At 61.4% G+C, this 115,343-nt stretch carries 88 protein-coding genes; 34 read left to right on the top strand and 54 right to left on the bottom strand.

Features of this window, described 5'->3' with window-relative positions; all coding sequences use genetic code 11:
• Positions 1–63: 63 nt before the first annotated feature.
• The 4 genes from dinB (at position 64) to J2X24_RS11760 (ending at position 6,016) form a co-directional block, all read left to right on the top strand.
• A complete protein-coding gene (gene dinB / locus J2X24_RS11775; protein ID WP_209721502.1) occupies positions 64–1,158 on the top strand; it encodes a DNA polymerase IV in 1,095 nt (364 codons plus the stop codon).
• 409 nt (positions 1,159–1,567) lie between these two features.
• Positions 1,568–2,851: an outer membrane beta-barrel protein gene (locus J2X24_RS11770; RefSeq protein WP_209721499.1), complete on the top strand. Its 1,284-nt coding sequence runs from the start codon at positions 1,568–1,570 to the stop codon at positions 2,849–2,851.
• A 253-nt stretch (positions 2,852–3,104) separates the two neighbouring features.
• Positions 3,105–3,692 (top strand): polysaccharide biosynthesis/export family protein, encoded by a 588-nt coding sequence (locus J2X24_RS11765; protein ID WP_209721497.1) that lies wholly within the window; start codon positions 3,105–3,107, stop codon positions 3,690–3,692.
• 128 nt (positions 3,693–3,820) lie between these two features.
• Positions 3,821–6,016 carry a GumC family protein gene (locus J2X24_RS11760; protein WP_209721495.1) on the top strand — a complete coding sequence of 732 codons (2,196 nt, stop codon included), beginning with the start codon at positions 3,821–3,823 and terminating at the stop codon, positions 6,014–6,016.
• 220 nt (positions 6,017–6,236) lie between these two features.
• On the opposite strand, the gene J2X24_RS11755 is transcribed toward J2X24_RS11760, so the two are convergent.
• Positions 6,237–6,497 (bottom strand): hypothetical protein, encoded by a 261-nt coding sequence (locus J2X24_RS11755; protein ID WP_209721492.1) that lies wholly within the window; start codon positions 6,495–6,497, stop codon positions 6,237–6,239.
• A 239-nt stretch (positions 6,498–6,736) separates the two neighbouring features.
• Here J2X24_RS11755 and J2X24_RS11750 point away from each other — a divergent pair, with 239 nt between their 5' ends.
• From J2X24_RS11750 to J2X24_RS11735, 4 genes are all read left to right on the top strand, one after another.
• The gene (locus tag J2X24_RS11750; RefSeq protein WP_209721488.1) at positions 6,737–8,053 is read left to right on the top strand and encodes a pectate lyase family protein; all 1,317 of its coding nucleotides are present in this window, start codon (positions 6,737–6,739) and stop codon (positions 8,051–8,053) included.
• 224 nt (positions 8,054–8,277) lie between these two features.
• On the top strand, positions 8,278–10,047 hold the full coding sequence (locus J2X24_RS11745) for a type I secretion system permease/ATPase (RefSeq protein ID WP_281064952.1): 1,770 nt from the start codon (positions 8,278–8,280) through the stop codon (positions 10,045–10,047).
• A gap of 59 nt (positions 10,048–10,106) precedes the next feature.
• Positions 10,107–11,483, top strand: coding sequence for an HlyD family type I secretion periplasmic adaptor subunit (locus tag J2X24_RS11740; protein ID WP_209721482.1), 1,377 nt, complete (start codon positions 10,107–10,109; stop codon positions 11,481–11,483).
• Positions 11,484–11,632: 149 nt separating this feature from the next.
• The gene (locus tag J2X24_RS11735; protein WP_209721479.1) at positions 11,633–12,619 is read left to right on the top strand and encodes a M23 family metallopeptidase; all 987 of its coding nucleotides are present in this window, start codon (positions 11,633–11,635) and stop codon (positions 12,617–12,619) included.
• Between the two features lie 79 nt (positions 12,620–12,698).
• Here the strand turns inward: J2X24_RS11735 and J2X24_RS11730 are convergent, their stop codons facing one another.
• Positions 12,699–13,271, bottom strand: a complete 573-nt coding sequence (locus J2X24_RS11730; RefSeq protein WP_209721476.1) for a calcium-binding protein — start codon at positions 13,269–13,271, stop codon at positions 12,699–12,701.
• A 793-nt stretch (positions 13,272–14,064) separates the two neighbouring features.
• Here J2X24_RS11730 and J2X24_RS11725 point away from each other — a divergent pair.
• Entirely contained in the window at positions 14,065–14,229 is a 165-nt protein-coding gene (locus tag J2X24_RS11725; protein ID WP_209721473.1) for a hypothetical protein, read from the top strand.
• A gap of 204 nt (positions 14,230–14,433) precedes the next feature.
• Here the strand turns inward: J2X24_RS11725 and J2X24_RS11720 are convergent, their stop codons facing one another.
• From J2X24_RS11720 to J2X24_RS11690, 7 genes are all read right to left on the bottom strand, one after another.
• Entirely contained in the window at positions 14,434–15,543 is a 1,110-nt protein-coding gene (locus J2X24_RS11720) for a glycosyltransferase family 4 protein (protein ID WP_209721470.1), read from the bottom strand.
• Positions 15,533–16,858 carry an O-antigen ligase family protein gene (locus tag J2X24_RS11715; RefSeq protein WP_209721467.1) on the bottom strand — a complete coding sequence of 442 codons (1,326 nt, stop codon included), beginning with the start codon at positions 16,856–16,858 and terminating at the stop codon, positions 15,533–15,535. Before J2X24_RS11715 ends, J2X24_RS11720 begins: the two co-directional genes overlap by 11 nt.
• Before the next feature lie 20 nt (positions 16,859–16,878).
• Positions 16,879–19,002 carry a GumC family protein gene (locus tag J2X24_RS11710; protein WP_342591094.1) on the bottom strand — a complete coding sequence of 708 codons (2,124 nt, stop codon included), beginning with the start codon at positions 19,000–19,002 and terminating at the stop codon, positions 16,879–16,881.
• A 349-nt stretch (positions 19,003–19,351) separates the two neighbouring features.
• The gene (locus J2X24_RS11705; protein WP_209721461.1) at positions 19,352–20,524 is read right to left on the bottom strand and encodes a glycosyltransferase; all 1,173 of its coding nucleotides are present in this window, start codon (positions 20,522–20,524) and stop codon (positions 19,352–19,354) included.
• Positions 20,517–22,028, bottom strand: a complete 1,512-nt coding sequence (locus tag J2X24_RS11700) for a lipopolysaccharide biosynthesis protein (RefSeq protein ID WP_209721459.1) — start codon at positions 22,026–22,028, stop codon at positions 20,517–20,519. The genes J2X24_RS11705 and J2X24_RS11700 overlap by 8 nt, the downstream gene beginning before the upstream one ends.
• Positions 22,029–22,031: 3 nt before the next feature.
• Positions 22,032–23,204, bottom strand: a complete 1,173-nt coding sequence (locus tag J2X24_RS11695) for an acyltransferase family protein (RefSeq protein ID WP_209721456.1) — start codon at positions 23,202–23,204, stop codon at positions 22,032–22,034.
• 478 nt (positions 23,205–23,682) lie between these two features.
• Entirely contained in the window at positions 23,683–24,234 is a 552-nt protein-coding gene (locus tag J2X24_RS11690; RefSeq protein ID WP_209721454.1) for a calcium-binding protein, read from the bottom strand.
• A 764-nt stretch (positions 24,235–24,998) separates the two neighbouring features.
• On the opposite strand from J2X24_RS11690, the gene J2X24_RS11685 reads away from it, so the two are divergent.
• Positions 24,999–27,623 (top strand): calcium-binding protein, encoded by a 2,625-nt coding sequence (locus J2X24_RS11685; protein ID WP_209721453.1) that lies wholly within the window; start codon positions 24,999–25,001, stop codon positions 27,621–27,623.
• A gap of 66 nt (positions 27,624–27,689) precedes the next feature.
• On the opposite strand, the gene J2X24_RS11680 is transcribed toward J2X24_RS11685, so the two are convergent.
• The gene (locus J2X24_RS11680) at positions 27,690–28,856 is read right to left on the bottom strand and encodes a nucleotide sugar dehydrogenase (RefSeq protein ID WP_209721451.1); all 1,167 of its coding nucleotides are present in this window, start codon (positions 28,854–28,856) and stop codon (positions 27,690–27,692) included.
• 343 nt (positions 28,857–29,199) lie between these two features.
• On the opposite strand from J2X24_RS11680, the gene J2X24_RS11675 reads away from it, so the two are divergent.
• Positions 29,200–30,603 carry a hypothetical protein gene (locus J2X24_RS11675; protein WP_209721449.1) on the top strand — a complete coding sequence of 468 codons (1,404 nt, stop codon included), beginning with the start codon at positions 29,200–29,202 and terminating at the stop codon, positions 30,601–30,603.
• Between the two features lie 53 nt (positions 30,604–30,656).
• Here J2X24_RS11675 and J2X24_RS11670 read toward each other — a convergent pair whose 3' ends face one another.
• Positions 30,657–31,700, bottom strand: coding sequence for a hypothetical protein (locus J2X24_RS11670; RefSeq protein WP_209721446.1), 1,044 nt, complete (start codon positions 31,698–31,700; stop codon positions 30,657–30,659).
• Between the two features lie 477 nt (positions 31,701–32,177).
• Here J2X24_RS11670 and J2X24_RS11665 point away from each other — a divergent pair, with 477 nt between their 5' ends.
• Positions 32,178–32,873 (top strand): hypothetical protein, encoded by a 696-nt coding sequence (locus J2X24_RS11665; protein ID WP_209721443.1) that lies wholly within the window; start codon positions 32,178–32,180, stop codon positions 32,871–32,873.
• A 24-nt stretch (positions 32,874–32,897) separates the two neighbouring features.
• On the opposite strand, the gene J2X24_RS11660 is transcribed toward J2X24_RS11665, so the two are convergent.
• The 14 genes from J2X24_RS11660 to J2X24_RS11595 all read right to left on the bottom strand — a co-directional run bounded on the left by J2X24_RS11660 (position 32,898) and on the right by J2X24_RS11595 (position 47,598).
• The gene (locus J2X24_RS11660; protein WP_209721440.1) at positions 32,898–34,124 is read right to left on the bottom strand and encodes a glycoside hydrolase family 99 protein; all 1,227 of its coding nucleotides are present in this window, start codon (positions 34,122–34,124) and stop codon (positions 32,898–32,900) included.
• 27 nt (positions 34,125–34,151) lie between these two features.
• A complete protein-coding gene (locus J2X24_RS11655) occupies positions 34,152–35,150 on the bottom strand; it encodes a glycosyltransferase (RefSeq protein ID WP_209721437.1) in 999 nt (332 codons plus the stop codon).
• Between the two features lie 4 nt (positions 35,151–35,154).
• Complete coding sequence (locus J2X24_RS11650) at positions 35,155–35,733, bottom strand: serine O-acetyltransferase (RefSeq protein WP_209721435.1); 579 nt, start codon at positions 35,731–35,733, stop codon at positions 35,155–35,157.
• Positions 35,730–37,016, bottom strand: a complete 1,287-nt coding sequence (locus J2X24_RS11645; RefSeq protein WP_209721433.1) for a lipopolysaccharide biosynthesis protein — start codon at positions 37,014–37,016, stop codon at positions 35,730–35,732. Before J2X24_RS11645 ends, J2X24_RS11650 begins: the two co-directional genes overlap by 4 nt.
• Before the next feature lie 6 nt (positions 37,017–37,022).
• Positions 37,023–37,889, bottom strand: coding sequence for a glucose-1-phosphate thymidylyltransferase RfbA (rfbA, locus tag J2X24_RS11640; RefSeq protein ID WP_209721430.1), 867 nt, complete (start codon positions 37,887–37,889; stop codon positions 37,023–37,025).
• Positions 37,886–38,791, bottom strand: coding sequence for a dTDP-4-dehydrorhamnose reductase (gene rfbD / locus J2X24_RS11635; protein ID WP_209721427.1), 906 nt, complete (start codon positions 38,789–38,791; stop codon positions 37,886–37,888). The genes rfbA and rfbD overlap by 4 nt, the downstream gene beginning before the upstream one ends.
• Positions 38,792–38,793: 2 nt before the next feature.
• Positions 38,794–39,855, bottom strand: a complete 1,062-nt coding sequence (rfbB, locus tag J2X24_RS11630; protein WP_209721424.1) for a dTDP-glucose 4,6-dehydratase — start codon at positions 39,853–39,855, stop codon at positions 38,794–38,796.
• Positions 39,856–39,897: 42 nt separating this feature from the next.
• The gene (rfbC, locus tag J2X24_RS11625) at positions 39,898–40,440 is read right to left on the bottom strand and encodes a dTDP-4-dehydrorhamnose 3,5-epimerase (protein ID WP_209721421.1); all 543 of its coding nucleotides are present in this window, start codon (positions 40,438–40,440) and stop codon (positions 39,898–39,900) included.
• A gap of 166 nt (positions 40,441–40,606) precedes the next feature.
• Entirely contained in the window at positions 40,607–42,025 is a 1,419-nt protein-coding gene (locus J2X24_RS11620) for a hypothetical protein (protein WP_209722083.1), read from the bottom strand.
• 154 nt (positions 42,026–42,179) lie between these two features.
• Positions 42,180–42,752 (bottom strand): serine O-acetyltransferase, encoded by a 573-nt coding sequence (locus tag J2X24_RS11615; RefSeq protein WP_209721418.1) that lies wholly within the window; start codon positions 42,750–42,752, stop codon positions 42,180–42,182.
• Entirely contained in the window at positions 42,749–43,897 is a 1,149-nt protein-coding gene (locus J2X24_RS11610) for a glycosyltransferase family 4 protein (protein WP_209721414.1), read from the bottom strand. The genes J2X24_RS11615 and J2X24_RS11610 overlap by 4 nt, the downstream gene beginning before the upstream one ends.
• Positions 43,869–45,020, bottom strand: coding sequence for a glycosyltransferase (locus J2X24_RS11605; protein WP_209721412.1), 1,152 nt, complete (start codon positions 45,018–45,020; stop codon positions 43,869–43,871). The genes J2X24_RS11610 and J2X24_RS11605 overlap by 29 nt, the downstream gene beginning before the upstream one ends.
• A 17-nt stretch (positions 45,021–45,037) precedes the next feature.
• The gene (locus J2X24_RS11600; RefSeq protein ID WP_209721409.1) at positions 45,038–46,054 is read right to left on the bottom strand and encodes an NAD-dependent epimerase/dehydratase family protein; all 1,017 of its coding nucleotides are present in this window, start codon (positions 46,052–46,054) and stop codon (positions 45,038–45,040) included.
• A gap of 227 nt (positions 46,055–46,281) precedes the next feature.
• Complete coding sequence (locus J2X24_RS11595; protein WP_209721407.1) at positions 46,282–47,598, bottom strand: hypothetical protein; 1,317 nt, start codon at positions 47,596–47,598, stop codon at positions 46,282–46,284.
• A 451-nt stretch (positions 47,599–48,049) separates the two neighbouring features.
• On the opposite strand from J2X24_RS11595, the gene J2X24_RS11590 reads away from it, so the two are divergent.
• Positions 48,050–49,105 carry an acyltransferase family protein gene (locus J2X24_RS11590; protein ID WP_209721404.1) on the top strand — a complete coding sequence of 352 codons (1,056 nt, stop codon included), beginning with the start codon at positions 48,050–48,052 and terminating at the stop codon, positions 49,103–49,105.
• A gap of 112 nt (positions 49,106–49,217) precedes the next feature.
• On the opposite strand, the gene J2X24_RS11585 is transcribed toward J2X24_RS11590, so the two are convergent.
• Together J2X24_RS11585 and J2X24_RS11580 are read right to left on the bottom strand one after the other, a co-directional pair.
• A complete protein-coding gene (locus tag J2X24_RS11585; RefSeq protein WP_281064951.1) occupies positions 49,218–49,907 on the bottom strand; it encodes an exopolysaccharide biosynthesis polyprenyl glycosylphosphotransferase in 690 nt (229 codons plus the stop codon).
• 379 nt (positions 49,908–50,286) lie between these two features.
• A complete protein-coding gene (locus J2X24_RS11580) occupies positions 50,287–51,414 on the bottom strand; it encodes an acyltransferase family protein (protein WP_209721401.1) in 1,128 nt (375 codons plus the stop codon).
• 187 nt (positions 51,415–51,601) lie between these two features.
• Between J2X24_RS11580 and J2X24_RS11575 the strand changes: the two genes are divergently transcribed.
• Entirely contained in the window at positions 51,602–52,366 is a 765-nt protein-coding gene (locus J2X24_RS11575; RefSeq protein WP_245344643.1) for a metallophosphoesterase, read from the top strand.
• An 11-nt stretch (positions 52,367–52,377) separates the two neighbouring features.
• Here J2X24_RS11575 and J2X24_RS11570 read toward each other — a convergent pair whose 3' ends face one another.
• From J2X24_RS11570 to J2X24_RS11545, 6 genes are all read right to left on the bottom strand, one after another.
• Positions 52,378–53,658, bottom strand: coding sequence for a glycosyltransferase family 4 protein (locus tag J2X24_RS11570; protein ID WP_209721398.1), 1,281 nt, complete (start codon positions 53,656–53,658; stop codon positions 52,378–52,380).
• Positions 53,659–53,994: 336 nt separating this feature from the next.
• Positions 53,995–55,425 carry a DUF1501 domain-containing protein gene (locus J2X24_RS11565; RefSeq protein ID WP_209721395.1) on the bottom strand — a complete coding sequence of 477 codons (1,431 nt, stop codon included), beginning with the start codon at positions 55,423–55,425 and terminating at the stop codon, positions 53,995–53,997.
• Positions 55,426–55,433: 8 nt separating this feature from the next.
• Positions 55,434–57,101: a DUF1800 domain-containing protein gene (locus J2X24_RS11560; protein WP_209721392.1), complete on the bottom strand. Its 1,668-nt coding sequence runs from the start codon at positions 57,099–57,101 to the stop codon at positions 55,434–55,436.
• 434 nt (positions 57,102–57,535) lie between these two features.
• A complete protein-coding gene (locus J2X24_RS11555) occupies positions 57,536–58,756 on the bottom strand; it encodes a glycosyltransferase family 4 protein (protein WP_209721389.1) in 1,221 nt (406 codons plus the stop codon).
• Positions 58,757–59,026: 270 nt separating this feature from the next.
• The gene (locus tag J2X24_RS11550; RefSeq protein ID WP_209721386.1) at positions 59,027–59,314 is read right to left on the bottom strand and encodes a hypothetical protein; all 288 of its coding nucleotides are present in this window, start codon (positions 59,312–59,314) and stop codon (positions 59,027–59,029) included.
• Positions 59,315–59,419: 105 nt separating this feature from the next.
• Positions 59,420–60,448: an acyltransferase family protein gene (locus J2X24_RS11545; protein WP_209721383.1), complete on the bottom strand. Its 1,029-nt coding sequence runs from the start codon at positions 60,446–60,448 to the stop codon at positions 59,420–59,422.
• Between the two features lie 141 nt (positions 60,449–60,589).
• On the opposite strand from J2X24_RS11545, the gene J2X24_RS11540 reads away from it, so the two are divergent.
• Positions 60,590–61,822, top strand: a complete 1,233-nt coding sequence (locus tag J2X24_RS11540) for a glycosyltransferase family 4 protein (RefSeq protein WP_209721380.1) — start codon at positions 60,590–60,592, stop codon at positions 61,820–61,822.
• Between the two features lie 53 nt (positions 61,823–61,875).
• Here J2X24_RS11540 and J2X24_RS11535 read toward each other — a convergent pair whose 3' ends face one another.
• On the bottom strand, positions 61,876–63,267 hold the full coding sequence (locus J2X24_RS11535) for an HlyD family type I secretion periplasmic adaptor subunit (protein ID WP_209721377.1): 1,392 nt from the start codon (positions 63,265–63,267) through the stop codon (positions 61,876–61,878).
• Positions 63,268–63,413: 146 nt separating this feature from the next.
• Here J2X24_RS11535 and J2X24_RS11530 point away from each other — a divergent pair, with 146 nt between their 5' ends.
• The 7 genes from J2X24_RS11530 (at position 63,414) to phnE (ending at position 83,478) form a co-directional block, all read left to right on the top strand.
• A complete protein-coding gene (locus J2X24_RS11530; RefSeq protein WP_209721374.1) occupies positions 63,414–65,162 on the top strand; it encodes a type I secretion system permease/ATPase in 1,749 nt (582 codons plus the stop codon).
• A 300-nt stretch (positions 65,163–65,462) separates the two neighbouring features.
• Entirely contained in the window at positions 65,463–78,932 is a 13,470-nt protein-coding gene (locus tag J2X24_RS11525; RefSeq protein ID WP_209721371.1) for a calcium-binding protein, read from the top strand.
• Between the two features lie 183 nt (positions 78,933–79,115).
• On the top strand, positions 79,116–79,997 hold the full coding sequence (locus J2X24_RS11520) for a WecB/TagA/CpsF family glycosyltransferase (protein WP_245344642.1): 882 nt from the start codon (positions 79,116–79,118) through the stop codon (positions 79,995–79,997).
• A gap of 84 nt (positions 79,998–80,081) precedes the next feature.
• On the top strand, positions 80,082–80,570 hold the full coding sequence (locus J2X24_RS11515) for a VanZ family protein (protein WP_209721369.1): 489 nt from the start codon (positions 80,082–80,084) through the stop codon (positions 80,568–80,570).
• A 231-nt stretch (positions 80,571–80,801) separates the two neighbouring features.
• On the top strand, positions 80,802–81,623 hold the full coding sequence (locus J2X24_RS11510) for a phosphonate ABC transporter ATP-binding protein (protein ID WP_209721366.1): 822 nt from the start codon (positions 80,802–80,804) through the stop codon (positions 81,621–81,623).
• Complete coding sequence (phnD, locus tag J2X24_RS11505) at positions 81,616–82,659, top strand: phosphate/phosphite/phosphonate ABC transporter substrate-binding protein (RefSeq protein ID WP_209721363.1); 1,044 nt, start codon at positions 81,616–81,618, stop codon at positions 82,657–82,659. The genes J2X24_RS11510 and phnD overlap by 8 nt, the downstream gene beginning before the upstream one ends.
• Positions 82,660–82,668: 9 nt before the next feature.
• Complete coding sequence (phnE, locus tag J2X24_RS11500) at positions 82,669–83,478, top strand: phosphonate ABC transporter, permease protein PhnE (protein WP_245344641.1); 810 nt, start codon at positions 82,669–82,671, stop codon at positions 83,476–83,478.
• Positions 83,479–83,627: 149 nt separating this feature from the next.
• Here phnE and J2X24_RS11495 read toward each other — a convergent pair whose 3' ends face one another.
• Complete coding sequence (locus J2X24_RS11495) at positions 83,628–84,695, bottom strand: glycosyltransferase family 4 protein (RefSeq protein WP_209721360.1); 1,068 nt, start codon at positions 84,693–84,695, stop codon at positions 83,628–83,630.
• 301 nt (positions 84,696–84,996) lie between these two features.
• On the opposite strand from J2X24_RS11495, the gene J2X24_RS11490 reads away from it, so the two are divergent.
• The 5 genes from J2X24_RS11490 (at position 84,997) to J2X24_RS11470 (ending at position 90,275) form a co-directional block, all read left to right on the top strand.
• Positions 84,997–85,653, top strand: coding sequence for a TetR/AcrR family transcriptional regulator (locus tag J2X24_RS11490; RefSeq protein ID WP_209721357.1), 657 nt, complete (start codon positions 84,997–84,999; stop codon positions 85,651–85,653).
• Between the two features lie 100 nt (positions 85,654–85,753).
• Positions 85,754–87,286 (top strand): PQQ-dependent sugar dehydrogenase, encoded by a 1,533-nt coding sequence (locus J2X24_RS11485; protein WP_209721355.1) that lies wholly within the window; start codon positions 85,754–85,756, stop codon positions 87,284–87,286.
• A gap of 35 nt (positions 87,287–87,321) precedes the next feature.
• Positions 87,322–87,690 carry an aspartate 1-decarboxylase gene (gene panD, locus J2X24_RS11480; RefSeq protein WP_209721352.1) on the top strand — a complete coding sequence of 123 codons (369 nt, stop codon included), beginning with the start codon at positions 87,322–87,324 and terminating at the stop codon, positions 87,688–87,690.
• 257 nt (positions 87,691–87,947) lie between these two features.
• Positions 87,948–89,816, top strand: a complete 1,869-nt coding sequence (locus J2X24_RS11475; RefSeq protein ID WP_209721349.1) for a ribonucleoside-diphosphate reductase subunit alpha — start codon at positions 87,948–87,950, stop codon at positions 89,814–89,816.
• 150 nt (positions 89,817–89,966) lie between these two features.
• Positions 89,967–90,275, top strand: coding sequence for a hypothetical protein (locus tag J2X24_RS11470; RefSeq protein WP_209721346.1), 309 nt, complete (start codon positions 89,967–89,969; stop codon positions 90,273–90,275).
• 2 nt (positions 90,276–90,277) lie between these two features.
• Here the strand turns inward: J2X24_RS11470 and J2X24_RS11465 are convergent, their stop codons facing one another.
• The 11 genes from J2X24_RS11465 to J2X24_RS11415 form a co-directional block, all read right to left on the bottom strand.
• A complete protein-coding gene (locus J2X24_RS11465) occupies positions 90,278–91,309 on the bottom strand; it encodes a type II secretion system F family protein (RefSeq protein WP_209721343.1) in 1,032 nt (343 codons plus the stop codon).
• A gap of 9 nt (positions 91,310–91,318) precedes the next feature.
• Positions 91,319–92,311 (bottom strand): type II secretion system F family protein, encoded by a 993-nt coding sequence (locus J2X24_RS11460; protein WP_209721341.1) that lies wholly within the window; start codon positions 92,309–92,311, stop codon positions 91,319–91,321.
• Positions 92,312–92,338: 27 nt separating this feature from the next.
• Positions 92,339–93,835 carry a TadA family conjugal transfer-associated ATPase gene (locus J2X24_RS11455; protein WP_209721992.1) on the bottom strand — a complete coding sequence of 499 codons (1,497 nt, stop codon included), beginning with the start codon at positions 93,833–93,835 and terminating at the stop codon, positions 92,339–92,341.
• Positions 93,836–93,980: 145 nt separating this feature from the next.
• Positions 93,981–95,453 carry a CpaE/TadZ family protein gene (locus J2X24_RS11450; protein WP_209721990.1) on the bottom strand — a complete coding sequence of 491 codons (1,473 nt, stop codon included), beginning with the start codon at positions 95,451–95,453 and terminating at the stop codon, positions 93,981–93,983.
• A gap of 87 nt (positions 95,454–95,540) precedes the next feature.
• Entirely contained in the window at positions 95,541–96,218 is a 678-nt protein-coding gene (locus tag J2X24_RS11445; RefSeq protein WP_245344640.1) for a CpaD family pilus assembly protein, read from the bottom strand.
• A 13-nt stretch (positions 96,219–96,231) separates the two neighbouring features.
• Positions 96,232–97,665, bottom strand: a complete 1,434-nt coding sequence (locus J2X24_RS11440) for a type II and III secretion system protein family protein (RefSeq protein ID WP_209721335.1) — start codon at positions 97,663–97,665, stop codon at positions 96,232–96,234.
• The gene (gene cpaB / locus J2X24_RS11435) at positions 97,662–98,588 is read right to left on the bottom strand and encodes a Flp pilus assembly protein CpaB (RefSeq protein ID WP_209721330.1); all 927 of its coding nucleotides are present in this window, start codon (positions 98,586–98,588) and stop codon (positions 97,662–97,664) included. Before cpaB ends, J2X24_RS11440 begins: the two co-directional genes overlap by 4 nt.
• Positions 98,589–98,764: 176 nt before the next feature.
• A complete protein-coding gene (locus J2X24_RS11430) occupies positions 98,765–99,277 on the bottom strand; it encodes an A24 family peptidase (protein WP_209721327.1) in 513 nt (170 codons plus the stop codon).
• 148 nt (positions 99,278–99,425) lie between these two features.
• Positions 99,426–99,608, bottom strand: coding sequence for a Flp family type IVb pilin (locus J2X24_RS11425; RefSeq protein ID WP_209721324.1), 183 nt, complete (start codon positions 99,606–99,608; stop codon positions 99,426–99,428).
• A 58-nt stretch (positions 99,609–99,666) separates the two neighbouring features.
• Positions 99,667–99,840, bottom strand: a complete 174-nt coding sequence (locus J2X24_RS11420; protein WP_209721322.1) for a Flp family type IVb pilin — start codon at positions 99,838–99,840, stop codon at positions 99,667–99,669.
• A 78-nt stretch (positions 99,841–99,918) separates the two neighbouring features.
• Entirely contained in the window at positions 99,919–100,101 is a 183-nt protein-coding gene (locus J2X24_RS11415; RefSeq protein ID WP_209721319.1) for a Flp family type IVb pilin, read from the bottom strand.
• A gap of 384 nt (positions 100,102–100,485) precedes the next feature.
• Between J2X24_RS11415 and J2X24_RS11410 the strand changes: the two genes are divergently transcribed.
• The 3 genes from J2X24_RS11410 to J2X24_RS11400 all read left to right on the top strand — a co-directional run bounded on the left by J2X24_RS11410 (position 100,486) and on the right by J2X24_RS11400 (position 102,116).
• On the top strand, positions 100,486–100,923 hold the full coding sequence (locus J2X24_RS11410; protein ID WP_245344639.1) for a pilus assembly protein N-terminal domain-containing protein: 438 nt from the start codon (positions 100,486–100,488) through the stop codon (positions 100,921–100,923).
• An 84-nt stretch (positions 100,924–101,007) separates the two neighbouring features.
• Entirely contained in the window at positions 101,008–101,553 is a 546-nt protein-coding gene (locus J2X24_RS11405) for a TadE/TadG family type IV pilus assembly protein (protein ID WP_209721317.1), read from the top strand.
• Positions 101,553–102,116 carry a TadE/TadG family type IV pilus assembly protein gene (locus J2X24_RS11400; RefSeq protein ID WP_209721313.1) on the top strand — a complete coding sequence of 188 codons (564 nt, stop codon included), beginning with the start codon at positions 101,553–101,555 and terminating at the stop codon, positions 102,114–102,116. The genes J2X24_RS11405 and J2X24_RS11400 overlap by 1 nt, the downstream gene beginning before the upstream one ends.
• Here the strand turns inward: J2X24_RS11400 and J2X24_RS11395 are convergent, their stop codons facing one another.
• The 3 genes from J2X24_RS11395 to bioB form a co-directional block, all read right to left on the bottom strand.
• A complete protein-coding gene (locus J2X24_RS11395) occupies positions 102,117–103,505 on the bottom strand; it encodes an anthranilate synthase component I family protein (RefSeq protein ID WP_209721310.1) in 1,389 nt (462 codons plus the stop codon).
• 176 nt (positions 103,506–103,681) lie between these two features.
• Positions 103,682–105,199 carry an AMP nucleosidase gene (locus J2X24_RS11390; RefSeq protein WP_209721307.1) on the bottom strand — a complete coding sequence of 506 codons (1,518 nt, stop codon included), beginning with the start codon at positions 105,197–105,199 and terminating at the stop codon, positions 103,682–103,684.
• 222 nt (positions 105,200–105,421) lie between these two features.
• Positions 105,422–106,402 (bottom strand): biotin synthase BioB, encoded by a 981-nt coding sequence (gene bioB, locus J2X24_RS11385; RefSeq protein WP_209721304.1) that lies wholly within the window; start codon positions 106,400–106,402, stop codon positions 105,422–105,424.
• 110 nt (positions 106,403–106,512) lie between these two features.
• Between bioB and J2X24_RS11380 the strand changes: the two genes are divergently transcribed.
• Both J2X24_RS11380 and ahcY read left to right on the top strand, forming a co-directional pair.
• Entirely contained in the window at positions 106,513–107,784 is a 1,272-nt protein-coding gene (locus tag J2X24_RS11380; RefSeq protein WP_209721301.1) for an MFS transporter, read from the top strand.
• Positions 107,785–107,871: 87 nt separating this feature from the next.
• Positions 107,872–109,275, top strand: a complete 1,404-nt coding sequence (ahcY, locus tag J2X24_RS11375) for an adenosylhomocysteinase (RefSeq protein ID WP_209721298.1) — start codon at positions 107,872–107,874, stop codon at positions 109,273–109,275.
• Between the two features lie 137 nt (positions 109,276–109,412).
• Here ahcY and J2X24_RS11370 read toward each other — a convergent pair whose 3' ends face one another.
• The 5 genes from J2X24_RS11370 to J2X24_RS11350 form a co-directional block, all read right to left on the bottom strand.
• The gene (locus tag J2X24_RS11370; RefSeq protein WP_209721297.1) at positions 109,413–109,832 is read right to left on the bottom strand and encodes a DUF3597 family protein; all 420 of its coding nucleotides are present in this window, start codon (positions 109,830–109,832) and stop codon (positions 109,413–109,415) included.
• 17 nt (positions 109,833–109,849) lie between these two features.
• Complete coding sequence (locus J2X24_RS11365; RefSeq protein WP_209721294.1) at positions 109,850–110,296, bottom strand: DUF3597 domain-containing protein; 447 nt, start codon at positions 110,294–110,296, stop codon at positions 109,850–109,852.
• 61 nt (positions 110,297–110,357) lie between these two features.
• Positions 110,358–111,200 carry a TIGR03915 family putative DNA repair protein gene (locus J2X24_RS11360; RefSeq protein ID WP_209721291.1) on the bottom strand — a complete coding sequence of 281 codons (843 nt, stop codon included), beginning with the start codon at positions 111,198–111,200 and terminating at the stop codon, positions 110,358–110,360.
• Positions 111,197–112,423 (bottom strand): putative DNA modification/repair radical SAM protein, encoded by a 1,227-nt coding sequence (locus tag J2X24_RS11355; protein ID WP_209721288.1) that lies wholly within the window; start codon positions 112,421–112,423, stop codon positions 111,197–111,199. The genes J2X24_RS11360 and J2X24_RS11355 overlap by 4 nt, the downstream gene beginning before the upstream one ends.
• Before the next feature lie 187 nt (positions 112,424–112,610).
• Positions 112,611–113,420, bottom strand: a complete 810-nt coding sequence (locus tag J2X24_RS11350; RefSeq protein ID WP_209721285.1) for a class I SAM-dependent methyltransferase — start codon at positions 113,418–113,420, stop codon at positions 112,611–112,613.
• A 143-nt stretch (positions 113,421–113,563) separates the two neighbouring features.
• Between J2X24_RS11350 and cutA the strand changes: the two genes are divergently transcribed.
• The gene (cutA, locus tag J2X24_RS11345; protein WP_245344638.1) at positions 113,564–113,875 is read left to right on the top strand and encodes a divalent-cation tolerance protein CutA; all 312 of its coding nucleotides are present in this window, start codon (positions 113,564–113,566) and stop codon (positions 113,873–113,875) included.
• A gap of 200 nt (positions 113,876–114,075) precedes the next feature.
• A complete protein-coding gene (locus J2X24_RS11340; RefSeq protein WP_209721280.1) occupies positions 114,076–115,212 on the top strand; it encodes a serine hydrolase domain-containing protein in 1,137 nt (378 codons plus the stop codon).
• Positions 115,213–115,343: the final 131 nt, after the last annotated feature.

The raw sequence follows: 115,343 nt of genomic DNA, 5'->3' as shown, positions 1-115,343 counted from the left end.
GCGGCGCAATCTTGTTTACTTTTTGTTCCTGAGCTAAACTGATGGCGAATGACTGGATTCGCCATGACCGAGGACGTTCCCGACGACGGCGCCGGCCCGCGCAAGATCATCCACATCGATATGGATGCCTTCTATGCGTCGGTCGAACAGCGCGACAATCCGGACCTGCGCGGCAAGCCGGTGGCGGTCGGCGGCGCGCGCGAACGCGGCGTGGTCGCGGCGGCATCCTATGAAGCGCGGAAATTTGGCGTCAGGTCGGCCATGGCTTCGGTGACGGCCCGGCGCAAGTGCCCTGAGCTGATCTTCGTCAAGCCCCGCTTCGAAGTCTACAAGGCCGTGTCCCAGCAGATCCGTGAGATCTTCGCTGAATATACGCCCCTGATCGAACCCCTTTCGCTCGATGAAGCCTATCTCGACGTGACGGAAAACCTGGCCGGCATTGCATCCGCCACCGAGGTGGCGAAGGCGATCCGCGCGCGCATCCGCGAAGTGACGGGCCTGACCGCGTCGGCCGGCGTATCCTACAACAAGTTCCTGGCCAAGCTGGCGTCGGATTACGACAAGCCCGACGGCCTGTTTGTCATTCGCCCGGAACAGGGCGCTGGCTTTGTCCAGGACCTGGCCGTCGGCCGGTTTCACGGCATTGGTCAGGCGACGAATGAAAAGATGCGGCGTCTGGGGATCGAGACCGGCGCCGATCTCAGGAGCAAGAGCCGCGCCTTCCTGCAGGAACATTTCGGCGTGTCGGGCGACTGGTACTACGCCATTTCGCGCGGGATCGACCATCGTCGCGTGCGCCCGGACCGGGAACGCAAGTCGGTCGGCGCCGAGACGACCTTTTTTCGCGACATCGACAACCCGGAAGAGGCTCGCGAGGGCCTGGCGCCACTTATCGACAAGGTCTGGCGCTACTGCGAGCGCGAGGCCCTGAACGGGCGGACCGTAACGCTGAAGGTCAAGTTCAACGATTTTCGCCAGATCACCCGCAGTCGTACCGGAGCACCGGTCGATAACGCCGAAGCCCTGCGTCACGCGGTCCTTATCTTACTGGATGGTGTTTTTCCGATCGCCCGGAGCATTCGCCTGCTCGGCGTATCGCTATCCTCCTTCGACGACGTCAAGGAAGGGGAGCAGCAGCAATTGCAGCTCGCCTTGTAGGACGAAAATCCAGGCCCGGGCTGCAATCGATTTTTGTCCGGTGGGAGCGATAATTTCGCAAACGCACCGCCGCGGGACGAAGGGTAGGTTTCCAGCAATGGCGGGACGAGGGCACCGGATTGCCTCGGATAATAGCGACGATGCAAGTTTAGAGGTATGCAATACCGGTATTTCTCGTGATCATAAAAGTGGTAGTACCGCAGGAAAAAATTAAATAACCTGGCCATACCGCCATCATCTAAGTCTTTAGACTGTCCGGCGAGTGGCATTTTTGTCGGCATTAACCAATTTCGTCAGGTTCTATTGCAAGGGGTGATGTTTTGGTTAATATCGGCGTCCGATTCTGCTCTACAGCCCCGCCCTTGAAAAATGTGATCGACCGTTTAATGGTCCCATTATCGGATTAACTATGCGCATCACTTATACGGTCATGGCCCTCCTTTCCTTCTTCCTTCCCATCTCTGTCCTCGCAGCCGCCGGCCAGGAAGGTCCCGTATTTATCACGGACCCGAACCCCAGCTTTTCGGACATCGCGTTCAAGGCGGACGTCACGCGTCGCGTCGGTTCATTCGGCCTGACGCCGACGGCCTATGCCGGACTGGTCTCGACGGACAATGTGCGTTTCACCAGCGCCAACAAGGATGGCGACCAGATTGCCCAGCTTGGCGGCGCCGTTTCGCTGGCGTCCGCCTGGAGCCGCCACGAACTCAAGGCGACAGCCAGTGTCGATGCCGAGCGCTATTTCGGCAATGATGACGAAAACACGGTCGATGCCGCCCTGAACGCCAGCGGTCGCTATGACTTCTCGCAATATACCAGCCTGTCGGGTGATTTTCAGATTTCGCGCAACCACGAACCGCGCAGCATCCGCGCCCTGGACCTGGCGCGGCAAGGCCGCGCGGAAGCCAAGGAGCCTGTCGAGTACGGCCAGACCCTGTCGCGTCTGTCGTTCGCGACCAGCGGGAATCGTCTGCGGTTTGTCGGCGCCGTGGCCTACCGGACGGTAGATTATTCGAACCTTCTGCTGGTCGATGGCTCTTACCTCGATCAGAATTATCGCCAGTCGAACCTGACCACCGGGGACGCGCGGCTGGACTACAAGTTCGGCGCCGGCACGGCGGTCTTTTTGAACTACCAGGCGAACAGTGTGCGTTTCGACTTCGCACAGAGCGGCAAGAAGCGCGATTCCGACGGGTATTCGATCCGGCTGGGCGCGGCTTTCGATCTGACGGATCTTCTGACCGGCGACGTCCAGGTCGGTCATATGCGCCAGGAATACAAGGACGCCAGCTATAAGCCGGTTTCAGGCGCGTCCTACCAGGCCAACCTCCGCTATCTGCCGACGCGGCTGACCACGCTGACTTTCACGGCGCGCCGGTCGATCGAGGATTCTCCGTCGACGGAAGCGTCCGGCTACTTCTATACCCTGGGGCGCATTACGGTGCGTCACGAGTTGACGCGCCGGTTGAATCTGGGCGCCAGCTACGAACAGACGCAATACGATTACAACGGCATCGAGCGTGACGATAAGTACAATGGCATCTATGTGGGCGCGCAATACGAGCTGAATCGCCGCATGATGGTCGAAGTGAATTACCGCAACCGCAAATTCGAATCCCACGGTAACGACGCCTTCTCGGATCCGAAATATACCGAGAACCGCGTCGGTGCCTGGCTTAAGACCACCTTCTAAGAGCGCAGGTCATTGTGCGGCGCAATATGGCCCTGTGTCATTTTTGGGTCGCATATCGCCGTTATTTGGCTCGTAGTCTCTTCCGGGTGCCAAAGAGGCATCCAAGGCTAAGGCTAACGTACTGTAATACAGCTAATTGTCCGAAATAAGTCGTTTCCGGACCCGGAATTGCACGCCCGAGAGGGGGTTAATGATTTATGTTGCTTCGCGGCATAAGTCTATGTATCTTGGCGCAGGTGCGGAGGGGCATCAAATGAAGGAATTGGACTTGCGAGGTCTCTTTACGGTTGCTTTGCTGACCTTGGTGCCGGTGGCTGCGGTCGCCCAGGCGCCGTCTTCCAATCAGGGTGCCGTTGCGTCCGCACCCGCTGGTTCGCCGGTCGCCGGCTATCGCATGGGCGGCGGTGACAAACTGCGCATGACCATCTACGGCGAGCCGGACCTGAGCGGCGAATTCGCCGTCAACGGCGCCGGAGTCGTGTCTCTGCCCTTGATCGGCGACGTCAGCGCGCGCGGTCTTACCGTGTCCGAATTCGCCACCGCGGTGGAAGATAAGTTCAAGGCAGGTTACCTGCTTGATCCCAAGGTCAGCGTCGAAATCACCAACTTCCGGCCATACTATATCATGGGCGAAGTCGGTAAGGCCGGTGAATACGGGTATAGCGACGGTCTGACCGTCATCAACGCTATTGCCCGGGCTGAAGGCTTTACCTATCGCGCCCAGCAAAAGCGCGTTTTCATCAAGCCGTACGGCAAGACGGTGGAAACCGAGGTTCCTCTGACGGCTGATCTTATAGTGCAGCCCGGCGATACCATCCGTATCGCGGAGCGGCACTTCTAAACCCGTCAAGGATTGTCCGCGGACAACAGGCGGCACGGGCCTAAATTTTGAAGTCCAAACTCAGCGTATTATCCGTTGAGGCGCTTTGCCTTGACTTTTAACCACTACTCAAGCGGGTCAGATATTATATGCAAAACGTTGCGCCGCCAGACTCGGATTCCAATTCGGAAGTCTTTGACATCCGCACCGTCATTTCCATGTTGCGGATACACAAGTGGTTGTTCGCCGGTGTTTTCGCCGTCGTGTTTCTGGCCGGCCTGGGCCTGACCCTGACCCAACCCGCCAAATATACCAGCTCGGCCAGCGTCATGATCGGTGGCCAGAAGCTGAAGGTCGTGCCGAACGCGCAGGAGGTGGCCACCGATCTGCCGCAGGATTCCACCGCGATCGACACCGAAGTCGAAGTCCTGCGCTCCCTGGCGCTGGCCGATAGCGTCGTTACGCAGCTGGGCCTGGAAAAGGACCCGGAATTCAATCCGACGCTCAAGAAGCCGGAAGGCATCATGGCCTTCCTGCCCCGCAAGTCGGGCGGCGGCATCGACGGCCAGACCCTGCGTCAGCAGATCATCGCCAACCTGCTGCAGTCCGTCGCGGTCAAGCGCCAGGGCCTGACCCGCGTCATCACCGTCAGCGTCGAAACCGGATCGCCGGTGAAGTCCGCGCAGATCGCCGGCGCGTGGCTCGAGCAATATACCAAGCGCCAGGTGAGCCAGAGCAACAATCTCCTGTCCAACGCCAATGAGCAGCTCGGTGAACGCCTTGAGCAACTGCGCAAGGAGGCCATCGCCGCCGACGCAGCCGTCCAGCAGTTCAAGATCGCCAACGGCCTGGGTGTCGATAACCCCATGGGCGGCGCATCCCTCCCGGAACAGCAGATGGCTTATCTGCAGCAGTCAGAGGGTGAGGTAAGGGCATCCCTGGCCGCTAACCAGGCGCGCCTGGATGCTGCCAAGCGGGCGGCGGGCAGCGGGGACCTGAGTTCGGGCGACACGCTGAATTCCGACGTCCTGCGCGACCTGCGCACCCGTGAAACCGAAATCCGCACGCGCCTGGCCAACCTGCGCGGCCGTTACGGTCCCATGCACCCCGAGGTCGTCAAGGCGACCAACGAAGAGGCGGCCCTGGAACGTCAGGTCCAGGCGGAAATGGGACGCGCCGTCGCCAACCTGCAAACCCAGGTCGATGTCGACAAGCAGCGGCTGGCGGCTCTTCAGGGCGGCGTGTCGTCGGCGCGTGGCTCGCTGAACCGGAACCTGGCGGCCAATACGCGTCTGCACGACCTGCAGATGCAGGCGGAAGCGGCGCACTCGGTCTATGAAAGCTATCTGCAGCGTCACAAGGACACGACCACCCAGGAAGGCCTTGAAAACGCCAGCGCCCGCATCCTGTCGGAAGCGAAGGTTCCGACCCTGCGCAGTTCGCCCAAGCTCGGCTTCTCGGTCATGCTGTCCTTCCTGGCCGGCCTGGTCGCCGGTTCGGCGGCGGTGGCGGTCAAGTACGCGATGCGCCGTGGCATCTCCTCGGGCACTGATGTCGTCAAGCACCTGAACGTGCCTTATCTCGGCGGCATCGCCAACCTGCAATCGACGGTGAAAACGCGCATCAGCACCACGGGCAAGCTTTGGGAATATCTCGAAGCCAACCCGCTGTCGGTCTTCGCTGAACAGTACAAGATCCTGCTGACGGCCATCAATTTCAGCAAGGTCAGCGAAGACAAGCGCGTCATCGCCATCACTTCGGCCATCCCTGGCGAAGGCAAGACGACGACCAGCATCTGCCTGGGCAAGACCATCCAGATGCTGGGCAAGTCGGTGGTGGTGGTCGACTGCGACCTGCGCCGGCACTCGGTATCGACCTCGATCGGCGGCAACTACCAGGCCGGCCTGATCGAAGTCCTGGCCAACAAGGTCAGCCTGGACTCTGCCCTTTACGACGGCGGCCGCGGTGTCATGTACCTGCCGGTCACCGATGGGCCCGTGCCTTCGGAAAACCAGTTCGGTACGCCGCGCATGGCCGCGCTGCTGGAAGAACTGAAGACGCGCTTCGACGTCATCATCCTCGATACCGCGCCGGTCCTGCCGATCGTCGATACGCGGCTGCTGGCGCATCAAGCGGACGTGGTCGTCCTGCTGGCCAAGTGGAACGACACTCCCGTCGGCGCGACGCAGACCGCGCTTGACATCCTGTACAACGAAGGCCTGGATAATCTCGCCGGTGTCGCCCTGACCCTGGTCGACCTCAAGAAGCAGTCGATCGCCTCGGGTATCGGCAGCGAGTACTATTATAATTCCTACAAGAGCTATTATACCACCAACAGCAAGTAAGCCGCGGTGGATGGCAGATAAACGCGTTCCGGGCATCCGGGACGCGTTTTTGTTTGGGCGGATAGAAAAACAGGCACGCCGATGACATGCCTGTTAGAGCGATATGGCGAAAAGTGTAAGCGGTTTTCGCCTTAAATATCGCGACAAAACAAAAACTTAGAGCATGATGACATTTCTATCTAATGTCATCATGCTCTAGCGGGTAGGAGGGGAATCCGTCTCAGGTCAGGACGTAGACGACGGCCGTCCAGAAGGCGGTGCAGAAGGCGATCATGCCCAATGCGGTCCAGCCAAACGGAATGGGACGCGATGCCGACGCGGCGCCTTCAAGCTGTTGTTGCAGGCTTGCCTGCAGCCCACGCGCGGGCGAGGGGACCGACGTCGCCGTACTGGCATCGGCTATGGCAACCGGTACGTCCGCCGGCTCCGGCATGGGGATGTGCGGGGCTTCGGAGGAAGGTTTCAGTTTGCGGTTTTGCATGGCGTCCGTCCTGTCAGTTCCCCGGTAATCTGACACATCAGAGTTAAAACGCCGTGAGTGTACAGAGTTAACTGGGCATGAACGATGCACCAGGTTGGTTTACGCGTTGTAAAAATGCCGGATGTCCCGAAAACCGCGCTTGGTCGGATTTATTGACGGGGACGGCGGCGGGTTTTCACGCTACCGCTGTGTAATATTGGTCCGGACTATTCACTCCACCATCGCCCCAAGGCCGCTTGATGATCAATCGCAGACTTATGGTAACCTCGGGCCTCTCTCTCCTGACCTGGGCGGCGGGCGCGGGTCTCGCGGCCTCCGACACGTCGTCGCCGGAGGGATACACGCCGCCCCGCAACAGCTGGGTCAGGACCGCGGGGGGCGCCGGTGGCAGGGTCGTCAAGGTGACCAATCTCGCCGCCTCGGGCCCGGGCTCCTTGAGGGAAGCGCTGGAGCAGGATTTTCCGCGCATCATTGTCTTCGAAGTCGGCGGCGTCATCGACATGGCTGGCGACAGCATCAAGATCCGTTTTCCCTATGTGACCATAGCCGGCCAGACCGCGCCGTCGCCTGGCGTGACGCTCATCCGCGGCAAGGTCAGCATCGCGACCCACGATGTCATCCTGCAGCATCTGGCGTTCCGGCCGGGGCGGGCAGGGAACGCGCCAGGATCGGGCTGGGAGGCCGACGGCCTGACGCTTTATGGCGCGCACGACGTGGTCATCGATCATTGCAGCTTCAGCTGGTCGACGGATGAAAATCTTTCGGTGTCGGGCACGCGTTTCGACGGGCGGGCCGGAGCGGGTAAGGCGCCGGGGGCGCCCTATAACGTGGTCGTCAGCAACAGCATCATCGCCGAAGCGCTCATGGACGCCACGCACCGCAAGGGGGCGCACTCAAAGGGGCTGCTGATCCACGATAATGCCGAGAACGTCCTGGTCATGGGCAATGTCTTCGTCAGCAATGACGACCGCAGCGCGCTTTTCAAGGGCGGGTCGCAGGGCGCCTTCATCAACAATATTGTCGTCAATCCGGGCGTGACGGCCCTGTCCTACAACCTGTCGTCGCGTGAATGGCAGGGTCAGCCGGTACGGACCGGCCGCCTCAGCGTCATCGGCAATGTCTATTCCCCCGGCGCGGACACGCGCAAGAACCTGCCGTTCCTGCGCATATTGGGAGAGGGGCCTGTCGAGGTCTATGCGGACGACAATGCCCGCATGACTTCGGACGGTAGGCTTGAGGTCCTGAACGACAGGACTGCCGAGCCATCGCCCCTGAAGCGCGACCTTACGCAGGCCTATATTCCCACCGGCCTCAGGATTCTATCGTCCACCCAGGCATGGGCGCAAGTCTTCGAAACGGCGGGTGTCCGGCCCTGGGACCGGGATGCGATCGATCGGCAGATCCTGGCCCGCGCCCGCAGCGGCACCAGCCGGATCATCGACAGCGAAGCTGAGGCCGGCGGCTACCCGGCTTACAAGCTGGTCAAGCGGTCTTTCAAGGCGTCAGAATGGAATTTGCCGGACTTAGCGCCGCTATCGCGTAAAGCCGATTTATGATGATAAAGGCGTGATTTTTAAGCGCCGTCCGCTTATTGAAAATAAGTTGATTTCCGCGAACCCGTTTGTTTTGTGAGGTGGTGCGGGTTTTGCAACGCGCGGCGTTTAGTGAAAATGCACAAACCGTTTGTAAAACATCATCCGCACGCGATAAATAACAACTGACTTGATGGCCGTGCGTATAAACCTTCGGAAGCCGGTCATCTAAGGGGAGCCTTTGGCACATGAGCAGTAAATCGGAAAAAAGGGTTATCAATCCCGCCCTGCGTGCTGCGCTTTCCGCGTGTAAGCAGCACCTCATGGGCGTTGCTGTTTTCAGCTTCTTTCTGAATCTGCTTTATCTGGCACCGACGATTTACATGCTGCAGGTCTACGACCGCGTCGTGCCTACGGGCGGAGTGCTCACCCTGCTGTATCTGACCCTCATCCTGGTCTTTGCCCTGGTCGTCTTAAGCCGGCTCGATCAGTTGCGCACCCGGCTTCTCACGCGGTCGTCAGCCCGCCTGGACAAGCTCCTGTCCGGCCAGATCCTGCACAGGCTCTATTCCATCCCGACCACAGGCGGCAAGAGCGCCGCCTTTGCCGGCATGATGCGCGAATTCGATACCATGAAGGGCGTCCTGAGCGGTCCGGGGGTGATCGCCCTGTTCGACGCGCCGTGGATCATCTTCTATCTCGGCCTGTGCTTCCTTCTGCACCCCTATCTTGGCGGGCTGGCCCTGGCTGCCGGCGTAGCCCTGGCGCTCATCACCTATCTGAACGAGCGCGCGACCTACGAAAAGATCACGTCGGCCAACCAGGCTATCGCCAGTGCCTATCTCGAACAGGAGGCCCTGACCTCGCGGGCGGATGTCATCCGCGCCCTGGGGATGCAGAGTGAAATGGTCCAGGTCCAGCTCAAGAGCCGCAGCACGGGCGTGAGCGAGGGCATGCGCGCCAACGCCGCCGGCGATAATTTCGCGGCCCTGACCAAGTTTCTCAAGATGCTGCTGCAATCGATGGCGCTGGGCGTCGGGGCCTATCTGGCCATTTCGCAGCAGATATCGGCCGGGGCCATCTTCGCGGCCTCCCTGCTCATGACGCGTTCGATCGCGCCCATGGAGCAGATCATCGGACAGTGGCGCGGCTTGACCAAGGGCTATAACGCTTACAAAAAGCTCAACAACCTCTTCTACCAGGTCGATCCGGAGCCGTCGCTGGTCCAGCTGCCGGTGCCTAAGGCGTCCCTGATCGTCGACAACCTGACGGTCGCCAACCGCGAGCAGCGCCGCTACTACCTGCAGGGCGTTTCTTTCGCCTTGAACGCCGGAGAGACGGTCGCCGTCATCGGGCCCAGCGGCGCGGGCAAGACAACCTTGGCAAAGGCCATTGTCGGCATCGACGCCTATGACTACGGCACGGTCCGTTTCGACGGTTCCGAACGTTCGGAATGGGACCAGCAGCGCCTGGGCAAGTATATCGGCTTCCTGCCGCAGGACACCTGCCTGTTCCCCGGCACGATCGCCGCCAATATCAGCCGTTTCGAAGGCACGCTGAATTCCGACTCCTTGCTGATCGACCAGAAGATCGTCGAAGCGGCCAAGGCGGCCGGCGCGCACGACATGATTTCGAAGTTCCCGCAAGGCTACAACACGGTCCTCGGCGCCGGTGGTTCAGGCCTGTCTGCCGGACAGGCACAGCGCATCGGCCTGGCGCGTGCGCTCTACGGCGACCCCTTCCTGCTGGTCCTCGACGAGCCGAACGCCCACCTCGACCAGGAGGGCGAAGAGGCGCTCATGAAGGTGATTCAGGCGTTTTGTGACCGCGGCGGCGCCGTCATGGTGATTGTGCACCGCGCGGCCATCCTGTCCGTCGTCAACAAGATCCTGTTCCTGAAGAACGGCCGGGCCGGATTCTTCGGTACGCGGGATGAGTGGGTCAAGGCCCAGCAGCCGCAGGCCCAGATCGACGGCGATGACCCGAAAGCCAGGCCCGCCCTGGTAAAAAACAGCTGACGTAGCGTGAGTTAAACGATGCGCATATCTTTGACCCTTTATAGCTCCCAGGCAACGTCATGAGCGACAACGCACTTGTTAATGCTGACAAAACAGAGATCGCCGTCGATCCCGACGGCCGTCTCTCCGTGCAGGACGATCCGCGCCGGGACATAAAGAACGGCATCATTTTCGTGGCCGCCTTCTTCTTTATCTTCGTCGGACTGGCGGCGATCATCCGCGTCGATGCGGCCATCTATTCGCATGGCTCGATCGTGGTCAGCGGATCGCGGCAGCAGGTCCAGCACCGCGAAGGCGGTGTCATCACGGCGGTAAAGGTGCGCGAGGGCGATTACGTCAAGCAGGGCCAGACCCTTATCGAACTGGCCGGCGACAATACCGAAGCCAATGCGCTGGCGCTGAAGTCCGAATATATCAAGCTGATGATCACCCAGGCCCGCCTGCTGGCGGAAATGAAGCGCGCGTCTAGCTTTTCCGAGCCGGTGGAACTGAAGATGTTCACGGGCGCCGACCGGGTGCTGGTCGAAAACGAAATGATGACCCAGCGCCAGGCCATGGCCCTCCGTTATCGCGAAGTCGCCGATCAGGTGACGGTGCTCAGCAAGCGCCGGAACCAGACCCAGGAACTGATCGCCGGCGCCCAGAAGCAACTGCAGGCGAACGAACGGCGCAAATCCCTGGCCGGAGACGAACTGGCAAGCGTCGAGTCGCTGGAAGCCAGGGGCTATGCGCCCAAGACGCGGGTGCGTCAGCTGCAGCAGTCGATCGCGGGCATGGAAGCCGACAATGCCGGTCTTACGGCGGACATGCGCCGCAACGCCGCCAGCATCACCGAATTGGCGGCCCAGGAAAACTCGATCCGCAGCCAGGCCGCGGCCCAGATCGTCCAGCAGCTGGAGCAGATCAGCAGCCGCCTGAGCGAGGTCGCCCCGGGCATGACCTCCGCGACGGAGCAGCTTGGCCGCACGACCGTCAAGGCGACGTCCACCGGCCGCGTCGTCGGCTTGACCGTGCACAATGCCGGCGCCGTCGTGACGCCGGGCCAGGTCATGCTGGAAATCGTTCCTGACGATGCGCCGCTGATCATCGAAGCCATGGTCGACGCCAAGGACGGCGACGATATCCGGCCGCAGCAGGAAGCGCAGATTCGCTTCAGCGCCATTCAGGAACGCGACCTGCCGATCATGAAGGGCAAGGTGCTCAAGATTTCCGCCGATACCTTCCAGGACCAGAAGACAGGCGTGCATTTCTACAAGGCGCAGGTCGAGGTCAGCCCCCAGGCGGTCAGCGAGATTTCCAAGGTGCGCGGCATGAAGGACGTGCTCAAGCCCGGCCTGCCGGTGGAAATCATCGTACCCCTGCGCAAGCGCACCATACTGGGCTATCTGTTCGAACCCTTGAACCAGACCTTCTGGCGCAGCTTCCGGGAGCATTAGGTTTTGTTTTATCGCGATATTTAGCCAAAAAACCGCTGCACACTTTGGCATATTGCTCAATACCATAGCGCCATAATGCGATGGCATCACTGACAGCGGTTTGAGGGAGGTTCGCCATGACAAGGACGCGGCTAAGGGGTCCAAGTGTTTTGGTTCTGAACCTCTTGGGCCTTCTGGGCCTGTCCCTGTTTCCGCTGCCGGTAAAGGCTGCGCCCGGGGGCATGACGTTCGAGCAGCCCATTGCCTGCAAGCTGGGTGAAACCTGTGTGATCCAACAGTATTTCGATCACGATCCGGGGACAGGCGTCGCTGATTACCGCTGTGGCGCCCAGACCTATGACGGACACGACGGCACGGACTTTCGCATTCCCGACCACGCCGCCCTGACGCGGGGCGTGCCGGTCATAGCCGCCGCGGATGGCTTTACCGTCGGCGTCCGCGACGGTGAGCCGGACGCCACGGGTTCAGGCTATGACCAGGCCGCGGTAAAGGACAAGGAGTGCGGCAATGGGGTCGTCATCCGCCACACCAATGGCTGGGAAACCCAATATTGCCACATGCGAAAAGGGTCCATCCGCGTCAAGGCTAACGCTATTGTCAAGGCGGGGACCGTACTGGGGTTTGTCGGGCAATCGGGCATGGCCGCGTTTCCGCACCTGCATTTTTCACTTCGTCACAAAGGCGAAAAGATAGACCCGTTCTTCAGCCAGGCCGCGTGCAGCAATGGGGCGTCCCTGGCGGGGTCGAAATGGCGCCCGCACGATCAGAAAGCTCTGGCTTATCGTGAGGCGTTTGTCCTTAATACCGGTTTCACGACCGCCGCCCTGGAAATGGGCGATATCGAAAAAGCTGGCCTGCCGGCACCCTCCTCCGATGCCGCGGCGATTATCGCCTATGTCCGCGCCATAGGCCTGCGCGCAGGCGATACACAGAGCCTCACGGTTACCGATCCGGCAGGGGCCGTGATGAGCGACAGCGCCTTGCCCGCGCTGGACCGCAACAAGGCGCAGTACCTGCTCTATACTGGCCGCAAGCGTCCTCCGGGAGGGTGGTTGAAGGGGCAGTATTCCGCGCGCTATGCGCTCAAGCGGCAGGGGCGCGTGATTGCGGAAAAGGTTTTCACCTTCACGCTTTGACGGTCTTGTTTCGGCATCCGGCATGGAAAAACCGGCGGATTGCTCCGCCGGTTTCGTTTTATCCGATCCTGTATGGATCTTAGAAGATGAAGTCGCTGGCCGAGACCGAGGCAACGCCTTTCAGGAAGACGCTGGTGTTGTTGAATTCGATCAGCGTGCCGCCGTTGACGCTAGAGATGTCGAGCTTGCTGAACTTGGTGAAGGCCAGGGTCAGGTCGATCTTGTCGCCGGTGGTGAAATCGACGACCTGGTCATAACCGTCATTACGGTCGAACGCGAAGATGTCGTTGCCGGCGCCGCCGGCCAGCAGGTCGTCGCCGTCGCCGCCGAAGATGCGGTCATTGCCGGCATCGGCCATGATGCGGTCGTTGCCCTTGCCGCCGAACAGCAGGTCGTTGCCTTCACGGCCCCAGATGATGTCTTCGCCCTTGCCGGCGAAGATCCAGTCATCGCCCTTGCCGGCGGTCAGGTTGTCATTGCCCTTGCCGCCGAAAACCAGGTCGTCGCCGGTGCCGGCGTTGACCACGTCGTCGCCCTTGCCGGCGATGACGATGTCGTTGCCGGTGGTGGCCGTCAAGTTGTCGTTCAGCTTGGTGCCGACCAGAAGATTAAGTGTGCTCAGCTTACCGAGCAGAGAAAGTAATAAAGACATGGAATTCCCTCATTAATGTTAGCCCGCCCCCAAGGCCTGATGAAACCACGCGTTTCTATCTGGTAAGGGCCTGTGCGGATTTATGCAAAAGGCATGCAACAGTCGGTGGACCGGAACGTCTCGGAACAGGACACTCCGTCCATCCGGAACGGTCCGATCCTGCCCAGAGAAAGCCATATTTTTAACCATTTATAAATTTATCACCCCAAACGGTTGAATCTCCCCGGGGCAAATGAGCTGAATCACCCCGCGATAAGGCATGTTGAGTCGTTTAGTGACATTAAAGCCGTGCCGCGGCCTGTGGTGAAATGATGCCGTCGCGGCGGGCTGAAAGACGTCGACAGTCGCGCAGCCGGTTACCCGATCGTGTCGCTTGGTCCATAAATGAAACAATCATGACGCCCGCAACTCTGTCGACGCCTTGATCAGGTGGCCGGAATGGTGCGGGAAACCGATCGACCAGGCCGCCGCCTTGTCGTATTTTCATCACATGTTCTGCTGATCTTGCACGGCGCGCCGTCAGCGGTCCAGGGCGCCGCAACCATTTGCATGGTGTCGGTACGCCTTGCAAAAACAAGTGTACAATGCCCGAAGAGGGTGGCGGATTACCTATAACGCCTTGGTGTACAACGATTTCAGGGTGATCAACCCGCTGGGGTGAAGACTTTGTCTCTTACTATGGGAGTGACAGAGTTACCGTGCCCGCGACTGTCGTGGGCCAACCATTCGCGTAATGGCATAACAATTGCTCGTCTGTCTGTGGGCGCGTTTATAATAAAGGCCAGGGACTATCATGGACAACGAAGTATTCACGATCGAATCCGCTCCGATAAGCGGGATCGTTTTCGACACCCTCATCTTTTCCGTCTTTGTTACGATCGTGGCCGGCATCATCGGCTGTGTCGCCGTCCTGAACGCCATGGATTCCAAGGCGCGGCTGAAATCCGCCGCGCAATAACGTCCGGCCACATGGCCGTTAGAGCATGCTCCGAAAAAGTGGAAACCGGTTTTTCGGACCCAAGCATGCGACCACTAAGAAATCTAGACCGTGCTCCGTTTCATTCGAAACGGAGCACGGTCTAGACAGGCGTGAAATAAGAAGGGCCGTTGCGGCGCGAGACATGTCTCTTGCCGCAACGGCCCTCATCTTTTGGAACAGGCGTTAGGCGGATACCGGCTGGTCCACGGGCTCCAGTCTCGTGGTGCCAAGCGACTGGTAGACGCCGATCGTCTTTTCGGCGACATTCGACCAGGTCAGGAAGCTGCCCTTGTCCACCACGTACTCCTGCCGGTTTTCGACACCGTGCGTAAGCTTGGCTGCAATGGCATTGATGTCATTCGGATCGACGAAGTGATGACCCGGCAGCGGCATGTCCTTGTTTTCAGGAATGTCGCTGATCAGCACCGAGCATCCCTGGCTGATGGCTTCGAGCGTCGCGTTCGACGAGCCCTCGTGCAGGGAAACGTTCACATAAAGGGCGCTGCGCTTCAGCAGGCCCGGCACGCTGGAGCGAGGCACGCGCCCCAGCAGCTTGACCTTGTCGTTGAGCAGGGGGCGGAGCTGTTCGGCATAGGGCGCGTCGTCCAGGCCGCCGGCGATGACCAGATCGTAGTCCGGATGACTTTCGCTCAAGCGGTTGAACGCGTTCACCAGGTTGATCACGTTCTTCTGGTAGGTCACGCGACCGACCGAAAGAATGAAGGGGCGATCCGAAGTCAGGGGCAGGTTCGCGTCGGATACGATGGCCGGGTCCAGTGCATTCGGTATCATGTGGACGTTCTTGCGGATGCCGCGCTTGGCGAGCCGCTCGCTGAGGGCGGGCGTCACCGAAATGACGGCATCGGCGAAACGGAGCTGCCATTCCGCGAACAGGAAGCCCAGCCGGCCAAGGACACCCCACTTGTTGAGGATATAGTCGGCCGATCCATAGCGAACGACGGTCTTGCAGCCGAGGATCTTGTAGATCAGCAGGAACACCGCCGATCCCAGGCCCTGAAGGTGAACAACGTCGGGACGTATCTTCAAGACCTGATAGATGGCATAGAGGTAGTAGCCGATCTTGTCGGTATTCAGGAACTTGAAGGCCGGGGACGCCAGGAGCTGGACACCTCTGTACTGCTCGCCCTTGATATATTGCCGCAGTCCCATGACTGTTACGTCATAGCCGGCGGCAGCCATCAGAGGAAAAAGCGCCTCTGCGTTCTTTTCGGCGCCGCCTTCGACGTCGGGAATGCCGCGCGCTCCGATAACCAGTACTTTTTTAGACTGCATAACTCATGCCCCTACTTCTTAGTTCTTTGGCTTGCGCATAATACCGCACTGTCAGGCCGCACATTAGACCATAAAGGATAACACCTTCTATGTTAACATTAGGCATAGTTGACAAGGTTAACAGAAAATAACTGATGTGTAAGGATATTAATACAATTCTATATTTCGGCAGCGCGTTAATCGAATAATAAAGCATGGTTAACATGCTAATTACTGTTAACGCAACTCCGATGATCCCATATTCGTAAATAAATGATACGAACATGTTGTGGGCGTATTTTTCAAACACGCCGCGCCATGAGTCCGGACCGAAACCGATAAACTGATGAATCCCTTTCGCTTCGGCCGCCGCATGCAGATAGCCGGCCCACAGCTGCAGGCGCCCCGAAAGGAACTGGCGTTCCGGCGTCGTAAATTCGCTGGGCATCTTGTCCAGAAGAGAAATCTTGTCGGCGATCATCAGCAGTTCGCCGAAGCGGTCCTGGTTCATCATAAGCAGGGCGGCGACGCCGGCTATACCTGATGCGGTCAGTCCGCCGCGTATCAGCCACGTCGTCGATTGACGCTTGACCTGGATGGACGAGATGAGGAAGGCGGCGAACATCGGCAGGGCGCCCAGGAGCGCTGTCCGATAATTGCAGAGGATGATCGAAACCAGACTGATCGAGCACCACAAAAGCTTGGTCCGGAAGCTGATGTCGCGATTGGCGACGGTCAGCACCATCAGGGCCAGGGGTATCATCGAAAAAGCGGCTTCGTGGACGTAGCCGCCGATATAGCTGACCGAACCGTCGCCTTCCGTCGCCTTGTACTGATGGGTGGCCAGTGAGATCAACTGGTATAGCAGCGGAACGACGAAACACTTGCTCAGGACAGTGAAGTTGAAGCGATCGTCATCAGGCAGCAGGAAGACCGCAACAGCGATCGAGAAGAAGAGCACCTGGCGGATCAGCGTATTGGCCAGGCCCATGACCTGCATGTTCAGCACGCCGCTTATGATCACCAGGACGCAGAAGATATAGAAGACCGCCAGGTACTTCAGCTGGAGGATCTTACGGCCCAGGACCGCTACGCCGGCCACCATGAACAGAATGGTCGACAGGGCGTTGATGCTCTGGCCGGCGGCGATCGGCACGATCGTGAAGATGTGGAAAAAGTTCAGGACATAACGCAGAAGCAACAGAAGAAACAGGAAGCGCAGCGGCGCGCTGAGCGGCCGCGTTACCCCAAGCCATACCAGAAACAGCAGGACAAATATGCCTACTGCTAATTCTGGAAACCCCAGCATGGGGGCTCTGGCGACGACGTCTTCCATAGCAATCTAGATCCCTGAACCTACTGATCCAGATAGTAGTTTTTAACGGCCTTATAGTAGAGCCCCTGGCCTTCACCGTAGGCGGACTGGGCCTTGATGTCGACCTTGTTCAGGATGACGCCCGTCACCTTGACATTGCTGTCCCGAAGTACGCTCAGGGCGGCCCGAATGACCGGAACGGCAGTGTGCCGCCACAGGGTCGAGAAGATGATGGCATCGGCATGCTTCGCCAGGATGCGCGCATCGGTGACGGCCAGGACAGGGGCGGTATCGAGCACGATGACGTCGAACATGCCGCGCAGCGTCTCGATGAGCGTCTTCATGTGCTGGCTGTCGAAAATATCCGGCAGCGGAGTCTTCTGGTCGATCAGCGGAATGAAGGCGATGCCGCTGTGATCATCGCGTACCAGGATGTCCGACAGTTCCGCCTTCTTGTTCAGATATTCAACCAGGCCTGACTTCGCATCAGAAATCATGAGCTTGCTCAGCGAGCGGCGGCGCAGGTCGCAATCGATCACGACGACGGATTGCCCGGCCAGCGCCACGGTCTGGGCGAAGCACATGGACACGGTCGTCTTGCCCTCGTTCGGGATGGCGGAGGTGGTCAGGATGACCTGGATATTGCCTTGCGCGGTCCGCAACAGCGAGGTGCGCAGGTCGTGGAAGCCTTCGGCGAACAGCGACAGCGGCTTTTCGGCGATGTAATCGACGGCCAGCTTGCGCTGCGTGCTCGTGCCGACGATCGTGTTCAGGTCGGCGATGCTGGCCAGGTACGGGACGCCCAGCCGTTCGATGTCCTGACGCGTGCTGACGCCGTTTTCGAGCGACATCTTGCCAAGCACAGTGGCGCCGGCGACGCCACCGGCGCAGATAAACGCCACGGCAAAGGCCATCATAAACCCGGGCGACGACGGCATCGCTGCCTTGGCCAGCGAGACGATGCGGGCGTCGGGCGCTTCGAGGCCTTCCAGCGAGGCCAGCTGGTTGTAGCGGCCGAGATAGGCTTCATATACGCTGCGCACGGCCTGGGCGTCGCGTTCCAGTTCGTTAAGCTGGACCATGGCGCGGTTGCCGGCGGCCAGGCTGCCACGCGCCGCCGCGACCTTGGCGGCGATGGCGGCGGTTTTCTGGCGTTCGATTTCCGCGGCCGATTCCAGGTTCATGAGAACGCGGTCGGTTTCTTCCTGGATTTCGGTGTCGATCGACTGCTTCTGGCGCTTGGCTTCGATCAGTTCGGGATGGCGCTCGCCGTAACGGCTGGAAAGCTGGGCGATACGCTGTCCCAGTTCCGCCGACTTTTGCCGCAGGCCCTGGATGACGAGAGAGCCCTGGACTTCGGCCACGCCACCGCCGGTATAACCGCGATTGAGCTGACTCCTGGCGCTGCGCAGGCGCGCTTCGGAAGCTGCGCGGTCGACAGACGCCAGTCCCAGCTGAGAGTTCAGCGTGGTGATGTCCTGTTCCGCCAGCATGCCGCCGTCGGCGGTCAGCAGGTTATTGGCGATCTTGAACTGCTGCACCTTGCTTTCGGCGGCTTCCACCTGACCGCGCAGTTCATTGACGCGCGCCAGCAATGAACCGGTGGCGCTTTCCTGGCCCTGTTCCTTCACTTCGAGCTGGGTCTTCAGATATTGTCGCGCCCATTCGTTGACGATGGTGCGCGCGCGTTCAGGAGACGTGCTCTCAAAAGAGATGTAGATGACGCGGGCCAGGCCCTGACGCTTGATCTTGATGTTCTCGATAAGCCGCGCCTCGGCGCGCTTGTCCAATTCGCTGTCCGGCTCGGCCGACTTGAGGCCGATCATTGACGCCAGGGCGCCGACACCCCGTTCTTCGGTGAACTCCTCGACCTCATTCAGCTTGAGCGCCTTGACCACGCGCTTGGCCAGTTCGCTGGACTTGACCAGTTCGACTTCGGTATCGACCGCCAGGACATCGGTCATGAGCTGGGGCGTGACGGCCTCGGTCGGAACGGCCTTGATCTGGCGCGAATCCACCATGACGACCGAGGTCGCCGAAAACGTCTTCGGTTGCACGATCATGACCGCCAGCACCGCGACAAAGACCACGACAAAGACGGCGAGGAAAAGCTTCATGTGCCGGCGTGCATGAAGAAGCAGTGTGTGAATATTGACCGAAGGCATGAAGTGCTCGGTGGAACTTTGCTTGTCTTTGTTTTCCATGTTGGTCACAGGTGTCACAATGTCGCTTTCAAGGTCACTTATTCATTCAAAGCCTATGCGAAGGCGCGTGTCGGACGCGCGGCATTCACATATGCGGGCTGGAAGAGGGTAGGACAGCAGGCCAGCCCCAGCGCATTGGCCTGAACGCATTCATTCGGTAGTCGCCGCATACTGCCAGCTTCCCATTAAGAAACGGCTGACAGTGCCCCAAAATCGCCTTGATCTCTTCTGCTGTACCGAAACAGGAACAGTTTGAAAATATCAAATTTACCAATATTGGCAGGTGTTTCCCTATCGCCACTACATTCGTCTATGCAGCAAAAGCCGCGTCATTCCGATCCTGTTGCTTGAGGGTCAAAACGGTCCAGTACTGTTCAATTGTCGCCTGCAGGTCGTAGCGTTCGGCGCCGGTGAGCGCCTTTTTCGCCCACGCTGATCTGACGTCGGCCGAGGCGTAGAGATCCAGGGCCTCAGCCATGGCCGCAGCGTCGTTCACTGGCACCAGGATGCCGTATTTCGCTTCGAGCATCCGGTCGAGCGGCATGCTGGCCGCCTCGTTCAGGATTTCCGATGGGCCCGAACGGCAGTTGGTCGCGATCACGGGTACGCCCAGCGTCATGGCTTCGGCCAGGGCATTGGGAAAGCCTTCGCCGTTGGACGGCAGGACAAAGGCCATGGCCCTGCGGATATAGGCAAATGGATTGGCCGAGAAGCCGGGGAAATGCACGCGGTCGCCAAGGCCCGCGCGCGCGGCCTCGTCCTTCAGCCGTGCTTCCAGCGGGCCCTTGCCCAGGATCACCAGGTGCGCGGAGGTGGCGCTGCGTGACAGGGCCTCGATCAGCATGGAGAAGTTCTTGCTTTCGACAAAGCGGCCCATGGCGAGGACATAGGGCGCGGCCGGCAGCGCCGTCGCCGGCTCTTCGGCGGCCAGCGCGGTAATCTGCTCGCGGTTGATGGGGTTTGGGATCGACACCAGCTTCGACGGCGAAATGGCGAAATTGTCGCGCAGATCCTCGGCGATCCCGCCTGAGACGCAGATGATCTGATCGGCCAGCGGATAAAGCGTGCGGACCAGCATCTTGGACACGGCCCCGGCCAGTCCCTTGAAATGCCCCGACGTGTTGGCGCGCTCCGATATCACCGCCCGATGCTTGAGCACGCGGCTGCTCAGGGCGTTGATGACATTGGCGCGGGTTAGGAAGCTGAGCACATACTGGGCCTTCAGCTGGCGCCCCAGCTTCAGGAAGGCCGACAGCCCCTTGGGCAGGCTGCCCTGGGTGCGCAGGCGGTGCACCGTCACCCATTCCGGTGGGCTGTAGGCTTCGTGCGCTTCGTCGTCCAGCAGCACGAGATGGATGTCGTACTGGGCGCGGCGATCCTCGCTATGACGCAGCAGGGTCATCATGACCCGCTCCGCACCGCCGCCGGCTAGCGAGTTCAGAAGGAAGACGACACGCGGCTTCAAGGGAATGACGTCAGACATAGGTTTTGATCCGCGGGACAATCAGGGTCATCAATCGGGTATAGAGCGGCGCCACCTTCCTGGGCACCACGGGGCCGATCTCCTTATGCAGGCGCAACAGGAAGGCCTGGCCGAAGAGGATAAGCGATGCGGCATAGACCGCCGCCCCGGTCAGGGCCATGGCCGCGACGCGAACATAGATGTTCCAGCCGCCGAGCAGCCAGAAGTGCAGCGCCGACAGCGTGACCAGCATGGTTCCGGCGGCAAGCAGCGGCGGAAGCAGGTGGCCGAACCAGTCGCGTAAGGTGATATCCAGCACTGACGTCGTCTTCCAGACGACGTAGGGCAGGGTGAGATAGGCGGCGATGACGGCTGCCGCGGCGGCCCAGACAATGCCGAACCGGGTGCCGTACCACAGGGCGGCGAGACCGAAGATGAGGTTCAGGATTTGGATGACGACCAGCGGCCTGGACAGTCCGGCGGCGATCAGCGCCGACGACGACATGCGGGTAACGACCAGCGGCACGACGCTCAGCGACAGGATGGCCATGATGGTCGCGCTGATCGCCCATTTGTCGCCGAAGAAGAGCGTGATCAGGTCCGGCGCCAGTGCGGCGGCGCCGAGGAAGACCGGGAAGACGAAGGTGGTCGTGACCGCCATGACGGCCAGATAACCCTTGCCGGGCGCGGCGCTGGTGTCCTTGCGCCGCGCGAAGGCGGAGAGCGAAACGTCCTGGATCGGCTGTACCAGGACCTGTGTCGCCAGGTCGAGGCAGCGTGATCCGATGCGGAAGAAGGCCAATTGCGCCGACCCCAGAATGGCCGATATGACCATGTCCGGCAGCTTGGTGATCGACAGCTCGATCAGCCGGCTGCCGGTGACATTGACGCTGAAGCCGCTGACGTCGCGGACGACCTTCCAGTCGAAATGGAATTTGGGCATCCAGCGCGCTTCGATCCAGGTGACGACGGTGGTGATGACCGCCTGGACGATGCGCTGGAAGACCAGGGCCCAGATGCCGAACCCATGAAACGCCATGTAGACGGCCAAGGCGCCGGCGGCCGTGTTGGCCCACAGGCCACGCAATGCCAACTGGTTGTATTTGAAGTTGCGGCGCAAATAGGACACGTGCACGGCGCGCGCGGCGTCGATGATGAACATGGAAGACAGGGCCATCAGCGCGGTGGAAACCGACGCGTCGAAATGCGCCGTGATGACGAACTTCGAGATGATCAGTACAAGGACGGTTATGATGGCCGCCAGCGCGATGTTCAGCCAGAAACAGGTAGACGCTGTGCGATCTTCCCATTCCGCGCGCTGGATCAGCGATTCCGGGATGCCGCCAAAGGCCAGGACGCGGCCGATATCGATGAAGATGACCGCGATCAGCACGGCGCCGATTTCCGCGGGCGCCAGGACGCGCGCCAGGGCCGCGAAAACAACAAAACCAATGATGTTGTTCGCGACGGTCCCCAGCATCATCCATAAGGAGCCGGACAGCAGTTTGGATCGGGTTTGCGACATGCCTTACTTTCCAGCCGCGCCGGCCAGCGGAACCGGAGACGCCTTGGCCTTTTCTTCAAGGACAGGCGCGTCGGTCGGCGCGATATGGATGAGCAGCTTGTGCAGGCCGAAAAGCGAGAAAAGCTTGATGAGGTTGGAGATGAACAGCTTGCGGAAGCGCCATTCGCACAGCCAGGACGCGCCCCAGGCAATGGCGGATACCGACAGCAGGGCGATGACGATGGCCGCGTCCATGGTGACGTAAGGTGCGACCATCTTCATGATGGTCAGGCCGATCATCTGGTGGAACAGATAGATGGAATAGCTGTACTTGCCGATCCACATGAAGACGGCGTTCTTGAAGATCACATGATCCGCCACGACCAGGAATGCGAACAGCATGATGAAGAGGACATTGTCCTCGGCCTTGAACAGGTGGATTTCGTAGACACCGATCAGGGCGGTGATACAGGCCATGAATATGACGGCCGTGAACAGTCCGTCGAACTTCTTGCGGTAAAGCGCCACGCCGATGGCGAACATGGGCAGGTACTGCGACACGAACAGGCCGTGCAGGATCTGGCTGACCACGCGGAATTGCTCGGAGTCGCTGAAGCCGATCGGGCCGGAGCGGTCGAAGTACAGGATCAGGAAATCCAGGCCGGATGCGGCCAGCGCGAACACACAAAAAGCCGTTGCGAAGCGCTTAGGGAAGATGACGGCGCACATGCCGATGAAGAAATAGAATTTCAGCTCGACGAGCAGCGACCAGAAGGCGCCGTCTATCCAGTCGAACCCGAGGTCCGCCGCAAAAAACATGGTGCCTATCAGGTCAAGGACATCGCGGCCCTTTTCATAGAACTGATAGTCACCGGTCGTGACGGTAGGAGGGGAGAAGAACAGAAGGAAGATGAAGACGGTCAGGTTGGCCAGGATGAAAAGCGGCCAGATGCGCGAGATGCGCTTGGCATAGAAGTCAGCAAGGGTCTTTGACGCTTCCAGGGACTTCGCGATGAGGTAGCCGCTGATAATAAAGAAAAGCAGCACCCCCAGCTTGCCGATATGCTGGTGGACGCTTGGGCCTTCGCTGAAGCCGAAAGCCGCCGGCGGCAGCCGGTCCGAGTAGTGGAAGTAAACAACGATGAATACGGCGATGCCACGCCATTGCTCAATAAACGTGTCTTTTATCTTTTCCATTACAGACCCAAAAATCGGTGCAAGTCAGGCGCACGAGCATCGTTCTGACGCACATTGAAGAACGGAATGCGCGTGTTCAATTTACGTAAGAGCCGCACACCCCATGAGTGTGCGTAGCCGGGTGCATTTTTCGTGCCAATTACGCGTTTACCGGGAATACGCCATACTGTGTGTTAAATCCGTTAAGCCGTTGATCCGCGATAAACTTTTTTGGTGCGGCGGCCGTGCGCTGAGCGGGTAGCAACCTGGATGCCGCCACGGGACGTGGCATGCAAATCGTTGGAGAAGGCAGCAGGGTTAATGAGTATGCGTTTGCACGACGAAAATCAATACGAAATGCTGCGACGCAACATATCGTCGCGCGTAATGCCGGGCCTGTGTGGAACGGCCATAAAAAAACGAGGAACCTTTTGGGTTCCTCGTTTCCAGACTTTCGGCTTATGCGCTGATCTTGTGACCGGCGCGCAGCCAGACTTTATTAGAACGCGAAGTCCGAAGCGCTGACCGAAGCCACGCCCTTCAGGAGGATCGAGTCCGAACCGTAGGTGACGGTCGTGCCGGCAGCGGTGGTCGAGATGACCAGGTCGCCGAAGGCCAGGCCGGTGGCCGACAGGTCGATCACGTCGCTGCCCGAGACGAAGTCGACGACGGTGTCGGCGCCGTCGCCGAAGCCGAAGACGAACAGGTCGGCGTCAGCGCCGCCCGACAGCAGGTCGTTGCCGGTGCCGCCAACCAGAACGTCGCTGCCAGCGTCGCCCATCAGACGGTCGCTGCCAGCGCCGCCCAGGATGATGTCGTTGCCGTCACGGCCGTAGACGATGTCGTCGCCGTCGCCGCCGTCAACGCGGTCATCGCCCTTGCCGGCGGTGATCTTGTCGTTGCCAGCATCGCCGGTGATGAAGTCATCGCCCGTGCCGCCGTTGATGATGTCATCACCGGCCTTGCCGCGGATCGAGCTGGCGTCGGTCGTGCCAGTGATGTTGTCGTCGGTCTTGGTGCCCTCGACTTGAGGGAAGAAATAAGAGCTCATAGTTTATCTCCAGTAGGATGAAGCGTTGTGAAAACTCTGCAGGCAATCCCAACGCGGGAATGCGGTAGGATAGGAACGCAAAAAATATACCAGCCCTCCCCCTCGAGCCGATAGGCTTACTGGCAAACCTTATTAAAATGCACGCTCCCAACCAGGGTGGCGGATATCAAAGGATTGGTAAACCAAACACTAACAAAACGGGCTTGAGCAATCAAGGCGAAATTTTGGCGAACGGGTGTTCGCTAAAGGCCCATCCTGACAACTCTCACTCACGTTTTCGTTAGTACTTTATTAGGCATATACACGCGGTCGTGTACCCGCAAAAACTCTTTATCCTGTGAGTTGAATAAGGCCGGCTTTGCCGCCGTATGGCGCTTATTACACCCCTGGTAGTCGGGATATGTCCGGTTATGGGACATGGATGGCATGGGGTGCGCCCATGCGCCATAAGCCAGTCCTGCGTCAGATTGCCTCATGCCGAACGCACGGCGCGTCCATCGGCGGACGCCCGCATATACCGAAACAGCCATGAGGCGCGCGCCAGATACCGCACCAAGATGTTATGGTAAACAATAAAGAAATCGGCAAAGTAAATTGTAGTTAACCTACAAATCTTTCAGGTCATTTCCAGCCAGTCAAAACATACACATTGCTAAATTATAAATTTACCAATGCCCGTAAAGCCGAATTAATGAGTCAATGTAAATAATCAATGTGTCTTCGCACCATAAAAGGTGCGTTTTTTAATGCGTGGAGTGGCTTGAATGGCTGATTACTATATTTCGCCAACCGGAAGCGGTTCGAAGAATGGCGTAGGTATTGAAAATGCATCCACCCTTAGTCAGCTTGACAAAATTCTAGCAAATGCCCAGCCGGGCGATCGAATTCTTCTCATCGCCGACCAGGGCGATTACAACATAACCAAGTCCATCAGCCTGACCCATGGCGGGACAGAAAATGGCGCCATTACCATCAAGGGGATTTCGTCGGCAGGTGCCGATATGGCGGCGACATTCGTCAGCAACCGGGCCGAGACCTATTCGCCCCAGGCCGTCCAGGGCCAGGAAGTGTTCCGCCTGCTGGATGGCGCGGACCACCTGACGTTCGAGAATATGAACTTCCAGGACGTAAATACGGCTTTCCGCCTGGCGGGGACGCTCGAAGGAATCTCGCTTGAGCACATGACGGCGGATAACATCAACCGCTTTGTCTACAACCTGGCGACCGGGGACGCGACCAGCGCCACCGTGTCAGGCCTGACGATCAAGGATGTCGATGTCACCGGCTTCGCCAAGGCCGTGGTTTCGCTGCGCTATGATACCAATAACGTCGTGATTGAAGACGTTTCGGGCGACAGCCAGCACATCGATGGCTCGAACTTCGCCACCGGCATCCAGCTCGACGGCACGGTCCACTCAGTGGTCGTCAAGGACACCAAGATGGGCAACATCACCGATACGGTGAACAAGTACTGGAACGGCGACGGCTTCGCGACCGAAAAGGACGTCTATGACGTCGCCTTCATCAATACCTATGCCTATAACAACACTGACGCCGGATATGACCTGAAGTCTTCCTCAACGACTCTGGTCAACGCGGTGGCCGAAGGCAATACCCGCAATTTCCGCTTCTGGGCGACGGATACGGTGCTGGAAAATGTCACTGGCCTCAATCCGGTCTATCACGGCGGCAGTTCGACCCTGCCCTCGAATATCTGGCTGGCCGCCAACGCCAAGGTGACGGTCAAGGATTCGGAATTCACCGACGACACCGGCAAGGCCCTGCTGTTCGACCTCAAGAACTCGGGCACGATACTGACCGTCGAAAACATCGTGACGAACCAGACCGACGCTTCCGATATCCTGTCGTCCCTGTCGTCAAAGCTCCTCGGCGTCCTGAACGCGATAACCAAGCCCACCCTGCCGGCGGTCGAGACGCCGGTGGTTGACGAACCCGCAAAGGTCGAGGACGACAAGCCGGCGGAGAGTCCTGTCAAGACATCGATCGATGGAACGGCTCTGAACGACGCCCTGAGCGGCACTGTCGGGGACGATACGGTCTTCGGTCACAACGGCCAGGACGTTCTGGATGGCGGCGCGGGCAGCGACACGCTCGACGGTGGCCGCAACGAGGACGTGCTGAATGGTGGCGACGGCAATGACAGCCTTTTCGGCGGCGTCAATGCCGACACCATACAGGGTCAGGCAGGCGATGACGTCGTTTATGGCGATGTGGCCGCGCTGACGGCGGCGGTCGCGGCCGGCAATGATAATGTCGAGGGTGGTGACGGCAATGATGTCATCTTCGGCGACGGCGAGCAGATGGTGACGGCCCAGGGCGGCAAGGACTATCTTTGGGGCGGAAACGGCAATGACGTTATTTACGGCGACGCGAAATCGCTCACGGCCGGTTCGGCTGGTGGCAAGGACGTGCTGTATGGCGACGATGGCAATGACACGCTCTACGGCGACGGCGCGACCTCGGACGCCAGCGCCGGCGGCGACGACAAGCTCTATGGCGGCAAGGGCAATGACGTCCTTCACGGCGGTGGCGGCAACGACCTGTTCGTCTTCGAGGGCAAGGGCTTCGGCAACGATGTGATCGCCGACTTCAGCCGGTCCGAAGGCAACCGGGACAAGATCGACCTGAGCCAGATGAAGGTGGCTTTCGAGGATCTCGAGCTGACGGTCGTGGGCAAGGATACGGTCATCACCTTCGCCAGCGGGGACACTTTGGTGGTGAAGAACTTTACCGGCCTGACCAAGGACGACATCATCGCCGCGGTCAAGTCGGACGCTTCCGCGCTGAAGGCCTATGAACGGACGACCACGACCGGCGTCGAGACCAACAAGACCGACTATACGCTGGGCAGTGATGCGAAAACCCTGGCCTATCAGGGCAGCGAAAGCTTCAGGGGCGTCGCCAACGATCTGGACAATCTCGTCACCGCGGGCAGCGGCGCGGACACGGTCTACGGCCGCGGGGGCAACGACAAGCTGTATGGTCTCGACGGCAATGACCAACTTTACGGTGGCGACGGCAACGATACGCTCTACGGCCGCCAGGACAATGACAACCTGTCGGGCGATGCCGGTAATGACAACCTGATGGGCGACGGCGGCAACGACGTTCTGAACGGCGGGCGCGGCAACGACAATCTGTCAGGCGGTGCGGACTCCGACCGCTTTGTTTTCAGCAAGGGCGACGGTAATGACGTGATCGCGGATTTCGGCACCGACGACTTCATCGATTTCTCGGGCACGTCCCTGAAATTTTCGGACGTTCAGGTCGTGGATACCGGCGCCGATATCCTGTTGCGCTATGGCGCTGACAGCATTCTTCTGAAGGGTGTCGAGACCGTCGACAGTCATCAGTTTATTTTCGCCTGATCCAATCCACACTAACGGACATACTGCCCCTGACGCTCGGCGCCAGGGGCTTTGTCTTTGTGGGGATCAGTCCGAACCGTACAGGTCACGGGTATAGACCTTGGTTTCGACGTCGGCGATATCGGCCGAGATACGGTTGGCGACGATAACGTCGGACGTTGTCTTGAACTCTTCGAGGTCACGGATGATCGGTGAGTTGAAGAACTGGTCACCATCGAAGGCGGGTTCATAGATAACGACGTTGATGCCCTTGGCGCGGATGCGCTTCATGATGCCCTGGACCGACGAGTCGCGGAAGTTGTCGGAATTGGTCTTCATGGTCAGGCGATAAATGCCGACCGTCTTGGGACCGCGGCGGATGATGCTGTCGGCGACGAAGTCCTTGCGAGTCGTGTTGGCATCGACGATCGCCTTGATCAGGTTCTGCGGCACGGCCGAATAGTTGGCCAGCAGCTGCTTCGTGTCCTTGGGCAGGCAGTAGCCGCCATAGCCGAACGACGGATTGTTGTAGCCCTTGCCGATGCGTGGATCCAGCGACACGCCCTCGATGATCTGGCGCGTGTCCAGGCCCAGAGCCTCGGCGTAGCTGTCCAGTTCGTTGAAGTAGGCGACGCGCATGGCCAGGTAGGTGTTGGCGAACAGCTTGATCGCTTCGGCCTCGTCGGAATTGGTGAACAGGACCTCGACGCCCTGCTTGTCGGCGCCCTGGACCAGCAGGTCGGCAAAGCCGCGCGCGCGTTCGGACTGTTCGCCGATGACGATGCGCGACGGATGCAGGTTGTCGTACAGCGCCTTGCCTTCGCGCAGGAATTCCGGCGAGAAGATGATCTGGTCGCAGCCCAGTTCTTCGCGTACATGCTTGGTGTAGCCGACGGGAATGGTCGACTTGATGACGATAGTGGCCGTGCTGTTGATCGGCATGATCTGGCGGACGACAGCTTCGATCGACGAGGTGTCGAACTGGTTGGTCACCGTGTCGTAGTTGGTCGGCGTCGCGACGATGATGTAATCGGCGCCTTCGAAGGCTTCGCGGGCGTCGAGCGTTGCCTTGAAGTCGAGCTTTTCGTGCTTCAGGAAGTGCTCGATTTCGCGATCAACGATCGGCGACTCGCCGCGATTGAGCATCTCGACCTTGGCCGGTACGACGTCGAAGGCCACAACCGTGTTGTGACGCGCCAGCAGCATGGCGTTCGAAAGGCCCACATAACCCAGACCCGCAACTGCTATCTTCATTTTCGCTCCAAATTACCTGAAACACCGCGGGCTGCCGCGGTCAGTATGGTCCTGCACCCATCATGGCGACGGTGCTTTGTTCGTGACTATTCAAGTCCCGTGCCACAAACGCGTGTCTGCGACGGCTCAAATAACGCTACATATCAAGGGGGTACTGCTGCCGGAACACTACTATGCTGCACCGCAAACGGCAAGGTGGAATGTTTTCGCACATGCACCCTGTGTCAGACGTCGAAAAAATGCGGAATTCGTGTAACAGGTGTGCCGAATCTGTACAGCCGCCTATCCCTAATAAATTATTAAAGCTATATCTTGCTGTACCGTAACAGAAATTGAACAACAGATGTCCAAACTGGCCCTGCGCAATCTCGGCATCGCCCTTGCCGGCCTCGTTGTCTTGTTGGTGGCGCTGGTTGTGTTCCTGTGCCTGCCGCGTTTTGCGGGCGCGAGCAACAGCCGCCAGGCCGTGCCGGTCGCGACCTTCATGGACAGCCTGGGCGTCAATACGCATATCAACTTTACGGGTCCTGACTATTCAGGTTACGCCGACCCTGCGATTACGGCCAACAGCCTGCGTTACATCGGCTTCCGTCACGTTCGCGACGGCGGCAGGAGCTTTAGCCCTGAGCAGATCGCTCGCCTGGTCTCGGTCGCGCAGGCGGCGGACGCGAAGCTGACGCTGACGCCCGGCAGCGGCGGACCGGTCGACCTGGCCGCGTTTCACAAGGGTCTGCGTGACCTGGAAGCCGCCCGGCCGGGAATTCTGGCGGCCGTCGAAGGGCCGAACGAAATCAACAACGTCTTCATGCAGGCGTTCTGGAATGTCGAGTACAACGGGCGCAAGAGCAACATGTGCGCGCGTGACTTCCAGCCAACCCAGGACCTGCAAGGCGATCTGCACCGGCTGATCAAGTCCGACCCGGTGCTGAAGGACCTTCCCGTCTACAACTATACTGTCGTCTATGTGAAAAAGGGCCTGGGCGCGCCAGGATGTCAGGCCGACTTCGAAGCCGATATCCAGGCGATTGGCACCGAGGAGGCTGCCGACTTCGGCAATATCCACGAATACTCCTTCCAGGCGGCGGCGCCGCGCTCGACGCTCTTCAAGGCCATGAGCCGTAAGAGCGTCACGCCGGGCAAGCCGGTGGTGATCACGGAAACGGGCTTTGCCACCGACGAAAGCGCTGGCGCCCGGCCGAAGCTGGCCGTCAGCGAAACGGTCCAGGCCAAATACATCCTCAGCACCGTGTTCGACGGCTACACCCTGGGTGCCCGGCGGACCTATATCTATCAGTTGCTCGACAATGCGCCGGATACACCGGCGACCAATATCGAGAAGCACTTCGGGCTGTTCTACGCCGACGGAAGGCCCAAGCCGGCTGCAGTGGCGCTGCATAATCTCAGCCAGATACTGGCGGAGCCCGCCGCAGCGACATCGGTCAGACGGGAGGCGCTCGTCTATACCATCAAGGGGCCGCATGACCTGCATGACATGCAGCTTCTGCTGCAGAAGCCGGATGGCAGCTATGTCCTGGTTCTGTGGGCCGAGCCGAAGATATGGGATGCGGCGGCACAAAGGGACATAGTGGTCAAGCCGTCGCAGGTGTCGATTACGCTGAAAAAGCCCGCCGAGCGGGTAAGAATCTATGATCCGATGGTAGGGGCGGCGCCGATAAGGACGCTTCGGAACGCGCGTGCTTTGAAAGTCGACATCAGCGACCATCCGGTGCTGATCGCCTTCGATTAACATCCAGAACGTGATGCGGCCGCCGTGGCCGCATCACGTTGCAGGGTGTTCATCTACTTCTGGATGTTGGGGAAACCGCGGCGCGTGATGTAGCCGCGCTCGTCAGCCGACAGCTGGCCGCCCGCATAGAGGGTGGCGGTCAGCAGATGCATCTTCCATGCCCTCGTATTATAATTGATGCCGAACTTGGCTTCCGGACCGGCCTTCTTGGGGTCGTCGACCAGTTCGTAGATATCGATGTCTTCGATATTCAGGTACTTCTGGTTGGTCATGTAGTTGAGCGCGTTGTTCAGGCTCTTGTTGCAGTTCTCAACCAGGCGTCCACCCCAGACGTTTTCGTACGTCGGATCGTAGATTTCACCGCAATTGACTTCGTTGAAGTGTACCGGCTTGTTGTATTGCGACAGCTTGTAAAAGAGGTTGAACGTGCCCCAGTAGAAATTAGGGTCGGTGCCAAGGCGTTCATAGTAGTGGTAGGAGATGACTTCGTACTTCACGCCCTTGGAGGCCATGAAGTCGAGGAAACCAAAGTGGGTCGACGTCGTGTTCAGGATGCGGCGCAGTTTCAGGCCATTGTCGGCATTGATCTTGTCGATCGCGTCCGAAGCACCCTTGAGAACCATCGCCCAGTCGTTCATCACCTGGGTGTCGAATTCGCGCGCGGTGAAGCCCTTGCCCCACAGGGGTTGTTTCGTCGTAGGGTCCGTCACCAGCAGGTTTAGTTCGTTGCCCATTTCGTAGTCATTGATTTCATGCTTGAATTCGTTGACGAAGGCGTAGGTCCGGTCGTAGCCCTGGCGATAGAGCGCCGCGGCGTCGCCCTTCGGATATTTGCCGAAGTCGGTACGGTCGCCGAACGCAAACGGGAAGGCCAGGATAGGACGCAGAACAATACCGCGCGCCTTGGCATTTTTTTGCATCATCCGGACCATCGTGACCCGGGTGGCGTCCTGATCCGCCGTCAGATAGGCGTCAAAGCGGTACCGCGTCAGGTTGCGATATTGCATCATGTCGAAATAGGACTTGATAACGGTTTCGTCCCGGCTGGCCGGACCCGCTGTGCCGATGGCCGGTTTGGCTTCGGCAATACTGCTCATTCCGCCAAGTCCCAAGGTTAAAACCATAGAAACGATTGCGGAGCCTAGTTTAAACTTGTTAAGCATGGTGATGGAACTCTACTGATACGCGGTACAATGCCGCCCCTGAACGTCAAATCAACACAGGGTTTTTAATGGCTTTTTTATTTTTATGATTAATTGCGCGTTCAGCATTTATTTCTTTGAATAGTATAGAGATAATTTTCTACTTTTTTGACGAAGACGAGTGCTTGCTACTTTGAGTAATTTTTAACGAAATGCTGGTGCTATCGTTTGAATGCCTTGCCGGGCAGGCGATATGGCACTGCACTTGCAAAGAGATGCGGGTTGAGTATCGCAATACGAAAAAATAAGGGCACGATAAGTGTTTTATCGGGCTCTCAACAGGGTCGCATATCTGCGATCTGAGTTTGCTTATCGCGATATCTTGTCGAAAACCGCTACAGACTTTCGACATATCGATCCAGGGGCTGAAGCATGACAAACAGGCTTAAGACGAGGCGTTACAGTATTCCGGATACGGACGACGCCACTATTCTGTCGATCTTCGATAAGGCCGCACACTATGCCGCGGATAAGCGCAAGGTCAGTGTCACCGTCGGCGGTCGCGCTATTCCGTCTGTGCAAACCCTGCATGCCTTGCAACGCCGTCACCCGGAAGTCGACTGGACGGCCAGCCGGCTGATCAGTTGTGTTTCGGGCACCTACGGAGCAATGCATCTCTTTTTCCGGCGCGCATCCGGTGACGCGCCCAAAGGCACTCTGAGCGAATTGTCGCTGGTGGCTCCGGAAGGCAGCCACGTCACCGACATGGTGCGCTTCATCGCCTCGCGGCCGGCTATGCTGGCGGCCAGGCATGATGCCGCCGGGTCCGGGTTTCCCAGCTTCGAGGAGCGCAGGACACGCGCGGCGCGCGTGGTCCGTGCACGTTGCCTGCGGCTACGCATCGAGGCGCCGGAGGCCAGGACGTTGCGGAGCCGGATAGGGAGATGGCTACCGGCGAAAACCTATATCCCCATGCGCGCGGTCGCCGGACGGTTACGGCATGTGGCTTCGCCGGCAGGGGCGGCACGGCCGCGCCGTCGCTTCCTTGAACGGCGCTTTATCTCGATCGTCACAGCCCTGCTGACTCTGCTGGCCGGCGTTCAGGCGGTATCGTTTTTACACCCGTAGGTCTTGCCCTGCCGGATAGGCGTTCTAGGGAAAAAGATCGCCGATCCTGCCCGCCACCTTCAGGTAATGGTCGCTCGGCAGGGCCTTTCCGTCGGCATCCAGGGTGACCCAGTCGCCGTCAGCAGGCACAAGGTCCTGCGTCTTGACAACCTTGAAAATCGCCGTGCCCTCGTTGACCTCGTCGAACATGGCGATCTTGATCATCTTCGCCCCGGCCTTTTTCGCGGCCGCCGCCTGCTGCCACAGGAAGTCGCCGCCATTGCGCGGAACTTCATTGCTCCTGGCCTCGGGGTGCGAGCCTTTCCAGGACAGGCCGGGGAAGATGACCGGCATATATTTCTGGCCGTTGCGCTTCGTTGTTTCGACGTCCTTGGGGTACTGCATCTGCGCCCATTGGGCGGCGCCGTCCGGGCTGTGGTACCGACCCACCGCCCAGGGCTGGACGATGTCGAACTGCGCGTAGACCTTCGTCCAGCGCGGGTCCTTTGCACTGTCACGGCTGAGGCTGGTCCAGTAACCGGGCACGCCGCCCATGACGCGCACACCCTGGCCCTTGAACCAGGTGATGATTTCCAGCGCGGTGTCGGGATCAGAAATATGCCGGCCGTCGCCAAAGCCCAGCCCCCACAGCGACACGACCGGCTTGCCTTCGTCCATCTGATAGCCGGGCTGTTTTGTGACGCCCATCTGCTTCAGGCGCTGCCAGTCGGCTTTCAACGCGCCAAAGACGTCGCCTTTGGCGTCGGTCACGTCGTACTCGATGGCGAAGACCCGGCCATTGTCGCGCGCCGCCGCCATGATGTTCTTCAGAACCTGGTCGTTCTCTTGGTATTCCTGCGGCAGCCGCTTGACGAAGCGCTGCACCAGCGCGCCGTCGATGCCGTATTCCCGCATCCAGCGGAAATGGGTCTGCTGGGTCGCTGGTGCGAAGGACGTGAAGACTTGGATGGGCTTGCCGCCGCGCGTCTTGCCCGGCACGGTGCACAGCGAGGATTTATCCATCTCAGACACGTCCGGCAGCATGTCGACGATCCAGCGCCGCTTGCCTGGATAAAGGCTGTCCGGTCCCTTGGGCCCGGCCAGGAACCAATGCCCCTTGGTGAAGCCCGACCCGCTGCCGTCGCCGGGACAGCGGAACCAGCCCTGATAGCCAACCAAAACCGCGCCCTCCAGCCGCGAGGCATCGGCGGCGAAGGCGGAAGGGGCAAGGATGGCGATACTCAACGCAAACAAGACAGGCACGGGACGCATCACGGGTCTCCTTCTGTCGCGGTCCGTCTATTTGAGGCGGAACACAGCGTTTTCACCCAATCTGCCGGCAAAACCGTGCGACAGCGCGGAATAGGCGATGGGCAGCCGCCGCGTCTTGCGCTTCATGACGGCGTAAGTCGTCAGGATAAACATGTATGCGGCGGCATTAAGGTAATAGAACGGACTTACCGGGGTGCGGCGATGCGACTCCCAATAGGAACGGTTGCGCATGGCATAATAAATCCGCAAGTCCGATCCTGCGGTGAGCCAGGCGTCGAAAGACGTTGCGGTCGGCTTGGTGTCCTCGGCGTACCACGACGCTTCGGCGTCCCTGATAACGGCGTCGCGGACCAGTTCCAGCTTCCCGCCGCCCTTGGTGATACGATAAGTGAAGTCGGTGTCGTCGTCATAGAGCACGAAGTCGCCGTCGGGATAACCGATCAGGTCGATCAGTGAGCGATGGAACATCAGCCCGCCATAGGGGCCGTGCAGGATGGGGATGCGATCGGGGAGTTCGGGGGCCACGAAGTCCTTGCCACGTTTGCGCCAGGCGATCTTGCTCGGGATATCGAGCAGGTGGAAGTTCAGGAAGGAATCGATGAAGCGCGGCTTGAAGCCCGCCGCCGCCCGTTCCGCCGCCGCCCCGCCGTGATCGTCGCGCAGACCGCAGACGGCGGCCAGGTCGGTATCCTTGCGGAGATCCTTCAGGTCGGTGACAAGCTTGTCGACCGTCCCGGGGGCCGGGATATTGTCGTCGTCGAGGACGAAGATATATTCGCTGCCGGCCTGCATGGCGGTTTCCATGCCGGTCTTGAAGCCTGCGGCTGAGCCGCTGTTGCGGCCCATGGCGACGCGGTTGGCCCAGTCGCCGAAGGTTTTCGGCAAAAGGGTCGCCAGATCGTCCTGCGAACCATTGTCGATGACAAAGGCGCGCCGCACGCCCTGGTCGCGCGCCGCCTCGAGCACGGTTTTCAGAAGATGCCAGCGTTTGCCGTAGGTGACGCTGATGAGCGTGATGTCTTCCATGGCGCTACAGGGTCTCAAGCGTGGGCACGGGGGAGGTGGATTGCGTCTTCGCCACGATGCGCGCCGGGATGCCGACGGCGATGGCGTTTTCAGGCACCGACTTGAGCACGACGGCATTGGCGCCGATGCGCGCGCCCTTGCCGATGGTGATGACGCCCAGAACCTTGGCGCCGCTGCCGATCTGCACGTCGTCGCCGATGACCAGGTGGCCGTCGGGTTCGCCGCGCCGACCCAGCGTCGTGCCCTGCAGGATGACGACGTCGCGGCCGGCACGCACCTCGGCGCCGATCACGACACAGATAGGGTGCGGCAGGTACAGGCCGGGGCCGAACTGCGCCTGGGGGTCGATGTCAGAATTGAAGTACTGGGTCGTCATGTACCAGAGGATGCGGCGCAGCAGGGCGCCCACCTTAGGGATGCGGCCGAGCTTTTCCTGCAAGCGAAGCGATATGACCAGCTGATAGCCCGGTGTGAGCAGGATCAGCCGCAGCCAGGCGCCCAGGCCGGGCTTCGGCTTTTTCCACGATCGGAAATACCACTGGGCGTCGGCGCGCAGCTTGGTTCTGAAACCTTCAGCTTTCATGTCCGCTCCTCCGCGATAATCGCCGGACGGCCGGACGTGACATCGCGATAAAGGAACCATCCCCGGCTCATCAGCAGATATGCGGCGGTACCCAGCATGGACACGCCGACGCCGATCAGGCCGAACAGGGTTACCAGCGCGAAGGTCAGGATCAGGTTGACGACGATGCCGGAAATATTGACCAGGGCCAGGGTGCGGTCCTTCTTGCGGCTGTAGAGGCCGTAATGCGTCATGTCGGCGACGATCTTGACGACGATGGCCAGCAGCATCAGCGGAAAGATCAGCGGGTGCCGCGACAGCTCCGGATTGCCGATATAGGGCATCAGGAAGGTGACGGCGCCGTACATGGCGACGGCCATGGCCAAGCTTCCCGCCAGCGCCTTGACCAGCATCCGGCCGAACCTCTGCCGCCAGGCGTCTTCACCGGCCTTGAAGCCGTCGACCAGCCCAGGCAGGGACACCTGCACCACGGCGGCGGTGATCAGCACCAGCAGGGCATTGGCCATGGTCCAGTAGAAGGTGTAGACGCCCGTCGCCGCAAGTCCCAGGTGCCCGGCGATGAAGAAACGGTCGAAATAGGAATAGACGACGAGGCCCAGGTCGCTGAGATAGACCAGGCCGGCGGCCTTGATCGTATGGCCGATCCATTGGGAATCGATCCTGCGGCTTAAGGTCTTGAGCCACGGCCAGGTGCGGGTGAACAGCCACAGCACCAGGAAGGACAGGACCAGCGAGGCCAGCCAGAAGACCAGCAGGGTGTCGAGATTGCGGTACTGCGGCCACAGGAAGCTTACGCCGATGAAGGGAAAGACCCATGCCGCCGACCGCACGATCAGCAGGAAGTTGGCCAGCAAAGGCTTGCGCAGGCTGATCAGGACGATGTGGAGGTCGAACGCGATGACCTCGAGAACGATGATCAGCCCTGCCAGCCAAAGATTGCCGAGCATGTTCACTGGGTGGACGGTGTTGACGGCCAGGGCGCCGAGCAGGGTAACGCCGAGCAGCGACGCCATGACCACCATCTTGTCGCGGATGCGCGCGAATGCATCTTCGATGTCGACGCCGATGATTTCGCGGCTGAGGAAATAGTTCATGCCGAAGCCGAACAGGGCCGGCAGCACACCGGCCACGCCGACGATCAGGCCGAACTGGCCCGTCTCACTCAGGCTCAGGAACTTGACCAGATAGAAGGACAGGGCAAAACGCCCCACCAGACCCACGCCACGCAGGCCCATATTGGTGAGCGGCACAAGCATCTTCTGAAGGTTCAGTTTTCCGGACATCGGGCCTTATTGCGCGAGGACGCGGTAGAGATACTTGCCATATTCGCTCTTGCCGAGGGCTTTGGCGAGGGTTTCCAGCTGGGTGTTGTCGATGAATCCGTGACGCCAGGCGACTTCTTCGGGACAGCAGATCTTCATGCCCTGGCGCTTTTCGAGGACGCGGACGAACTCGGCTGCATCGAGCAGGCTGTCGGGCGTGCCGGTGTCGAGCCAGGCATAGCCGCGGCCGATCGGCTGGACGGAGAGCTCGCCGCGCTCCAGATAGACGCGGTTGACGTCGGTGATTTCGTATTCGCCGCGCGCCGATGGCTTGAGGTTGGCGGCGATGTCGACGACCTGGCTGTCATAGAAGTAGAGGCCGGTGATGGCCCAGTTCGACTTGGGCTGCGCCGGCTTTTCCTCGACCGACAGGGCCTTGAAGCTGTCATCGAACTCGACGACGCCATAGCGTTCGGGGTCGGAGACCTGGTAGGCGAAGACAGAAGCCCCCGAGGTCAGCTTCGACGCCTCTTCGAGCGTCTCGGTCAGGTTGGAGCCGTAATAGATGTTGTCGCCCAGGATCAGGCACGACGGTTCGGACCCGACGAAGTCGGCACCGATCATATAGGCCTGGGCCAGGCCGTCGGGGCTGGGCTGTTCGGCGTAGGAGAGCGATATGCCCCACTTACTCCCGTCGCCGAGAAGCTTCTGGAACAGGGGCAGGTCGTGCGGCGTCGAGATGATCAGGATGTCGCGGATGCCGGCCATCATCAGGGTCGACAGCGGATAATAGATCATCGGCTTGTCGTAGACCGGCATCATCTGCTTGGAGACGCCGATGGTCATGGGGTGCAGGCGCGTGCCGCTGCCGCCGGCAAGAATGATACCCTTCATACTGTAGTCTCCTGGCTTGCCGCCACACCGGTCAGGCGCGTCAGGCAGTCATTCAGCGATACGCGCCACGGATCGAGGCGCAGGTCGTAGGTGGCGGCCAGCTTCTCGCCCGACAGGCGCGAGTTGGCCGGGCGCTGGGCCGGGGTCGGATAGGCCGAGGTCGGGATCGGGTTGACCGTGACGAACTTGCCGCCGCGGTCCTTTGACCCGGCGAAGATGGCTTCGGCAAAGCCCGCCCAGGTCGTTTCGCCCTGGCCGGTCAGATGGAAGGTGCCGCGAAGTGCCGGATCACTGTCCTTTGCGACGCGCTGGGCGACCGTCAGAAGCGCGCGGGCGATCTCCGGCGCATAGGTCGGGCAGCCGTTCTGGTCGGCGACGACGTTCAGTTCATCGCGCGTTTCACCAAGCCTCAGCATGGTCTTGACGAAGTTGTTGCCATAGGGCGAGTAAACCCAGGCGGTACGCAGGATGACATGGTCTTCGGTCGCCGCCCGGATCTGCTCCTCGCCCGATAGCTTGGTCTTGCCATAGACGCTGACCGGGGCCGGCGTGTCGTTCTCATCGTAGACGCCGTCCTTGTCGCCGGCGAAGACATAGTCGGTCGACAGGTGCAGGATGGGGATGTTCAGTTCGGCGGCGATGCGCGCCAGTTCGCCAGGCCCGTCACCATTGATGGCCTGGGCCAAGTCGGTCTCGCTCTCGGCCTTGTCGACCGCCGTGTAGGCCGCCGACGAGATGATGACATCGGGCTTGGCCGCCTTGATAGGCGCAGCAAGCGTTTCCGGCTTCGACAGATCGACCTCGGGAAGGCCCACGCGGACGATTTCGATGCCGAGCTTTTCGCCCAGCTCCGCCAGAGACGTATCGACCTGGCCTTCCTTGCCTGTGACGACGATGCGCATGATCACACCTTCGCTTCGGCCAGGACGCCCAGGCGCTCGCCAGTATAGACCTCACCGCGCAAGGGACGCCACCAGGCTTCGTTATCGAGATACCAGCGCACCGTCTTGTCGATGCCGGTGTCGAAGTTTTCACGCGCCTTCCAGCCCAGCTCGGTCTCAAGCTTGGTGGCGTCGATGGCGTAGCGGTGATCGTGGCCCGGACGGTCGGTGACGAAGGTGATCAGGCGGTCGTGTGGCGCGCCGTTGGGGCGCAGTTCGTCCATGATGGCGCAGATGCGGCGCACGACGTCGATATTCTTGCGCTCATTGCGGCCGCCGACATTGTAGGTCTCGCCGAGCCGCCCCTTCGAGGCGATCAGGTGCAGGGCGCGGGCGTGGTCCTCGACATAGAGCCAGTCGCGGATGTTGGAACCGTCGCCATAGACCGGCAAAGGCTTGCCTTCGAGCGCATTCAGGATATTGAGCGGGATCAGCTTTTCCGGGAAGTGGAAGGGGCCGTAATTGTTCGAGCAGTTCGATACCACGACCGGCATGCCGTAGGTGCGGTGCCAGGCCTTGGCCAGGTGGTCCGAGGCCGCCTTCGACGCCGAATAGGGCGAGGACGGATCATAGGGCGTGGTCTCTTCGAACAGGCCGGTTTCGCCCAAAGACCCATAGACCTCGTCGGTCGAGACGTGCAGGAAGCGGAAATTGGCCTTGGCGTCGCCACCCAGGCCGTTCCAGTAGTGGCGCGCGGCCTCCAGCAGGGTGAAGGTGCCCACCACATTGGTCTGGACGAACTCGCCGGCGCCGGTGATCGAGCGGTCGACGTGGCTTTCGGCCGCCAGGTGCATGATGTGGTCGGGGCGGAAGCCTTCGATGGCGGCGACAACCGCGTTGCGGTCGCAGATATCGGCCTGCACGAAGCTGTAATTGTTGGCGCCTTCGATGGGCTTCAGCGAAGCGAGATTGCCGGCATAGGTCAGCTTGTCGAGGTTCAGCACCTCGGCCTTTTCCTCCGACACAAGATAGCGCACCAATGCGGACCCGATAAAGCCCGCGCCGCCGGTTACCAATATACGCATATCAAATCCCTTTATTTAATATTGGGCTCAGGCCCGCGGCATTCAGCGCAGGCTGGAAAGTTTCGGTTGCGCCTTGTCCTTGTCGGACAGGACCGCCGTGGAAAGATCGACTGGCCAGTCGATGCCGATTTCGGGATCGTCGAAGGCGATGCCGCGGTCATGTTCGGGGCTGTAGGGATTGGTCACCTTATACAGCACCTCAGTGTCGGGCTCTAGCGTGCAGAAGCCGTGCAGGAAACCTTCCGGCACCCACAGCTGGCCGGCATTTTCGGGCGTCAGGGTCTCACCGACCCACTTGCCGAAGGTCGCGGAACCGGGGCGCACGTCAACGGCAACGTCGAAGATCGCGCCCTTCAGGCAGCGCACCAGCTTGCCCTGGCCCACGGGCGGCGCCTGATAGTGCAGGCCGCGAATGGTGCCCACCTGGGCCGACAGGGACTGGTTGTCCTGAACGAAGCCGATGTCGGCCACGTTTTCACGGAACCAAACGTCCTTGAACGCCTCCATGAAATAGCCACGGCTGTCGCCGAACTTTTTGGGCGTGATCAGAACCGGCCCGGAAATGTCGTAAGTTTTAATCTGCATAAGTCACGTCGTCCGAAATCGAGCGGCAAGCTTCCTACGAGCAGGCCAAATTATATTGCACTGCAAAACAAACATGTCCAACGAAATTGAGAGCGATATGCCGAAAAGTGTAGGGATTTTTTGGCGAAATATCGCGACAAAACAAAATGCTAGAGCAAGTTCTGCTTTAGCGGCGTGTTTCAGGCCCGGGAGGTTGCTGCCGGGTTTGCGGGCGGCCTTGGGGCCTGAGCGCGGGGCGTCGCAGGTCCATCTGCGGACGCGGGCTGGGGTTCACCGCGCCGCGCGCCGCCATGCTTTCCTGTAGCGGGTTACGCGCGCGCCGTGAGAAAAGCTGGTCATAGATGGCCAGCGCGACGACCATCATCAGGTAGGTCATCAGCTGGGCGCGGGTAAAGGCGTTGGAGGTCATCCACAGCAGGATCGTGCCCGCCGTGAAGGGATACATGACCAGGCCGAGGGTCTGGCCCTTCAGCGCGTGCTTCCAGAAGAGGCAGGACAAGGCGCCCATGAGAACAAAGAAGGGATAATACCAGGGGCCCAGGTCCATGTAGTAATAGCCCAGCGCCGTCACCCAGTTGTAGGCGGCGTTCAGCCCGGCCTGGCGCGTGGCATCGAATTCCGATTCGAACACCATGACCGGGTCCGGCAGGCCCAGCAATGCCTGGAAGTTGATGAACTTGTACAGGAAGGGTGCGCGCGACAGGAATTCGAAGGTGTAGGTGCCCGTGCCGGCGTAAGGGAATTGCAGGCGCCCGTCGATCACGGCGGCCAGGTGGTTCACGGCCGTCGGGCCGTAACCATAGAGGTTCTGTTCGACGCCTTCGCTGGTATTGCCGCGCAGCAGCGAGAAGGCAATGAAGATGGCGACGACGGCCGCGCCACAACCCAGACCAATGGCGGTCAGTTTTTTTGCGTTCAAGGTTCCGCGCCGGGCCGAAATCACCAGATAGACGATCAGCGATCCGACCAGCAGCGGAATGACTTCGTAGCGCGCCACCTTCAGGACGGAGATGAGAATCGCCAGGCACAGGCCGCCGCCGATCAGCGCGGCCGACAGCTTGGCGGCGCTCGTCTTCAGGTTTGGAAAGACGACCATGTGCTTGCCCATGGCCCACCAGATCATGGCGATCAGAAGCGGCTGGGCGCCAGCCATGCCGCCGGTCGTGTCGATGACCTGCTTTGCCGTATTGCCGTTGGCCGACAGGACGAAGCCAATCAGACCCGGCGTGTTCTTCAGCATGATCATGACGGAATAGAGGTTCAGCGCCGCGGCCGCCAGCAGCGGATAGACATGGTACAGCTTGTTGACGTTTTCGCCCGCTGCGCCGGACCTGAGAAGGCGGTTATTGCCCGAATTGCCGCCCATCAGGAAGAAGCCGGCGAGGAATGCCAGGCAGGTCAGCGAGATGAAGCCGATCAGCTTGCCATTCATGTGCATCAGGTTCGGCTCTTTGAGCACGACCTGATAGGTGTCCGGAGATACGAAGGTCGAGCCGACCAGGAAGAGGAAGGCGACCATGACCATTCCGACGGGCGAAATGGCGGTGAGGATATTGAAGCCTGTGCCTCTGAAGATGCCGAACATATCACCGATCCATTATCTGTATCGCAAACACGTACAGAGTCTGCTTACGCCAACATCGCCCCACAACTCCTTCACTACGGAAGAGTTAACATGCATGCCCGAGGGAGTAAACGAATTTATCTCGCACATGCAAAAAGTGTTTATCTTCCAGCACTTAAATTACGCTTAGCCGCTCCTTGCGCTTCACGACGCGCGCGGGCGAGCCGACGGCCACGGCATGGGGCGGTATGTCGTTCAGCACGACCGAATTGGCGCCGATCATGGCGTTCTCGCCGATGGCGATGTCGCCCATGATCTTGACGCCGGGACTGAGATAGGCGCCGTCGCCGATGCGTGGCGCCGTATGGGTGTCCGGACGGACGCGGCCGATCGTCACCTGGTGCAGCAGACTGACATTGCGGCCGATGACGACGTCCGCGCCGACGACGATGCCAGTGGGGTGCGGAACGAACAACCCCCCGCCGAGCGTAACACGCCGTGCCATGTCGCAGGCGAAGAACCGGTTGGTCCAGTATTGCAGGACCAGCGACAGGAAGGAGCCAATCAGCGGTACGCGGTCCGACGCTTCGACGACACGCAGCAAGGTGACGAACTGAAAGCCGCCTTCGAACAGCAGAAGCCGTATGACCATGCCGGCGGACGCCTTTTTCTGCCAGGCGATTTCCCACATGGCGACGTCGCGTTTCAGCTTGGCGAAAAAGCGATCTTCCGCGGCCCGTGGTGTCATGCGGCCGCCTTCAGCCCGGGCGCGCGGCCGCGCAGCAGGTCACCCAGATAGAGGCGGTCGAGCAACTTTTGCGCGCTGCTTCGCCAGCTGTAATGATCGATCCGCACCCGGCCCCTGGCACGTAAGGAATCGGCCGTGTCGGGCTCGGCCACGATACGCGCCATCAGCCCGGCGAGGACATCGGGGGCATCAGGGGGGAAGAACAGGGCGGCATCGGCGCAAACTTCGCGGCACGAGCCGATGTCCGATGCCAGGACCGGGCAGTCGTGGACCATGGCTTCCAGCGGCGGAATGCCAAAGCCTTCATAAAGGCTCGGGAAGACGAAGGCGGCGGCCTGACGGTACAGGCCGGCGATTTCCGCGTCGGTCAGGCGGCCGGTAAAGACCACATTGTCGGGAACCTCAAGGCCGCCGTCGCCGAAGACCTTGGACTTGGCGGCGCCGACCACGACGAAGGTCATGCCACTGTTTTCAAGCTGGCTGAACGCCTTGAGCGCCATGGCCAGGTTCTTGTGCGGCGCCGGCGATCCGACGAACAGGAAATAGCGGCCGGGCGTGAGGCCCTGGCGCGCTGTCACGCCGTCATCCGGGACGACCCGGGCGATATGATCCGTGCCATTGGGAATAACGGCTATGCGCGCGGCGTCCAGGTTCAGGACCTGGCTCAGCTCGCCTTGCGAGAAGTGCGACACCGTGGCGAGACGAGAGCCCTTGCTGAGCACCCGGCCCAGTGCCTGGTGAAGACGGCGGTAATTGGCCGAAAAATGCCCGGGCATGCGATAGACGACGGCGTCGTGGATGACGGTCAGTGCGCGCGGATGCAGGATGGGTCCGCTGTTGCACAGATTGACCAGCACGCCGCCCGAGGCGGCCGCGGCCAGCCAGGTCTGTTCCCAGGGGTGACCGCCCATGGGACCGCCGGTGGCGAAGTCGATGGCCTTGAGCCCGAGATGATTGGCATCCGAGCCCTTGGGCGCCAGAAGGCGGCAGGCGGGCGCGTTGGGACCGGCGGCCAGCAGCAGTCCGTCTAGCGCCTTGACGACTTCCGAAGCGTAGCGCTGGACGCCGGTCAGGTCCTGCGTCAGGAAGCGGCCGTTGATGAACAGGTCCGGTTTGTCACGCGACATCGGCCAGGGACTTTTCATTCGCCTTTTCGTCGCTCTTTTCCGCGCGCAGGGCTTCGTCGAACAGTTCCGTCGTCTGGCGGATAATGACCTCGTGGGTGAAGCGCGTCAGGACGTGTTCACGCGCATTGGCCGTCAGGCGGTCACGCAGTTCTTCGTCCTCGCGCAGACGAGCGATGGCGGCGGTCAGCTGCTCGGAATTGCCGGGCTCGATCAGGAGCGCCGTCTGTTCATGAATGGCGACATCAGTCACACCGGTGCGCAGGTTCGAAGCGACCACAGGCACGCCCATGAGCATGGCTTCCAGCTGCGAAATCCCGAAGGTCTCGGTCACCTCGGTCGAGGGAAACACGAAGACACCGATCGAACGGTAGAAGGCGATCTTGTCCTTCATGTTGCGGATATCGCCCAGGAAGTCGGCGCGATCCTTGACCTTCAGCGTGTCGGCCAGCTCCTCGGCTTCGGCGCGGTAAGGGCCGTCGCCGGCGATCTTGGCGCGGACGCCGGGCAGTTTCGACAGGGCATTGAGCATGACGCCCAGGCCCTTGTAGCGCGCGTGCCGGCCCAGGAAGCCGATCGGCTTGGGGCCGGGCGCGGGGGCTTCCAGGGTTTCGACGGCGAACTGCGCCGGATTGATACCGAGCGGAATGACCCGGTAGTTGGGGCCTTCGTGCAGTTCGTCGGAAATCTCGATCAGCTTGCCCGATGTTACGATCACAAAGGTGCTGCGGTTCAGCACGAAGCGATACAGCGGCATCAGCAGGTTCTTCAGCATCTTGCGGCCGAAGATGTCGGTATGGTGGGTAATGACGATCTTGGGCCGCTTGCCCATCAGGAGCATCAGGCACAGGCCGGCATTGGCGACGAAATTCGGCGCATGGAAATGCACGATGTCGGGGTTGGCCCGGGCGATCTCGAAGATCATCGACAGGCTGACAGGCTGGCTTTTGACATTGGCCAGCATGCCGAACCGTTTAACGCGAACGCCGTTGATGGTTTCCACCTTCGTGCCGCGTTCGTGATTGAAGCAGAAGACGGTGACATCATGCCCCTTGGCCAGGGCCTCGCTGACATCGCGGGTATTTACCTCGATCCCGCCGGAAAACGGCGGGTAGTATTTTCCGAGAACCAGGACTTGGGGCATGGGAGTCAGCCTCTTGTTCAGGACGCCTTGCTGTTGTACGCGCGGAACCAGTCAACAAAGGCCGTCACGCCTTGCTTGACATCGATACTTGGCAGGAAGCCGGTGAGCGCCTGCAGCAGCCTGGGGCTGGCATAGGTGCGCGGCACGTCGCCCTTTTGCATGGGCAGCATGTTCTTGGTCAGCGGCTTGCCCAGCGCTTCCTCGATGGTGTCGATGAAGGGCATCAGGCCGACCGGTTGGCCGCCGCCGAGATTGACGATCCGAAAGGGGCCAAGCTTGGACAGGGTTTCGCGCGCCTTATCATCCGACACGCGGTTGTCTTCCGACGGAATGACCGGGATCAGCTTGACGATCGCTTCGACCAGGTCGTCGATGTAGGTAAAGTCGCGTTCCTGCTGGCCCATGCCATAGACGTCGATGGCTTCGTCCTTGCCGGCGGCGGCGACGAACTTGAACAGCGCCATGTCCGGGCGGCCATAGGGACCATAGACCGTGAAGAAGCGGAAAGCCGTCGTCGGGATCTTCCACAGATGCGCGTAGGAGTGTGCCATGACTTCCATCGACTTCTTGGTCGCGGCGTAAAGCGTCATGGGCTCGTCCGTCTTGTCGGCCTCTTCGAACGGCACCTTTTCGTTGGCGCCGTAGACCGAGGAGGTCGAGGCCAGCATCAGGTGCTTCGGCTTCAGGATGCGGGCGATTTCAAGGATGTTGAACGAGCCGACCAGGTTCGAGCTGACATAGGTGCGCGGCTGTTCGAGGCTGTAGCGCACGCCGGCCTGGGCGGCCAGGTGGACGATGACGTCGGGCTGGCAAGCCGTGGCGGCCTCGGTGAGCGCCTCCATGTCCTCCAGCATCGCTTCGGTATGGGTGTAGTTCGCCTCGGCCTTCAGGATATCAAGGCGGGCGTGCTTCAGGCGCAGGTCATAATATTCCGTCATGGCGTCATAGCCATGGACATTATGGCCTTCGCTTAAAAGGCGGCGCGCCAGATGAAAGCCGATAAAGCCAGCCGTTCCGGTTATGAAGACGTTCATATTAGTACCGCTCCGTCATGGCTGTATCGTTTTGAGTCAACGCGGTCGCGAAAGATACGCGCGCCCACGGGGCGAAAATAAGGCAGGAAGCGAGCATGAAACCCTTTTGGAATGCGGTTTTGGTCTTTAGAGCATCATAACAGTGTAATGTTGCATCGCAACATAAAACATCATCGGATGGCTCCGGTGGGTATGTCCGCGCCTTGCAAGGCACGGGCCGGAAATGCTTAGTACAGAACCTTCATTTTTAGCTTAAACGGCGAATATTGAATACGGTGGGCGTAAATGACGTTGGAGATCGCCAGGCCGGCCAGCAGCAGGATTTCCGGGCCTTCGTTGCTGGTGGCGAAGCTAAAGGGAACGAGTGCGGCGAACATGGCATAGGCCGTGCCTTCCGCCTTGGTGGCGACCCGGGCAAGCAGGTAATAGAGCGCCAGTGCCAGCAGTCCGCAGATGGCGAAATGGTACAGCATGAAGTTGTCGACCGCTGAGGTCGTCAGGACGTACTTGCCGCTATAGACCGACGGGCTGCCGAAGGAGCCATACCCGGTGCCCCACAGATAGGCGCCGTCGCCGCCGATTTCCCGCATGCGCAGCATGGACGACGGCCAGGTGAAGTTCACGCGGTCCTGGAAGCTGTTATAGGCGAAATAGGGGACGGGTTCGCGGGAAAAGCCGATAATCATCGGAACGATGCCGACAGCCAGGAAGAGGTAGGACATGCCCTGCTGCATGATGGGCTTCAGGTCGAAGGACAGCATCCTCCGCAGTGCCTCCGGCGGGCTGATCAGGTTGCCGGCAATGAAGATCATCGGCAGACAGATATAAGTGGTCTTGCTGTCGGTCAGGTAGACGCCGTAGGCGCAGGCGGCAACGACCAGCAGTTCGACCCAGATATTCCTCAGCCGCGTGCGAATCAGGCAATAGAACATGACGATCAGGGCCGCCGCCGACACGCTGGCCACCGAGGCGCCGGCCAGGCGGGTGACGGTCACGCGTTCGGTCGTGCCATCCTTGAGATAGCCTGCGTACCATTCGCGCGACATGTCGCGCTCGACGCCGAACTGCGAGAACTTGCTGCCGACCCACGGGAAGTCCATGAACTGGTTGACCGCCAGGAAGATGATGGTCGCCGCCAGCAGCACGCACCACAGGATGAAGTAGCGGCGCGTCATCTCCCTGAGCAGAAAAGGCGTATTCATGCAGAAGATCAGGGGGGCTATGATCTTGTAACCCGATATGATCGACAGCGGGTTATTGCCGTTCAGGTAGCCAATGACCGCCGGCGCCAGCATGAAAACGATCGACAGGATCATGACATTGCGGCGCAACGGCTCGCGCGACCGGTAGGCCGCCACGAAGCACATGGCGATCCCGGCCGAAATCAGGGCGTCGGGGATGAACCAGACGAAGTTGAGGTTGAGGTTCTGGAGCAGCATCCGCAGCGCACCGCCGAAGGTATGCCGCACCAGCAACAGGGCGATGACCGCGGCGCCGAATTTCGCGATGAAAGGAGTGCGGCGGACCGCCTTGCCTTCTGACATGTGTTACCACCTCAAGATCATTGCACGAAAATCAGGCATCGGATCGGCAGCCGTGTCGAAGCTTGGGTCTCCCGACAGGGGCAGGCCAGGCAAAATAGAAGGCGTCGAACGAAACACCCTTGCGGGCAGACCGGCACGTCCTGAACGGCCCTTGAAAACGCAGTCTTGTTACAAAATCTCGTATATCGGCAATATCATTGTAATGATTGGATATGTTGCCGCCGTCAAGAGTGTAGGCGGCTATGGCCGGTCTGTGAAGGGCAAAAATTTCGCAGATGCGAAAGCGCTGTTGACAGCCGTATGGAAGCGGCTAACGTCCACCGGTCAGATCGCACTGGAGCGATATACCGAAAAGTGTAAAGCGGTTTTCGGCATAATATCGCGACAAAGCAAAAAACTAGGGCGTAATGCGTTTTAAGCGCATTACGCCCTAGTCTGGCTTGGAGAGACAATGGGCGATTCCAAGAGATTAGCATCCATCGATGTCCTGAGAGGTCTGGCGGCCATTCTGGTGGTTCTCCAGCATTCCGTCGAGCACTACGACAACACGCTTATCCACTATGTCCATCAGAACGTCATCAATTTCGGCCAGATCGGCGTCCTGGTCTTCTTCATGATCAGCGGCTACGTCATCCCATACTCCCAGGCAGGATCGGGACGTGACCTCAAATCCTTCTGGCTGGCGCGGGTCTTCCGCATCTACCCCCTCTATATCTTTGTCATCCTGATCAACCTGTTCATCACTTTTGCGCTGTTTCGAACAAGCGTGCCCAATCTTGGTCAGGCCCTGCTGGCGCATATCATCTTCGTGCAGGAATGGATCGGATTGCCGAACTTTGGCGGGCCGAGCTGGACCTTGTTTCTCGAGCTCATCTGGTACGGACTGTTCGCGATCCTGGTCTTTGTGCGGCGGGAAAAGGACGCCGGCCTGCTCTATTGGGGGCTTATGGCCTGCCTTGCCGCGTTTCTGGTCCTGAATGTGACGCTGCAGCGTCAGTTGCCGTTCGGCAAGATCGCCTTCCTTGTCAGCTTCTTCCTGGGATACATCACCTACCTGTTCCGGACAGGGAGATTGGGGCTTGATCGCTACCGGCTCTATTTCGGTACATCCCTGGTGCTGACCCTGGTCATCATGTTCGTCTCCTATGCCGTCTTCCGTGACGACGCCAAACCCGGGATTTCGTTCCTGTGCATACTCCTGAACTGGCTAACGGCGACGGCGGTCTTTCTCGGCCTGCTGTTTCTGAAAAGCGACGGTTATAGCCGGGTCCTGGTCTATCTCGGCACGATCAGCTATTCGATCTACCTGCTGCACGATACCGTGGTCTATTTGTTCCGCTATTCGCGCATCGACAGCATGATCTACGTCCCGCTGACCCTGCCCATTACGGTTGCTCTGGCGCACCTGACCTACACCTACGTCGAGCGGCCGGGCATCCGGATCGGCAAAACGCTGACGGGCCGTCCCAAGGCGCCGGTGCCGACGGCTAGCCTCCCGCCGGAATAGGCCGAAGGTTACGCAAGGGAACCAGATACAAGGCGCTGAATCCTTGTCATCAGGCACAAAAAAACCCGGTGAACGCACCGGGTCTCTTCGTATTGTCTATGCGCTGTAAAGCTTAGTAGGCGTTCTTGTCCTTGAAGATCATCGGAACCGTCTTGGCGATGATCATCACGTCACTCCAGATCGACCAGCTCTGGATGTATTCGTTATCGGCATTGACGCGGCCTTCGATGCAGGCGTGGGTCTTGATTTCGCCGCGGTAGCCGCGGATGGCGGCCAGACCGGTCAGGCCCGGACGCGCCTGGAAGCGGCCCTGATAGCTCGGGACCTGAATGGCGAATTCGCCATCATGGGCCAGGGCATGCGGGCGCGGACCGACCAGCGACATATCGCCTTTCAGGACGTTGATGAGCTGAGGCAACTCGTCAATCGACGTCTTGCGGATGAAGCGGCCGACCATGGTGACGCGGTCGTCGTTCTTCTTGGCCTGCACGACCTTGTCGCCATCTTCGGCGACACGCATGCTACGGAACTTGTAAATCTGGAAAATCTTGCCGTTAAGGCCGGTGCGGCGTTGCAGGAAGAAGACGCCGCCTTTTGATTCGAGTGTGATCAGCGCGGCAACAATAACGAAGACCGGCAACAGGAAGGCCAGTGCCATCGAAGCGATGGCGACATCTAGGACACGCTTGCAGATGCTGCGTGCGACAAGGGGTTCGCTCATTTGGGCCGCCTTTTTCTCACCGCTGTTGGCGATCGGTTGTGCGGCATACAGGGTATGCGTGGACTCAACGGTATCCGGCATGACTACACCTCTCGCGTTATCATCGCCCCTTCAAGAATTATGCCGCCACGCAGAAATTATTGCAATAGCGAAGGGCGAAAACGCCTTAATTTATTTTTTACGTCGTTTCATGGTGGCAGGGTTAACCCATTCACCCCTGGCAAAGCCTGGCAGGCCTTGGCCCTCCAGCCGTTCCCAATCTAATAACGCATTGAAATCAAACTGCATAAGGGACTGTTGCGGGCGGGGCTTTTCCTGTTCTTCAAACAGCCAGCCAACTGTAACGCCAGGACTATTAACTATGTGCCGGACGTATGAGAACCGTTTTCTCCTGATCGGAGAGTGATTGCCTTCGCGATTGCAGCAAAATATGAACGCCGGTGTACCACTATGGGCCGGTTCAGGTCGACTGTGGGACGGCGCGTTTCCTTATCAGCCCGTTGAGAACGCGCGTCACCGGCTTTTCAATCGCGAGATAGAAGAATGCTGCGGCGCAAAGGGCGCATAGCATAGCCAGGCTCATGAACAGCCAGGGCTGATGGATATCGGCCTTTTTGGCCAGCAGCGCCGTGACGTTGATGGCAAATGGGTGAGACAGGTAAAGCGCGAAGGATATATTGCCGCCGAACACCAGGGCGCGGACGATCCCGGGCGCGGTCCCCGGCTTTTCGATCATAACCAGGCCCGCGCACATCATCAGCGCCGGAAGGCCCAGCCACAGCGCGCGACAATTCAGGGCGGTGAGGTCGAGGTGGTGGTGTTTGCCCAGCATGACGAGCAGCAGGCCGGCTATGAACAGTCCGAGTCCGGCAAAGAGACTGAGACGCCATCCTTTCTGATAAAGCCATGCCAGGCCGATGCCGAACACAAATTCCAGGACGATGGAATTGAACCAGAAGGCCAGCACCGGAACCGTCACCAGGCCCGTCATGCCGACTACACCCAGCACCGTCAGGCTGGAAATGACGAACAGCATGCCGCGGCGAGCATCGAACAGCAGCGCGATCGCGAACAGGACGTAGAAAAACATCTCGTAATTCAGCGTCCAGCCCAGGGACAGCACGGGATAGTAGCCGCCATAGGCATTCACATACGGGATAAACAGATAGGACCGGACGATGTCGAGGACCGACATGCTGCCCTTGTCGACGCTGCCGCTGAATACGGCGGCGGCCACGATCATCAGCGTCGTGAAGACCCAGTAGCTCGGCACGACCCGGATGATCCGGCGCAGCATGAAATCGGTGGAAGCCGCGGGCCGGGCGAACTGATGGCGGCCGATCGTGTACATGATGAAGCCGCTGATAACGAAGAAAATGTCGACGCCGCCCGGCCAGAAGAAGAAATCAACGAGCTGATATTGGCTGTTGTCGATGAAGGGCCGGGTCGTCGATTCATACTGCGTGTGCTCAAACAGAACACAGGCGGCGGCTAAAAAACGAAGAATTTGCAGGTTTTTTATGACCGGTTCCGACGTGGACTCGCGGGCGCGATAGCAGAGCGCGCGCAGCATGTTCGTTGGGCTCACGTCAAATTCCCTCTTGCGCTGTCTCTATAAAAGACGATATTCCCGTTTGTGCTGCGATGCAATATGGTGGGGCGGGCGCAGATTGCCATGCAATTCGGCTGCACTTGCATGCGACGGAATTGCCCGCATATGATAGGCTGCATCGCAAAGACGCCACGTCAACCGCATTTACAGAGTCTCGTGTCCCTTGTTTGGTCTTTTCAAAAAGAAACAGCAGACTTTTAACAATGCCGAGATCGATCGCCTGACCTATGCGGTCGGTGACGTCCATGGCATGTTCGATCAGTTCTGCGGCTTGCTGGAAAAAATACGCCTGGACGCACAGTCTTTCCGGGTGACGCCGCGCGTCGTCCTGCTGGGCGACTATATCGATCGTGGCCCGGCCTCGTCGCGCGTGATCGACGAAATCCTGCGCATGCAGTCCCACATCGACGCCGGCCGCGGCTGGTGCGAACTCGAGGTGCTGATCGGCAACCACGAGTGGGCGATGATGAACTTCCTGGCCACCGGGGACGCCATGTGGCTCAAGTACGGCGGTGACACCTGCGCGACCTCCTATGGTGTCGAGGTGCCGTTTAACCTCGATTTCCGCAGCACGGCCGCCGCGGTCCGGGAAGAGTTGCGCAGACGCCTGCCGCCGCAGCACCGTGAACTGATCCAGCGTATGAAATACCTGTTCCAGGCCGGCGACTATCTTTTCGTCCACGCCGGCGTGTCACCGAAGAAGCCGTTGGCCGACCAGGGGCCGGAGACCTTCCTGTGGATCCGCGATGAGTTCCTGAGCACGCCCAGGGCGTGCGACTATGTCGTCGTGCACGGACATACGCCGACGCTTGAGCCGGTCAATCAGGAGTGGCGCATCGGTGTCGACACCGGCGCCTATGAGACGGGCGTCCTGACGGCCGTCCGGCTGAACGGGCGTCAGCGGGACTTTATCAATATCGCTAACTGAGGGTAGCCGGCTTACGGAGCAATACGGGCCTCACGGACGTCCGGCTCGGTTTTGCCGGCGCGCCCCGGCTCCGTCATAGTGATGGCGTGGTGATACGCGTCCATGTATTGATCGAGAATACGGGCCGGTTTGACGGCTTCGATGACGGTGTCGAATGCCGGCGGTTTCGGCAGGGCGTCGCGACCTTGCGTCAGCACACCTTGCATACGGCCGGCGAGGGCATTGACGTCGGAGGCGGGCACGACACAATCCGGTGTCACGCGCCCGACAATGTCCGGCATGACCCCCACATCCGAGCATATGACCGGAACGCCCATGGCAAAGGATTCGATGACGGTCAGGCCAAAGGGTTCCGCCCAGATCGACGGCACGACCAGCACGTCGATCGACGACAGGAAGTCCGGTGCGTTCTGAAAGCCCAGGAATTCGATCGGCAGGCCTTTCGCCTTCTCTAGCCATGGCGCCATTCCACCCGGCGCATTGCCGGCGATCTTCAACTGCCAGCCCGTTTCCGGCCGGGAAGCCTCCAACGCGCGGCAGGCTTCGATCAGGACGTCCATGCCCTTTTCGGTCTTGATGCTGCCCAGATAACCAAAGGTAAAGGTTTTCTCTCTTGGGCCCCTGTCCTTTGGCGGCGTCATGGCGACGGGGTTCAGGATAACGCGCTTGCGCTCGGCCGGCAGGCCCTTGAACAGACCGTACTGCTCATGAATATCGAGCACGTGTTTCGACACCGCAACAACGACGTCGATATTGGCCTGGAAACGCTGTTTCCATGCCGAAATGACCGAGCAGCCGGCGTGCTGGCGCTCGCACGTTTTGCCGTTGCGAAACAGGGCGGCGCGCACGCATAGAAGATCGTAATCGTGCAGCGTATGGACGACGCCGATGCCGCGCTTGCGCGCCTCCGCCCACACCATGGGGGGCAGTTCGACCATCGAATGGGTGTGCAGCACGTGGGGTTTGAACCGGTCCAGGATCGCGCCCACATCGCTGGCGATCAACACGTTGAAAATGCTGCAAACCTTGTTGATGACCCGCAGGGGCGCCGGGAACTTTCCGGTCTCTTCGATCCACAGCAGGTTGCGATGGGCCACGGGCTTGATCTGGACGCCGTTGCGGACGGAATCGTGTTGCGGCGCCGGAACCAGGTGCGCGACGGCGACCTCATGGCCTGCGGCCGCCTGGTGCTCGGCCAGGATTTCGGTTACGCGTTCGGCCCCGCCGAAAGAATAGGGTGCGTATAAAGAGCCCAGATGAAGAATGCGCAAAGGCTTACCGCTGCTAGCCAACAGGCCCTCCCCCAATGGGTGTGCAGCTTAGAGCAGTATAATTGAATTTGTCTCTACTCATTTTATAAATTATCGAACCTGTATGCACTTCTTGCGCATAAGTACTTCGTAAAACTTCAATAGCCGTCCATTCCGAGGAAGTGAACGGCGCATCAGGAGAACAAATTAACGGGCCCTGCGGATATACGCCAGATAAAGCGGAATGGATCTTCACGCACCGCAGGGAGGTTAGACGACGATCGGTAAAGGACAAACACAGAAAGTCGAGCGGATGCAGATATATAGCGGCAATCACCGGTGGATTGCAATTGCCTTCCACCGGCGTGAGCGTGAGTCTTAAGCCAGGAAGCCCATGTCGGACGTATTGAACCGGCCGATATTCGGGAAGATCGTGCTGATTTCCGAAGACGAGACGCCGAACCAGCGCGCCAGCGTCGCGGCGTACTGGTCGACCGAGGTCGTGGGCAGAAGTCGCCCCTGGCCGACCTGGTCGTCGCTGGTCACGGACACGTGCGGCGCCGTACCGTAATAACGGCCGCCATTGACGGCGCCGCCCATGATGAAGTGATGCGATCCCCAGCCGTGGTCGGTGCCGGTGCCATTGGACGACAGGGTGCGGCCGAAATCCGACGCCGTGAATGTCGTGACCTGGTCCGCGACGCCCATTTCGACGGTGGCGGTATAGAAGGCGGTCAGGGCCTCATTGAGCCGCGCCATGGCCACCGGATGATCCTGGTTCTGGTGGTCGTGGGTGTCGAAGCCGCCCAACTGGACGAAGAAGACCTGACGCTTGACGCCCAGCGCATTGCGCGCCCCGATCAGGCGGGCAACGGTCTTGAGCTGATTGGCCAGGACGTTCGACTGTCCATCGAGGTCAAAGCTGGTCGACAGCGAAACAGGAGACAGCGCGGCGTTTACCGTGCTTTCCCAGTTGACGGAACGGCGCAGGACCTTGGCGTACTCTTCCTCGAAGATGTTGGCGCGCGGCTGGCTGATCAGCGTATTGAGCGCTTCGGTGCAGGCCGATGAGCCGAATACGTCGGACTTCAGCGCCGTTACCGGAAGCGCGCCACTGGTTCCGATCTGGTACTGGACGGCTGATCCGCCGGACAGAAAGACGGCGTTGCCGGACGCCGAGATGCAGGTCATCAGGCTGTTGCCGTTGCCGGAAAGCGCCAGATCGCCCATGCGCCCGGCCCAGCCCGTGGTGGAGCCTTCCGGCGCCAGCGACTGCCACACCGACGCCTGGTCATTGTGGGAAAACAGGCGCGGCGGCAACGGGTTGGCTGTACGGTTGGTGCTCTGATACTGCGAAAGTGTCGTCGGCTGCATCAGGGGGCCGACATTGAGCTGCACGGCCATCCGCCCCAGGTTCCACATGCCCTTGAGCCCGGTCAGATAGGGCGACAGCGCGTACTGGAGATTGTCGGTCAGGGTCTGCGGGGTGCGCGTCGCCAGCGACGTGTTGGCCAGGTCGGCGCGGGCATAGGCAATGCCGCCCGCGGTCTCGCCCGGTCCGCCGCCGCGAATGGCGTTGTACAGGGCGTAATTGGCCGGGTCGTAGGGAATGAGCGTGTTGCCCTGGTCGTTACCGCCGTGCAGGAAGACGCAGACCAGCGCGCGATAGTCGCTGTTCGTAAAGGCAGCGGCTTCGCCCATGGCGGCGAGGTTGAGCGCGAACGGGGCGCCGCCGCCGACAATGGCCAGCTTGCCCAGGCGCGAGAAAAGAGCACGGCGGGTCACGTCCCGCGTTTTACCGATCATCATGGGAGGGTCTACTTCTGAATGAGGTATTCGGGAGCGGCCATGGTCAGATAGACGGCGGCCTGGACACGATTGAGCTTCTGGGCATCCGTCGTCGCGGGCAGGCCGGCGACGGCGGTCTGGATCAGGTTGACGGTGGCTGGCGACAGCTGGTTGGCCGTCAGGCGCAGATTGAGCGCGGACACCAGGGCCGCGGCATCGTCGGCCTTGGACAGAAGCGCGCCATACTGGGGTTTCACGTCGTTGACGCCGGACTTGACGGCGCCCAGCATGAAGTTGAGATAGCCGGCCGTCGTCGTCTCGTTGACGATCTGGAACTCCGGCGCCACCAGACCCTTGTCGGCCATGGCCGTATTGGGCGGCATATAGCCGGGACGGAAGAAGTTGAAAACTGACGGCGAGCGCAGCGGGCTTTGTCCCAGGCTCTGCATGCCGGACAGATCGCCTATGGTCCAGCTTCCGGCCGTCGTGGTGACTTCGGCGGTGCGGGCCCACTGCACGAACCGCGTAATGGGTTCGCGCAGCTTGCCGCCCGTGACGGCGTCCGGCAGGGTGCGGGCCTCCGCGTCGGTAAATATGGCCGTCCAGAACGCCTTGAGGTCGCCGCGAACGCCCGCGCCATTATCATTGAAGGCGGCGGCGACGCGGCCGACATAGGCCGGGCTGGGGTTGGACATGACCAGGTGCTTGATCATCGCCCTGGCGAAGAACGGTCCGACATTGGGGTGGTTGAACAGGGTGTCGAGCGCCGTCTTCAGCGCCGTCGACGCCGGCGTATTGGCCGGAATGGTCGTGCCCAGGAAGCTGACCTGCTGGTTGGAGTGCTCGCCATTGATGACCATCATCGGCTTGCGCGCGTAGGCAGGTTCGCGGACCGCAAAGCTTTCCCACGCAACGGTCGTGACGTTCATGCCGGTGACATCCGCCGTATAGCCGGTGAAAACGTGCGCCAGGTTGGCGACGTCGTCTTGGGTGTAGGTGTCGCTGCGATTGCCGAACAGGTCCGTCTTGGGCGTGCCGTCGGTGTTCAGCATGGTCAGGCCGATGGTGAACAGCTGCATGCTTTCGCGCGCATAGTTCTCGTCGGGCATGCGGCCGTTGATGTCGATCTTGCGGCTGGTCGAGAGATTGAGGAAGTTGCCCATCTGCAGGTTCAGCGTCACCGCTTCCAGCAGGGTGCGGAAGTTGCCGAAAGCGTTGGCGTTCAACATGTCCCAGTAACCGGCGGCGATATAGGACGGCCACAGGTTGGCGGTGCTGAACGGTGCGACGAAGTGCTCGGACAGGGCCAGGGCGACGCGTTTGCGTACCTGGTCGGACGAAGCGATCAGTTGCTGCCACAGGCCGTTCTCGGCGATATCGACCTTGAAATAGTACTTGTCCTGGGTGATGGCGTTGTAGCCGCGGCTGTCCAGCCAGTCCCACAGGGTCGTGCTCATGGCGGTGCTATACTGGCTGGTCAGCCAGGCCGCATAGCCTTGCGTCTTCACCGCCGCGATATCGGCGTCGGATGCGGAAAACTGTGCCTGCAACAGGAAGCGCGCCGCCTCGGCGTCACTGATCTGCGGCGCGGGAGGGGTCACCACCACGGGCTGGGTCGGGGCTGGCGCGGGGGGCGCCACGCTGCTGCCGCCACCACCGCCACCTCCTCCGCCACAGGCGCTGAGGGCCGCGGCCATAACGGCCGAAACACCGGCCGCGGCCGCCTTGCGGGCGCGGCGTGGTAACGGTCTGGCGTCGGGTTGAGGATGGTCTACGGGTGGGGCCTCGCATTTTTGAGGGGCCTCAGGGGGTACATTGTCCATCACTATACTCAACTGCAACGCATTCACCTGGGAAGCGGCGAACGCCTTATTGATAAGGCCCAATTGTTGCAGAAAAGTGTTAAGATGGGGACAATTGTAAGGATTCCATATGTATTTTATTTTAATGGTAAATTATGAGTAAATGTGTTGAATTGTATACATAGCAAAGAGTCTGCGTAATATATTGTTTATTATGAAAATATACTTTTACATTGGTTTATCGGCGTTTAAGCATTAATACACATTTGTGACACAATGGTACCATGATGTTGGAAGCCGGGTGCCGGACCACAACCGATGGTGCCTTTTTAAGCGGGAAATTGTGCCGAAGAGGCAGAAGGACCGAAATACAGGTCGGTATAGCGCCCGACGATTTCCGGCTCCGAAAAGGCCGAAAAGAAATCCGGATCGGGCGTGTGAGCGTCCTTCCACCGATCGGCGTCGCGCACGGCCGCGTCCATCAGCCGGGCCAAGGCCGCGACGTCGAAGGCGTCGTATTCCGCCACGCACTTGCCCTGGGCGGCGATTTCCGGGATCCCGCCCGACCGCGCACAGATGGCGCTGCGGCCATAGGCGAAGCTTTCGATCAGGGTCCGGGGCAGGGGTTCCGGCCAGATAGAGGCGATCAGCGACGTATCTATACTGGCGTAGAAGGTGTCGGGCGAGGCAAAACCCAGCCATTCGATGCGCGGGTCATTATACCTGGCCTTCAGGCCTTCGACATATTCGGGAATGCCACGGCCGGCTATGGCCAGGCGCCAGTTCGACGTCTCCATCGCCCGGGTGGCTTCGAGCACGACCTCGATGCCCTTTTCCTCCTCGACGCGGCCGATGAAGCCGAAAACCAGGGTGTCGTCGGGCGTATTGGCGCGCGTCGGTTTGGCGCTCAGGTCGGCGATATTGTAGATGACGGCCGACGGCTTGCCCTTGAAGAAGCCGTGCCGGTCGTGCTCGGCGATGACATAGGCACTGTTGGAGGCGACCTTGTCGACCTCGGTCGATTTCCACTGGCGGACCGCCGTCAGCGCCTTGCAGTCCAGGCAACGAGTTTCGCACAGGTGATTGTCGCGGAACAGAGCCGACCGTCCGCAGGCCAGCGAGTAGTCACGCAGGGTGTGCACGATCGGAATGCCGCGCCGGCGAACCTCGTGCCACACCGCCACGGAAAAACCGGTCAGGTTGTTGGTGTGGACGACATCGGGCCTGAATTCGTCGAGCAGCGGACCAAAACGCTTTGCGGCCTTGACGTTCCACATGTCGATAAGGTGCCACAGGATGCGCTTCGGTCCCGATGGCTTGGCGCCGCCGTCATAGGGCCAATAGATATTGTCGAGCGGCAGCCGCACCACGGTGACGCCGTTGCGCTCTTCATCGATGCGTGACAGTGCGTTCGTCAGGCAAACGCAAATCACCTTGTTGCCGGCGCGGGCCAGGGCTTCGGCCAGCAGGGATACGGACTTCTCGGCGCCGCCGACCTGGGACGGGGGATAGAGCGTATTTACGATCAGAATGGTGCGATGCGTCGTCACTGTGCGTTTATACCGCCGAGGTCTCCGGTGCCGGCACTCGATCCCGAACCGAAGCCATGCGCGATACGCAGTCACGCGTATCGTTCAATGGAAACAGCCTCTTTAATGCGGCCTGATACGCGGTGACGCAAAAATACTGAAGCGGGGGCGTTTTAGCCCCTGCGGGGATCAAGTGTCGCGACTGAAATTCAGATCGTCTTTATAAACGAAAAAGGCGGCGCATTTGCAATCCTTAAATTGCAAAGCCGTGACCATCCGCCCCTGATGAAATCAGGAAACAGCGCCCAGGTGGCTGTCGTCCGGAAGATAGGTCGGATCTGGCTTGTAATCGGACGGCTGTATCGGGGCATCGCCCGCATCCGCCTGGGGGGTCTCGCCGGGCGCACCGCCCGGGGTGGCCTGTTCGGGCGCCGCCGCCTGGGGCAGGGGCGCGGAAGGCACCGCATTACCGGCCGCGGGGGCGCTGGAGCTGACGGAGTCGCCGCCGCAGGCAGACAGCAAAAGCGCCGCCGGAAGCGCGGCAAGAGACAGGCTGACGAGGCGGGGAAGGTTACGCATGATACACACCAAACTTTGAACTCTGACCCTGTGAGGCCAGGATCGGGAAACCCGACTGGGAAACTAAGTCCCAGAGGTAAATTTGCGTCTAAACGGCGTACTTAATCAAACATTGCCGTGACGCGGTTTGCCGAGGCCGTTGACGAACCGCATCAGTGGACGCTCGACCCAGATATGATAGGCGGCGCCGATTGCAAGGGCGGCGGCCGCGACAACCAGAACCAGGACAGGAGCGGGCACCTGGTCGCGGAACGGGACGATGACGCGGCCGAGCGCCGATATGACGGGCAAATGGATCAAATATATGGCGTAGGACGCTTCGCCCAGAAAGATCAGTGGCCGGGGCACGCGCAATGCCGTTCGCGCTTCAAGCCCGACCAGGCCGGCAATGGCCACGGCCGCTCCGGCTCCGGCCAGGAGCCGGCAGGTCGGGTCGCTGCTGAGCTCGTAATAAAAGGCCAGCACGCCCCACATGATGAAAAAGACGGTAGCACCAACGCCCATCAGCACGGTGGGATACCGGATGTATCCGCGCCGGTAGAGCCAGCATATGCCCATGCCCAGGCCAAACAAAAGGTGGTGCGTATCGAAAAAGACGGCGGACAGCCCGGTGACGCCGAGATATGGCAGGACCAGCGACAGGGCGAACCAGCCGCCGAGCAGGACCATTCCAGGGACGCGCCACAGGATCATGACCGCGAAAAGCGCATAGAAGATGATTTCCCGCCGCAGGGTCCATTCGACCGTCAGCAGTGGGTCGGTCGTGGCGGGCAGGATCAGGAACGCGGCAATGACGTCCCGGGCGGACGGCACCGTCTTCAGTATGAACACGACCATCAGGCTGGTCAGGATAAGCGTCACCCACAGCAGCGGATAGATGCGCTTGAAGCGCCGCCATAGAAAGCTGAGAACCCGGTCTGGCCGGCCCAGATCCTGTTCGTGGGCCAGCATGATGACGAAGCCCGACAGGACGAAAAAGAAATCGATACCGATATAGCCGCCGCGGAAGATGGCGAAGGGCTCGTGGCCGAGATACTTGGCCATCTGCAGCGTGGTTTCGGCATGAAACAGCAGCACGGCCAGGGCGGCGAATCCGCGTCCGGCCTGAAGCGTGTCGAGTTTCCTGCGGTCCATGGTGCCCCGGCTTTGCTGCGCTGCAAGATATTCCCGCATGTCGCCAGAAAGTCAAACAGTCCATTGTCTTAGGGGCTCGACCGGATGCCATCTCCGGTATAGTGTCGCGGTATTTAAAGCGATAAGGCCGGGGAGACGGGCATGCGCATTCTTTTTATTCATCAGAACATGCCGGGGCAGTACAAGTACCTGGCGCCCACCCTGGCCAATATGGGCCATGAGGTCGTCTTCATCACCAAGCAGAAGACGATCGAGCTGAAGGGCGTGCGCAAGCTGGTCTACCAGCCGCATCGCGTCGCCCATGCCTCGACCCACCATTATCTGCGTCTGTTCGAAAACTCGATCCTGCACGGCCAGCAGGTCGCCCGCGTGGCGCAGCAGCTGCGCCAGGAAGGCTTCATCCCCGACATCATCATCGCCCACCCGGGCTGGGGCGAAACCCTGTTCATCAAGGAAATCTACCCGCGCTCTCCGCTCCTGAGCTATTGCGAATTCTACTACACCGCCTTTGGCGCCGATGTCGGCTTCGACAAGGACAAGGAGGTCATGCTCGATGACCTGTGTCGGGTGCGGGCGCGCAACTCCCACCTGCTCATGTCGCTGGAACTGGCCGACCGCGGCTGGAGCCCGACCCAGTGGCAGAAATCGCGTCATCCGGCTATTTTCCAGCCGAAGATCGCCACCATCTTTGACGGCATCGACGTCCAGAAGGTGCAGCCGAACGCCGATGCGGTGTTCAAGCTGCCCGACGGTAAGGAGGTGCGCAAGGGCGAGGAGGTCATCACCTACGTCGCGCGCAACCTGGAGCCCTATCGCGGCTTCCATATCTTCATGCGCGCCCTGCCGGAACTCCTCAAGCTGCGGCCGAAGGCCAGGGTAATTATCGTCGGTGGCGACAATGTCTCTTACGGATCGGCGCCCAAGGAGGGCGGCAACTGGCGCGAAGTCATGATCAACGAGACAGGCCTGAAGAGCGACCGCGTCCACTTCATGGGCCAGTTGCCCTATAATGACTATGTCAGCCTGTTGCAGGTATCATCGGTCCACGTCTACCTGACCTATCCGTTCGTCCTGTCGTGGTCGTTCATGGAGGCCATGTCGGCCGGCTGCCTGATGGTCGCGTCGGACACGGCGCCGGTGCAGGAAGTGCTGAAGGACGGCGAAAACGGCTACATGACCGACTTCTTCGACACGGCGCAGCTGAACCGCACCATCGTCAAGGCGCTTGAGGACAAGGACTCGCAGCGCCTGCGCGACGCGGCCCGCAAAACCATCCTCGACAATTACTCCTTGCAGATCTGCCTGCCACGCCAGCTGCAACTGATCGAGGAGGTCGCCGGCAAGCCGGTGGCGCAGCGCCAGATGGCGAGCTGAGCATCACAAAAAAGCCCGCAGCCTTTACGGTTGCGGGCCTTTTCGTATTGGGCTCAGTGCTCTGTAAAGGTGTGCGAGAAGGTCTCGTTCAGCGGTTCCATCAGATAGGTCAGGACCGTGCGCTTGCGCGTCGGAATGTTGACCTCGACCGGGATGCCTGGCTTGACGGCGTTCTCCCAGCCCTTCGCCTTCTTGAGCAGGGCCAGGCTTTCGGGTGTGACTTCGATCTTGGCCCTGTAGAAAGATTGTCCCGTCTGCGGGTCGGTGAAGCTGTCGCCGGATACGTCGAGCACCTTACCCTTCATGTCCGGCAGGTCGTGGCGATAGAGGCCCGAGAAGCGGATGCGGGTCGTCTGGCCAGGGCGGACATCGTCGCCGTCCTGGGGCAGGATGTAGGCGTCGATCACCAGCGGCGCCTTGTCCGGCACGACGCTCAGGATCTTGTCTCCAGGCGCGATGACGCCGCCCACCGTATGGGCGGTTAGGCCCAGCACCTTGCCGGTAACGGGTGCGCGCACCTGGACACGGTCGAATTCCGTATTGGCGGCGGTCATCTGCGGCACGATGTTGGACAGTTTGAGCTGGGTGTCGCGCAGGTCGGTCACGAGGTCCTGGAAGTATTGCTGGCGCAGGGTCAGCATGCGCATGCGGCTTTCGCCGATGGCGGCATTGGCCTGGGCGACCGAGGCATTGAGCGCGCCATTTTCGCCTTCGAGGCCCGCGACACGGCTTTCCAGTTCACGGACACGGGTCTTGGGGGCAAAGCCGCGCTTTTCCAAGGAGTCTACCCCGGCCAGTTCCTGGCGCGTCAGTTCCTGCTGGCGGAGGTTGGCGGCGATGCGCTGGCGCGCGCCGGCGATCTGCTCGTTGGTCTGGCCCTGTTGCTGGCCCAGGACCGATATCTGGCTGCCGAGCGCGCTCTGGCCGGCGCGCAGGGCCTGGAGTTGCAGGCGCATGGCCTCATCGACCATCTCCTTTTCGGCGCCTGTATAGTGCTGCAGTTCAAGGGGCACTGCGAAGCTGGTGGCGCCGCCCTGCGCGGCCATCAGGCGCGCTTCCTGGACCTTGAGCGTAATATATTGTGCGGTGAGAGAAATGGCGGCGGCTTCGGACTGGTCGCCGGCCAGTTCAAGCAGGACCTGGCCTTTTTGAACCTGGGCGCCTTCGCGGACCAGAAGCTTGCTGACCACGCCGCCCGTCTTGTGCTGCACGTCCTGAAGACTGCCCGACACGACGATCTTGCCCTGCGCCATGACGGCGGCATCGACGCGCGCCAGTGCCGCCCAGCCCATGAAGACGCCGAAGAAGCCGAACAGGAGCCACCAGCCCAGACGGATTTCGCGCGACGCATCGGCGGTGGCGACGCCATCGGCGGCCGTCGGCGCGACATAGCGGCGGACGATGTCCGCGACCTTGTTCTTGAAGACGACGATTTCGCCGGCCATGCATGAACTCCCGGGAAATGGCTGGTCATGATCAATGAGCCAGCTTGCTATTTATGGTCAGGACTAATAAGGAAAAGCAATAAATTGACAGTGATGCTTTTGCCGGAAACGGCGCGATATTTCAACACAACAGATTAGGGGGCGTTATGGTCCTGTTGGGTAAAAAGATCAACGGTGTCCTGGCCAACGCGCTGGAAACCTGCAAGCCGCATTTCGTCAACGTCATGATCTTCAGCCTGTTTTTGAACGTGCTGTACCTGACGCCCACCATATATATGCTGCAGGTCTATAACCGCGTCATGCCGACCGGCGGCCTCGCCACCCTGTTCTTCCTCAGCCTGATCACCATCATAGCCTTCCTGGTCCTGGCCATGCTGGACAATCTGCGCACCCGGCTTCTGGTCCGGTCGGGTCTCAAGCTCGACATGGAGCTGTCCGGACCGATCATGACCCAAATCCTGTCGATGCAGGTCCGCTCGACCGAAGCGCGCCCGACGGCCAATGTCATGCGCAACTTCGACAGTTTCAAGCAGGCCATCAGCGGTCAGGGCTTCCTGGCCCTGTGCGACGCGCCGTGGATCGTCATCTACATCCTGCTCTGCTTCCTGCTGCACCCCTACCTGGCGCTGGTCTGTCTGGCCGGCGCGATCATCCTGACCATCCTGGCGGTGATGAATGAGCGCGCGACCTACAAGCAGTTGACCCTGGCCACCCAGGGCATGGCGCGCGCCTATGCCACCCAGGACGTGCTGACCGCCAAGGCGGATGTCATCTCGGCCCTGGGCATGCGCGAAGCCATGGTCATGTCCCAGATGCGCACCCGCCATGAGGCCATGGAAAGCAACGTCCATGCCGGCATGTCGGGCAACCGCTACCGTGCGGCGGCCAAGTTCTTCCGCCTGCTGCTGCAATCGGTCGGACTGGGCGTCGGCGCCCTTCTGGCCGTGGAAAACAAGATCTCGCCGGGAGCCGTCTTCGCCGCTTCGCTGCTGATCTCACGGGCGACGGCGCCGATCGACCAGACCATTTCGTCGTGGAAGTCGCTGGTCGCCGGCTATAACGGCTTCTTCTCGCTCAACGACCTATTCAACTCCGTCGAAGCAAAGCCGGACTATGTCGGCCTGCCGGCGCCGCGCGGCCAGCTTGACCTCGAAGGCGTGTCGGTGGCCAATCATGAGCTCAAGACCTATCTCCTGGCCAATGTCAGCTTTTCGCTTCAGCCGGGCGAAGTCGTGGGTGTCATCGGCCCCAGCGGCGCGGGCAAGACGACCCTGGCGCGCGTCATAGTGGGCGCGGAGGTCTACGACACCGGAGCCGTTCGTATCGACAACGGCGAGCGGCGCGAATGGGATCCCCAGCGCCTGGCGAAATATATCGGCTACTTCCCTCAGGATACCGTGCTGTTCGAAGGCACGGTGCGGGACAATATCTGCCGGTTCGACCATGTGCTGACCGCCGACATGGGGGCGGTGGACGCCGCCGTCGTCCGCGCTGCGCAAGGCGCCGGCGTGCATGAACTGATCATGCGTCTTCCCAACGGCTATAACACGCGCATCGGCATCAATGGCCAGGGACTGTCGGCCGGCCAGGCCCAGCTGATCGGCCTAGCGCGGGCTTTTTACGGCGAGCCCAGCCTCCTGGTCCTCGACGAGCCGAACTCGCACCTCGACAGCGCCGGCGAGGAAATGCTGGCCAAGGCCATCGCCGGCTTCCGCGCCGGTGGCGGTTCGGTCGTCGTCATCGCGCACCGCGCCGGCATTCTGGCGGTCGTCGACAAGCTGCTCGTGCTGCAGGGCGGGCGCGTCCAGTATTTCGGCACGCGGGAAGGCTGGACCCGGCAGCTGGAAAAAGCCGCCGCCAAACCCGCGGCCAATCTCGAGAAATCGCCCGGCTGATACCTCATTTTCATTGAGGCGCGGCCGGTCGCATGCCGATAAAAATCCCCTGCAGGATGTATCTTAATCAAGTCTGTGTGGCCGCGTTGCGATTGTCAGAGACCCGTGATATCTGTGCCGCGCGTCGTGTGCTCTGACGCCGGCCGCGTGCCGTGGGGTATCATTTTATTTTTTTCCGATACCTCGACCTGATTTCCATAAGTACCTTCGCATTCCAGTGCCTGCATTTCTCCCCAGTGCCTGCATTTTCCCAAAGTACGCTGCCTGATTTCTTCCAAGTCATTGCAAGGACATTTCACCATGGCCGACGGTAACGATCTCGACAACATCCTCAATGGCACCGCGGGTCCGGACTCGATCCGGGGCTTTGCCGGCAACGACCATATCGATGGCCTGGAAGGGGCGGACACGCTGGACGGCGGCGACGATAACGACGTTCTGGACGGCGGCGCGGGTGACGACAGCCTTCTCGGCGGTGCCGGGATCGATACCCTCAACGGCGGCGCGGACAATGACACCCTTCTGGGTGGTGCGGGCACGGATTCGCTGCTGGGCGGCGCGGGGAATGACTCGATCGATGGCGGGTTGGAGAACGACACGGTCGGCGGCGGTGCCGGTGACGACATGATCCTTGGCAGCGAGGGCAACGATACCCTGTCCGGCAACGAGGGCAACGACACGGTCCTGGGCGGCGCCGACAATGACGCCATCTATGGCAATGCCGGTTTCGACAGCCTGGTCGGCGGCGATGGCAACGACTACATCGAGGATTCTGAGTCCATCAACACGCTGAGCGGCGGCGAGGGTAACGATACCCTGTATGGCCAATGGCTGGACGGCGGCGCGGGTAACGACCGTATCGAAAAGTACGGTTACGCCTATGATGGCGCCTATCATGGCTCCAGCCTGTCGGGCGGCGCCGGCGCCGACAGCATCTACGGCTCCTACGGCTACACGACGGATGGCACGCACGACACGATCTCGGGCGGTGACGGCAACGACTACATCCAGGACGACGGTTACGGCAAGGAAATCTACGGTGACGCCGACAGCGACACCATCTTTGCTTCAAGTGGCAATGACACCGTCTATGGCGGGACAGGCAACGACTCGATCCGTGGTGACAATGACGCCGACAGCCTGTTCGGCGGCGACGGCGATGACTCGCTGGCGGGTGGCCAGGGCAATGACACGATCGACGGCGGCATCGGCGAAGACACCGCCTTCTACAGCGGCGCCCTCAGCGATTACACGGTAGCGCGCGATGGCGGCGGCAACCTGCTGGTGTTCGATAACCGCTCGGGGTCTCCAGAAGGCGCCGACGTTCTGACGGGCGTCGAGGTCCTGAACTTCAATGGCGTCGAATTCGTGCCGACCGACCTGAACACCGGCACGGTCCAGACGGGTACGGCGGCGAACGAAACCCTGACGGGTTCGGAGCAAAGCGACCAATTGAGCGGTGTGGGCGGCGACGATTCGATCGCCGGCCTTGGCGGCGGTGACCAGATCGCCGGCGGTGACGGCAATGACACGCTCGATGCCGGGGACGGCAACGACGTTGCCAATGGCGGTGCAGGGGCGGACTCCATCCTGGCGGGCGCGGGCAATGACTCGGTCGACGGCGGCACCGAAAACGACACCGTCCTGGGCGGCGCCGGTACCGACTCGATCTCGGGCGGCGCGGGCAACGACTCGATCGACGGCGGCACGGAAAACGACACGATCGGCGGCAATGCCGGCGACGACACGGTCATTGGCGGCGAGGGCAATGACGCGCTCTACGGCAATGCCGGTTTCGACAGCCTGGTCGGCGGCGACGGCAACGACTACATCGAGGACTCGGAGTCTATCAATACCCTGTCGGGCGGCGAGGGTAACGATACCCTGTATGGCCAATGGCTGGACGGTGGTGCCGGTAACGACCGCATCGAAAAGTACGGTTATGCCTATGACGGCGCCTATCATGGCTCGAGCCTGTCGGGCGGCGCCGGCGCCGACACCATTTACGGTTCTTATGGTTACACGACGGATGGCACGCACGACACCATCTCGGGCGGTGACGGCAACGACCTGGTCTATGACGACGGCTACGGCAAGGAAATCTCTGGTGATGCCGACAGCGACACCATCTTCGCCTCCAGCGGTAATGACACCGTCTACGGCGGCACGGGCGACGACTCGATTCGCGGCGACAACGATGCCGACAGCCTGTTCGGCGGCGACGGCGATGACTCGCTGGCCGGTGGCCAGGGCAATGACACGATCGACGGCGGCATCGGTGAGGACACCGCCTTCTACAGCGGCAATCTGGCCGACTATACTGTGGCGCGCGATGGCGACGGCAACGTGCTGGTGTTCGACAACCGCTCGGGATCGCCGGAAGATGCGGATATCCTGACGGGCGTCGAAGTCCTGAACTTCAACGGCGTCGAATTCGTGCCGACTGACCTGAACACCGGCACGGTCCAGACGGGTACAGCCGGGGCGGAAACCCTGACGGGTTCGGACCAGAGCGACCAGTTAAGCGCGCTCGGCGGCGATGACTCGGTCGCCGGCCTTGGCGGTGGCGACCAGATCGACGGTGGCGAAGGCAATGACACGCTCGACGCTGGTGACGGCGGCGACGTCGTTGTGGCCGGGGCAGGGGCGGACTCCGTCATTGCCGGTGCGGGCAACGATACGGTCGATGCCGGTGTGGATAACGATACCGTCCTGGGCGGCGCGGGCGCGGACTCGATCTCGGGCGGCGCGGGCAACGACTCGATCGACGGCGGCACGGAGAACGACACGATCGGCGGCAATGCCGGCGACGATACGGTCATCGGCGGTGAAGGCAACGATACGCTCTACGGCAATGCCGGCTTCGACAGCCTGACGGGCGGTGACGGCAACGACTACATCGAGGACTCGGAGTCCATCAACACGCTGAGCGGCGGTGAGGGCAACGATACCCTGTATGGTCAATGGCTGGACGGTGGTGCGGGCAATGACCGCATCGAAAAGTACGGCTATGCCTATGACGGCACCTATCACGGCTCCAGCCTGTCGGGCGGCGCCGGCGCCGATACCATCTACAGCAGCTACGGCTACACCAATGACGGCACGCACGACACGGTTTCGGGTGGTGACGGCAACGACTACATCCAGGACGACGGCTACGCCAAGGAAATCTACGGCGACGCCGACAACGACACCATCATCGCTTCCAGCGGCAATGACACGGTCTATGGCGGCACGGGCGACGATTCGATCCGAGGTGAAAACGACAATGACAGCTTGATCGGCGGCGACGGTTATGACGAGTTCGACGGCGGCGCGGGCAACGACACCATTGACGGCGGCGACCAAGCCGACACGGTCTATTATTCCGGTGAAGTCGGCGACTACACGATCACCGAGGACACGGCGGCGGGCACGATCACGGTCGTTGATAACCGCTCCGGCTCGCCCCAGGGCACTGACGTCCTGAGCAATGTCGAAATCCTGAGCTTTACCGACGACGACCTGGTGTTCGGCAGCAATCCGGGTTCCGTCATCAACGGCACGATCGATCCTGATACCCTGAACGGCACGCTCGGCGACGACACCATCAACGGCCTGGAGTCGAATGACTCGATCAACGGCCTGGGCGGCGCGGATTCCGTCCTGGCCGGCGATGGCAACGACACGGTCAGCGGCGGCAAGGGCGCCGATACCCTCGTCGGTGGTCTGGGTGCCGACAATCTGAGCGGCAATCAAAGCCACGACAGCCTGGAAGGCAGCGAAGGCAATGACAGCCTGTATGGCAATGAGGGCAATGACACCCTGTCGGGCGGCGCCGACAACGACACGCTTTACGGCAATGCCGGTTACGACAGCCTGCAGGGCGGCGCCGGCAACGACTATCTCGAGGATTCGGAAGGCATCAACACGCTGGAGGGTGGCGACGGCAACGACACGCTTTACGGCCAGTGGCTGGACGGCGGCGCCGGCAGCGACCGCGTCGAAAAGTACGGCTATGCCTATGACGGCGTCTACCACGCCACCAGCCTGGCGGGCGGCGACGGCACCGATACGATCTATGGTTCCTATGGCTATACGACCGACGGCAACCACGACACCCTCTCGGGCGGCGCCGGCAATGACCTGATCTATGACGACGGCTACGGCAAGGAAATCTACGGCGACGCCGACAACGACACGGTCAATGCCAACAGCGGCGACGACAGTGTCTACGGTGGCACCGGCGACGACTCGCTGCGCGGCGAAAACGGCAATGACAGCCTGATCGGCGGCGATGGCGACGATTCGCTGTCGGGCGGCCAGGGCAACGACATCGTCGATGGCGGAGGCGGCACCAACCTCGCCTACTTCTCGGGCAACCGCAGCCAGTACACCATCGTCGGCGACACGACGGGCGTCACCGTTATCGACAACCGCTCGGGCTCGCCGGACGGCACCGACACGATCACCAATGTCCAGACCCTGGTCTTTGCTGACCAGCAGGTCTCGGTCGAAACCGGTATTGCCGGCGCCAGCATCACCGGCAGCGAAGGCGACGATTCCGGCGCCAGCGCCCTGACCGGCACCATCCTCAACGACACGATCTCGGGCCTGGGCGGCAATGACCGCCTGGAGGGCCTGGCGGGTCTCGACTCGCTGTTGGGCGGCGCGGGCAACGATACGCTGGTCGGCGGCGTCGGCAACGACACCATGGACGGCGGCACGGGCGCCAACCAGGCGGTCTTCTCAGGCACGCGCGCCAGCTATACGATCACGACCTCCGCCGGCGTCACGACGGTCACCGACAACCAGCCGGGCACGGATGGCAATGACGGCACCGACACCCTGACCAATATCCGCACCCTGGTCTTCTCCGACCAGACCTACATCATCAATACCGCCCCGGTGGCTGGCAGCGACTCGACCACGACGGCCGAGGACAATGCGCTCAACATCTCGATCGCGACCCTGCTCGGCAACGATACTGACGCTGACGGCGACGCCCTGACCATCACCGGCATCGCCGGCGTGTCGGGTGGCAGCGCGGTCATCAGCGGCGGCAATATCGTGTTTACGCCCTCGGCCAACTTCAATGGCCTGGCACAGATCACCTACATCCTGTCGGACGGCTTCACGACGTCAAACGGCAATGTCAACGTCCAGGTCACGGCGGTCAATGACGACCCCGTCGCCAACAACAACAGTTATACGGTCAATGGCGGCGCGGTCCTGAACATCGCGGCTCCCGGCGTCCTGAACAATGACTCGGACGTCGACGGAAATCCGCTGACGGTGTCAGCGGTCGATACGACCGGCCTGCAGGGTACCCTTACGCACAACGCCAATGGCAGCTTCAGCTTCACGCCGACGGTGGGCTTTGTGGGCGTCACCACCTTCAGCTACACGGTCAGCGACGGCGCCGGCGGCACCGATACGGCGACCGTCTCGATCACGGTCGAGTCGGCCGCGCCCAACGGCGTCAATGACAACTATTCGGTCCATGCCGGCGATGTCCTGACGATTGCCGGTCCGGGCGTGCTTTCCAACGATACCGACCCGAACGGCGACGCCCTGACGGTGACGGCGATCAACACGACCGGCACGCGCGGTACGGTGACCTACAGCGCCGATGGCGGCTTCGTCTTCACGCCGGAAGCCGAGTTCGCCGGCACGACGACCTTCAGCTACACGGTCAGCGACGGCACCCTGACCGATACGGCGACGGTGACCGTGAATGTTCAGAACGCCGCGCCTGTCGTCGGCAATGACAGCTATACCGTCCTGCCGGGCCAGACCCTGAACGGCACCAGCCTGCTGGCCAACGACACCGATGCCGATGGCGACGCCCTGACCCTGGTCGGTGTCAACACGACGAGCCTCAACGGCACGCTCAGCTGGAACCCCGACGGCACCTTCACCTTCTCGCCGAACGGCGGCTTTGTCGGCACGACCTCGTTCAGCTATCAGGTCAGCGACGGCAATGGTGCGTCCGGCCTGCGCACCGGCAACGTTACCATCGTGGTCGGCGGCGGCAGCTATGACGGCAATGCCGACAACAACTACATCACCGCCAGTCCGCTGGCCGATACGGTCCAGGGCTTTGCCGGCAACGACACCCTGTACGGTTTCGAAGGCGACGACAGCCTCGATGGCGGCACCGAAGCGGACGAACTGTACGCAGGCACCGGCAACGACACGTCGCACGGTGGTGCGGACAATGACCACCTGAACGACTACTCGGGCAATAACCAGATGTTCGGTGACGGGGGCAACGACACCCTTATGGGCACGGGCACGCTGGACGGCGGCGAGGGCAATGACCAGGTCACGGTCGGCACCGGCCAGGGCCTGGGCGGCGCCGGTGATGATACAGTCACGGGTGCGAATGGCGCGCAGACCCTGATCGGCGGCGACGGCAACGACAAGCTGGAAGGCCTGCACGGCGACGACAGCCTGGACGGCGGCGCGGGCGCGGACATCTTCCTCGGCGACTCGAACCTGGACGGCAACGACACCATGAACGGTGGCGCGGGCTATGACGTCGCCTACTACAGCGGCATCAGCACCGATTACACGATTACGACGGTGGCCGGTGTCACGACAGTCGTCGACAATCGCGTCGGTTCGCCGGAAGGCACCGACACCCTGACCAATATCGAGCTGCTGATCTTCGAAGACGGCGAATACTACCTGTCGCCGACCGTCGTGGGCGGCCTGATCAACGGCACGACCGCTGACGACTCGATCCCCGGCGCCGGTCCGTTCTTCTTCACCGACGTCGATGGTTCCGACACGATCGATGCCCTCTCCGGCTTCGACCGCGTCAATGCCGGCGGCGGCCACGACCTGGTGCTGGGCCGCATCGGCAACGATGTGCTCCGCGGTGAGTATGGCAACGACACCATGATCGGTGGCTCGGGCGACGACACCCTGCTGGGCGGCACCGGCCAGGACGTACTCTACGGCACCAATGCGACCGTGGGCGGCTTCGCCGACAATGCCGACGGTAATGTCGACGGCAATCCGGACTTCGACAATGACAGCCTGGATGGCGGCGCCGGCAACGACACCGTCTATGGCGGCAACGGCGCGGACCTGATCACCGACAGCCTGGGCCAGAACATGCTGTTCGGCGGCGAAGACGGTGACACCGTCACCGGCACCGGCACCCTGGACGGTGGTGCGGGCAACGACACCGTCAGCGGTACCGGCGTGCTGCAAGGCGGCGCGGGCAACGATGCCGTCACCGGCTGGGGCACGCTTTACGGCGGCGCGGACGAAGACGCCCTCGCCGTCTATACCGGCGGCACGGGCTATGGCGAAGGCGGCAACGATACCCTGGTCGGCGCGCATCCGTTTACCGCCGTCGATGGTGCGCAGACGCTCGACGGCGGTGCGGGCGATGACATCATCTACGCCAACTATGGCGCAGACAGTGTCGACGGCGGCACGGGCAGCGATACCCTGTTCGGCGGCGACGCCAACGACACCATCAATGGCGGCGGCGGTGACGACACGGTCAACGGCGCGCAGGGCAATGACAGCCTCGACGGCGGCGACAGCTACGACGTCGCGACCTACGCCCAGCGCCGTGAGCAGTATTCGATCATCCAGGACGGCGCCGGCGGCTATTATGTCGTCGACAACCGCACTTCCAACGGTGACGAAGGCGAAGATCGTCTGAACAGCTTCGACGTCATTCGCACCTTCGATATCGAGTTCGAGGTGTCGAACGCCAATACCGGCCAGGTCTTCAACGGTACTGCGGGCAACGATACCCTGGCGGGCACCTATTACGACGACAGCATCACCGGCGGCGCTGGCGACGACGTCCTGGGCGCGGCCCTGGCTCTGGCGACGACCAGCGTGCCGGGCTCGGCCGACATCGGCAACGACATCATCTGGGGCGGTGACGGCAACGACACCATCAATGGCGCCGGTGGCTTCGACCGCCTTGACGGCGGCATCGGCAACGACGCCATCCTGGGTGATACGGGCGAAGATACCCTGCTGGGCCAGGACGGCGACGACTCGCTGAGCGGCGGCGGCGGCAACGATACCGTCGACGGCGGCGCGGGCAATGACAGCATTCTCGGCGACGCCGGCAATGACAGCATCACCGGCGGCGCAGGCACCGATACGGTCGATGGCGGCCAGGGCAATGACACCATCACGGCCAACGGTACGGTCGGCGGCGGTGACGGCGAAGACTATGTCAGCGGCGCGGGGGTCATTTCGGGCGATGCGGGTGACGACACCATCTTCGGCGCGGGCACGCTCGACGGCGGCCTCGACGACGACCACGTCTATGTCCAGCACGGCGGCACGGGCCTCGGCGGCGAAGGCGCCGATACCCTCTACGGCTATACGCCGTCGACCTATGACGGCGGCGATCAGGTCCTCGACGGCGGCCTTGGCACCGACGAACTGTACGGTTATGGCGGCAACGATACCCTGGTCGGCGGCCAGAACGACGACACCCTGACGGGCCACCAGGGCGCGGACCTGCTCTACGGCGGTTCGGGTTTCGACAAGGCGCGTTACGGCGGCAACATGCTGGTCCGCACCGAGACCAATGACGGCCTCGGCAACGTCACCATCGAAAGCGCCGATTACATCATCACCTATCACCTCGATGGTGACGGCTATATCACCGATGGCGCGGTCATCACCGCCAAGACCGGCTCGGAAGGCACCGACACCCTCTATGGCGTCGAACTGCTGGTCTTTGCCGACGACGAACTGGACCTGCCGTTCGGCGGCAATACCGGCATCGTCTATACCGGCACGGCCTTCGACGACATCCTGATCGGGGATTCGGGCGACGACACCATCAACGGCAATAACGGCAATGACCGTCTGTCCGGCGACGACGCCAACGACGTCATCCACGGCAATGTCGGCAACGACGTGCTGTTCGGGGACTCGGGCGCGGATACGCTGTACGGCGACGAAGGGCTTGACCACATCTATGGCGGTTCGGGCAGTGACGAAGCTTTTGGTAACGCAGGCGACGACACGATCGAAGGCGACCAGGGTTCCGATACCCTGCACGGCAATGAGGACAACGACCGGATCACCGACTACAGCGGTTTCAACCAGCTGTTCGGCGACGAGGGCAACGACTACCTGCAGTCCAACACCTCGACCCTGCGTGGTGGCATCGGCAACGACACGCTCTATGGCTTCGACGATCTGCAACAGGGCGAGGACGGCAACGACTACCTCTACGGCTCGGGCACGCTGCAAGGTGGCACCGGCCTGGACTCGGTTTATGGCTGGGGCCAGTTGGAAGGCAACGAGCAGAACGACACCCTGGGCGTCGGCGGAGACAGCACCGGCAAGGGCGGTCTGGGTGACGACCTGGTCTTCGGCTGGGCGCCCTACTATGCCGACGGCAGCCAATACCTCGAAGGCAACGAAGGCTCGGATACGATCCACGGCAACTGGAGCAAGGATACGGTCGACGGCGGTGACGCCGACGACACCCTGTCTGGCGGCCAGGACGATGACACCCTCATCGGCGGCTCGGGCACGGACATTGCGCAATATGGCCGTGACCGCGTCTACTACTCAGTGATCGAAGACGGCGTCGGTGGTTACGTCATCGTCGCCAACCGCTCCAACGAAGGCAGCGATGCCTTGAGCGGCGTCGAAACGGCGGTCTTCACCGATATCAGCCTGGGCCTGACGGCGGCCAATGCCGGCGAGATCCAGATCGGCACTGCGGGTCCCGATTCGCTGACTGGCGGCGCCAATGACGACAGCCTGGTCGGCCTCGGCGCCAACGACACGCTGAAGGGCCTGGCCGGCAACGACCAGATTCGCGGTGGCGAGGGCGACGACAGCATCGAGGCGGGCGTCGGCTACGACGTCGTCTATGCCGATGCCGGCAACGACTTCGTTTCCGGCGGCGACGGCGAAGACCTGGTCTGGGGCGGCGCGGGCGTCGATACCCTGTTCGGCAATGCCGACAACGACACCCTCAACGGCGAAGCCGGTGCCGATAACCTCTATGGCGGCGACGGCAATGACAGCCTGAGCGACTTCGACAACGCGGCCAACCTGCTGCAGGGCGATGCCGGCAACGACACGCTTAGCGGCACGGGTACGGTCCTGGGCGGCGTCGGTCAGGACAACATCTACGGCTCCGGCAGCATCAGCGGCGGTGACGACAATGACGGCATCACCGGCTGGGGCACAGTCCACGGCGACGCTGGCGACGACGTGATCGCGGCCGGCGACCAGGCTAAGGCCTACGGCGATGACGGCAATGACGCGCTCTACGAATATGTCTGGTCGACGGGTGACCAGCACTTCTACGGCGGTGCGGGCAACGACACCATCGGCGCGGGCTATGGCTCCGACACGCTGGAAGGCGATGCGGGCAACGACTCGCTGAGCGGCGGCTACGGCGACGACCAGCTGTTCGGCGGCACGGGCATTGATACCCTGCGCGGCGACGGCGGCGACGACAAGCTGTTCGGCGATGCCGGCGACGTGGCGGTCTATGCGGGCAACCGCAACGACTACACGGTTGTCGAAACGGCCGGCAAGATCGTGGTCATCGACAACCGCGCCTATTCGCCGGACGGCACGGACACCATCTACGGCTTCGAAGACCTCATCTTCCTCGACGGCAGCTACACCGGTACGCCGAACTATGGCTACGAATATTACGGTACGGCCGGCGCCGACACGATCAGCGACAATTCGAGCGCCGGTGTCACCACGACGCGTCCGGACAACACCAATACCAGCTCCGGCGACGACACGGTCTGGGGCTATGGCGGCGACGACCTGATCAACGGTCTGGCGGGCGCCGACGTCCTCTATGGCGGTGACGGCAACGACACCGTTCTGGGCGGCACCGAGCCTGACCGCATCTACGGCGAAGCCGGTAACGACAGCCTGGTCGGCGGCGACGAAGACGACCTGGTCTTCGGCGGCATCGAGCAGGACACGATCACCGGCGGTGCGGGCGAAGACGCCCTCTACGGCGACGAAGGCAACGACTCCATCGACGGCGGCGACCAGGACGACGCCATCAATGGTGGCGACGGCTTCGACTCGCTGTTCGGCGGCAATGGCGACGACACCGTCAATGCCGGTGACGGCGCCGACACCATCAACGGCTGGGTCGGCAACGATTCCTTACGTGGTGGCGCGGGCAACGATATCATCACCGATATCTACGGCGTCAACATCATTACTGGCGACGAAGGCAACGACACGCTGGCCGGCAATGGTGAGCTGAACGGCGGTACGGGCGACGACAGCATCACCGGCGGCGCCGGCGACGACACGCTGGACGGCGGCGATGGTACGGACACGGTGCGCATCAACGGCAACCGTGGCGACTACTCGGTCGTCGACCTGGGTGGCGGCAGCTTCGCGGTCATCGACCACGCCGGCAATACCGGCTCGGATACGGTCCGTAACGCCGAAAGCCTGGTCTTCAACGACATGACCTTCACCCCGATTTCCGGCGGTGCGGTCATCACCGGCACGGACGGCATCGACAACCTCAATGGCACGGCTTCGGACGACTCGATCTCGGCGCTGGATGAGGCCGATACGGTCAATGCCGGCGACGGCAATGACTTCGTTTATGGCGGCGGGGGCGATGACAGCATCATCGCGGGTATCGGCAACGACTACGTCGACGCCGGTTCGGCCAATGACGTCGTCGCCGGCGGCGCGGGCAACGATACCTTGCTCGGTAACGACGGCACCGACCTGGTCAATGCCGGTGACGGCGCCGACCGTGTCCTCGGCGGTTTCGGCAACGATACGCTGAACGGTGAGGCCGGCAACGACACCCTCCAGGGCGACAATAATGATGACGCCATCTCCGGCGGCGCGGGCAACGACAGCCTGGCCGGCAACCACGGCAACGACACGCTGAACGGCGGTGACGACAACGATAATCTCTACGATATCGAAGGCGCCAACCTCCTGAGCGGCGGCAACGGCAACGACACCCTGTACGGCGCCGGCAACCTGTACGGCGGCGCGGGCGCCGACAATGCGGGCCTGTGGTCGACGGGTACCATCCTGGGCGAAGCGGGCAACGATACCCTCAGCGGCAGCGCCGGCAACGACACGCTGTCCGGCGGTGACGACAACGACCTGGTTTATGCCGGCCTCGGTGTCGATGCGGTCGATGGCGGTATCGGCAATGACACCCTGTTCGGCGGCGCCGGCCAGGATACGCTCAACGGCGGCACCGGTGATGACTTCATCACCTCCGACGAAGGGCATGACCTGGTCAATGGCGGCGACGGCAACGACATCGCCCGTTTCTATGGCCTGCGTTCTCAGTACACCATTACCCAGGACGGTTCGGGTGGCTATTACGTCATCGACAACTTCCCGGAAAATGGCGACCAGGGCCAGGATCACGTCACGGGCGTCGAAACCTTGCGCTTCGACGACGTCGACTTCATCCCGACCGCGGCCAATACCGGCGTCTACCAGAACGGCAATGTCACGCCGGACAACTTCTCCGGCGGCGCGGGCGGCGACTCGTTGTCGGGCTTCGGCGGCAACGATACGCTGCGCGGCCTGGACGGCAACGACACCCTGCGTGGCGGGGATGGCAACGACTCGATCCACGGCGGCAACGGCAATGACCGTCTCGACGGCGGTTCGGGCCGCGACAGCCTCTATGGCGGCGCTGGCGCGGACCTCTATATCATCGATGATGTCAACGATGTGATCGACGAAACCGTCGATCAGGCGGTGGACGACGGTGCTGTCGATCAGGTCCAGTCGGACGTCACCTGGACGCTGAGCGCCAACCTTGAAAACCTGCAGCTGATCGGTGTCTCGAACATCAACGGCACAGGCAATGGCGGCGTCAACCTCATCCGCGGCAATGTCGGCAACAACATCCTCGACGGTGCTGCCGGCAATGATACGCTGGAAGGCGGGGCGGGCCATGACACGCTGCTTGGCAGCGCTGGCAACGACTCGCTGTCGGGTGGCGAAGGCTCCGACTCGCTGGAAGGCGGCGCAAACAACGACGTGCTGAATGGCGGCGTGCGCTGGGATACCCTGCGCGGCGGCGACGGTGACGACATCCTGGATGGCGGCATCGACAACGACCAGATGTACGGCGGTATCGGCAACGATACCTACGTCGTCGATCACGTCGGTGACCGGGTCTACGAAAACTTCGGCGAGGGCACCGACACGGTGAAGTCGTCGATCAGCTTCGCCCTGACGCCGGACACCGAAATCCTGTACCTGACCGGCATCGCCGACATCAGCGGTACGGGCAACGGCCTGGCCAACCAGCTCAACGGCAACGTCGGCAACAACACCCTGACCGGCGGTCTCGGCAACGACACCGTCAACGGCTGGGACGGCAATGACAGCCTGGTGGGCGGCAACGACCACGACAAACTGTCGGGCGGCTCGGGCACTGACACCCTGGTCGGTGGCCATGGCAATGACGTGCTGGGTGGCGGTACCCTGGCGGACGACTTCGTCTTCTCGTCGGTCGCCATCAATGGCCACGACCACATCACCGACTTCGAGCACGGTGTGGACCGCCTGGTCTTCTCCGGCGCCGATTATGGCTTCGCCGCGGGCCACGTGCTGACGGCTGCGGAGTTCACCGTCGGTGCGGCGGCTGTCGGAGCGTCGGCCCAATTCATCTGGGACAGCGCGGCGCACAAGCTGTACTGGGATGCCGACGGCAACGGCGCGGGCGCGGCTTTCGAGCTGGCCCTGATCTCGGGCGGTGCCACCGTTACCAAGGACGACCTCTACTTCATCTGAGGCCCGGATTTGGATCGCTGAAACAAAAGGCCGCTGGATAATTCCGGCGGCCTTTCTGTTTTTCGCCGCCGGCCATACATCCCATTGAGCGAAAGCGTTCGTAAACCGTCAAATTCCTGCGCTAAGGAAGCGTTTACTTTAACTTTTTAGGCGATCGCAAGCATAGGTGGGTATGGTGAAACCATGAGCACTCCATATCGCCTGAAATTGCTGGGGGTCGAGGTCGACGTCGTAAGACCGGATCAGGTCATGGAGTTCGTGTCCGAGCGCGTCGGCAAGGGCGTGCGCACGGTCATCGCCAACCACAATCTGCACAGCGTCTATCTGTTTCACAAGCATCCGGAGATGCGCGCCCTGTATCGGCGCGCGGACCTGATCGAAATCGATTCGACGCCGATGATCGCCTGGGGCCGCCTGCTGGGCTACAGCCTGTCGACGGATCACCGCTGCACCTATCTCGACTTCCGCGACACCTTCTGGACGTTGGCGCAAGACCAGGGTTGGAAGGTCTTCCACATCGGCGGCCATCCCGAGCACATCCAGGCCTCGCACGACAGTATCGTCGCGCGCTATCCAGGCCTGCACCTGCGCGTTCACAGCGGCTATTTCGATATCAACGGCCCGGAAAACGATGCCTTGCTCAATACATTGGCCGTCGAGGCGCCGGACGTGATCCTGATCGGCATGGGTATGCCGCGTCAGGAGGTCTGGGTGGAGCGCAACTATCGCCATCTGCCTGCGTCGGTCATCCTGCCGGTTGGCGGCGCCTTCGACTACGAAGCCGGTGTCACCTTCACGCCGCCGCGCTGGACCGGGCGTGCGGGGTTGGAGTGGCTGGTGCGCTTTGTCCATGATCCGGTCCGCCTGTTCGGACGTTATTTCATCGAGCCGTGGAGCCTGGTCCCCCTGGCGGTCAGCGACATGATGCGTCACCTTGATCCCCAGCCTATGCCGGCCAGGACGATCGCGCCGGTCGTGGACCTGCCAATCCGCAAGGACGCGGGCATGCGAAATATCGACACCCTTCCGTCCACCGGTAGCGGACTGCCGCAGGATGCCGCGTGACGGTGCGGGATTAACGCCCGTTTACCATACCCTTTTACCGTAAATTGGCGTGAAGGCGTTAGTGTATCGGCAAACGGAGTTCACATGTCCCGCGCCGCCAAAATCACCTTTCTGATCCGCGCCAGCCTGCTGGTCCTGACCGCGACGGTTGCCATTCTCGTCTTCGGTCCATTCAGCGGCGCCGAGGAAAGGTTCGGCCTGACGGACAAGGAATCGCACATCCTGGCCTTCTACGGCCTGGCCGCCCTGAGCCTTCTGGCCATGCCGCGCATGCGCAAATGGGACGTTGTCCTGATCTGCCTGGCGATCGGCGGAATTATCGAAGTCATTCAGCCCTTTATTGGCCGCAGCGGCAGCATCATGGACTGGCTGGCGGACGCGACCGGCGTCTTTCTGGCGGTGGTTCCGATGATGTTCGAAGCCGTGCGCCGCTCGCTGCGGGGAGAAGGGCGGGAACGGACGCGCATGCGCCGGCGTTCGGACATGCCGCGCCCCGAAGACGCCGCCGTGCCGACGCCGTCCGCCGGGACACGTGGCCTGCGCGAGCCTGTGCGCGGCCCCCGGTCCTGGTGACACGCAGGGCTTGCATCCTGCCTCGAAAGACCGGAGACTCCAGGACAGCATGAGACAAAAGCTCGCGGCCGCATCAAATCCGGTTGCAACTGTCATGAAAATGCTAATAAGTCTTTCTATCTGTTTTTAGTTCCGTCCGCTTCTGCGGACGTTTTTGTGCGTCGGTACATATAGTCACGCTCTGCGTGCAGGCTGTTCGCATAATGCTTAAGGGTTTGTCAGAGGTCCTGCATGCCGGCACCGCTTGTTGAGGTCAGATCGATCAGCAAGACCTTTACCCGCAAGGCGAAAGCGGCGGGTGGATCAGTGACTCACAAGGCGCTCGACGCCGTTTCCTTTTCCATGACCACGCCCGAACGCATTGCCCTGATCGGGCCGTCCGGTTCGGGGAAGTCGACCCTGTTGCGGTCGATTTCGGGCCTGCACACCATCGACCGCGGCGAAGGCATGGTGACTGTCCTCGGCAGCACGGTCCAGGCAAACGGTCGCCTGTCGTCAGATGTGCGCGCCATCCGGTCCCGCATGGGCATGATCGCCCAGCAGTTCAACCTGGTCGGCCGCCTGACTTTGTTCACCAATGTCGCCCTGGGTTTTCTCGGCAAGATTTCCGGCCTGCGCAGCCTGATGGGCCTTTGGACTTCGCAGGAAAAGCAGACCGTCATGCGCGCGCTCAACCATGTCGGCGTCGCAGCCATGGCGGGCCAGCGCGCCAACACGCTTTCCGGCGGCCAGCAGCAGCGCGGCGCCATTGCCCGGGCCATTGTTCAGGGGGCGGAGATTGTGCTGGCCGACGAGCCGGTGGCATCGCTCGATCCGGTAACGGCGCGCAAGGTCATGAAGCTTCTGGTCGACCTGAACGAGCGCGACAAGGTCGGCGTCATCGTCACCCTTCATCAGGTCGATTACGCCAAGACCTACTGCAATCGTATCCTGGCGCTGAAAGACGGCAAGATCGTCTACGACGGTCCTGCGGCCGGGCTGAGCGACGACATTCTGAAGGATATTTACGGGGCGGAGATCGAGGACGCCTATTGGGGAGAACCACATGCTTAAATTCGTGAAGGTTGCCGCCGTCATGGCGCTTGGCGCCGGCGCCCTGATGCTGTCCGGGTGCGAAGATCAGGCGGCCAAACCGGCCAAGAGCACGGAAATCAACTTCTCGATCCTGTCGGTCGAAAAGTCGCAGAAGCTTGAAAGGCTGTGGCAGCCGATCCTGGCAGACATGGAAAAGCAGACGGGCCTGAAGGTAAAGCCCTACTACTCCTCGTCCTACACCTCGCTGATCGAGGCGATGCGCTTCAACCAGGTCCAGGCCGGCTTCTTTTCGAGCGCTTCGGGCCTTGAGGCCGTCAAGCGCGCCCAGGCCGAGGTTTTCGCGCACAACACCAATCCCGACGGAACCGATGGCTACACCAGTGTCGTCATCGTGCCCAAGGACTCGAAGGTGACCGTCGCCGATATCCTGAAGTGCGACCACAAGCTGAACTTTGGCATGGGCGACGTCAAGTCGACCTCGGGTACGATCGTGCCCAAGGCCTTCCTGTTCCTGCCGGCCAAAGTCGATACGAACAATTGCTTCAAGACGGTGAAGTCGGGTTCGCACGGGGTCAATATCGAAAGCGTGGCCGCCGGCGTGCTAGATGCCGCCACCGCGAATTCGGATGCGCTCAACGAACTGAGGGACACACCGGAGGGCCAGGTGAAGCTGGCCAAGATCAAGGTTATCTGGCAGTCGCCGATGATCCCGAAAGGCGTGATCGTTTATCGCAAGGACCTCGATCCGGCCGCCAAGGAAAAGATCCGCTCCTTCTTCCTGTCCTATGGATCGGGCACGGGGCCTGACGCCGAGCGCCAGCGCGAAAACCTGCGTGCCTTCCAATGGGGGCCTATGCGCCCCAGCGATGCCAGTTATCTGCTGCCTGAGCGCCTGCTGGAGGCGCGCGTGGCGCTTCAGGAGGCAGAACTGGCCAATGACAAGGAGGCCGCTGCGGCGGCCCAGGCCGAAATCAATGCCGTCCAGAAAGAACAGGCGGAACTGGCGGCGCGTACCACACCGCAGGCGCCGGCCGACGTTCCGGCGGCACAGTAAAGGACAGTCATGGCTTCGGGTTCAGACGAGCGTGGAATGCTTGCGCCGCCGACAGCACCGCTGACAACGCGCCTGGCGAACCTTCTGGTGTTGCTGGTTGTCGTGAGCCTGTTTGTCATCAGCTTCCGCGGCGCCGGCATTCCGGGTGTACACCTGCTGGTGACGAAGGCGGCGAATACGGGCAGTTATCTGAAGGACTTCCTGCATCCGGATTTCGGCGACTGGCAACTGTATATCCAGAAGATGTGGCAGACGATCGAGATCGCGATCTGGGCGACCGGGCTGTCCATCGTGGTGGCTATTCCGCTGAGCTTCCTGTCGTCGCGCAACATCGCGCCGGCGTGGATCGTGCAGCCGGTACGCGGTCTGACGGCCTTGATGCGCGCCTTTCCTGACATCGTGCTGGGTACGGCCTTTATCGTGGCGGTCGGCCTTGGTCCCCTGGCGGGGGTTCTGGCCCTGACCGTCAGCAATGGCGGTACCCTGGCCAAGCTGTTTTCGGAAGCCGTGGAAAATATCGAGACGGCGCCGGTCGAGGGAGTGCGGGCGACGGGTGGTTCCAAACTGCATGAGATCGTCTGGGGCGTCGTGCCTCAGGTGGCGGCGTTGTGGACCTCATTCGCGCTTTATCGCTTTGAATCGAACGCGCGTTCGGCGACGGTCCTGGGCCTGATCGGCGCCGGCGGCATCGGCCAGCTTTTGTTCGATAATCTCAACGGCTTTGCCTACAGCCAGGTGTCGGCGATCGCGCTGATCATTGTCGTGGCTGTGACGCTGATCGACATCCTGTCGCAGCAGATACGCAAGCGGCTGGTGTAGCTCCTACTTATGGGGTGTGGGGCCAAAGACCGATTCTTGCGACCCCACAATCTTCAAATACCAAAAGAAAAGGCCTGCCCCCAAAAAGGGCAGGCCTTTTCTTTTGGTTTAAGGATTGGGGCCACAGACCTCAACCACCGGAACGGGAGCTATGCCCGCTTCGGCTTGCGTTTTGTCATCTGCCGCAGCCGGTTCCACAGCTTGGTTTTCGCAGGTTCCGGGTAGGGCTGGAGATTGCGGATGAATTCCTCCGCGCATGCCCGCCACGAAAACTTCTCGGCATAGGCGCGCACGGCCTTCCGGTCGAGCTTCAATGCCTCTTCAATCGCCACCTTCAGATCGTCGTTGATGGCGCCGGCATTGGAGCCCGGAATCAGGTCGATCGGTCCGTGCGCCGGAAAGGCCGCTACCGGCGTGCCGGCCGCCATGGCCTCGATAATGACCAGGCCGAACGTGTCGGTCAGTGACGGGAACACGAAGACGTCGGAGTCGGCATAGTACCGCGCCAGTTCTTCACCGAAGCGCGGACCGGCAAAAACCGCGTCCGGGTACTTGACCCTCAGTTCTTCCAGCTGCGGGCCGCCGCCGACTATGACCTTGGTGCCGGGTACGTCGAGCGAGAGGAAGGCCTCGATGTTCTTTTCGACCGCGACCCGCCCGACATAGGTCATGATCGGGCGCGGCAGATCGCCATTGATCGGCTCAAGACCCGGCCGGAACATGACGGTGTCGACACCGCGGGTCCACGGCGAGATATTGCGGAACCCGCGCGATTCCAGGTCGTTCTGAAGCGTTGGCGTCGCCACCATCACCCGTCCTGACGGCCGGTGGAACCAGCGCATGATCGAGTAGCCGACACTCAGGGGAATGGGCAGCCGTGCTGAGACATATTCGGGAAACTTGGTATGGTAGCTGGTCGTGAACGGCAGCTTCCACTCCTGGCAGACCCGGCGCGCGGCAAAGCCCACAGGCCCTTCGGTGGCGATGTGGATGGCATCCGGCTCATAGTCCTGGATGATCTCGCGCACCTCTTCGTAGCAGCCAAGCGCCAGCTTGACTTCCGGATAGTCCGGCCAGGAAATCGTCTTGAACTGGTTATAGTCGACGATCTTGAACTCGTGACCCAGCTTCTCGCACTCTTCGATCGTGCGCTTCAGCGTCGTTACAACGCCATTGACCTGGGGTTCCCACGCATCGGTGGCCAGCAAGATACGCAAAGTGTATGCCTTGGATAGGGTTGGTCCCGGCGGTCTAAATGCCCTATTTCCTTCCGGCTTGGCAAGTCCGCGTATATGCATCCCCCGGCATATCGATGCCACTCGACACGACAAAGGCGAGGCACAATGCGAACGACCGCCTCCGGGCTGCATTGTTTGCGCCGCACAAAATGACAGGTGTGTCGAAATTATATAATTATCACCGCTGTTATGCTTGCCTTAGCCTCCGAATGCCTTTATTTTAAAGGAAGGGGCCGCATTTCCCTGCCACGGAAAATAAGCGGGCTAAGGAAAATCTGTAATGAGCGATCGACAAAAGCCTGCGCAAGTGCGTGATAACAGTCCTTCCAAGGACACGCCCAAGTCACGCCGCACGCGGGTCCAGATCCTCGAAACCGCCATGCGCCTGTTCGCGGAACTGGGCTACGACCGTGCCGGTAACGCTGCCATCGCCGAAGCCTGCGGCCTGACGCGCGGCGCCATGCTTTACCACTTTCCGACCCGCGAAGACCTGGTCGAGGCGGCGGCGTGGCACATCCAGGCGGCGCGCGAAGCCGCCTTCGAGGCCGAGGCCAAGAAGCTGAAGCCCGGCCAGGATGCACTGGACGGCGCCATCGATGCCTACTGGCGCCTGCTCAGCTCCGTGCCCTTCGCAGCCTTCCTGGCGCTGGAACGCGCCGCCCGTCAGGACCCGGAGGTCGCCAAGTCGATCCGTCCCGCTCAGGAAGCCTTTGATCGCGGCGCCATGGGCAATGCCACACCGGGGTTCATCATGGCCGGCAGCGATGCCCGGTTCCAGGCCAGCCGCGACCTGGCCCGTTTCGCGCTCGATGGCATGCACCGCGCCGCCCTGACCTACGAACAGGACGAACGCATAGAATCCGTGCTGACGGTGATCAAGCGCGCCGTCCACATGCTGAACCGCAAGGGCGATATTACCGACCTCTGGCACGACTAGGGCCTGTCTTTACCTTACGCGCTTGTGATCGCCGGACGGCTTCGCAACCGCCAAGCCGAGGTCTATAGGTGGCGGGTTAACGCCCGCCATGGAGCCCGCCATGAAGTCCGGTTCGCGAATCTCTCTGACAGCAATGTGCGTCGCGCTCGCGGCCTGCGGCGGCGGATCGGGCGGCGGCTCTGGCGGCGGGGGAAGTGGCGGATCCGCACCGGTCGTCAGCTCCGCAGGCACGGTTACGGCGGCCGAAAACACGGTCGGCGCCGTCTATACGGTAACGGCCACCGATGCCGACGGCGGGACGCTGACTTACGGATTGGGCGCCGGTGGGGATGCGGCCGATTTCACCATAAATGCGACGACCGGCGCGGTCACCTTTGCCCGGGCGCCGAACTTCGAATGGCCCGCGGACGCCAACCGGGACAATGTCTACGAACTGAACGTCACGGCCTCGGACGGAACTCACACCAGTTCCCGTGCCGTCACCATCACGGTCGAGAACCGGGCGGGACGCATTTCGACCCGGCGAATTGGGCAGGGCTTCGCGTCACCCGTCTTTGTGCTCGGCCGCGGGGACGGGTCTGACCGGGTTCTGGTGGTTGAAAAGAACGGCCTGATCAAGGTCCATGACCCGGTAACCGGCGTAACCGAAGCCGGTAACTTTCTCGATGTCCGAAGTGACGTTTCGATAGACGGAGAGCGTGGCCTTCTGGGCGCCGCCCTGGCGCCGGATTTCGCCACCAGCGGTATTCTCTATGTCTGCCTGACCGCGAAGGACGGGGCGGTGCAGGTCCGCAAGTTTACGGTCAGCAGTGGTGCGGCGGCCGGCACAGGCGACATCATCCTGTCGATTCCGCACGCGGACAGGAACAACCATAATGGCGGCTGGATCGGCTTTGACGCTGCCGGGAATCTGGTTGTCGCCGTCGGTGATGGCGGTGGCGCCGGAGATCCCGAAGGCGACGCGCAAAATACCAATTCCCTGCTTGGCAAGATTCTGCGCATCGATCCTCGCAGCGACGCCTATCCGGCCGACGCCAACCGCGATTATGCCATTCCCGCCAGCAATCCGTTCGCATCGGGCAGCGGCGGCGCGCCGGAGGTCTGGCACTGGGGCTTGCGCAACCCCTTCCGCAACAGTTTCGACCGGATGACGGGAAACCTCTATGTTGGTGATGTCGGCGAGGGCGCGATGGAAGAAGTCAATCTTGCCCGTCCCGCCGATCCGGGGCTCAATTACGGCTGGAATATTCGTGAGGGCACCTTGCCCTTTGGCGCCGGATCGACGACGGGCCTGACTGAGCCGATTATCGCCTATGCGCAAGGCACGGGGTCTTTGCAGGGGCGCACGGTAATCGGCGGCTATGTTTATCGCGGTCCGGTCGTGGCCCTGCGCGGCCACTATGTCTTTGGAGATTTCATCAATCGCCGCCTGTGGTCGCTGCCGGCGTCATCCATCGTGCAGGGGACGACCCTGACCGGTGCGCAGTTCACGGATCGGACCAACGCTTTTGTGCCGTCCGCCGGATCGATCGGCATGATGACCAGTTTTGGCGAGGACGACATGTCTAACCTGTACATTGTTGACTACGACGGTGAGATTTTCCTGGTGGACGAGGTGGATGAGGCACCGTAAGGCAACGCATCCTGTTTTTTGTCGAGACAAGTAAAATGCGTCACCTGCTTCGTTCCAAGATTCACAATGCCTACGTCACCGAGGCCAACCTTGCCTATATCGGTTCGATTACCATCGACGAGGCGCTGATGGAGGCAGTAGGCCTCTGGGAAGGCGAGCGCGTACTGGTCGTGTCCAACACCTCCGGCCACCGGCTCGAGACCTACGTCATCAAGGGCGAACGCGATTCGGGCGTCATCGCCATGAACGGTGCGGCCGCGCACCTGATCAGCGAAGCCGAACAGATCATCATCATGGGGTTTGAGCTCACCGACAAGCCGATTATCCCCAGTGTCGTGCTGGTCGATCGCCACAACAGACTTGACCGCTACCTGTCCGAAGGTCCGGCCCAGACCGTGTCATGATTCTTTCACAGGAATCGTGATTCAGGCGAAATTTGTGCGTCCGCGTCGCAACCCCTTGAGCGACTTGCCAAAACCCCGAAATTAAGAGTTTATTAACGAAAAAGTCCACGAAAACATAGCCATGACCGCTTGACGGATTTACCAACTTAATCCCCATATATCGACGGGTTGGGCGGTTCAGACACTACATTTAGTTATGAACAGACCGTTAACAGGGCATCCAGTGCGGACGCCGGCATACCGTTTGAGGGTAGATTATGTCATCGAGTGAAGCGGCGAAGCGTGAAACGACGGCTTACAAGACGGGGACCGTGGTTCGGCCCAAGGCCCGGCCGGAATTCAAGCTGGTGCGCAAGGTCGTTACTGATCCGTCGCGCGATGCGCTGCTGACCGACTTCGGCAAGACGACGCTCGACGACCGCTATCTCCTGCCGGGCGAAAGCTATCAGGACATGTTTGCCCGCGTCGCCACCACCTATGCCGACGACGCCGACCACGCCCAGCGCGTCTATGACTATATTTCCAAGCTGTGGTTCATGCCGGCCACGCCGGTGCTGTCGAATGGCGGAGCCGCGCGCGGCCTGCCGATCTCGTGCTTCCTGAACGCCGTGCCCGACAACCTGGAAGGCATTGTCGGCACGTGGAACGAAAACGTCGCCCTGGCCTCGAATGGCGGCGGCATCGGCACCTACTGGGGCGGCGTCCGTTCCATCGGTGAAAAAGTCAAGGGCGCCGGCCAGACCTCCGGCATCATCCCCTTCATCCGCGTCATGGACTCTCTGACCCTCGCCATTAGCCAGGGTTCGCTCCGTCGCGGTTCGGCCGCCGTCTATATCGACGTCTTCCACCCGGAAATCGAAGAATTCCTCGAAATCCGCAAGCCCTCGGGCGACTTCAACCGCAAGTCCCTGAACCTGCACCACGGCATCGGCATCACCGACGAATTCATGGAAGCCGTGCGGGACGGCGCGCCCTTCGGCCTGCGCTCGCCCAAGAACGATGAAATCATCCGCTATATCGACGCCCGTTCGCTGTGGCAGAAGATCTTGGAAATCCGCCTGCAGACCGGCGAACCCTACCTGATCTTCTCCGACACCGTGAACCGCGCCATGCCGCAGCACCAGCGCGAGCTGGGTCTGAAGGTGCGCCAGTCGAACCTGTGCTCGGAAATCATGCTGCACACCGGGCCGGACCATCGCGGCGAGGACCGCACCGCCGTCTGCTGCCTGTCGTCGGTCAACGCCGAAACCTTCCTCGAATGGCGTAATGAGCCGATGTTCATCGAGGACGTCATGCGCTTCCTCGACAATGTCCTGGAAGACTTCATCCAGACCGCGCCGAACTCCATGGACGCGGCCGTCTATTCCGCTATGTGCGAACGTTCGGTCGGCCTCGGCCTGATGGGCTTCCACTCCTTCCTGCAAAGCCAGGGCGTGGCCTTTGAGTCGGCCATGGCCAAGTCGTGGAACATGCGTCTGTTCAAGCATCTGCGCCGCGAAGCCGACAAGGCGTCGGTTCTGCTGGCCCACGAGCGGGGCGCCTGCAAGGACGCCGAAGAGCGCGGCGTCATGGAGCGCTTCTCGCACAAGCTGGCCATCGCGCCGACCGCCTCGATCTCGATCATCTGCGGCGGCACGTCGGCGGGTATCGAGCCGATCCCGGCCAATATCTATACCCACAAGACCCTGTCGGGCTCCTTCGCCGTCAAAAACCCCTATCTGGTCGATCTGCTGGAACAAAAGGGCCAGGACATTTCGGAAGTGTGGGACTCGATCGTCCAGCACGAAGGCTCCGTCCAGCATCTCGACTTCCTGTCGGAAGACGAAAAGGCCGTCTTCAAGACCGCCTTTGAAATCGACCAGCGCTGGGTCGTCGAACTGGCGGCCGACCGTACGCCGGAAATCTGCCAGTCGCAGTCGCTGAATATCTTCCTGCCCGGCGATGTCGACAAGTGGGACCTGCACATGCTGCACTGGACGGCATGGGAGCAGGGCCTGAAGTCGCTCTATTATCTCCGCTCCAAGTCGGTCCAGCGCGCCTCGCACGCCGGCGCCGAAGCCAAGGAAGCCGTCGAAAAGATGGACACGCCGCGCACTGATTACGAAGAGTGCCTGGCCTGCCAATAAGCTTCCAAAGTTACGAATAATGAAGGCGTGGCGTCCGTAAGGGGCCCACGCCTTTCTTATTTTTGCGACGCCATAATCTCACCGTATCCCGATCATCGCGCGACTAATTTGGATATCCGTGATAAACTGTGACAAACAGGAGAGGGTATCATGTCGCTGTCTCCCCGGGCCCGCGCGGCCGCCAGTAAGCTCAAGACATTCAGCGCCGACGACGTTCAGTCCATCTCGGAAATGATCAAGCATGAGGTCAATCATGCGACCGACCTGGTGGCGGAACGCGCGCGTCAGGCCGAGGCGCGCATTCGTCAGTTGACGGAACATGCCGGTGACGATCTCGGCCGCTTCAACCGCACGGCGACGCAGAGAATCCGTGAACACCCCCTGCAATCGAGCCTGCTGGCCCTGGGCCTGGGACTGGCGATCGGCATGCTGCTGGCGACGGCCCGGCGGCAAGCCTGACGCTACTGCTTTTCGGCTGCCGGCTTTTCCGAAATGACGGGGGCGTCGGGCTGGGCCTTCTGCGTGTCGCTGATGCGGATGAAGACCGGACCCAGAATGACGAGGAACAGCACCGGCAGGAAGAAGATGATCATCGGCACGGTCAGCTGCGCCGGCAGGGCGGCGGCCTTCTTTTCGGCGGCGGACAGGCGCAGTTCGCGGTTTTCCTTGGCCATGACGCGCAAGGCGGTGCCAAGCGGCGTCCCGTACTTTTCCGCCTGGATCATGGCGGTACAGACGGCCTTGATGCCGGGGTGATTGGTGCGCTTGGCCAGTCCTTCATAGGCCTGGCGGCGTTCAGGCAGGTAGCTCAGTTCCGCCACCAGCAGCGACAGCTCTTCGGCCAGCTCGATCGAGGACGGACCGAGCTCGGCGCTGACCTTTTGCAGCGCCATTTCGATGGACATACCGGCCTCGACGCAGATCAGCAGCAGGTCGAGGGCGTCCGGAAACGCCGACACAATCGACTCGCGCCGCTTCTGCGCCTTATTCGAGATGTAGATGTTCGGTGCATAATAACCGGCCACGAAGGCGCCGACGGATATCAGCAGCTTCATGTTCATTTCCAGCTTCACGATGTTCAGCACGAACAGGTACAGCACGGCCAGGGCGCCCAGGATAAAGGGCGAGGCGAAGCGGAAGAAATAGAAGGTGGAAATCGGCTTGGGACCGCGGAAACCGGCCGTCGCCAGCTTTTCGGCGACCTTGGGGTCTTCCAGCAGGGTCTTCAGGTTCAGCTTTTCGACCAGGGCCTTGTAGGGGCTGGTGTCCTGGTGGCGCAGCGAACTGCCGCCCGAGGACACATTCTGGCGTGACATGCGGCGCAGCTCTTCGCGGCGCTGGCCGACGGCCTTCATGCGCTTTTCAAGCTGCTCGTCGACCACCATGCCCTTCATAAGCGTCATGACCGATATGGCGGCCAGCACCGATACGGCCCCGGCGATCAGGGTCGACGGGCTCATGATGAACTGTGCGATTTCCGTAAGACTGCTCATGATGATCGCCTACATTTTGAAGTTGATCATCTTGCGCATCGACAGGATGCCCAGCGTCATCCACACCACGCCGCCCAGCAGCATCAGCTGGCCGCGCGGATCGGTGAACATCGGCGCCAGGTATTCGGGCCGGGTGACGGTAATCATGGTGCCGACGGCGGGCGGCAGCGAGCCGATGATGCCGGCCGAGGCGATGGCTTCCGACGACAGGGCCTTGATCTTTTCGCGCATCATCTTTCGGGCGCGCAGCACGGCCGACAGGTTGCCGAGCGCTTCGGCTAGGTTACCGCCGGTCTTGGCCTGGATGGAGATGACGATGGTGAAGAAGCGCAGTTCGGGCGACTGGATGGTTTCGCTCATCTTTTCCAGCGCGCCTTCCAGTGACATGCCGACGCCGACATTTTCCACCAGGCGCTGGAATTCCGGACCCAGCGGCGCCGAGCTTTCCTTGGCGACGATCTTCAGGCCGTCATTGACGGGCAGGCCCGACTTGATGCCGCGGACGATAATGTCCATGGCGTTCGGGAACTCCTCGGTGAACTTCTTGAGGCGCCCGGCGGCGATGAAGCTCAATACCCAGCGCGGCACACCATAGCCGAAGGCGAAGGCTGCGCCTGCGCCGATCAGTAGCTTGAACAGGATCTGCATCTTGAGCAGCAGGACAGGCACGATGAAGGCCACGGCGCCCAGGACGGCGCTGTAGATCAGGAATTGGGTGATGTTCGGCGTCAGGCCGGCATAGAGCATGCGGGCGCGTAAGGTCAGGCGCTTCTTGCGCTCCTGCTTTTCCGCTTCCTTGAGCTGCTCGGTAATCTGTTTGCGGCGCTCTTCGGGGGTCTTGGCGGCCCCCTTCTGGCGCTTGGCGCGCGTCGCCTGGCGCGTGCCAATGGCGGCGGTGCGCTTGGTCAGGGCCGGAGACGACGACGGGCCGCTGGTGAACACAAACCCGAGGCTGGCCAGGATGATAAAGCCCAAAAGGGCAATCGCCGCCGTCATTAACATGGGGTGCACTCACTTTTACACATACGCCTATTCGGAAGCATCGAGCGCCTCCGCCAGTTCGCGCTCGAGGCCGTAATACTTGGCGCGGTCCCAGAAGCGCGGGCGGCCGATGCCGGTCGAACGGTGGCGGCCGATGATCTTGCCTTCCTTGTTTTCACCCTCGATTTCGTAAAGGAACAGGTCCTGCGTGATGATAACGTCGCCTTCCAGGCCCAGCACCTCGGTGACGTGGGTGATGCGGCGCGAACCGTCGCGCAGGCGGGCGGCCTGGATGATCAGGTCGATGGAGCCGACGATCATTTCGCGGATGGTCTTCGACGGCAGGCCGTAACCGCCCATGGTGATCATCGATTCGAGGCGCGAGACGGCCTCGCGCGGGCTGTTGGCGTGCAGCGTGCCCATCGAACCGTCGTGGCCGGTGTTCATGGCCTGAAGCAGGTCGAAGGCTTCAGGGCCCCGGACTTCGCCGACGATGATGCGTTCGGGACGCATACGCAGACAGTTCTTGACGAGGTCGCGCATGGTAATGGCGCCCTGGCCTTCCAGGTTGGGCGGGCGGGTTTCCAGACGGACGACGTGCGGCTGCTGCAGCTGCAGTTCGGCGGCGTCTTCGCATGTCACGACGCGTTCGGTCGGATCGATGAAGGCCGTCATGGTGTTGAGCAGGGTCGTCTTGCCCGAGCCGGTACCGCCGGAGATCAGGACGTTACAGCGCGACGCGCCGATGACGCCCAGCACGCGCGCCCCTTCCGGGCTGATGGAGCCGAACTCCACCAGGTTGCGCATGGTCAGCTTGTCTTTTTTGAACTTCCGGATGGTGAGCGTCGGGCCATCGAGCGCCAGCGGTGGCGCGATAACGTTAACGCGCGACCCGTCCGGCAAGCGGGCGTCGCAGATGGGCGAGCTTTCGTCGACGCGGCGACCGACCTGGCTGACGATGCGCTGACAGATGTTCATCAGCTGCTGGTTGTCGCGGAAACGGACATTGGTCAGCTGGACCTTGCCCGAGACTTCGATGAAGACGCGGTGGGCGCCATTGACCATGATGTCGGCGATATCGTCGCGCGCCAATAATGGTTCAAGCGGGCCATAGCCCAGGACATCGTTGATGATGTCCTGGACCAGATTGTCCTGTTCGGACACCGACATGGACACATTCTTGATCGCCACCAGTTCGGCGACGATGTCGCGGATTTCCTCGGATGCCGCCTTGTGGTCGAGCGAGGCCAACTGGCTCAGGTCGATCGTGTTCAGCAGGGCGTTGAAGATGGCCGTCTTCGTCGCGTGGTAGTAGTCGGACTGCTCGCGGACGATTTCGGTGACCGCCTGCGCCTTGTGCATCTGCTCGAGGCCGGCGGCCAGCTTGGCCTTGGCCGCAGCGGGCGCGCCGCCTCCGACACGCTTTTCCTGGTTCAGTTCGGGCAGGGGCGCCGTCGTTTCCGGACGCGTCTTGGCATCCAGCGCCTGTGGCCGGGTGGCGGTATCGCTGCCGGCGGCAGCCGGCGGCGGGGCGGCATTGCTCAGGGCCTGGGGCTTGGCCGCCGGTGACGCGACGGCTTCGCGCGCGGCCGCGACGGCCGACGATGCCGGGTTGGCTGCCGCCGGTGCGGGCGCGGCTGGCCTCTTGTCCTGATCGGTCGGTCGTTTGCCAAACACGGAGGTTATGCCCTTACTTCTTGAACAGGGATTGCAGGAAGGACTTCTTCGGCTTGACCTCCGGCGTGCGGCCGGTGATGAGCGCGGTGAGCTGGGTGAGGGCCTCGCCGACCTTCGAACCCGCGCCGACCTCGGCGATCATCTGGCCGTTATTCGACGCCTGGCCGAACAGCTTGGCGTCGAAGGGGATGAGGCAGCAGGGCTCAAGACCCAGGGCGGCGGTGAAGTCCTTGACGGGAATTTCCGGGCGGCCGGGCACTTCCATCTGGTTCAGGACAAGACGCGGCGCCTGGTCGTTCGGACGCGACGCCTTGAGCAGGTCGATGATGTTCTTGGCGTTGCGCAGGGAGGCCAGGTCCGGCGTGGCAACGATGACGACATCGTCGGCGGCGATCAGGTTCTGCTTCAGCCACGGCGTCCAGACGTGCGGCAGGTCCATGACGATGAAGGGCGCGGCAGACCGCACCTTGCGCGTGACCTCGTCATAGGCCTCGGGCTCGGCGGTGAAGTCCTGGTCCAGCGTCGCCGGCGCCGAGAACAGCGACAGGCGCTCCGAACACTTGATCAGCATGCGGTCGAGCAGGACGGAGTCGAGGCGGTCAGGCTCATTGAGCGCATCGGCCACGCCTTGCAGCGGGTCTTGGTTGAAGTCGAGGCCCGCCGTGCCGAACGGCAGGTCGTAATCGACGATGACCGTGTTGGCCTGCATGGCTTCGGCCAGGTTATAGGCGAAGTTATGAGCGATCGACGAAGAGCCCGCGCCGCCGCGCGCGCCGACAAAGGCGATGGCACGGCCGACGAACGGCGTTTCCGGGTCGTTGAACAGCGACGCCACGGTCTTGATGAGCTGAAGCGGCGTCACCGGGGCGACCATGTATTCCGACACGCCCTGGCGCATCAGTTCACGATAAAGCGAAATGTCATTGGTCTGGCCGACGACGACGACCTTGGTATTGGCGTCGCAGACCTCGGCCAGCTGCGCCAGTTGGTCCAGCATGTCGCGGCCGCGCGCCGCGCTTTCGACGAACAGCAGCGACGGCGTTGGTTCGTTGCGGTAGGTGTCTATGGCTTCCATGATGCCGCCGCGCTTGACCACGCACTGGGCGCGCGTCATGCGGCGGTCGAGCGAGGCCGTATCGCAGGCCTGCACGCTGTCTTCCGAGTCGGGGAAGAAGTGAATGGCGATGCGCGGGATCGAGATAGCGCCGATGTCGTCCTCGCCGCCGAGGGCATAGCCGGGTCCCTGCGGCGGGGGGGTGACGCCCGCAAAGGCCTGGCGCGCCGTATGCGGTGTCGTGTCCAGGTCATCGTCGAAAGGATCGCGCGTCATGGGGCCGTTGTCATATGGCGTGTCCAGCGCCGGATCGATTTCGGGCGTGCTGAAGGTCTCGTCCTTAAAATCGGGCGCCTTGTAATCGGTGACGAACTCGTCATCGATGTCGTCGATGCTGTCAAAGGGATCGTTCAGCTTGGCCGGATTGGGCATGTCATCGCTCGTTATGGCATCGCTTTCTGGGGCGATCTGGGGAACTGCACGCATTGTTACGCTACTCTTGTCACGCACTTATTCGGGTTACTGGACGGCGTCGGAAACCGTGCCCTTGGCCTGGTCGTCCTTGGTGGTCGAAGTGATTTCGCCCTTGCGGTACTTGCCGAGGATCTCCGACTTGCGCAGGGCGTCGGACGACGTCGCCCGCGCCGCGCGGCCGATGTCGCGCGGATCGGCGATCTGTGCGGCGAGGTTGGAATTCACGGCGCAGCCGAAATTGGCATAGGTCTCGTTCGACCGGGTCGCCGTCAGGTTTTCCCAGGTCTGGTTGCAGGCATAGATGACCGAACGGGAAAAGGTCAGGTTGACGGTGACGATGTCCGCCGGCTGGTCCGGCTTGCTGCTCTGGCTCAGGGTTTCGACCGGAACGTCGTGTGCGCTGAGGTAATCGCCGATCCTGCGCCCGGCCGCCACGGCGCCCAGGTCACCCGCGGTGACGATGTCGACATCGACGGCATCGCCGCGCGTCCAGCTGGCATCGTCGGCCACCTGGTCGAGGGCGCGGCGCTGGTTTTCGGACAGGCCGTTTGGATTGATGCGGAAGGAGACGCTGCGCACCTGGCGTTCGGCCATCAGCGGATACTGATCGGTCGGCAGGGCCGGCGGCGCCGAGGCGGTTTCGGGCTGTCCTGTCGTGGCGCAGGCGCTTAAGACCATCAGTGGCGCCATCAGGGCAAGAATGCGGACGGAAGACTGGCTCATGAGGCGGCTCATCCTATTCGATCACGTAGCCGACGGGGGCGGAGTAGGCGGGGGCGGCATCGGACTCCGAAGCCACCTGACCGTTGCGGGCCTTGATGACCTTGTTGACCCGGCCCATGAAGACGGCCTGCAGGTCGTGAGCGACCTGGAAGTTGTCGGCGGGCGTCTGGTAATCGCCCGGCGCGCCGGGTTGGACGATGTACGGCGTGACGACGATGACCAGTTCGGTTTCCTCGTTCAGGAAGTCGCGCGACCGGAACAGCGTGCCCAGGATGGGAAGGGAGACCAGGCCCGGCAGGGCGTCCACCGACTGCTTGTACTTTTGCTGCAGCAGGCCCGCGATCATCATCGATGAGCCCGACTGCATTTCGACCGTGTCCTCGGCGCGGCGCACCGACAGGCCCGGCAGGGTCAGGGTCGAGTTCAGCTGCAGGGCGCCGAGGTTCGACAGTTCCGAGACCTCGGTCGAGATCTTGAGCGAAATGCGGCCCGACGACAGCACGACCGGCGTAAAGCCCAGGCCGACGCCGAACGGCTTGAAATCGACCGTGACGCGGCCCTGGTTGTCCTGGGCGACCGGAACGGGGAACTCACCGCCGACCAGGAACTTGGCCGCTTCGCCCGATACCGAGGTCAGGTTTGGCTCGGCCAGGGTGCGCACCAGGCCGACGCGTTCGAAGGCATTGATATTGGATTCGATCGACAAGCCCAGCGGACGCGTGTCCTGGTACCCGAGGGAGCCGCCGCCCAGGAGCTTGTTGTTGACGCCGTAGGTAGTCGAGGTGACGACGCCGAAGGTGGCGCCGTTCGAATTCGTCGAACTGAGCAGGTGGTCGAAGCCCAGCTGCTTGATCGTGTTGCGGTTGATCTCGATGATGCGGACCTTCAGCGTTACCTGGTCCTTGCCGGCGATGCTGATCAGGTTGACGACGTTTTCGGGCTTGTCGGCGAAGCCTTGCGCCAGGCGGAAGATCTGGTCGGCTTCGCCATTGTTGCGCGCGATGCCGCTGAGCACGACCTTGCCGGCCAGGCTCTGCACCTCGACCTTGCTCTCCGGGAACAGGCGGGCGACGGCATCGGCCAGGTGATCGGTCGAGGCATCGACGCGGATCTGCAGGTTCAGGATCTGGCGGCCCGAGGCGTCGAAGAAGATGGCGTCGCTCTGGCCAGCGTCGACGCCCAGCACGAAGATGCGGCGGGGTGTGCGCAGGACGGCGTCGGCGACGGCCGGATTGGACACGAAGACGTCGGCGGCGTCGGCCGGCAGGTCGATGACGGCCGAGCGGCCCTTGGGCAGGTTCAGGACCTGCGACTTGACCGCGGCGCTTTGCAGGACCTTGACGCTCGCCGAATTGGGGGCCGCCTGGGCGATAACCGGCACGGCCGAGGCCGCCAGAACGGCGGCAAGGACCAGGGCGGAGGCCAGGAGTTTTTTCGTTGGGTTCATCGCGTCACCAGCACATCTGAGGACTGACCGTTACGGAAGACACGGACACTGCCATCACCGCCGGTCGGAATGGCGGTGACGATGCCGGAAGGACCGGCCGCATCGGCATAGGAGCGAAGCATCAGCGACAGGGTGCCGGACGCCTTGGCCAGCACCAGGGCCTGGCCGTCGACCGGTGACACTTCCAGGGTGGCCGTGGCGCCGATCAGGTTCTGCTTGTCTTCGGTATTGACCTGCTGGTCGATGGCGAGGACGCGGATATTGCGCAGCACCGGCTGGACGCTGTCGACGGTGCCGCTGCCGCCGGCGCGCGGCGTCTGGTGGGTCACCAGGATATCGACGCGGTCGCCGGGCAGGATGAAGCCGCCGGCCGTGTTGTCGACGCTGACAGGGACGGCGACGGCGCGCATGCCGGGCGCCAGCATGACGGCCATGAAGCCGCCCTGGTCGGCGCGCACGATCTTGGCTTCGATGATCGGCTCATTGGCCAGGATATCCTCGCGCGCCACGGCGCCCACAAGGGCGGTGCGGGCATTGGGACCCAGGGTCCGCTTGGCGGCGGCGGCAATGTCGTTGCCGGTCTGCTGCGCCTTGGCGGCGGCGTCCTCGCTGCCATTGGCCGGCGCGGTATTGGCGGCGGGTTCAGGCGTGGGCGCGATGGGCTGATCGGTAATGTAGGCCGGGGTGACCATGTTGGCGGGCCAGTCCTGCCAGCGCAGGTCCGCCTCGGCAATGTGCTCGCCGGCCTTGATGTTGCGGCTGGCGACCAGGACGTGCGCCGAGGCGACCGGCGCCGGTGCCGGTGCGGGCGTCGCCGTGGCTTCGGTCGTTGCCTTGCCGCCGATCATGCCGCGAACAAGAAAGAAGAGCAGGATACCGGCAACGGCGGCGATGCCCAGTACGACGTATCGTGACGTCTTCATTGCACAGGATTCCCCAATTGCGCTTGCCCTCGAACCGGACGGACAAGCCGGCCGGGAGGGCGTTTGTGAATTTTCAGGGGAGATGTTGGCTTAAGGTTAGTTAATGTTCGCCTAAGGAAATCGAAGCGGCCTGTTTTTTCGTAAATTCGCCGCCTTTTTCGATATTTTGTGCAGGTTTAGGCGAGATTCAGCAACAGGGGCAGCAGGTCGCTGTGCGGGATGGCGAACAGGCCGCCGGCGCAGATGGCGACGCCATAGGGGATGTCGCCCTTCTCATCGAGATGGCGGCTGAGATTGGCGGGCAGGACGCCGGCATAGTGACCGTACAGCTTGCGTGCGCTGATCAGTCCCAGCGTCAGGACGCCACCGGCCAGGGCGGTATAGATCAGCAGGGCGACAAAGCCGTCCAGGCCCAGCCACAGGCCTGCCGCCGCGATCAGCTTGGCGTCACCGCCGCCCATCAGCCGGAAGGCGAACAGGACCATGCCCAGGACCAGGCCTGCCAGGCCCAGCCCGACGTGAATGGCAAAGCCTTCCCAGCTCAGGCCGACCAGCAGGGCGACCGGGATAAAGGCAAGCGCCAGGCCGATATTCAGCCTGTTGGGAATCGTCATCGACTGGATGTCGCTCTTGGCGGCCCAGCACAGGCAGGCGGGATAGGCGAGGGCGAAGAGCAGAGGGATCAGCACGGCGGAAATCTCGGCAAGACAAAAAACATAAGGTTCACAAACCCTAGCCGATTACGATTAAGGAAGAGCTTACGCGAGGCGGCGGGGGGCAAACAAAAAGGCCGCGAAGAGTGTCTCTCCGCGGCCTGTTGTCTGGCTTGCGCGCTTTTTAGGTCGCGGCGTTACCGGCGGCGACGCCGGCTTCGACCTTGGTGAAGGTCGTCTTCAGGCTGCCGCCCAGGGTGGTCACGATCGCGATGATGGCGACGGCGATCAGGGCCGCGATCAGGCCGTATTCAATGGCCGTGGCGCCCGATTCGTCTTGCGAAAAAGTATTGAGGAACTTGATCATCAAAAACTCCGAGAGAGATGTGAAACGCAGCTCAGGACTTTACTGGGATATTCTCGTTTTAACTTCCGGCCATCGCGCCGCCGGCGGCGTTACCGATCTTGATATACAACTTGTGCAGATTGTCGCCGTAACTCAGAACCGTCGTGACTATGGCCAGGAAGATAAGGCCGCAGATCAAGCCGTATTCGATTGCTGTCGCGCCTCGTTCATCTTTGAAAAATTGCGTCAGCATCAAGTTCTCGTCAATCCTACAAGGAGAAAAAGCGTGCGCCCCAAAGGGACGCACGCTGTCGTCTTCAGACCTTAGGTCTTAGGTGGCGGCGTTGCCGGCGACGACGCCAGCGTTGACCTTGGTGAAGGTCGTCTTCAGGCTGCCGCCCAGGGTGGTCACGATCGAGATGATGGCGACGGCGATCAGGGCGGCGATCAGGCCGTATTCAATGGCCGTGGCGCCCGATTCGTCCTGAGCGAACTTGTTGAAGAACTTGGTCATGGTGGTCTCCTGAGAAAGACTATTACAATTGGGTTGGCAAGTGAGCCGTATTTTGCATCGGGTTGGACCGGCTTGACGGCTCATTTGCTCCCGAACACGAGACCACTCTAAACAACCATGATTAAAGTGAAGTAAATAATCAGATTTCCGCAAAAATATTCTTTGGTAAATTCGTATTTACTGTTAATTTGAATTAAGGTTAATGGCAGTTAATATTGGTGACAATTGAAATAAATAGGAAATTTTTTCATTAATATTGCATTTAGCAATTTTAAAGATTTGCTGTTTACCGTGTTTCCTAACGCGCTCCTCACGCCTGTGCGGTCAGTATGGAGCGGAAACAGCGCCGTGCGCGCCTGTCGGCAATGAAAAACGAGTTCTGTCATGATCCGGAATGGAAGACATATCCTGATGACCGCGCTGATGGCGGTGGCGGGTTTCACGGCTTCGGCGGCCAACGCCGGTCAGCGGCTTGTGGTCGAGAAAAATCATACGGTGCGTGTGGCGCTGAATGCGCCGGCATCGTCGGTCATTGTCGGCAATCCCGAGATCGCTGACGTCAACGTCGTCGACTCGCGTACGGTTTATATCCTCGGCAAGGGTTTCGGCAACAGCTCGGTGACGATCACGGGGCGCGACGGCCGCGCCTTGTTCGACGGCGAGGTGTCCGTCACTGCCGTGCGCCAGGGCGCCATTACCGTCTATAAGGGGCTGAAGCCCAGCCTGATGGTGTGCACCAATGTCTGCATCGCCGAAGACATGAATGACGGCAATACCTCCTCAGCCGGGGCCGCCGTGGCGGCGCCCGTCACGGCGCCTTAAAAAAACTTGACGACGGTTTAACGGACTATTGACCCCGGTGCTGTAAGTTGATCCTGCCTATACAACAGGGGATCAGGTCCGGACATGCCGGCGAAAACACGTACGCTGCGGTGGATTGCAGAGCTTCGTAAGGGATCGTTCGACCGGCGTGGCTCCGCGGCGGTTGAATTCGCCCTGATCGCCTTCCCGCTTATCTTCATGATCTTCTGCTGCCTTGAGCTGGCTTTGATCGTGCTTTTGTCCGTCACCCTGGACAACGCCACCGACCTGGCCGCGCGCCAGATCCGCACCGGCATCCTGACCCAGTCGAACTCGACCGCCGCCAGTTTCCGCCAGAAGATCTGCGCCAACATGTCATGGCTGTCGGGATCTTGCGCCGGCAGTCTTCAGGTCGACGTCCAGACCTATGACAGCTTCGCCCAGGTGCCGAAGACCGACCTGATCAAGAATGGCCAGTTCGATTCGGCCAATTTCGCCTATGTCATCGGCAAGGGCAGCAAGATCCAGATGGTGCGCGCCTATTACGAGTGGCCGATGTTCACGCCCTTCCTGCAGGCGGGCATGACGACGCTCAGCAACAAGAATGCGGTGATCACAACCAAGGTCGTCTTCAGAAACGAGCCGTTCTAATGGGTATTCTCAACCGTCTCGCCGATTGTGTCCGCCTTCGCGGCTTCATGAAGGATCGCCGCGGTGTGTCCGCCGTCGAATTCGCCCTGATCGCGCCCATCCTGATCATGACCTATCTGGCCCTGGCCGAGCTCACCCTCGGCATGATGGCGGGGCGGCGCACGTCGCACCTGGCCGCCACCGTCGGCGACCTGGCCGCGCAGTCGGAAGCCCTGACCGACGCCAATATCACAGACCTGTGGGCGATCGGCACCAGCATGCTCCAGCCTTTTACCGCCGGCAGCGATCTCAAGGTGCGCTTGTCCTGCGTGACCATGGGAACGGACAAGGTGGCCCGTGTCGTCTGGAGTGACGGGCATAATATCGCGGAATATGTCGACGGCAAGGTCATCACGACCATTACGACGGACCAGATCGCCGCGGGAGAAAGCCTGGTGCTGACGGAAGTCGAATACGACTATACCTCGCCGATCGGCAAGTTCCTGCCGGGCGAGACCACCTTCAAGGACACCTTCTACCACCATCCGCGCAATGGCACGGCCATTGTCCGCAAGGCGTCGTGATCAAGAGCCTTCCAGCACCCGCCGGATAAGAGACAGCTTGGTTTCGGTCTCGATGCGCTCGGCTTTCGGATCGCTGTCCGCGACGATGCCGCCGCCGGCTGCGGCCCGGACGTGCCACCGCCCGGCTTCATCGCGTTCGAAGGCGAGGGTGCGTATCAACACGCTGGAATCCATGGCCCCACCGGCATCGACCGTGAACAGCGCGCCGCAATAGGGCCCGCGCGCTGCTTCCATCTCGTGAATGACCTTCATGGCCTGGACCTTGGGCGCGCCTGAGATCGAGCCCGCCGGCAGGGTCGCCGCCAGGACGTCGGCCGCCGTCCTTCCCCGCGCCAGCCGGGTCGTGACGGTCGAGACCAGGTGGTGGACATTGGCGTAGGTCTCAAGCGCGTTCAGTGCCGGCACGGCGACGCTGCCGGTTTCGGAGACCTTGGACAGGTCGTGGCGCATCAGGTCGACGATCATCAGGTTTTCGGCGCGGTCTTTGGCGCTGGCCTGGAGGTCGGCGGCAAGGGCTATATCCTCGGCGGTGGTTTGTCCGCGCGGACGCGTTCCCTTGATTGGCCGCGTCTCCAGCCGTCCATCGGCATCGAGGCGAATGAAGCGCTCCGGACTGTTCGACACGATGGCACGTTCGCCCATCTTCACGAAGGCGCCAAATGGTGCGGCCCCATGGGCATGCAGGGCCGCCGCGACATCGCCCGGTGAGACCTCGTCACGCAACCGTCCGCTCCAGCCGCGCGCCAGATTGGCCTGGAACAGGTCGCCGGCGTGGATTTGCCGGACAAGGGCGGCGACCTTGTCTTCGTGTACGCCGTCCGGCGTTTCAAGACGCAGGGGGGCGTCGGTCAGTGGTGCTCGCTGCACCGGTCTGGAAGAGGTTTCGTCATAGAGTGTGATCAGGCGGTCACGCGCGGCCTGGGCTTCGGCCTGGGTGCGTCCCCGGCCGATCGCCAGGCACAGACCCGTCGCATGATCAAAACTGATGACCCCGGGATAAAGCCTTAAGACCAGTTCGGGCCACGCGCCGCGCCCTTCGATACGGAACGGCCGCCGCGGCATGCGCTCCAGTCGTGGTCCCAGTTCGAAGGCCGCCAGACCCAGCAGCCCGCCCGTGAACGGCGGCAGGCCGGGCGGGGGATCTTCCGGCCGCACAAAGGCCGTGGCGGCGCGCAGCATGTCCGCGGCGTCGGTGGTGTCATCGTAGGCGAGAACGGCTTCAGCAACCGGTTCCGCCATCAGGTAGCTGTAGCGTCCCTGCGGGCCGCCGTCGGAAAAAAGTGCTGCCGCCCCGGTGTGCTCGTACCAGGACGCCAGGCGTGGACCGGCCAGGTCCGTAACTATGGAACACGTACTGATAAACGGTATGTGAGCCGAAAAGGGCAACATTCACAGCAACTTGATTCGATTGCAAACGCTTGCGGGCGCAAAATGGGATCAGGAATTAGGCACGGTTTTCACTATCAGCCGAGCGTGAAAATGTCGCCGCGAAACCTATGGATGGAGGTCCATTGATCCTATCGGAGCGGCTTGCCAAGCGCAAACCGCTCCTTTTTTTATGACTATTACCGGAAAGGCGGTTCCTCGAAGGCCCTGAGTTTGCGCGAATGCAGCCGGGCGCCGAAGTCGCGCAGGATTCCTACGGTCTCGATGCCGATGTCGATATGCTCGCGAATAGCGCGCTCATAGAACAGGTTGGCCTGGCCCGGCAGCTTCAGTTCACCGTGCAAAGGTTTGTCCGAAACGCACAAAAGCGTGCCGTAAGGCACGCGGAAGCGATAGCCCTGGGCAGCCAGCGTGGCGCTTTCCATGTCGATGGCGACGGCGCGCGATAACGAAAAGCGCAAGCTGCTTGCGGAGTAGCGCAGTTCCCAGTTGCGGTCGTCGGTGGTGACGACCGTGCCGGTGCGCAGGCGCTTCTTCAGTCCGTCGCCATCTTCGCCGGTGATGCGTACGGCGGCCTGGTGCAGGGCCTGCTGGACTTCGGCGATGGCGGGGATGGGGATTTCGCGCGGCAGCACGTCGTCGAGCACATGATCGTCGCGCAGGTAGGCGTGGGCCAGCACATAGTCGCCGATGCTTTGTGACGGGCGCAGGCCCCCGCAGTGGCCGATCATCAGCCAGGCGTGCGGACGCATGACCGCCAGGTGGTCGGTGATGTTCTTGGCGTTGGACGGGCCGACGCCGATATTGACCAGGGTGATGCCCTGACGGTCCTTACCGAGCAGGTGGTAGGCCGGCATCTGGTGCTTACGCCAGGTCGAGTTGGCGATCAGCTCTTCCGGGTTCGGCGTGTCCTTGGTGACCAGGAAGTTGCCGCAGCACGACAAGGCCGTATAGGGGCTGTCGGGCTTCTTCAGCTGTTCCAGCGCGTAGGTGACGAAGACATCGACGTAGCGATTATAGTTCGTCATCAGGATGTAGCTCTGGGTGTGCTCGGCTGGCGTGCCCGTATAGTGCCTGAGGCGCGCCAGCGAGAAGTCGGTGCGCAGGCCGTCGAACAGGGCCAGTGGCCGGTTGCCGTCGTCGTCCATGACCTCCAGGCCGTCGGCGACCTCATTGCCGATCAGCGCCAGTTCGGTCGCCGGGAAGTGCCGCGCCAGGTCGAAGGCCGACACGGCGTTGAGATCCAGGCCCGCGCCATCGAGCACGTACGGGTAGGGGATTTCCTGGTCCGACAGGCCGACGGTGACTTCGGCGCCGTAGTCGGCGATCATCAGGCCCAGCTGTTCCTCGATATAGGCGCCGAACAGGTCCGGCCGCGTGACCGACGACATATAGCTGCCGGGCCGCGAAAAGCGGGCGAAGGCGCGGTTGACCTGGGGGTGGCGATGGGCGGCGGCGATGATGTCATCTTCGGCGTCGTGCACGCCTTTCCAGACCACGGTCAGTTTCGGATAGCAGTAACGGCCGGCATCGCGCATGGCACGGGCGGGTTTGACGCGGTGGGTCAGATAGGCCTGCAGGTCTTCCTGCAGTGCGGCGACCGAACGGTCATAGATTTGCTTGAGCTGGTCGACAGCTTCGGCGGCGGTCAATGGCGCGGCCGGTTGGGTATCGTTCAATTTTGTGGGTTTGTTCATGGCGATACCTAGCACAGCTTGGCCATTGCCGCTATCGGCGCCGTATGAATTTTTGATCAGAGCGATGTTTGGCGCATTTCGGGTAGACATGCCGCTTTGTCGAAGTCGCGGATACGCCAGGACATGTCGCGCTTCTTCAGAGCCGCTTTCAAAGCCCGCAACTTAGCTTCAGACTTTGGTTCGAAGCAATGTGCTTTGCTACGCGGTCGTCTATGCTGCGTGTCATGACATCGGCCGCAGATCCAGCGCCTGGAACAGGTGGGCGTCGCTGCCGCGTTCGGGGTTGGGCGTGGTCAGCAGCTGATTGCCGACGAAGATCGAATTGGCGCCCGACATAAAGCACAGGGCCTGAAGCTCTTCGCTCATTTCGTTGCGGCCGGCGCTTAAGCGGACCATGGCCTTCGGGCAGACGATGCGCGCCACGGCGACCGTGCGGACGAATTCGATGCCGGAAATGCCGCCCTCGCGCGCCGCCTGCTCGCCCAGCGGCGTGCCGGCGACCGCGACCAGGTTGTTGATCGGCAAGCTGTCGGGATGGTTCGGCAGGATCGCCAGCTGGTGCAGGAACGACACCCGGTCCTCGCGCGCCTCGCCCATGCCGACAATGCCGCCGCAGCAGGTCTTCATGCCGGCGTCCGCCACCGCCTGGAGCGTATCAAGCCGCTCGGCATAGGTCCGCGTGGTGACGACCTTTTCGTAGTATTCCGGCGAAGTGTCGAGGTTATGGTTGTAATAGTCGAGCCCGGCGTCCTTCAAAGCCGTTGCCTGATCCGGGCGCAGCATGCCCAGCGTCGCGCAAGTTTCCAGTCCCATGGCCTTGACGCCGCTGATCATCCCGGCCAGCGCCGGCAGGTCGCGGTCCTTAAGCTCGCGCCACGCCGCGCCCATGCAGAAGCGCTGCGCGCCACCGTTCTTGGCGGCCTGGGCGGCGGCCAGGACCTGATCGACCGGCATCAGCCTGGAGGCTTTCAGGCCCGTATCGAAGTGCGCCGACTGCGAACAGTAGCCGCAGTTTTCGGCGCAGCCGCCGGTCTTGACCGACAGCAGCTGCGACAATTGCACTTCGCTGGGATCGAAGGACTGACGGTGCACGGTGGCGGCGCGGAAGACCAGCTCCATGAATGGCAGATCGAACAGGGCGGCGATCTCGGCCTTGGTCCAGTCGTGCCGGATCGTGGCAAAGGTCTGGGATGTATCGGCCATTTTTTGCAACTCCGCTTCGTTGCCTGAGCCTTAGCCGGGATTGGTGGCTATGGTCAAATGGCGCGGAGTGTTCTAATGCGCATGAAATAATCAGGGGATCGAAACTTCGCATGACCGCCGCCACTACCAAGCCGCTCAATTCGCCGTTCAAGGTGCTGCTGGCCAGCCTGATCGGCACGACGATCGAATTCTTCGATTTTTACGTCTATGCCACGGCGGCCGTGCTGGTCTTCCCGACGCTCTTCTTCCCGGCCAGCGATCCGACCTCGGCGCTGCTTCAGTCGTTCGCGACCTTCTCGATCGCCTTTTTTGCCCGGCCGATCGGCGCCATGGTGTTCGGTCATTTTGGCGACGTCATCGGGCGGAAAGCCACGCTGGTCGCCGCGCTCCTGACCATGGGGATTTCGACCGTTGTCATCGGTCTTCTGCCGTCCTACGCCCAGATCGGTGTCGCGGCGCCTGCGCTGCTGGCGCTGTGCCGCTTTGGCCAGGGGCTGGGGCTTGGCGGTGAGTGGGGCGGGGCGGTCCTGCTGGCGACCGAAAATGCGCCTCCGGGCAAGCGGTCGTGGTACGGCATGTTCCCGCAACTGGGCGCGCCGATAGGCCTGCTCCTGTCATCGGGCGCCTTCTGGGTCCTGCTGCAGAACATCTCGCAGGAAGATTTTCTGAGCTGGGGCTGGCGTGTACCCTTCATTGCCTCGATCGTTCTGATCCTGGTTGGCCTGTGGGTGCGGTTCTCGATCACCGAAACCCCGGAATTCCAGGCTGCCAAGGAGAAGGAAGAGCGCGTCAAGGTGCCGCTGACGCGCATCTTCGCCAAGCATAAGCGCAGCCTGCTGCTCGGCAGCTTTGTCGGCCTGGTGACCTTCGTGCTCTTCTACATCGGCAGCGCCTGGCTCCTGTCGTTCAACGTCAAGACCCGCCATATTCCCTTCCTGGAAGCGCTGGAAATCCAGATCCTGGGTTCGGTGGCGTTTGGCCTGTTCATCCCGATTTCCGCCAAGCTGGCCGAAAAGTTCGGCCGGCGCGAAGTGCTGATCGCAACAACGGTTTTGATCGGCCTGTTTTCTTTCAGCCTGCCGGTCCTGCTGGGCGGTTCGGATAGCGCCATCTTCGTCTTTTCAGCCCTGGCCATGGCGCTGATGGGGCTGACCTACGGCCTGATCGGGACGGCGCTGGCGGCGCCGTTTCCGACCGAGGTGCGCTATACCGGCTCAAGCCTGACCTTCAACTTCGCCGGCATTTTTGGCGCCTCGCTGGCGCCATATGCGGCGACCTGGCTCTACAGCAATTACGGCGCCTCGCACGTTGGCTACTACCTGCTGGCGGCGGCCTCGATCACCCTGCTGTGCATCCTGCTGTCAGGCAAAGACGAAGTGTAATCATATAAAGATATCTTTATATCTTTATTGCATTGGTAACGACCAGCGGCTATAACGGCGCAAATCCAATTGCGCGGAACCGAACCCATGCCTGCCAAAGACCAAGACTTCATTGTGAAAGACCTCAGCCTTGCGCCTTGGGGCCGCAAGGAGCTGGATATCGCCGAGGGCGAAATGCCGGGCCTGATGGCGACCCGCGCCGAGTTCGGCAAGGACCAGCCGCTGAAGGGCGCGCGCATCGCCGGTTCGCTGCACATGACCATCCAGACGGGCGTGCTGATCGAAACGCTGCAAGCCTTGGGCGCCGAGGTGCGCTGGGCGTCGTGCAACATCTTCTCGACCCAGGATCACGCCGCTGCGGCCATCGCCGAACGCGGCACGCCGGTTTTCGCCATCAAGGGCGAAACCCTGGAAGAGTACTGGGACTATGCCCACAAGATCTTCGAATGGCACGACGGCGGCTATCCGAACCTGATCCTCGACGACGGCGGTGACGCGACGCTTCTGTGCGTGCTTGGCCCCAAGGCCGAAAAGGACCCGTCGATCCTCAACAACCCGACCAATGAGGAAGAAGAAGCGCTCTATACCGTCATGAAGCGCTACCTCAAGGAAAAGCCGGGCTTCTATTCGGCCATCCGCGACGCCATCAAGGGTGTGTCGGAAGAAACGACGACCGGCGTGCACCGCCTCTACGCCATGGCGCAGAAGGGTGATCTGCCCTTCCCGGCGATCAACGTCAACGACAGCGTGACCAAGTCGAAATTCGACAACCTTTATGGCTGCCGTGAGTCGCTGGTCGACGCCATCCGCCGCGCCACCGACGTCATGCTGGCCGGCAAGGTCGCGGTCGTCCTCGGTTACGGCGACGTCGGCAAGGGCTCTGCTGCCTCGCTTCGCAACGGCGGCGCCCGCGTCATCGTCACCGAAATCGATCCGATCTGCGCCCTTCAGGCCGCTATGGAAGGCTATGAAGTCCGCACGGTCGAGGAAGTCGCGGCTTACGGCGATATCTTCGTCACCGCCACAGGCAACAAGGACGTGCTGCGCCTGGAACACATGCGCGAGATGAAGCACAACGCCATCGTCTGCAACATCGGCCACTTCGATTCCGAAATCCAGATCGCAGCCTTGCGTAACCTCAAGTGGGACGAGATCAAGCCGCAGGTCCACCACGTCGAATTCGCCGACGGCAAGAAGATCATCGTCCTGTCGGAAGGCCGCCTGGTCAACCTGGGCAATGCCACGGGTCACCCCAGCTTCGTCATGTCGGCCAGCTTCACCAACCAGACCCTGGCCCAGATCGAGCTGTGGACCAACGGCAAGTCCTACGAGAACAAGGTCTACACCCTGCCCAAGCGCCTCGACGAAAAGGTCGCCCTGCTGCACCTCGAAAAGCTCGGCGCCAAGCTGACGACGCTGAACGCCGAACAGGCCGACTATATCGGCGTGCCGGTCGAAGGCCCATTCAAGCCGGAACACTATCGGTACTAAAAAAGTCCCCTCTCCCTGCTTGCGGGGAGAGGGTTAGGGTGAGGGGCTACTACCAGTGTGGCGTGCGCGGAAAGTGTTTCTGCCCCTCATCCGACCCTTCGGGCCACCTTCTCCCCGTAAACGGGGAGAAGGGATTTCTATTTGAAATCCGCCGGGATATCGCCACCCCGGTCTTCGAGTTCACGCATGGTCGCCCGAAGCAGGGTGGCATCGCTGGCGTTGCTGGCCATGCCCAGTTCGGTCGCCAGGGCTTCGCGGTTTTCCGATGAAGTTTCTACCCCGCACAGGCTGAGCAGGTCATCGATCGACGTCCGCCAGTTCAGGTCGCGGCCTTCCATCGCATTCGCGTAGTCGAGGACGGCTTCGACATCTACACGGTCCATGAGCGGCACCAGCGGCGGCGCGCCCAGGGGCGCCGCCATGGTGCCGGCGGGCTCGAGCGCTGCCGGCTCGATGACGGGCGGTGGCGTTTCCTGATCCAGCGTCGGCGCCTCGTCGCGATGGCTGAAGACGAAGTCCTCGATGGCCTCGAAGATAGTGGCGTAGAAGGTCGCCATATTGCGCTCCTTTGGGTTCAGTCCTTGAGATTGGCCGGCACCTGGCCGCCGGATTTTTCCAGCTCGCGCATAACCGCCTTGTGCAGCCATATATTCATCGAGGCCGAGTCGTTCATATCGCCGGTGTAGCCGAGTTCCTGCGCCAGCTCCTTCCGGTTCTGCAGGCTGGAATCGATGCCGCACAGCTTCATCAGGTCGACGATGGACTGACGCCAGTGAAGTGTCTGGCCGGCTTCGCGCGCTTCCTGGTCGAGGATGGCTTCGATATCGACGCGTTCCTGAAGGCCGACCTGCGCGGCCGCGGGGTTGGTGGCCTGGACCGATGGTGTGGGCTGAGCCTGCGCGGCGGGTGTCGCGGGCCGAGGCGCGGCGGTGGCGGGTGCCGCCTGAGCCGTGCCGGACTTGCCGACGGTGATGAACTTCTTGCCGAAAAGAAAGTCCTTGATCGAGCTGAATACGCCCATGATGAAGCTCCTGGAATCTAAAGCCCCCGTTGGACCATCCATCGCCCGATCCGCTGTAAAATTACGATAGCGACTTGCCGTGCAGGCGCTGATGAAATTTTGGCAGGGTGTCGCTGGCCATTCGGTCGGCCATTTCGCGCACGCGGCTTTCGGCGCCGCTGATCATGTCGGGGATCAACCCGGCTTCGGGCAGGTTCTTCCAGTACTTCTTGGGCATATGGGCCTGCATCGATTTTACCTTCAGGCGCGCCGGGTTGAAGATATTGGCGAAATAGGTCCGCCACAACTCGTCCGTCTCATCGTTCAGGTCCGGACGGGCAGCAGGTTCGTCATCTGTGCATAGGCTTTCGCCATCCCACGACGCCGTGCCCTTGGGTGTAGCGATCGCCCAGTCCATGTCGCCGAAGCGCCTCTGGAAGAAAGGTGCTGTGCGGTGGACAATATGATGGTCGGGTTCGAACCAGGCGACAAAGGCGCGACGCGGAGTATTGGATGGCACCTCCTTGAAGCGGACAAAGGCTGTCATCTTGTGTTCGTCGCGATGGACGGATTTGACCATCATGCGGGCGCGAGAGACGTCGGGATCGGACGGGATTTCCAGCAGAGCTTTTTCCGTTTGCAGCCGCCATAGCAGGCGATAGGCGAGGGCAAAGCGAGCAGGGTCACTGTGGCAGATAAGCTGCTCGGCCAGATCGATAAAGGCGGGGGGTACGGTGACTATGCTTGCCCCGCCCACCGCTACGCGGTCCCCCCTCCCCATGAATGGGGAGGGCGAAGAAAATAAATCTTCGACACGATCTAAACCCCACTCCGCATCACGGGGAGCGCACCCTTGTTGTAGTAAATAGCGGGCGGCATCGCGCCACTCGGTGAAGTCACCCCGGCCGCATAAGTTCACTCTCATAACAGTTCCAGTTGCTGCGGCTTCGGCATCATCATCTCGCGCAAGTCGCTGCGGTCGATCAGCTTGACCGGTGTCCAGGCGTGTGCGGTGACAAAGGGCTGGACCTTCTTGACCGACACCTTCAGCCGTTTCAGGTCATCAAGGCCTAGCCGTTTGTGGGCGCGGCCAGCCAGGATGGCGTCGACCGTCTTGACGCCGAAACCCGGCACGCGCAGCAGCATTTCGCGATCGGCCTTATTGATATCGACCGGGAAGCGGTCGCGATTGGCCAGGGCCCACGACAGTTTCGGATCTATGGCCAGGTCGAGCATGCCGTCTGGCCGCGCGGCGGTAATCTCACCGATGCCGAAGCCATAGAAACGATAGAGCCAATCCGCCTGGTAGAGACGATGTTCGCGCATCAGGGGCGGCTTGATCAGCGGCAGATGTTTTGACGCATCGGGAATGGGGCTAAACGCCGAATAGTAGACGCGGCGCAGGGCATAGCTGCCGTAGAGATTGGCGCTGGTACCGAGGATGGTCGCATCGCTGGCCTGGTCAGCGCCTATGATCATCTGGGTGCTCTGGCCGGCGGGAACAAAGGCCTTGCGCCGTTTGCGAAAGGTCGGCTCCGACGCGGCGTCAATCTGGTCTTTTAGTTCGCCCATGGAACGGCGGATATTGGCCGGGTGTTTCTGCGGCGCAAAGGCCTCGACTCCGGCGTCGGTCGGCAGCTCGATATTGATCGACAGGCGGTCGGCATAGAGCCCGGCCTCTTCGATTAGGGCGGCGGAGGCTTCGGGGATGGTCTTGAGGTGGATATAGCCGCGGAAGACATGCGTCACGCGCAGGTCACGGGCGATCCTGACCATCTGCTCCATGGTGTAATCGGAATTGCGGATGATGCCCGATGACAGGAACAAGCCTTCGATATAGTTACGGCGGTAAAATTCGAGCGTCAGCCACACCACCTCCTCAGGCGTGAAACGCGCACGTTCGACATTGCTGGACGATCGGTTGATGCAATAAGCGCAGTCGTAGATGCAGAAATTGGTCATCAGGATCTTGAGCAGCGATATGCACCGTCCATCGGGCGCGTAGGCGTGGCAGATGCCGGAGCCTTCGGTCGAGCCGATGCCGCCCGTGCTGGAATCGCGCTTGGTGGTCCCTGAAGACGCGCAACTGGCGTCGTACTTGGCGGCGTCGGACAGGATCGCCAGCCGCTCCTTGATACTCTTTTTCATAACATGTTCATGTTATGTTCTTGCGAAGAAGTCGTCAAGGGTAATTCCCTCTCCCCGCTTCCGGGGAGAGGGTTGGGTGAGGGGCTATGACAGACGTCGTTTGTGCGGACAGAGTTTTTGCCCCTCATCCGGTCCTGCGGGCCACCTTCTTCCCGTATTGCCTGCCGGCGAGGCCAGGGAGAAGGAATCAGTTCGGCTTCTTGAAGCGCAGCGTCATGCGGTCTGACTCGCCGATGGCATCGAACTTGGCGCGCTCTGCTTCGGTCAGGGTCTTGGTGTCATTGCTGCTCTGGCGGATTGGCCGCAGGGTCCAGACGCCGAACGGATGATCGCGCGTGTCCTTGGGATTGGCGTTGATTTCCGACTTGCCGTCCAGCACGAAGCCGGCCTTTTTCGCCGCTTCGATGACGTAGGATTCCGGCACATACCCGTTGCCCGCCTTGGGGTCGGAGCCTTCCGGCGCGCGGTGCTGTTCGACGGCCAGGATGCCGCCGGGCTTCAGCGCCTTATAGAACGCGCCCATGAAGTTGTCGGTCGTGTCGCCCTGGCGCGCCCAGCCGTGGAAGGCTCGCGCCACCAGGACCATGTCGGCCGAACTGGCCGGCAGCGAGGCGAAGTCATCGCCCTTCAGGGTATAGGCCTTGACCTCGCCGAAGATCGACTTGTCGGCGACTTCCTTCCAGAAGTTTGCATCCTGAGTATTCGGCATGGCAGCCGCATAGGTGCCGCCCGTCGCCTTCGCGTAGGGCGCCAGGATTTCCGTCCACCAGCCGCGCGCACCGGGATTGACCTCGATGATCGTCATGCCGGGCTTCAGGCCCCAGAAGGTCAGGGCCTCGACAGGGTGGCGCTGGCTGTCGCGCGCCTTGTTCTCGGGCGCGCGCCAGGCGCCGGCGACCGCGTCCTGCAAGGCCTTGTCCTTAGCGATTGCGGGTGCACAGGCCATCAGACTCATGCCGATCATTGCCGATAAAACAGTACGCCGAACCAGGGTCATTGTGGTCTCTCCCATGTTAAGCATTTCCCGCCGAAGTGGCCGCCGGTTCGGCATTAGGAAATGCGAGGCTTTAAGGCCTTCAGTCAGCCGGTTTGCAAATCAAAGTCAATTACGCTTACATTAAACCTATGACAGATACGGACATGGTCGCGGTTTCCGTCGCTTGCGGATCGGAAGATGAAGCGAATAACCTGGCGCGCCTGCTGGTCGAACAGCGATTGGCAGCCTGCGTGCAAAGCCATGCGATCACGAGCACCTATCGCTGGCAGGGCGAGGTTGAAACCTCCCATGAGATCATGCTGACGATCAAGACGCTGAAGGTAAAGCTGCCGGCACTGGAAGCAGTAGTGAAGCGGCACCATGGCTACGATGTGCCAGAAATCATGGCCGTGCCGATGGTGTGGGCGTCAGAAGACTATGCCCAATGGCTGCGCGATGCGATGGACGGCCAGTAGTCGCCCGCGAGGCCGCTCCAGCCGGAGGAACGGTGAGGCGCTGGATACGGCCTCGCAAGGCATGTGGCATTATTGGTAGCGGTAACATAGCGCGAATTGCGATAGGATTGCAACAACCGAATGTGCATGCGCGAAACGGCGATTGAAGAGACTCTTCCCGCGCGATAAAGAGGAAGCAACATTACCCTAAAGGTTGGATCATGGCTGAGATCGGCGGCGTTTGTCCGGAGAAGTTTGCGCGCGTCAAGGATGCGTTCGCCGAGAATTTCAGCAATGGTCCGAACGGCTTGACCGAGCGCGGCGCGCGCTTCTCAGTGGTGGTCGGTGGTGAGACCGTCCTCGACATCTGGGCCGGATCGGCGGACCGCGAAGGTTCAAAGCCCTTTGACGACAAGACATTGACGCCGGTCTTCTCGACCGGCAAGGCCGTCATGGCGACGCTGGTGGCTCGCCTGGTCGAAAAGGGAAAGCTCGATTATGAGACGCCGGTCGCCCACTACTGGCCGGAATTCGGCCAAGCGGGCAAGTCGCGCATCACGGTCGGCCAGTTGATCTCGCACCAGGGCGGCCTGCCTGGCTTCGTGCCGGCCAAGGACCCGTCGATCTGGTTCGACGTCCAGGCGACGCTCGATGCTTTGTGTGCGCAGGAGCCGCTGTGGTCGCCGGGCCAGGGCTCGGGCTATCATCCGGTCACCGGCGGTTATCTGATCAATGAGCTGCACAAGCGCGTCGACGGCCGTTCGCTCGGTACTGCCCTGCGCGATGATTTTGCGATGAAGTATGGCATCGACCTGATGATCGGCACGCCGGACAGCGAGGCGCCGCGCATCGCCGCCCTGCAAAAGCCGTCGTCCCCGCCTGATTTGGGCGCGATCGACAAGATCAAGCAAGCGGCCTTCCTCGACAAGGGCTCGGCGCCCGGCGGGCGTGGATCCGACGACTGGCGCCGCATGGAGATTCCGTCGGCCAATACCCACGGCACGGCCCTGGCCCTGGCGCGGTTCTTGGGTATCATCGCCAACGGTGGTTCCATGGGTGGCGACCGCATCCTGTCGGTCAATACGCTGGGCAGCGCGACGCGGGAACGCGTCTACGGCCAGGACCGCGTCCTGCCCTTCCGCCTGAGCTGGGGCGCGGGTTTCCTGCGCAATCGCGGCATCCATATCTATGGTCCGAACGACCGGGCGCTCGGCCATTCCGGATGGGGCGGGTCGTGCGTCATGGCCGATCCCGACCGCAAGCTGTCGGCCGCCTATGTCATGAACCGCCAATCATCCTACCTGATCGGCGACCCGCGCGCTGTGAAGCTGATCGACGCGCTGTATCAGTGTTTGTAGGGTAAGTAAGAAACCCCACCACCACGCCCTTCGGGCGCGGTCCCCCTTGTATCTGGACAAGGTCGCTGAGTTGTACTGAAGCGATGGTGTCCGGGAAGGTATGCAGCCTTCCCGGACATCGGCGGCACGCC

Source organism: Asticcacaulis solisilvae (genome assembly GCF_017875235.1).
GTDB lineage: Bacteria > Pseudomonadota > Alphaproteobacteria > Caulobacterales > Caulobacteraceae > Asticcacaulis > Asticcacaulis solisilvae_A.
The sequence above is the reverse complement of the archived record's forward strand: the minus strand, read 5'-3'. Positions and strand labels throughout refer to the sequence as shown.

Bases quoted from the DNA above. Each gene is read 5' to 3' on its own strand.
- dinB (WP_209721502.1), top strand. From the start codon at position 64: ATGACCGAGGACGTTCCCGACGACGGCGCCGGCCCGCGCAAGATCATC.
- J2X24_RS11770 (WP_209721499.1), top strand. From the start codon at position 1,568: ATGCGCATCACTTATACGGTCATGGCCCTCCTTTCCTTCTTCCTTCCC.
- J2X24_RS11765 (WP_209721497.1), top strand. From the start codon at position 3,105: ATGAAGGAATTGGACTTGCGAGGTCTCTTTACGGTTGCTTTGCTGACC.
- J2X24_RS11760 (WP_209721495.1), top strand. From the start codon at position 3,821: ATGCAAAACGTTGCGCCGCCAGACTCGGATTCCAATTCGGAAGTCTTT.
- J2X24_RS11755 (WP_209721492.1), bottom strand. From the start codon at position 6,497: ATGCAAAACCGCAAACTGAAACCTTCCTCCGAAGCCCCGCACATCCCC.
- J2X24_RS11750 (WP_209721488.1), top strand. From the start codon at position 6,737: ATGATCAATCGCAGACTTATGGTAACCTCGGGCCTCTCTCTCCTGACC.
- J2X24_RS11745 (WP_281064952.1), top strand. From the start codon at position 8,278: ATGAGCAGTAAATCGGAAAAAAGGGTTATCAATCCCGCCCTGCGTGCT.
- J2X24_RS11740 (WP_209721482.1), top strand. From the start codon at position 10,107: ATGAGCGACAACGCACTTGTTAATGCTGACAAAACAGAGATCGCCGTC.
- J2X24_RS11730 (WP_209721476.1), bottom strand. From the start codon at position 13,271: ATGTCTTTATTACTTTCTCTGCTCGGTAAGCTGAGCACACTTAATCTT.
- J2X24_RS11725 (WP_209721473.1), top strand. From the start codon at position 14,065: ATGGACAACGAAGTATTCACGATCGAATCCGCTCCGATAAGCGGGATC.
- J2X24_RS11720 (WP_209721470.1), bottom strand. From the start codon at position 15,543: ATGCAGTCTAAAAAAGTACTGGTTATCGGAGCGCGCGGCATTCCCGAC.
- J2X24_RS11715 (WP_209721467.1), bottom strand. From the start codon at position 16,858: ATGGAAGACGTCGTCGCCAGAGCCCCCATGCTGGGGTTTCCAGAATTA.
- J2X24_RS11710 (WP_342591094.1), bottom strand. From the start codon at position 19,002: ATGCCTTCGGTCAATATTCACACACTGCTTCTTCATGCACGCCGGCAC.
- J2X24_RS11705 (WP_209721461.1), bottom strand. From the start codon at position 20,524: ATGTCTGACGTCATTCCCTTGAAGCCGCGTGTCGTCTTCCTTCTGAAC.
- J2X24_RS11700 (WP_209721459.1), bottom strand. From the start codon at position 22,028: ATGTCGCAAACCCGATCCAAACTGCTGTCCGGCTCCTTATGGATGATG.
- J2X24_RS11695 (WP_209721456.1), bottom strand. From the start codon at position 23,204: ATGGAAAAGATAAAAGACACGTTTATTGAGCAATGGCGTGGCATCGCC.
- J2X24_RS11690 (WP_209721454.1), bottom strand. From the start codon at position 24,234: ATGAGCTCTTATTTCTTCCCTCAAGTCGAGGGCACCAAGACCGACGAC.
- J2X24_RS11685 (WP_209721453.1), top strand. From the start codon at position 24,999: ATGGCTGATTACTATATTTCGCCAACCGGAAGCGGTTCGAAGAATGGC.
- J2X24_RS11680 (WP_209721451.1), bottom strand. From the start codon at position 28,856: ATGAAGATAGCAGTTGCGGGTCTGGGTTATGTGGGCCTTTCGAACGCC.
- J2X24_RS11675 (WP_209721449.1), top strand. From the start codon at position 29,200: ATGTCCAAACTGGCCCTGCGCAATCTCGGCATCGCCCTTGCCGGCCTC.
- J2X24_RS11670 (WP_209721446.1), bottom strand. From the start codon at position 31,700: ATGAGCAGTATTGCCGAAGCCAAACCGGCCATCGGCACAGCGGGTCCG.
- J2X24_RS11665 (WP_209721443.1), top strand. From the start codon at position 32,178: ATGACAAACAGGCTTAAGACGAGGCGTTACAGTATTCCGGATACGGAC.
- J2X24_RS11660 (WP_209721440.1), bottom strand. From the start codon at position 34,124: ATGCGTCCCGTGCCTGTCTTGTTTGCGTTGAGTATCGCCATCCTTGCC.
- J2X24_RS11655 (WP_209721437.1), bottom strand. From the start codon at position 35,150: ATGGAAGACATCACGCTCATCAGCGTCACCTACGGCAAACGCTGGCAT.
- J2X24_RS11650 (WP_209721435.1), bottom strand. From the start codon at position 35,733: ATGAAAGCTGAAGGTTTCAGAACCAAGCTGCGCGCCGACGCCCAGTGG.
- J2X24_RS11645 (WP_209721433.1), bottom strand. From the start codon at position 37,016: ATGTCCGGAAAACTGAACCTTCAGAAGATGCTTGTGCCGCTCACCAAT.
- rfbA (WP_209721430.1), bottom strand. From the start codon at position 37,889: ATGAAGGGTATCATTCTTGCCGGCGGCAGCGGCACGCGCCTGCACCCC.
- rfbD (WP_209721427.1), bottom strand. From the start codon at position 38,791: ATGCGCATCGTCGTCACAGGCAAGGAAGGCCAGGTCGATACGTCTCTG.
- rfbB (WP_209721424.1), bottom strand. From the start codon at position 39,855: ATGCGTATATTGGTAACCGGCGGCGCGGGCTTTATCGGGTCCGCATTG.
- rfbC (WP_209721421.1), bottom strand. From the start codon at position 40,440: ATGCAGATTAAAACTTACGACATTTCCGGGCCGGTTCTGATCACGCCC.
- J2X24_RS11620 (WP_209722083.1), bottom strand. From the start codon at position 42,025: ATGTTCGGCATCTTCAGAGGCACAGGCTTCAATATCCTCACCGCCATT.
- J2X24_RS11615 (WP_209721418.1), bottom strand. From the start codon at position 42,752: ATGACACCACGGGCCGCGGAAGATCGCTTTTTCGCCAAGCTGAAACGC.
- J2X24_RS11610 (WP_209721414.1), bottom strand. From the start codon at position 43,897: ATGAAAAGTCCCTGGCCGATGTCGCGTGACAAACCGGACCTGTTCATC.
- J2X24_RS11605 (WP_209721412.1), bottom strand. From the start codon at position 45,020: ATGCCCCAAGTCCTGGTTCTCGGAAAATACTACCCGCCGTTTTCCGGC.
- J2X24_RS11600 (WP_209721409.1), bottom strand. From the start codon at position 46,054: ATGAACGTCTTCATAACCGGAACGGCTGGCTTTATCGGCTTTCATCTG.
- J2X24_RS11595 (WP_209721407.1), bottom strand. From the start codon at position 47,598: ATGTCAGAAGGCAAGGCGGTCCGCCGCACTCCTTTCATCGCGAAATTC.
- J2X24_RS11590 (WP_209721404.1), top strand. From the start codon at position 48,050: ATGGGCGATTCCAAGAGATTAGCATCCATCGATGTCCTGAGAGGTCTG.
- J2X24_RS11585 (WP_281064951.1), bottom strand. From the start codon at position 49,907: ATGCCGGATACCGTTGAGTCCACGCATACCCTGTATGCCGCACAACCG.
- J2X24_RS11565 (WP_209721395.1), bottom strand. From the start codon at position 55,425: ATGATGATCGGTAAAACGCGGGACGTGACCCGCCGTGCTCTTTTCTCG.
- J2X24_RS11560 (WP_209721392.1), bottom strand. From the start codon at position 57,101: ATGGCCGCGGCCCTCAGCGCCTGTGGCGGAGGAGGTGGCGGTGGTGGC.
- J2X24_RS11550 (WP_209721386.1), bottom strand. From the start codon at position 59,314: ATGCGTAACCTTCCCCGCCTCGTCAGCCTGTCTCTTGCCGCGCTTCCG.
- J2X24_RS11545 (WP_209721383.1), bottom strand. From the start codon at position 60,448: ATGGACCGCAGGAAACTCGACACGCTTCAGGCCGGACGCGGATTCGCC.
- J2X24_RS11540 (WP_209721380.1), top strand. From the start codon at position 60,590: ATGCGCATTCTTTTTATTCATCAGAACATGCCGGGGCAGTACAAGTAC.
- J2X24_RS11535 (WP_209721377.1), bottom strand. From the start codon at position 63,267: ATGGCCGGCGAAATCGTCGTCTTCAAGAACAAGGTCGCGGACATCGTC.
- J2X24_RS11530 (WP_209721374.1), top strand. From the start codon at position 63,414: ATGGTCCTGTTGGGTAAAAAGATCAACGGTGTCCTGGCCAACGCGCTG.
- J2X24_RS11525 (WP_209721371.1), top strand. From the start codon at position 65,463: ATGGCCGACGGTAACGATCTCGACAACATCCTCAATGGCACCGCGGGT.
- J2X24_RS11520 (WP_245344642.1), top strand. From the start codon at position 79,116: ATGAGCACTCCATATCGCCTGAAATTGCTGGGGGTCGAGGTCGACGTC.
- J2X24_RS11515 (WP_209721369.1), top strand. From the start codon at position 80,082: ATGTCCCGCGCCGCCAAAATCACCTTTCTGATCCGCGCCAGCCTGCTG.
- J2X24_RS11510 (WP_209721366.1), top strand. From the start codon at position 80,802: ATGCCGGCACCGCTTGTTGAGGTCAGATCGATCAGCAAGACCTTTACC.
- phnD (WP_209721363.1), top strand. From the start codon at position 81,616: ATGCTTAAATTCGTGAAGGTTGCCGCCGTCATGGCGCTTGGCGCCGGC.
- phnE (WP_245344641.1), top strand. From the start codon at position 82,669: ATGGCTTCGGGTTCAGACGAGCGTGGAATGCTTGCGCCGCCGACAGCA.
- J2X24_RS11490 (WP_209721357.1), top strand. From the start codon at position 84,997: ATGAGCGATCGACAAAAGCCTGCGCAAGTGCGTGATAACAGTCCTTCC.
- J2X24_RS11485 (WP_209721355.1), top strand. From the start codon at position 85,754: ATGAAGTCCGGTTCGCGAATCTCTCTGACAGCAATGTGCGTCGCGCTC.
- panD (WP_209721352.1), top strand. From the start codon at position 87,322: ATGCGTCACCTGCTTCGTTCCAAGATTCACAATGCCTACGTCACCGAG.
- J2X24_RS11475 (WP_209721349.1), top strand. From the start codon at position 87,948: ATGTCATCGAGTGAAGCGGCGAAGCGTGAAACGACGGCTTACAAGACG.
- J2X24_RS11470 (WP_209721346.1), top strand. From the start codon at position 89,967: ATGTCGCTGTCTCCCCGGGCCCGCGCGGCCGCCAGTAAGCTCAAGACA.
- J2X24_RS11465 (WP_209721343.1), bottom strand. From the start codon at position 91,309: ATGAGCAGTCTTACGGAAATCGCACAGTTCATCATGAGCCCGTCGACC.
- J2X24_RS11460 (WP_209721341.1), bottom strand. From the start codon at position 92,311: ATGTTAATGACGGCGGCGATTGCCCTTTTGGGCTTTATCATCCTGGCC.
- J2X24_RS11450 (WP_209721990.1), bottom strand. From the start codon at position 95,453: ATGCCCAATCCGGCCAAGCTGAACGATCCCTTTGACAGCATCGACGAC.
- J2X24_RS11445 (WP_245344640.1), bottom strand. From the start codon at position 96,218: ATGAGCCAGTCTTCCGTCCGCATTCTTGCCCTGATGGCGCCACTGATG.
- J2X24_RS11440 (WP_209721335.1), bottom strand. From the start codon at position 97,665: ATGAACCCAACGAAAAAACTCCTGGCCTCCGCCCTGGTCCTTGCCGCC.
- cpaB (WP_209721330.1), bottom strand. From the start codon at position 98,588: ATGAAGACGTCACGATACGTCGTACTGGGCATCGCCGCCGTTGCCGGT.
- J2X24_RS11425 (WP_209721324.1), bottom strand. From the start codon at position 99,608: ATGATCAAGTTCCTCAATACTTTTTCGCAAGACGAATCGGGCGCCACG.
- J2X24_RS11420 (WP_209721322.1), bottom strand. From the start codon at position 99,840: ATGCTGACGCAATTTTTCAAAGATGAACGAGGCGCGACAGCAATCGAA.
- J2X24_RS11415 (WP_209721319.1), bottom strand. From the start codon at position 100,101: ATGACCAAGTTCTTCAACAAGTTCGCTCAGGACGAATCGGGCGCCACG.
- J2X24_RS11410 (WP_245344639.1), top strand. From the start codon at position 100,486: ATGATCCGGAATGGAAGACATATCCTGATGACCGCGCTGATGGCGGTG.
- J2X24_RS11405 (WP_209721317.1), top strand. From the start codon at position 101,008: ATGCCGGCGAAAACACGTACGCTGCGGTGGATTGCAGAGCTTCGTAAG.
- J2X24_RS11400 (WP_209721313.1), top strand. From the start codon at position 101,553: ATGGGTATTCTCAACCGTCTCGCCGATTGTGTCCGCCTTCGCGGCTTC.
- J2X24_RS11395 (WP_209721310.1), bottom strand. From the start codon at position 103,505: ATGTTGCCCTTTTCGGCTCACATACCGTTTATCAGTACGTGTTCCATA.
- J2X24_RS11390 (WP_209721307.1), bottom strand. From the start codon at position 105,199: ATGAACAAACCCACAAAATTGAACGATACCCAACCGGCCGCGCCATTG.
- bioB (WP_209721304.1), bottom strand. From the start codon at position 106,402: ATGGCCGATACATCCCAGACCTTTGCCACGATCCGGCACGACTGGACC.
- J2X24_RS11380 (WP_209721301.1), top strand. From the start codon at position 106,513: ATGACCGCCGCCACTACCAAGCCGCTCAATTCGCCGTTCAAGGTGCTG.
- ahcY (WP_209721298.1), top strand. From the start codon at position 107,872: ATGCCTGCCAAAGACCAAGACTTCATTGTGAAAGACCTCAGCCTTGCG.
- J2X24_RS11370 (WP_209721297.1), bottom strand. From the start codon at position 109,832: ATGGCGACCTTCTACGCCACTATCTTCGAGGCCATCGAGGACTTCGTC.
- J2X24_RS11365 (WP_209721294.1), bottom strand. From the start codon at position 110,296: ATGGGCGTATTCAGCTCGATCAAGGACTTTCTTTTCGGCAAGAAGTTC.
- J2X24_RS11360 (WP_209721291.1), bottom strand. From the start codon at position 111,200: ATGAGAGTGAACTTATGCGGCCGGGGTGACTTCACCGAGTGGCGCGAT.
- J2X24_RS11355 (WP_209721288.1), bottom strand. From the start codon at position 112,423: ATGAAAAAGAGTATCAAGGAGCGGCTGGCGATCCTGTCCGACGCCGCC.
- J2X24_RS11350 (WP_209721285.1), bottom strand. From the start codon at position 113,420: ATGACCCTGGTTCGGCGTACTGTTTTATCGGCAATGATCGGCATGAGT.
- cutA (WP_245344638.1), top strand. From the start codon at position 113,564: ATGGTCGCGGTTTCCGTCGCTTGCGGATCGGAAGATGAAGCGAATAAC.
- J2X24_RS11340 (WP_209721280.1), top strand. From the start codon at position 114,076: ATGGCTGAGATCGGCGGCGTTTGTCCGGAGAAGTTTGCGCGCGTCAAG.